Consider the following 115,343-nt stretch of genomic DNA (forward strand, 5'->3'; position numbering starts at 1 on the left):
GGCATTGCGCACGGTCCCCACCTCGACGGCGACCACCGGACGGCGGACGCTGGCCGCGCTGAGGGCTCGCGGTCTGCGGGTGCACGTGCTGCCCCACCTGCGCGATGTCGACACCGCAGCCGACGCGAGCACCGTGGCCGCGCTGTGCCCGCCCGCCAGCCGGTTCGCCAGCGTGGTCGCCGCCGAGATCCCGGCGGGCGCCGGGTGAACCCCGTCGCCGTCTTCGACACCGCCATCACCCGGGCGGCGGCGGGCCGCCCGGCTGCGTTCACCGCCCGGCACGCCGGCGGCGGAGTGCACCGTTTCGACCCAGCCGCCTGGTGCCAGGACTCGATCGCCGGAGATGCGGCACTGCTCGCGCGCTGCACCGGACCCACGCTTGACGTCGGCTGCGGTCCCGGCCGCCTCACCAGCGCCCTGAGCGGGGTGGGCCGGCCCGCGCTCGGCATCGACATCAGCGCGGCGGCGGTGCGCATCGCCCGCGGCCGCGGCGCGACCGCGCTGCACCGCGACGTCTACGAACCGGTGCCCGGCACCGGCCGCTGGCGGCACCTGCTGCTGGCAGACGGCAACATCGGCATCGGCGGCGACCCGCTCCGGCTGCTGCGCCGCTGCCGCCGGCTGCTCGCCCCGACCGGGCACCTGCACGCGGAACTGGCGCCGCCCGGCACCCCGCCCTGGTCCGGTACGGCCACGGTGCAGGCCCCCACCGGAGCCGACATGGCCCTGGACTGGGCCTGTGTACCTCTCGACGACCTCTCCGCGCTGGCCGCGGAAACGGCGCTGCGCATCCTCGGCACCTGGACGGAGGCAGGACGATGGTTCGCCACCCTGACACCCCGCTGAACGGCCGCCCCGCCGGGCCGCGGCAGCCATCCCGTTGGTGGCGCGGGTGGGTGACGGCGAAGCGGTGGGCGCTGACGCCGCTGCCCGCGCCACCGGCCGCACTGCGGCGAGGACCGATGCGCCCGGACGCCTTCCGCTCACCGCTGCGCTCGACGCGGTTGACCAGCCAGCTCGGCGTCGCGCTCGGCGCGGCGTTCGGCGTCTGCCTGCTCACCGGGGTGCTCAGCCACCTGATCCAGCACCCGCCGGGCTGGTTTGCCTGGCCGTCGCGCCCGGTGGGGCTCTACCGGGTGACGCAGGGCGTCCACGTGGCGACCGGCCTCGCCTCGGTGCCACTGCTCGGCGTCAAGCTGTGGTCGGTCTACCCGCGCCTGTTCACCTGGCCGCCGGTCCGGTCGATCGCGCACGCGGCCGAACGCGCAAGCGTCGCGGTGCTGGTCGCCGCGGCACTGTTCCAGGTGGTCAGCGGCGTGCTGAACACGTCGCGGTGGTATGCGCCGATGCCGTTCTTCTTCACCGCCGGGCACTACTGGGTGGCCTGGCTGGCGGCCGGTGCGCTGCTGGTGCACGTCGGCGTCCAGCTCCCGGTCGTCGCGGGGGCCCTCACCCGCCGCGGTCCGGAGGGCCGCCGTGCTGCGGAAGGCCGCCGCGCTCCCGAAGGCCGCCCCGGCTCGGTGCCCCGCCCATCCCCGGAGCCGTCCGCGGCTGGGCTGAGCCGGCGAGGGCTGCTCACGGCGACCGCCGCCGCGGCGGGGGTGATCACCGTGACGACGGTCGGGCAGACGCTCCGGCCCTTGTCCGGTCTGGCGGTGCTCGCCCCGCGACGGCCCGACACCGGACCACAGCGCGTGCCGGTGAATAGGACCGGGGACGGTGCCGGGGTGCGCGCCGCGGCGCTGGATCCGGCGTACCGGCTGCTGGTCGCCGGGCCCGGCGGGCAGGTCAGCCTGGACCTGGCCGCCCTCACGGCGCTGCCGCAGCACACGGCCGAGCTGCCGATCGCGTGCGTGGAGGGCTGGAGCGCGACCGCGACGTGGACCGGCGTGCGGCTGCGGGACCTGGTGACGCTCGTGGGTGCCGACCCGGACCGGTCCACCGTTCTGGTCGAGTCGTTGCAGGCGGCGGGCCGCTACCGCGCCTCGACCGTGCCGCCACAGCACACCCGCGACCCCTTGACGCTGATCGCGCTGCGCGTGGGCGGCGAACCCCTGCACCTCGACCATGGCTACCCGGCGCGGCTGATCGCCCCGAACCGGCCCGGCGTCCTGCAGACCAAATGGATCGGCAAGATCACCGTAGGGGCGCCACGATGAGGGCCCGGACCGCCCTGGTCACCGCCGGGATCATGATCATGGGGTACGCCGTCGGCGGAGCCCTCAACGACCCCGGCCTGGATCCCGGCGGCGTGCTGCTCTTCCTGGCCGCCGTACTGATCGGCCACGACGCCGTCTGGATGCCGGCCGTCCTGGCCGTCGGCGGCGCGCTGGCCCGATTCGTCCCACCCCGGCGCCGGAAGGCGGCACTATCCGGCGCGATTGTCGCCGCCGCGCTCACGGTGGTGGCGATTCCGCTCGTCCTGGGCTTCGGACGCCCCGCCGACAACCCCTCGGCATTGCCCCTGCCATATGGCCGAAATCTCGGCGCCGTGCTACTGCTCATCGCCGGCGCGACGCTGCTGGCGCGCCGGTGGCCCGCCCGGGAGTCCGCAGGCCGTAAGGATTCCGAAAGGCCCGGTGACGACGGTCCGGGACCCGGGGATGGGTAGCGTGGCCCGGGTGGGACATCGGGTACTGGTGGTCGACGACGATCCGACGGTGAGCGACGTCGTCCGGCGCTATCTGGAACAGGCCGGCTGCGAGGTCCGGCTGGCCGCCGACGGCGCCGACGGGCTCGCCGCGATCGCCGCCGAGCGGCCCGATCTCGTCGTACTCGACCTGATGATGCCCGGCATCGACGGCCTGGAGGTGTGCCGCCGGGTCCGGCGGCAGCTGCCCGGCCTGCCGGTGGTCATGCTCACCGCCCTCGGCGAGGAGGCCGACCGCATCCTCGGGCTCGAGGTCGGCGCCGACGACTACGTGACCAAACCGTTCTCCCCTCGGGAACTCGTGCTGCGCATCCGCTCGGTGCTGCGCCGCACCGGCGGGCACAACACACCTCCCGTCGCGCCCGCGCGGCTGACCGACGCGGAGCTCACCGTCGACACCGCGCGGCGCATCGCCCAGCTCGACGGGGCGCCGCTGGCGCTGACCGTCCGCGAGTTCGATCTGCTGGTCTTCCTCATGCACCACCCCGGCCACGCGTGGTCGCGCGCCCAGCTGCTGGACAAGGTCTGGGGGTGGCAGTTCGGCGACCAGTCCACGGTCACCGTCCACGTCCGACGGCTGCGGGAGAAGATCGAGCAGGATCCGGCCGAACCCCGCCGCATCCGCACCGTCTGGGGCGTCGGCTACCGGTACGACCCGCTCGACGAGGGAGCCGGCCGGTGAAGGACATGCTGCTCATCGGGCTCTACGCCCTCGCCGCCGGGGGCGTGGTCGGACTGGCCGGAGCGGGGGCGCTGCGGCTGCTGCGCGGGCGCTCGATCCTCGTACACATCCTGGTGTTGTTGGTGGTCACCGTGCTGGCCGTGGTCGCCGGTGTCGCCACGGTCGCCAGGGCCATGTTCCTGTCCGGGCACGATCTGTTCGTCGTGCTGGTCACGGTCAGCGCCGCCGCGGTGATCAGCCTCGCCGTCGGGGCGGTCTTCGGCAGGCGGCTGGCGGCCGCCGCGGTCTGGGCGCAGGCGGCCCGGGAGCGGGAGCGGCGGCTGGAGGCCGGACGCCGCGAACTCGTCGCGTGGGTGTCGCACGACCTGCGTACGCCGCTGGCCGGGCTGCGGGCGATGGCCGAGGCCCTGGAGGACCGCATCATCGACGACCAGGCCACGGTCGACGAGTACCACCGGCGGATCCGGGTCGAGACCGGCCGCATGACCCAGCTCGTCGACGACCTGTTCGAGCTGTCCCGGATCAACGCCGGCGCCCTGCGCCTGGTGCCCACCACGGTGCCGTTGCGCGACGTGGTGTCCGACGCGATCGCGGGCGTCGCCCCGCTGGCCGCTCGCCGCAAGATCCACCTGGTCGCCGCGGACAGTGGCTGGCCCCTGGTCCGTGCCGGCGAACGCGAACTCGGCCGGATAGTCAGCAACCTCCTGATCAACTCCGTCCGGTACACGCCGGAGGACGGCACCGTGCAGATCACCGCCGGTCACGGACGCGACAACGTGTGGCTGGCCGTCGCCGACACCTGCGGGGGCATCCCCGACGACGACCTGCACCGGGTCTTCGACGTGGCCTTCCGCGGCGAGCGTTCCCGCACACCGGGAGCCGCCGGCTCCGGCGGTGGGGGAGGGCTCGGCCTGGCGATCGTGCGTGGCCTGGTGGAGGCACATGGGGGACAGGTGGCGGTGCGCAACACCGAGCGCGGATGCCGGTTCGAAGTGCGCCTCCCGGCCGCTTGATCAAGTACCGACCGGCTCGGGGACGACTGTCCACGATGTGCGCAGCGGCCATCGCCGTCATGCGGGGCTGTGCGCCACGCCGCGGTCCGCGCGTTCCAGGTCCCCACTCACTCGAAGCGGTCAACGATCTTCGAAAGCCTCGTGGCCATGGCCGCGGGCCGAGCATTCTGGACGGTGATGTCACGCCTACCGGGAAGGGCAACGATGCGACGTCTTGCCATGCTTGCTTGTGGACTCGTCATGGTGGTGGGTCCGACAGGTCTCGCCACCCCCGCCCACGGTGCAGCGTCTGCCGGGGCCTCGTCGCGTCATGCGGTGTTCGTTCAGCTCAACGACCCCGGCGGCAACAGCGTGCAGGCATATCAACGGGCGCGGAATGGCACCCTCACACCGGCGGGCCGCTATCCCACCGGGGGCAGAGGTGGCACGGAGCTGCAGGCTACGGTGGACCCGCTGGCATCACAGGGATCGCTGGTCTACGACGCGCCCCATCACCGGCTGTACGCCGTCAACGCCGGCAGCGACACCCTGACGGTCTTCGACGCCGACGGAACACGCCTCGTGCGCCGCCAGGTGGTGGGTTCCGGCGGCGCGTTCCCGGTCAGCATCGCCGTACGTGGTGACCTGCTGTACGCGCTCAACGCCGGCGCCGACGGCTCGGTGCAGGGCTTCAAGATCACCCGGACGGGTCTGGCGCCCCTGTCGTACGCGCATCGCTCCCTGCGCCTGGGCAATGCGAACCCCCCGGTGTTCATCAGCGCCCCGGCCCAGGTCGGCATCAGCCCGGACGCCCGCCACCTTGTCGTCACCACCAAGAACCACAACACGATCGACGTGTTCGCCCTGAACCGCGACGGACGCCCGTACGGTGACGTCGTCGCCACAGCCACCCTCACCCCCGTGCCCTTCGCGTTCCATTTCACCCGGCAGGGCATCGTCGTCACCGAAGTGGGCACCTCAGCCGTGACGCACTACCGGCTCCATGCCGACGGGACGCTGACCCCGTTCAGCTCGGTGACCGACGGCCAGGTGGCACTGTGCTGGATCCAGGCCCTGGCCGGCCGGCTGTACGGTGCCAACGCCGGCAGCGGTAACGTCTCCGCGTTCGAGCTCAGCGCCACAGGCCGGGTCACCTTGTCGCGCCGCGCCGGGGGAGTCGCGGCCAGCCCGGGCGGCGCGCCGATCGACATGACCGCCAGCGGCGGTTATCTGTATGTGCAGAATTCCGGCGTCGGCCGGATCGACGGCTACCGGGCGGCCGCAGACGGCAGCCTGACCCGGATCGGCGCCGTCACCGGACTGCCCGTCGCGGCCCATGGCGCAGGGATGGAGGGCATTGCGGCCAGCTGACCGGGACGGACGCCTCACATCCGCGATCTCAGTACGTCGAACTCGCAGCCTGGCGAGGACGGGTCGAAGCCGTGTTCGATCAGCCAGCGGGACGCCAGCAGGCTGCGCAACGACCACCAGGCGCGGATCACGTCCCGGTCGACGTCGGTGCCGTAACCGGCGAGGAGCTCGCCGAGCCGTTCCTCGTGCCCGAGGGTCAGGGTGGCCAGGTCGAACAGCGCATCGCCGGGGGCCGCCTCGGACCAGTCGATCACACCGGTGACCTCGTCGCCGTCGGTGAAGACGTGGGTGATCTGCAGGTCGCCGTGCATGAACACCGGCGTCCACGGCCGAATCGCGGCCTCGGCTATCTCGCGGTTACGGTCGACCAGGTCGGCTGGCAGGACGCCGCTGTCGACGAGCCAGGCGCATTCGCGCTCGAGCTCCGCGTCCAGCCCGATGAGCTTCTTGCCGGTCCACGGCGGCGGTGGCGCGTCGTGCAGCTTCCGGATCGCCGCGCCCGCCGCGGCCCACGCGGCCGGTGACGCGGGCGACGGCTCGCCGAGACGGCCGAGGGCCTGGCCGGCAACGGCGGCGATCGCGAGGACGGGCGGCTTGCGCCACAGAACCTCGGGGGTCGGGACGGGCGCCAGCCGCATCGCCTCGACCTCGACATCGATGCGCGCCTGATCGCCGTCGACCTTCAGGAACACGTCGCCGACGCGCAGGGTGGCGCGTTCGTCATGGGCGACGACGACCGTGACCTCATCCACACCGGCCATCATCTCGGACTGATCATCGACGCCGCCACGGGTTTACCGCGTGCGCCTAGCGGCGCGCCAGCACGGACCGGTACACCTCCACCAGCGAATCCACGCAGGTTTCCCAGGTGGGCAGCGCCATCGGCCGCCGGGGTGCGGCGCCCATCGCCGCCACCAGCGCCCGCGCGGCGTCGGCGGGGTCGGTACCCGGCCGCACCCCATGGACCAGGCCGTCCTCCACCAGGTCGGCCATGCCGGCGATGTCGTAGCCGACCACCGGGCGTCCGGTGGTCAGCGCCTCCATCACCGCGACCGGGTGCGCCTCGTAGTCGGAGAACGCCGCGACCACCTGCGCGCTGCCCAGCGCGGTGGCCATGCCGTCGCGGTCGTCGGGGTGGATCGCCCGGATCGTCACGGCGTCGGCCACGCCCGCCTCGGCGGCGATGCGGCGCAGCTGCGCCTCGTACGGGCCGGCACCGAGAATCTCCAGATGGGCGTCGGGCACCAGCCGGCGCACATACGGCAGGGCTGCGATCACGCGCTGGTGTCCCTTGTACCGTTCCAGCCGCCCACTGGAGACGATCCGGCCCGGCACCGGCTCCACACGGCACTGGTTCAGCGGCAGGCCGCCCCCGTTGCGGATCACCGACAGCCGCTCGGTGGGCACCCGCGCGAGTTGCTGGAAGATGCGGGCTTCCGATCGGCTGACCGCCACCACGTGCGCGGCGCCGCGCACCATCGGCCCGAGCGCCGTCCACTGCAGCGAGCGCAGCGCGTTGCGGGTGGTCGAGGTGTGGCCGCCGGTGTGCAGCGTGACCACGTACGGCGTGCGCGCGAACCGGGCGGCCGCCATGGCCAGCAACGGGACCGGGGTGTGGATGCCCTGGCAGTGCACCAGGTCCCAGCCGCCGCGGGCCACCACCGCAGCGATGCCCGGCGCGAGGTAGTAGTCGCGGTTCGAGGGCCAGGCGGGCACCCGCAACACCTCGAAGTTCCCGTGCGCCTCCCGCCGCGGACGGGCGCGGGTCCGGTCGGTGGCCAGGACGGTCAGCTCGATGTCCCCGCGTGCCGCCAACCGCCGGGAGACCTCGTCGACGTGCATCTCGATGCCGCCCATGTCGGGCAGGTACCGCGCACCGACCTGCAGGACGCGCAGCCGCCCCCCGGTACGGGGCGAGACGAACCGGTCACCATCCGCCTGGGTGATGTCATGCGTCGTCGTCATGCCCCGCAGACCTCCCGATAGACGTTCTCCACCCGCGCCGCCACCGACGAGGCGGTGAACTGCAAGACCCGTTCGCGGCCGCCCGCGCCCAGGCGGTCGCGCAGGTGCGGGTCGGCCAGCAACCGGCGCAGCGCGGCGGCCAGCGCCGCGCTGTCCCCGGGCGGCACGAGCAGGCCACTGACCCCGTCCTCGACCATGTCGACCATGCCGCCCGTGCGTGTGGTGACGACCGGGCGCCCGGACGCCATCGCCTCCAGCACGGTGGTCGGGCAGGAGTCGGGCACGATGGACGGCACCACCGCGACGGTGCTGCGGCGGAAGGCGGCCATCACCTTCGGGTGCGGCCACTGCTGGTGCAGGCGCACCCCGGACGGCAGCCGCGCCGGGACGTCCGGGCTGGGCCGGCCCACCATGATCAGCGGCGGGCGGCCGGCGCCGAGCGCGGCGTACGCGTCGAGCAGCACCACCACGCCCTTGTCCCGGATCAGGTCCCCGGCGAAGAACAGGAAGTCACCCTCGGGCAGGTCGGGGTCCGCGGTCTGCGGGTGCGCCTCCAGCAGTCGGTCGGGCACGAAGTTGGGGATCACACTCGACGGCACCGGCGAGCCGGGCACACCGTTGCGGTCGGCGACCGCATTGCTCACGCTCACGATGTGGTCGACCGCGTGGTTCTTCCAGCGGCGCATCACCGGCACGCTCAGCGCGGTGGCCGTACCGACCGCCGGACCGAAGTGCCCGGCGGCGCACGGCAGGCAGCGCGCCAGGCCCGGGCCGTCACACGGCACACCGGCCCGCATCATCCGCTTCGTCGCGCACACGTTGCTGTAGTCGTGCAACGTCAGGACCAGCTTGAACGGGTGCCGGCTGCGGCCACGCCGGACCGCCACCGCACTGTTGACGATCCAGTTGTGCGCGTGCACGACGTCCGGGCGTTCCCGCTCGATCAGCGTGGCCAGCGCACCCGTCAGCGCCGGGTCGGGCACCGGCAGGTGGTGTGGGCGGGCCGCGTCGGAGTACAGGCCCGCGAGCCGCATCGCGGTGCTCGCGAACCGGTGGACCCGGATTCCGGAGTCCAGTTCCTCGTAGGGCTCGGTGCCGGGCAGCAACTGCGTCGCGACGCTCACCCGGTGCCCCCGCCGGACCAGTTCGGTGGCCAGATTCAGCACGTGGCGTTCCTCGCCGCCGATGTCGGGCGGGAAGAACTGCGCGAGCATGAGTACGCGCAGCGTCCGGGTGACCCGGTCGCGGTCCGTCCGGCCCTGGGTGGCCGTCGTGGGGTGGGTCATCGGGAGCTCCCAGCGGTGGTGGGTTGTCGGGGTGGGGGTCCGGGCAGGGGTGGTGTGGGCCGATCGGCGGCGCGGTCCTGCCACGACACCCAGAGCGCGCCGAGGCCGAGGGCGAGCAGCCAGCCGGCCAGCGCACCGGTGAGGTCCGCCACCATGGCCCCGGCGAGCGTTCCGGCGATCTCCAGCGCCGTGGCGGTCAGCACGTACGGCATGACGGGCCCGAGCGTGCGGGCGGCCCGCATCCGGGCGATGTACTGGTCCTTGAACACCAGCAGGGGACAGCCCAGCGCGATGATCCGCAGATAGGTGACGCCGCCCGCCGCGTAGTCGTGACCGAACACGGTCAGGATCAGTGGCGCGGTGACGAACAGGACCCCATACAGGGCGAGGCTCAGGGCCAGCGACATCCGGAAGACCACCCGGGCGCGCTGCCTGCCCGCCTGCGGATCGTCCGCCGAGGCGGCGAACAAACCCATCGCCAGGGCGTACGGGGCCATGAACGCGAACGTGCTGACCAGCCGTACGGTGGTGAACAGCGCGTTCGACTCGGCCGTCACGACCGCCGCGACGATCACCGGCTGCAGCACCGACGGGGCGGCGAGCGCCACGTTCATCCCGTGGTGGCGGGCCGCCTCCGGCCAGTAGCGCCGGAGGGTGCCCCGGACCTCGCCCACGGTCACCCGGTGTGTGGTCCGGGTCAGCCGCCACGCGGCGCGGGCCGCCAGCAGGCACGCGGCGACCTGGCCCACGACCCAGCCCGCAAGTGGCCAGTCCACCCCGGAATACCCGGCGAGCAGCGCGGCGGCCAGCAGCAGCACCTTCAGCCCACTGGCCACCGCGTTGCGGATCACCTGGTTGACCGGGCGGCCCAGGACGAGCATGGCCTGATCGAGGACGCCGCCCAGGGCGGTCAGCGCGGCGGCGGCCAGCAGCCACCAGAACGTCGCCCGGGCTGGTGCCAGGAAGGCGAACGAGGGAATCAGCAGCCAGGCGCCCACCCCGAAAGCGGCGGCGAGCAGCCCGGTGGCGCCGGTGCTGACCGCCACGGCGGTGACCAGCAGGCGGCGCTGCCGGACCGGGGACGCCGTGCCGAGATGGCTGATCAGCAGGGTGCCGCAGCCGAGGATGCCGAATTCGCCGAGCAGCAGCGAGGCGGCGGTGGCCGAGCCGAGCTGGCCGACGGTCGCGGCGGGCAGGCTGCGCGCGGCGACGGTCCAGAACACGAAGCCCAGTGCGCTGGTGACGACCGACGTGCCGACGATCGAGCCGGCGATCGCGGTGACCCGGGAGCGGCGTACGGCACCGAGCCGCCCGCGCCACGTCGCGGCGCTCATCGGCCCTCCTGCCGTGCCTCGGTGAGAATGGTCGCGACGCGGTCCACGTCGACCGACCGAGCGGAAAGGACGGCCAGGCCCGCGCCCGCCACCGCCATCGCGGCCGCGCAGAGCGCCGCGGCCACCACCGCCGGCCCGGGCCGGGCCAGTCGCAGGCGTTCGCCCCGCAGCGCCGAGACCGCGAGCGCGAGCGCGATGGGGGCGGCGAACTGCCAGCCCGGCCGGAATCCGGCGGCGACGGCCGCCCCGGTCAGCAGCGCCACCGTGGCCATGCCGGTGGCCGCGGCACCGGCGCCGCCCAGGGCGTCCAGCAATGCCCGGCCACCGCGCCGGACGCTGGCCCGTAACGCGAGGAGCACCGTGCCGACGAGCAGGCCCAGCAGCGCGTCGCGCCGGGGCTGCGGATGCCGGTCGCCGGTCCAGCCGTGGGTGGTCGTGGTGCCACCCAGTCCCTGTAGGTCGTAGATGGCCACCGGGCCGTGCCGATAGACCGTAACGATCCCGGGTACGGCGGCGAACTTGGTCAACGCGGCCGGGGTGAGCTGTCGTTGCTGCGGCGTCTCCCCGGCATAGAAGTACCACCGCCGGTGCGGCAGGCCCTCGGCCAGGCGGGTGTCGACGTACAGATAGCGCAGGCCCATGGCCGTGACCGTGCGGGTCTGCTCCGGTCCCCAGGTGTCCGAGAAATACAGCATGGCGGGTTCGATGCCCGCGCGCGGGTGCACGTCGGGCCAGAGCCGGGCGGTGGAGGCCAGTACGGTGGCCGGCATCCGGTCGGCCATGATCGTGCTGCCGGGTTCGAGGTGGTCGCGGCTGAACGCGACGGCGGCGAGGGTCTCCGCGTCCAGTGACCGGCTGTCCGCTACGACGAGGAAGCTGCCGGGCAGGCGGGCCCAGTCGGGTCCCGAGCCGAGCAGCAGGCCACCCACGGAGGCGAGTCCGGCCACCGCGACGACTGCCGCGGTGTACCGCCGGCCGCGCACCGGCGTGGCGCCGGACACCGGTTCTGCGCGGCGGCTCACCAGCCAGGCGATGCCCAGCGACAACACCAGGAAAGCGAACGTGCTGGCCCGGTCGCAGACCTCCGCCACCTCGGGCGCCAGGCGTCCGGCGAACGTCGCCGGGTACGCCAGGCACAGCAGGCCCACCACGGCGAGCAGGCGATGGCGGCGGCGCCATGCGTGCCGCAGCAGCGCCACCCCGGCCACGACCGCGGCCGCGGTGCAGACGACCGCGTACGCCGTGAGCATCACCCGTTCCCACCCCGGTGTGGCGGCCCCGGCTCCGTCGCTGAACAGCGCCCGTTCCCTACCGCCGAGCATCGTGGCGGCCTGATGTAGCGCCCCACCGAACATCGGGCCGAAGTAGCCGCGCAACTGCCCGGCGATCGGGATGGCCTGGGCGATCACGGCCGCGAAGGTCCCCGCTGCCACGACGCCGACCACCCTGCGGTCCCGGCGTTCACCCAGGATCAGCCAGACCAGCAGTACCGCCGCGCTGATCCAACTGGTCAGGTGATGGGTGATCGCGACGCCGAGGAAGCACACCAGCGCCGCGGCGGTCGGCCACGCCGGGTTCCGCTCCGCGCGCGCCGCGCGCACCAGCAGCGACAGGCCGGCAACCGCCAACGACAGCGCCAGGGTCTGGTACGCGAACAGGGAGTTGAAGAGGTAGAACTGCGGCGAGACCGCGTAACACAACACCGCGACCCCCGCCGACCGCGCGTCACCGGTGATCGCCTCGGCCAGCCGGTACAGCGCGAGTACCAGCACCAGCCGGCACAGCACCACGACGAGGGTGATCGTCACCATCGTCGGCACGCCGGTGGCCCGTTGCAGGGCCAGGGTCAACAGCTCCAGGCCGGGGAAGTAGGGGCTGGCCGCGAGCAGGGGATTGGGGCTGAACAGCGGACCGTCGGTCAGCAGGTCCCGGTAGGTGCGCAGGTGCAACTGCTCGTCGAAACTGGTCAGCAGCAACGGGTCGGTCAGCCGGTAGAGCAGCGTCGGCAGCACGCCGACCACCACGACGGCCCACCGCCGCACCGGCGCGGACAGCCGCCGGCGCAGCAGCATCGTCGCGGAGACCACGAACGGCACCGTCACGGCCGCGACGAACAGGATCATCCCGTACTCGGCGTGGCCCGACCGGGACGCGGTCACCGCCAGGCCGAGCAGGAGTACGGACAGTCCCGCACCGGCCAGCAGAGACACCGCCGCGAGGCGGTCCGTGGCACCCGGTCGTCGGTCTGCGGCATGCTCGGTCAGCGGCACTGCCGGCGCGTGTTCGGTCGCCGCCGTCACCCTTTACCACGGCTGGTTTGCAGCCCTCGCGATTCGGCCGCCCCCGCGACGGCGGCGTGCTCCCACGTATTGCCGGCGATGCCCCGCGCGTACCCCAGCGACGTGGCGGCAAGCCCGAACATGATCGCAAACGCGCGGGCGCCCCCCGCCGGATGCAGCGAGACGAGTTGCCGGAGTCCTTGGAGGACGCCACGGGGCAGCACGCTGCGGACATACGTGCGCTCGGCGGACAGTCCGCTGGCCGCGCCGACCATCCGGGACACCACGGCTTTGGACAGGCCCTCGCTGTAGCAACGGGACCGGAAGTAGCGGAACCTGCGTCGATCCGGGCTCACCCGGTGCATGACGTTGATCGCCGGGTCGTAGAGCAGTTTCCCGCCGGGCAGCGCGTTGCCCAGCCGGATGCACAGCTCGGTCTCCTCGCAGCCGAGTGGGCGCCGGCCGACCCGTCCTACCGCCGCGCTGAAACCGCCCACCAGGGTGAACACCTCACGGCGGAAGGACATGTTGCATCCGACGAGGTTGCGGACGACTGCCGGAGCGGTGGGCTGACCCACATACGTGCACCCGACCACCCAGTCGAACTCGGCGGGCAGCCACCGTGGCCGTGGACCGCCGCTCCACACCGCCGTGGCGGATCCCCCCACGCCCTGCACGCCCGGGTCGTCGTAGTGGGCGAGCAGAGTCTGCAACCAGGTGGGTCCGGCCGCCGCGTCGTCGTCCAGAAACGCGACGATGTCGCCGCGGGCTTCCCCGATTCCGGTGTTGCGCGCCCCGGACAGGCCCCGGTCTTCCTCGTTCCCGATCACGCGTACATCCGGGAACGCGGCGTGGGCGGCCGCGGCCAGCTCCGGGTTGTGGTCGACAACCAGGATCACCTCGTCCGCCGGATGGGTCTGTGCCCGCACGGACTCGACGGCGCCGATGATGTCGGCCCAGCGCTCCATGGTGTATGCGCAGATCACCACGCTGACGGTGAGCCCGGCGCGCCGCGACAGCGCGGCGGCCGTCACGGCTTCGCCTGCCGAGCGCGCAGCAGGTGGCCGGGCTGCGTCGCCGGGGGGACTGGGCGCAACTGAACCTCCGAAACGGGCCAACGACAACCCAGGACTAAACGGAACTTTGCTCACGTTTCGTCTAGGGTGCCATCGGGGACCGTTGGCGATGTAGTCCCCGCGGCCATTTCTGCCGAGCACGTTTCGGTGCTGGTTCGACCCGACCGGACGACCTGTCGATCACGGAGAGGCTGGTGGGCCGGAGGTGGCCGGTGGGACGATGCCGCGATCTCCGGTTCGCCTCGCATCGCCCAATAAGGATTCCGCCGGCGGTGGTGAGGGTCCTCTGGACGCCGGGCGCGAGCTCGGCACGTACTCCTGTGTTTCGGTTCGGCGCGTTTCCTCAACTAACCCGCCTACCGGCCGATAGCTCGCCGGAAGACGAGGGGGAACCGATGTTCCGACTGCTTGACCAGGTGCCGGTGAAGCCGCGTACGACCGCCGCACTGCTCTGCCTGGTGGGAGGCTCGCTCGGCCTCGGCCTGTACACGCACTTCACCGTCGGCGCGGTCGCCGAGAGCCTCCCGGCCGGCTCCGCCGGCCGGGCAGAACTGGAGTTGGTGGCAAGCCTCGCCCTGTGGGTGCCGCTCGTGCTCGCGCCGCTCGGCGTGCTGTTGCAGATGTCGAGCTGGATGACCCTGGTCCGGGCGCTCAAGCACTGCGCTCACATGATCACGACAGCGGCGAGCGGCGACCTCAGCCCCCGGATGCTCGTCTTCGGCAAGGACGAGCTGGCTCTGCTGGCAACCAGCTTCAACACGATGATGGGCCAGCTCGGCGCCACCGTCGCGGGTATCCGGCAGGCGGTCGAGGAGCTCGCCGCCTACTCCGGCACGCTGGAACGGGCGAGCGCCACGATGACCGAGGCCGCCGGGGCCACCGCCACCGAGCTGGAGTCGGTCGCCGGCGAGGCGCGCCGCACCAGCGACGAGGTCGACGCGATCGCCACGGGGACCGAGCAGATGCGCGTGGCGATCGAGGAGATCAGCAGCAACACGTCGGCCGCCTCCCGCGCCGCGGACACCGCCGTGGCCGGCATCGACCAGGCCACCGCGAACGTGACCCGGCTGCACGAGTCGAGCCAGCTGATCGGCGACGTGGTTCGGACGATCAACGCAATCGCGGCCCAGACCAACCTGCTCGCCCTCAATGCCACCATCGAGGCGGCGCGTGCCGGCGAGGCCGGCCGCGGCTTCGCCATCGTGGCCGGTGAGGTCAAGGAACTGGCGCAGGCGACCGCCACCGCGACCGAGGAGATCGCCCGGCGGGTCGAGGGCATCCAGCGCGACACCGACGAAGCGGTCACCGTGGTCACCGGCTTCTCCGGGGTCATCAGCTCGATCGCCGAGCGGCAGATCACGATCGCCTCGGCGGTCGAGGAGCAGACCGCGACGACGGCTGCGATGGTGGCCGGCGCCGGCACGGTGAGCGTCAGCGCCGAGCAGATCAGCCGGGCGATCGACGCCGTCGGCGCAGCCGCCAACGAGGTCCGTGGGGCGGCGGTCGACAGCCGCGAGGCCGTCGAGGGCCTGAGCCGCACCGCCGGCCGCCTCAGCGAGATGGCCTCGGTCTTCCGGAACTGAACCGTTCCGGTGGGCGCTCAGCCGGGGCGGGTGCCGGATGCGATACCCCGTGCAACAGCGGAAAGAGGGACAGGTACGTTCCCAGGAATCCGCAAGGGTCGATCGGGCACGAATCGTTGGCCCCCGCGGACGATCCAGGAGTACCTCCTCCTGTACGGAGGTGCCGGACGATGGGAGCTGGCGGTGACCGAACCCGTCTACGTGGTGCACCAGGAACCGAGCCGATGGGATCCACCCTTCGACACGGCGTACGTCAGCCTGGCACCTCGGCTGACCGGCCAGGTCGAGCAGCTCTGGCTGAAGAACCTCGGTGAGCGGTTGTTCCGGATCGTGTGTGTGCCGTTCCTGACCGACGGCCTGGCCTACCTGGACGTGCTGGCGCTCGACCCGGCCGGCGGTCCGATCCGGGTGCACGAGCGGTCGGGCCACCGGGTACTGCGCGTGATGTGGCAGCCCAAGGAGGTGAGCGAGCTGGCCGGGTTCACCGACGCCTTGGTGACGGTCTCGGAATTCCTCGGGATTGCGCACGAGCACCACGGCGACCGGTTCATCGCGTTCGACATCGCGCCCGGCGTGGACGCCCAGGAACTGGTCGGCTCGCTCGACAAGCTGGCGGCCGAGGGTCACTTGAACTGGGAATGGGGCGACTAGCCGATGTGCCGCACCGCGCCCGGAGTCAGACCTCCCGGCGCGCGCCGGACTGTGGCCGCTTCCTGTGGATCAGGTCTTCGAGCAGGTCGGCCGCGGCCCGCGGCGCATCCGTGGCACGCAGCTCCCTACCCACCGCCTCGGCTGCGCGGCGGTACCGGGAATCGGCGAACACGCTGCGCACCGTGTCGCGCACCTGCGACGGCGTAGGCGAGCCGGTGCGCAGGTCAACACCCACCCCGGTGTAGCCGACGCGTCGCGCCACTGATTTGTTCAAGCGGCCCGACGACGCCGCCGCTCACCCCTGGATTCCATCTGCTCGGACTCAGGCACGGATCGCGTACGTCTCCTCGAGGGTCGGCGCGTTCCATGTGTTGATCGTGGAGCCGGCTGCCGGGGCCGGCCGTGCTGATCCGTCAGCTCTGGGCTGGGCCCGGGTCCAGGTCGGCCACCACCGGCAGATGATCGGAGGCGATGCTCGCCGGTGGTGAGGTGAGCACGACCGCGGTACGCGAGCGCACATCGGGGGAGTGCAGGACGTAGTCGATGCGCTGTGTGGGTGCCGGGCTCGCCGAGGTGTATCCAGGGCCGGTCCCGGCCGCAGCCCAGCTGTCGGTCAGGACGTCGGTGAGGGCCAGTACCTCCGGTGTGGTGGGTTGGGCGTTGAGGTCGGCCAGCACGACGGCATGCTCGAGCGTGCCGAGGATCTGTCGGATGGCCCGGGCCTGGAGAAGCCGTTCGTCGGGATCGTTGTGCTGTAGGTGGGTGGCGTACACCTGCCAGACAATGCCGCCGATCTCGATCCGAACCCGTAACAGCCCCCGCTGCTCGTGCACGCCGGTCCGGGGCAGTGGGATGTTCTCGCGGTCCGTGATGGGGAACGCCGAGAGGATCGCGTTGCCGAACTGGCGACACCCCGCGCCGGGGATACGCGGCCAGCGCTGGCGGTTGCCGCCGAACGCGACGTGCATGTTCAGCCGGCGCCCTAGCCAGGCAGCCTGGTCACGGAAATGGCTGCGGACATCGAAGTGCTGGTCGACCTCCTGTAGCCCGACCACCTCGACGTCAGCCGCGCGGACCACCTCACCGATGCGGGCGAGGTCGACTCTGCCATCGGCGCCCTGGCCGTGCTGGATGTTGAAGGTCATGACGCGCACACCGAGAAGGTATCCCCGCGACGTTTCGGCGCGGTCAGTACACGCGGAGGCATGGCTCAAATGGTTCAGAGCCACCCGCGATCATGAACGATCGGTTGATCGAGATGCTGGTCCCCGCGGCGCCGGTGGAGACTCTGACGGCGCAGCAGATCGTTACTGCCCGCCGGCGACGCGGCGCAGGGGCGCGACATCACGCGCGTCCGGCGAGTACGTGGACGCTGACGGCCACGAACGGCCGTTGGTTGACGATGCGATGGCGTCCAGGTGTGAGCAGACGACCGAATCCTGACCGAAGCATGTGAATGGCGGCCGGCTCGCCGTCGTCGTCCGGCTGGACCAGCTCGATCAGCTCGCCGCGCATGACATGCACCGCGCCGCCTCCATCATGCGCGTGGAAGCTGGTTCCCTGCCCCGGAAGCCAGGTTGTCAGCCACACCTCGTAGTCGGGGCGGTCGAGGAGTCGAACCGACCAGCGTTTGCCGGGACGAAACCGCGGTGCGACCGGCCAGTCGTACGGCTCCGCAGCGAACCTGTGGGCGATCGCCAGGCAATCAATCCGGGACGCCGATGTCATCGCGACGCCCCGGGACGGGTTCCACATCGGTCACTCGCGTTCTCGAAGTCCTGAGATGCAGTCCCAGCCAGAGTGACGATGTCCGGACCGACGGCACCGATCACGCTCTTCCCGCTGCGACCCTTTCCAGTTGTCCCCTGCACCATCGCCCATCCCTTCGAATCCGCGCCAAGTTACGTAATCCTCGGCCTTTCGGACAGGGGATCGCGCGACTCTGCAACTCGCCCGCGGCAAGAGCTTCGGGCTTGATCCCGGGTCTTGCCCGACTGGTCTGCACCGAGAATGCCCGTGGGGCCTGGCCCCTTCCTCTACCTGACGGCTAGGACCCCTCTGCCATAAGAGGGAGATTTGGTTCCCAGCCGGGGTCCAGCCTGCGCCGATGGTCGTGGCGCCCGGTCGCCCGTCGTCCGCAGGGTCACCGCGGCGCGGCTGCTGGGAGCCTCACGTCCGAACGCCGAAGGCCCGTCCGTCGTCGTGTCGGGTGGCCGGCTCTCTATCGAATGGAAGAGGCAGTCGAGTCATCGGGTAGAGGAGCCGGGTCGCGGTATCTGCCATCCTTGTCGTGGATGGCTTGCCATTGTTGCGAGAAATGCGCCCATTCTCTGTACGGGCATTCCAGAATATTGATGATCCCCGTGCCGGCAGGTGCGGGGCAGGCGTGGTTCCGCATATTTTCGGCGTCAAAAAAGATTTGTAGATCGTTGAACCAAACGTTTGGCGTGGGCCGTATCACCGGCCAGCAGCAATGCAAATCAAGCCAAGTGTGAGGGATGTGAAACCATGCGCTCAGGCAGGACGAGAAAGCCAATCAAGATTGCCGTCGTCGTGGCCGTCGCGGCGGCCACGGGGGCAGTAGCCAGCATTCCGGCAATCAGCTCTGCGGGGGAGAACGGCAGTGCCGGGCGGAACAACTGTGTCCTGCTGCCAGCCGGACGCAACGGCGCGGGCGCCGGCAACAACCAGGGTGCCCAGGCTGGACAGGGCGGTGCTGGCCAGCAGCGCGGTCAGGCCAACGGCAACGGAAACAATCAGCAGGGCGGCGGGAACAATCAGCAGGGCGGCGGGAACAATCAGCAGGGCGGCGGGAACAATCAGCAAGGCGGCGGGAACCAGCGCGGCAACGCGGGACAGAACCAGGGGCAGGGCAACGACCTGCAGCAGGCGCGGCAACGCGCGAACGCTGCGCGCCAGGCCTTCTTCGCGCAGTTGACACGGTTCCGTGCGGCGCGGGGCCAGGCGCGGGCGGCAGTGCAAGCCTTCCGGAAGGCACAGCGCAACGCTGCGGCCAACCCGGGTAACGCAGCGGCTCAGCAGGCGGTCCAGAACACCAAGGCCGCGGCCCAGGCGGCGATCAACCGGTTCCGGAGCGAACGGGCCGCGGCCCTCCGCGCGCTGCGCCAGGCGCGCCAGGCAGTGGCCCAGCTCCAGAACCAGAACGGCCAGAACCAGAACCAGAACCAGAACGGCCAGAACCAGAACCAGAACCAGAACGGCCAGAACCAGAACGGCCAGAACCAGAACCAGAACCAGAACGGCCAGAACCAGAACCAGAACCAGAACGGCCAGAACCAGAACGGCCAGAACCAGAACGGCCAGAACCAGAACGGCCAGAACCAGAACGGCCAGAACCAGAACGGCCAGAACCAGAACGGCCAGAACCAGAACGGCCAGAACCAGAACGGCCAGAACCAGAACGGCCAGCGGCGCTGCAACGACCAGTCCCAGAACAACCGAAACCAGAACAATGGCGCCCAGAACTCCGGGAACAATGGCCAGGGCAACAACTATGGTAACCAGAACCAGGGCAGTCAGGCGGGGAGCGGGAACCGTACCGACTCCGCCGGCGCGGCTCAGACGATGAATGATCTTGAGCGAGTCGCAGCCACGGACGGTCTGCGCAATGTCACCTCCTCTGACATTGGCGCAGGACGCCGATAGCGAGCGGCGTCAGGGGCGACGGATACCGCCGGGCGGTTCGCCCGGCGGTATCCGTCGGTTCGATCCGCGGTCGGGTCAACGGACAACGACGGCCAGGTTGCGTGAACCATCGAACCGGCTGCTCCCGTATTGACTGACGTGAGGCGGATACTGGCTCAGCGCGGTCCAGCGGTGGCGCGTGAGCTGGGTCTGGGCGTTTTGCTCGCCGCAATCATCTGGGGGTCGGCGAGGCTGTCGTCCGACCCGGCATGGACGTTCATCGAATGTGCGCCCGAATCGCCCTTGATTTGGGTGCCCATGGGCGGCGCGGTCGTTCTGGGACTACTCGGGCGGAAATATCCGTCGGTGTCTCTCGTCGGAGCCGCCGGACTGTTCGGTGTCTGGCCGGTGTCCGGCTGCCTACTGGCTCTTGCCGCATTCCGTGCCGCCGCAGAGACCCGGCCGACACGCCGGCTGACCGCTTTCGGCTTGGCGGTTCTCGCCGACTTCGGCGCGGCCTTCGCCTCCGCCCAGTACGGCTGGTCGATCGTCGCCGTCGGTCACGCCGTGGCGCTGATCGTCTGCCTTGGACTGCCGGTCGGCGTGCAGCTGCTGCTGGGCAAGGCGGATCGGCTCGTGGGCGCCCTGCGCGAGCGCGCCCACTACCTCGAGGAGAACTACAGGCTGGCGCACTCGGCGGCACGACTGCAGGAGCGCTCCCGCATCGCCCAGGAGATGCACGATGAGCTCGGTCACCGGCTGAGTCTCATCGCCCTGCACGCCGGCGCGCTGGAGCTCGCAACGGCACAGCAGGCACCCGCGGGAGCCGACCAGGCCCGCCTGATCCGCAGCACGGTGCAGTCGGCGATGCGGGAGCTGCGCACGTCGCTGGGCATCCTGCGCGCCGCAGAGCCGGTGCAGGCACAATTACAGCCGGTGCAGGAGACCGGCACTCAGGCCGACCTGGCCCGGTTGGTGGACGAATCGCGGTCGGCAGGGGTGCCGGTCGACCTCACGTGGCACGGGGATGATCTCAGGGGTGTCGCGCTGCCCGTCCGGCAGGCGGCGCATCGGTTGGTGCGTGAGAGCCTCACGAACATTCATCGGCATGCGCCCGGAGCCGTGGCAACCGTGCAGATCGATCGCAGTGGTGACCGGATCCGGATCCTGATCGGCAACGGTCGGCCGTCGACGCCGGCACCCGCGGTCCGGAGCACCCGGCATGGCCTGGTCGGCGTGCAGGAGCGGGTGCGCCTGCTCAACGGGGATTTCGCCGCCGGCCCGACGACCGACGGCGGCTTTCAGGTACGGGCCGAACTTCCCCTGACGGATGTTCCCGTGACCGGCGGACCGGAGGAAACGCTGCCGACGGGGAACTCGGGCAGGACCGCGCCACCGTTTCTCGGCCCACGGCACGCACGCGGCGGGCTGCGGCGACTCCGGGATGCCCGTGGCGTGGCGGCGGTTCTGGCTGCCGGGTTGCTCGGCGTGCCCGCGCTCGTCTCGGTGGTGCTCGATGCGGCATCGATCCTGGTGCCCGGCGCCGACCCGTACGACTCGCCGGAGGAACCCGTCCGCATCGGCATGACCCAGGCCGACGTGATGTCCGCCATCGGCGAGGACGATCCGGTTGCCCGGCTGGCCGCCAAGGGGATCGAGACGCGCCCACCGGCCGGGGCGGCGTGTGTCTATGCCCAGCAGTGGGATGACGTCGAGAGGATCCTCCGGTACTGCTTCCAGGGCGACCGCCTGGTCGTCATGGACGAGTTTCCCATCACCACCGGTTCGTGAGGTTGACACCTGCATGATCAACGCTGCCGTCCGACCAGTCCGGATCCTGCTCGCCGACGACGAGGCGCTGGTCCGTGCCGGTCTGCGCCTGGTCCTGGGTCACGCCCACGACCTCGAGGTGGTCGCCGAGGCGGGCACCGGTGCGGAGGCCATCGATGTCGTGGCCCGCCACGACATCGATGTGGTCCTCATGGATGTCCGCATGCCCGAGATGGACGGCCTCACCGCGGCCGAGCACCTGTCCGCCCGCGCCCCGTCGGTCCAGGTCCTGATGTTGACGACGTTCGGCGAGGACGAGTACGTGGCACGGGCTCTGCTGGCCGGAGCCGCCGGATTCCTGCTCAAGGACACCGGCCCGGAGGAGCTCATCCGTGCCGTCCGCGCGGCTGCTGAAGGGCACGCCATTCTCTCGCCGCGCATCACCCGAGAGTTGATCGACCGGTACGTTGTCACCAGCGCAAGCCAGATCGCCGAAGCGCGCCACCTGGTCAACCAGCTGACCGAACGCGAGCGTGACGTCCTGGGCATGATCGGCCTAGGGCTGTCGAACGCGGAGGCCGGGAAGCGCCTCTACATGGGTGAAGGCACCGTCAAGACGCACGTGCGGCACATCTTGACGAAGCTCCGCTGCGCCAATCGTGTCCAGGCCGCCATCCTCGCCCGCGACGCCGGCCTGCGGCCGGGCAGATGATGTCGGTCAGCGATCGGCCGCGGTGGCGTTCACCGGAGAATGCAGCGATCTGCTGATCGTCGGGACGCCCGACCTCCGTTCCAGCGGCGCCCAGCCGTCGGCTTGGCGCCGGCCGGTACTTCGCTGCCGCCCTGCGCGATTGCGACAATAACGGTAGAATTGGCAGCCTGTTGTCGGCGAGCGCGGCACCTCGAGTACGCGCCTCGGGAGGCGGCACGCTCGGCACGCCAGGGGGGTGCGGGCCGTGCGATTTCTCAGGCGCCGCCGGTTGCCTCGCCGGGCGTCGTTCCCGGCGGCGAGCCCTCCTCCGCCGGTCCGGGTCCCGGTCGGACGCAGTCGTCGTCGCCCTGCCTCGGCTGTTGGCAAGCGTGGGCCGGTACCGGGTGTTCGTGCACGTCCGTAACGTTCGTCTCGGTAGGGAGATTCGATGGAGGAACGTCTGGCGGTCACGGGATACGTACCTGACACCGCCGCCGAAGGGTTGTCGGAGCGTGCTTCGGGTCAGATCGATATCAGGCCGGAGCGCGGATACCGGGATGTGGCCATGCGCGTCGACAGTGCTGACGTGATGGAGGTGCGGGTCGGCTCCTCGGCGCAGGGCGAGACGTTGGTGCAGTTGTACCTCCGCGAGGGGGCGCGTGTCGAAACAGTCGTCGCCGTGACCGCGGACATCGAAGGCCTGGCGCGGCTGAACGATCCGACGCTTGCCCGGCTGATCGCCTCCGCCACGGCGAAGGTCATCGTTGCCTGATCCGGTGCGACTCCCGCATGTGGTGAGAGGGCCGGAAACATGAGAGCCGGGTGGGGGAACGCGTGACGAACGTCCTGCTCGTGCACCCGCCGTTGATGCCCAGTCGCGAGGTCACACCCCCACTCGGCCTGTGCACTCTCGCATCATGGCTGTTGCATCTCGGCCACGATGTCCGCATCCTCGACCTCGACCTGGAGGTGGTGGCGGACGGGCCCGACCAGACCCCGCGCGACTACCTCGCGATCTTCACCGCCGCGCTGCGGGGCCTGCGGCCCGACGTCGTCGCGGTGACCTCGATGTACAGCAACAGCCTGCAGGCCGAGCGACTGCTGAAACTGGCCAAGACGCTTGATCCGTCGATCGTGACGGTCGCGGGTGGCCCGCATTTCGGCGCGCTGGGCACGGAGGCGCTGGGGCGCATATGCCAACTCGACTTCGTCATCGAAGGTGAGGGCGAGCTCGCCTTCGCCGAGTTGCTCGACGCCCTGGATCACGGCGATCCCGTGCGCGGGATCCCACGTCTCTGCTACCGGGCCGCCGGCACGATTCACCGCAATGCCGGAGGCGACCTTCTCGACTTGTCCGTCCTGCCGCCGATGTGGCGGATTCCAGAGTCATGCATCGATCTCGATCGCTACGCCCGGACCGTCCCGGTGGATGCGGTGCGCAGGGTCATGTACATCGAAGCGGGCCGCGGGTGTCCCTTCGCGTGCACATTCTGCGCCACCGCGCCGTTCTGGCAGCGCAGATACCGAGTCAAGCCGGCCGGCCGGATCGTCGACGAGATGCGTCATCTCCACGAGAGTCACCGCTACAACAGCTTCATCCTGGTGCACGACCTGTTGACCGTCAACAAGCGGTTCGTCGGGGAACTGTGTGACGCAATGGTGGCCGCCCGGTTGCCGGTCGAATGGATGGCCAACTCGCGGACGGATCTCCGCCTGGACGGCATTCTGCCGAAGATGAAGGCCGCGGGTTGCTGGAAGCTCTTCTTCGGAATCGAATCCGCGAACGAGTCGGTGCAGCACGCCATAGACAAGCACCTCGACGTTGGTGCGGCAACCGCGGCAATCGAGGACCTCAGGGACCACGGGATCTCCGCGACCTGCTCCTTCATCATCGGCTTCCCCGCCGAGTCGGCCAGACAGTTGTCGGGGACGATCGCCCTGGGGGCGCGACTGAAGCTGTTGGGTGCCGAGACCGTTCAGTTCCACCGACTCCGGCTGTTCCCCCCGTCACGACTGACGCAGACCGCACCGGCAGGCGACTTCGACCTCGACGCGCTGCGGATCGAGTACCCGTTCACCGACGTCCCCGCCGCCGACATCGCCGCGGTCGCCCAGGACCCACAATTCTTTTCGGGCTACTTCACGCCTGCGACCGGCACGGGGACACCGCCGCAGCTCGCGCAGGTGGAGATGTTCTTCCATCACGCCGTCGCGCTCGCGCCGCTGACGATCAATGCTTTCGCCCAGTTCTGCGGCGAGGAGTTGGTGCCGTCGTTCTACGACACGGTCGTCGACCATGGTGGCATCGCCCGCGAGCAGCTCGACTGGGAGGGCGGCGATCTACACGGCAACTGGCTGGTGCTCCGCCCGCTGTTGGAGGCGTGGATCGGCGGGCAACGTACGTTCGCGGACTGGCAGTCGCACGTCCTGCGTGCCCTGCTCGATTACGAATCGTGTCGCTTGTCCTTCGTCAAAGGTGAGGCCATTCCCCGGGAAAGTGCGCTGACGCGGGGAGCGAGCTGGGTGGCGTTGACCTCGAAGGTCGACATCGCAGAGGTCCTCGGGCGCCTTCAGTCGGGGGGTCGGCTCGACGCGAACCTGCTCCGGGAGGGGACCGTCGTCCTGACGCGGCAGGCGTCCGGCGTTTTCGGCGCGTACACGGTCGACTCGGCGCTCCTGCCACGGTTGATGGCCCACGAGCCAACCCTCGTGCGCGCGTTCAGCGGCTGATCGTCCGTCGATTCGTGGACGACGTACCCACGCCTGATGCCGGATACCGGGCACTCGGCTGCGCAAGGGCCGCAGCCCTGACGGCCGAGCGGGCCGATGTTGCGTGCCCCCATGCTTGCGCGATGCGGGTCTTGTCCTTCGCCGGGTGCGGCATGATTCGGCTGTGGCTGACCATTCCGACGCTGACCTCGCACGCCTGCTGACGCTGGCCCGTCGGGTGTGTGCCACTGCCAAGATCGCTTCTGGTGTGGGGGAGACCCTGCGCCTGGCGGTCGAGGACCTGGACGCGCACCTGAGAGGGCGGTGGCCCGAACCGCCGGTGCCGGAGACGCCCGTGACCATCGACGAGTTGGTCCGCGTGTTCGCCGCACAGAAGCCGAACCTGGACTGGGTCCAGGCGGTCGGGCAGATCGTGTCGGTGCTGGACCGTAAGCAGATGACCGCTCTGCTGGCGGTGCTTCCCCGCGCTGATCGCCGTACCCGGGTGGAGTTGGTCCGCGTCCTGGCGCCGCACCTGGACCGGGCGCAAGTGGCCGAGGTGGTCGCGGTCGTCGCGAAGACCAAGGGTGCCGGGGCGCGGCTGGCAGCGCTCGGCCACCTCGTCGACCGGTTGCCCGACGCGCAGCGCGACGACGTCGTGGCGGCGGCGGTGCGGCGCGCCGTCAAGGTGCCAGCCGAGGCGCACGATCTGATCGCCTGGGCCGCGCCGTACCTGCCGCCGGACCGCCTGGTCGCCACGCTGCGCACGGTGGCGGCGCAACAGGAGCCGCGCGCGCACTACCAGGTGCTCCGGGTTGCCGCGGCCAGCCTGCCGCCCGCCGGCCTCGACGAGATCCTGTCGTTTCTGCCGAGGATCCCGGAGGAGGCGGTGCGGGCGTTCGCGCTGGCGGAGCTGGCGCCGCTGCTGCCGCCGGACCGGCGGGGCACCGCGCTGGCGCTCGCCGGAGACATCCGTACCGGCATCTACCGCGCTCGTGCCCTGGCCGGGCTGGCGCCGCACCTGCCGCCGCCCGAGCGCGCCGCCGCGGCCCGGGACGCGTTGCGTGAGTGCCTACGCGATCGGGAGCCCTCGCTCCGGGCGCTCGTGGTCGGGACGCTCGCCCCGCTCCTCGACCGGCAGCAGCACGACATGGTGCTCGACCTGGTCAGCGGCGGCGACACCCGCGAGTTCGGCCTGCTGCGCCACTGTGCACCGCACCTCGACGCCGCGCAGCTCGAACGGGCCCTCGACCTGCTGCGCGACCGCCGGTTCGACCACATCGGCGGCGGCGAGGGCCTGCTGGCGGTCCAGCCGTACCTGTCGCCTGCGCAGCGGCGGCGGGCGGCGGCGGACCTCCTCGCCCGGCTGGTCCGCACCCGTGGCTGGCTGGACCACCCGTCGGCGCTCACGCTCGCCGCGCTCGCCGGTGATCTCACCGTCGCCCAGGTCGACACCGTCGTCGAGACCGCCGCGCTGCCGCACGAGAGTTGGCACCGGGCGTGGCTGATCGCTGCGGTGCTGCCCCGGCTGACCGCCGCCCAGGCGACCCGCGCGCTGGAGCATGCGCTCGGGATTCCCGACCCCGCCTGGCGCGCACCGGTGCTGGGGGACCTGTTCCCCGGGCTCGACGGCGACGGGCGCCGCCGGGTGGTCGCGGACACCGCCACCATCGAGGACCCGGCGCAACGCGTGGCAGCGATCGCCGAGTACGTCGTCCACCTCCCGCCCGCGGCCCAGGACCCCCATCGTGCCGCGGCGCTCGCCGTCGCCGACGCGATCGTGGAGCCCTACGAGCGGGCGATCGCCCTCGCGCACCTGGCGGCGGCCATGCCCGCACCGGCACGCATTCGCCCGTTGCGGCTCGCGCTCGCCACCGCCCGGCAGGTGGCAGACCGTGATTGCCGCATCCGCGCACTGGCGGCCGTAGCCGCCACCTGCGCCGGGATCGCGACCAGCCGGCCGGCCATTCGACCCGCGAATCCGATCCGGGCGTCGACGTCCGACACGGGGTGAGCCGGTGGAGGCGTCGGCGTCGTCCGGGCTGACGGAGACGTCGGCCCTGTTCCGCCCCTTTGGGTGGCCCATTCGCGCGGGACACAGCTCCGGACGGGGGCGATCATGCTGTCATGGCACTTCCGTCGCACGAGTTCGTGATCGCCGAGGTCGACCGCGAGTTCCGTCTGCAACACCCGGACGCCCCCCAGCATCTCGACCCCGACGACCCGGCTCAGGCCGAGCTGGTCCGGCAGTGGAACGCGATGTATCACGAGTTCCTCAGCGCCACGGTGGACAGCCACTTCTTCCGCTTCTTCCCGCACGCCCCGCGGCAACTGGACCCGGACGATCCCAGCCAGGCCCAGCTCGTCGAGTACTGGACCGACCTGCGCGACGCCATCGTCACCGGCGCCTCCCGGTACGACTGGACCACGCCGCCGCAGACCAACGAGAACGTCCCCACCGCCGCAGACACCGGTGCCCACACCGACGGCAGCGGTCAGCAGGTCCCGGCGGGCGGTGCCGCGCCCGACGTCGACGTGCACATGGACGAGAGCCAGTTCCGGGAATTCGTGCACCTGTGCCTGGAAGGTACCCACGTCATCGGCGACACCGCCGAGGTGCTCGGCTACCTGTCCCTGGCCGCCGGGGCCAGCGAGGAGGCGGCCGTGGTGCTGCTGGGTGAAGCGCTCGGGCCGATCGGCATGATCGCTTCGGCGATCATCATCGGCTGGGAGGTGGTCAACGCCTTCGGCACCGGCGAGCGTCTACAAGAGCAGCAGGGCTTCTGCTACGGCGTGATGTGGCAGGTCTGCGGTCTGCCCGATCAGGCGAAGGGCTTCATCGACTGGGCACCCAGCACCGCCGACGAGTTGAAGGAAGCCTTCTACTCGGGAGTTGCCGAGGGCCGGAACAAGGCCGGCGACCCCGCCGTCCACAACCGTGCGATGCTCGCCATCGCGTACTACCAGGCCCACGGCAGCGACCTGGACTGGTCCCGCCACTACGTGCTCAACGACCTGTGGCACCACGTCCGCGAGTCCGGCCTCGGCCGCGAGTTCATCACCTGGCCGGACCCGGAGGACATGCAGCCGCTCTGACCCTGCGCCACCGGTTGTTCAGCTGCGATAGACGCCGAACTCCCACAGGGAGTATCCGAACGAGGTGGCTCGGCTGGTGCAGTTGACCCGGACGTATCGGCCGGAGCCGGTGAGGCTCAGGTCGTCGAATCCGCCATTGCCGTTGGTGGTGGAGTAGATCGAGGTCCAGCTGGTGCCGTCGGTCGAGGACTGGATCGTGTATGCGTTCGCGTACGCCGTCTCCCACGCCAACTGGACGTGGCTGAAGGACTGGGTCGACCCGAGGTCGACCTGGAGCCAGGCGGTGGGGACCCACTCGCTGGCCCACCGGGTGCGGTAGTCGCCGTCGACCGCGTACGCCGGAAGCTGGGGCCCGTTGGTGCCGGTCGGCTGGTAGCTCGACGCGGTGGCCGGCCGCCCCGCGGACAGGTTCGTGCCCGAGACGACGGGCGGCACCACCTTGATCGACTTCTGCTCGATGCCGACGTTGCCCTGGCCGTCGAACGCGTAGACGTACACCTTCCACACCCCCAACTGCTCGGGTGCGGTGACGGTGAACGAGCCGTCGCCGTGGTCTGTGAACGACACGTGGACCAGCCCGCCACCGCCGCTGACGTACTTGTTGCTGTACATCACGTTGTAACGGATCGGATCACCGTCCGGGTCCTCCGTCGAGGTTTCGATGGTGAACGTGCTGCCTGCCGGCACGGCGGTCTGGTTGCTCACCGTCAGGCCGGTGATCCGGGGCGGCGTGTTCGGCGACGCTTCTCCGGTGTACGCCTGCTTGAGTGCGTGGTATCCCGCCCGGCGCCATCCACCGGTATAGGTGTTGAACCAGACGCCGCCGAAGTCGTTCTCGACTCCATAGTGGAACTCGGTGGCGCCCAGCGCCACGCCCGGATGGGCGTTCACCGCGGCCCAGCTGTCGGTGTATCCGTCGCGCTTCTGCAGGTCGGTGGGTTCCATGGGTACGCCGTTGCTGTCGTTGGCCACCTCCCACTCGCCGGCGGGTCCGCCCTCGGTGACGATGTACGGCTTCGTGTAGCCGCCCGCGACCCAGTCGTCGTAGACGTTGCCGATGGCGCCGTACGAGTTGACGGCCAGCAGGTCCAGGCCGGGGGAGTACTGCTGGTAGTAGCGCCACGCGCCGGTGTAGGCGTCGGTGGAGGTCACCGGATGGTTCGGGTCGGCCGCGTGGATCGCCTGGGCCAGCTGGTCGACGAACCTCGCGTACCCGACGCGCCGCGCCTCGACCTCGGCGGCCGACAGCCCGTGGTCCTGCATGGTGAGGATCACCTCGTTGCCGAGGTCCCACATCAGGACGCCGGGATTGTTCTTGAGCGCGTTGACCCGGTTGAGGATCTCGTTTCTCGCCGAGTTCAGGTACGCGGTGTCATGGACATAGTCCGCGCCCTGGTTGAGCCAGTGCCCGACGATCACCTTGATGTCCTGTTCGGCGGCCCGGTCGAGCAGCGTCGGAGTGCCGGCGTCGTCGACACCCCAGGTGCGGATCGTGTTCACCCCCATGCTGTGCAGATCGCGCATGTAGCCGTCGGCGGCCGCCTGCGGCGGACCGTAGGTCAGTCCCTTGATCTGGTACGGCGTTCCGTTCACCTGTAGCTTCCAGTCGCCCTGGCCCCCGGTGATTTTGACGGTGCCTGCGCCGGGCGCGGTCGCCGGATCGGTCATGGTGACCGGGGTGGTGCCGGACGCACGGGCGACCGTGACCGAGTCGACGCTCAGGATGCCGCCCGACGTGGTCTCGGTGGTCGGCGTGTTCCGGCCGGCGATCGCGTTCGGCAGCGATCCGCCGATGGCCAGGTCCAGGCGCAGGTAGAAGCCGTGGTGCACGGCAGCGTTCCAGGCCGTGACGCCGACCTGCGATTCGCGCACCACCCAGCTCTGGCGGCCGTCGAGGTAGAACCGCAGCTCCTCGTCTGCGCGGGTGCGGTCGATGACCTGGGTGTACTCGTGGAAGCCGGTCTGGCAGCCGGGACAGCTTGCCAAGCCGCTGGACCGGCCGTTGTACTCGCCGCACGGTCCGTCGGGCGCGGTGCCGCAGTGCAGGGTCTGCGACAGCTGGCTTCGGCCGTTGACGTCGGCCATGATGTCGGTCTCACCGACGCTGGGCCAGTTGTCGTACGCGCCGCGGTACGCGGCCCCGGTCGCTCGGAAGCCGGGCCAGTATCCCAATCCCTCGGCCACGTCCGGTTGCTTGAGGACGGCCGTGAACTTGAGCATCTGGCCAGCGGCCGGCTCGAAGTCGGTGCGCTGCGTCTCGATGCGGCCGGAGGTCCAGCCGCCCGACGCGTCCCGGACCGCCCTGATGTTGAGCTTGCCGGCGCCGTCGAGGTAGACGTTTTCCGTGGACGATGACGCGGTCTCGACCTCGCCGGTGCCCCAGTTCGCGGCACCGCCGGGGTACGACGTGCCGGTTCGCAGTAGCCAGTTCGCTGCGGACGGCGCAGCATTGGCAGGACCGCTGAAGTCGTCGGTCCACACCGTGGTCCAGTTCCCGGATGTGGGCGACGGGCCAGGCGAGGCGACTGACCGCGACAGCAGCTGGTCGCTGGCGTGTGCGGCCGGGATCCCGACCGTCAGGATGGAGCCGGCAAGGGTGGCCACGCCGAGCGGCGCGACGATTCGTCCGAACCGGAGGCCCGGGAGCCGACACTGCGTTGTACTCATTGATTCTCCCAAAGGATGACGAGGGCGGCACCGTTCGGCCGGAGAGCGTGGGCTTGACCCACTGCCGACCTGGCGCGGTGCCGGGGGATTCCTTCTGGTCCGGCGAGATGCGGACCAACCTTGGAGAGCGCTTTCCCAGTGTTGCCCACCGTTGCACATGCGTCAATATCCGAGTCGGGCCACAATGCGGCGGCGGCCGCACGGCCATGGCCCCAGGATCAGGTGGACTGCCTGCGGACCAGCGTCGGCTCGTAGATGACCGAGGTCACCCGCTGCGCCGGATCGTCGATGCGGCTCACCAGCAGGCGTGCGGCGTCGGCCGCCATGTCCTCCAACGGGTGGCGGATGGTCGTCAGCGCCGGTCGCGCGGTACGCGCCACGTGGCTGTCGTCGAAGCCGACCACGGCCACGTCCTGCGGCACCCGGCGGCCGGCATCCCGGAGCGCGACCAGCGCCCCCTGGGCCATCAGATCGTTGGCGACGAAGACCCCGTCGAGGTTCGGGTGGCTGGCGAGCAGCTCGCGCATGGCCGCCTCGCCGCTGTCGTGAGTGAAGTTGCCCGCTACCGACGGGATGTAGGCATGCCCCGACCGCGCCATGGCCCGCCGGAAACCCATGGCGCGGTCGTGGCCGGCCGGCACGTCGGGGGGCCCGGAGATCATGGCGATGCGCTGGCGGCCGCGGTCGACGAGGTGCTCAGCGGCGAGCCCGGCGCCGGCCTCGTTGGCCAGGTCCACATAGCTGATCGGCACCGGCTCCGCTGGACGGCCGATCATGATGACGGCCAGCCCGGCGTCGGTGAGCATGCGGGGCAGGGCGTCCTGCGCCGCCAGGGAGAGGATGACGGCGCCGTCCGCCTGACCTTGGCGAAGGGCGGCGACCAGCTGGGTACGGGCCTCGTCCGTGCCGACAGCGTGGAGGGCGAGCTGAACGCCGGCGGGGCGGCAGAAGCTCATCAGCCCGCCGACGACCCGTCCGAAGAACGGGTCGGTGAAGAACCGTCCCATGAACGGATCGTCATCGTGGGACTCCGAGTCGGACACCACGAGCATGATCGTGCCGGCACGGCGGGTGACGAGCAGGCGAGCGGCGCGGTTGGGCACGTATCCGGTTGCCTCGACCGCGCTCCAGACCACCTCGTGCAGCTGGGGATCGACATTGCGGATCCCGTTGATCACGCGGGAAACGGTCGCACGCGAGACCCCGGCGACCCGCGCGACGTCATCCAACGTGGGCAACTTGTCCGCCACCGGCATCCTCCATCGACACCGACCACGGGAGGCGCCCCCGGCGGCTCGTCAGCGTTTATAGCACAGGTGGAAAGCGCTTTCCCACTGCCTGCGGCCTGCCCTGACCGCTCCGTCCCCCGCGCCCAGGCCGTCGTCTACGCCTGCCGCCACTGTGCGTCAGGCTGGATGTTCGACGATTCCCGGGTGGATGGTCGGCGGGCCCGGTAGAGACGGCCCTTGCCGTCGCCGCCCAACGGGGCGGCCCCGGCCCGCGCTGCGCCCCCCGGTACGGCTGCGCCCCCCGGTACGGCTGCTCCGGCCCGCGTCCGCAGGCGGTGCAGAAGCGTGTCGGCCGTGGACGGATTCCGGCCGGTCCCGGGCTCCCGCAGGTAGACACGGACGCCGGTCGGCGACAGCGGCTCCACGTCCAGTACCTCGAACGTGGTCCGTGTCTCGAACAGCACCTCCTCGTCCCGCGGCCGGGATGCCGACCCTGCCGACGGCGGGTGCCGGTCGACGCCGAGAACGCCCACCAGCCGGGCGGTCGAAGCGCAGATCGCGTACTCCACCGGGGCGTGCACCCGGGCGGTGCGGGCGGTCAGGAACGTCGGTTCCACCAGGAGGTCGCCGGGCGTGTACGCCGGCACCCGCTGCGGCGCCGCCCCGGCGAACACCGGCCCGCGCAGGCACGGAAGCCGCTGCAGCCCGCTGGTCAGGCAGGCCAGGAACGCGGGATCGCCGTCGACCGGCGGCTCACGCAGGACCGCTGCGGTCGCCGCCCGGTCACCGATCGCGTAGGCGCGCACCGCGACCAGGTCGGCCACGACCGCGTCCGGCCCGGTGCCCGGCAGCGGGACCCGGAGCCCGGGATGCTGCGCCAGCACGCGGGTGACCTCCCGGGCGAGCACGTCGAACTGTGCCCCCAGCCCGGCGCGCAGCCGCTCGCGTTCCGTGGCTGTGCTGTGGTGGCCCCGGGCCACCATGGCCCGCGGCAACGACGCGCGGCCGTCGTCGGCCGGGGTTCCGAACACCAGTGCAGAGCTGACAGGCATCGGACCGGGGCTGCCCGGCCGGTGGCGTGCGGGATCGGTCACCGGGCCACCGCCGAGGTCCGCGGTCGGGTGGTGCCTGCGGTCTCCGCACCGGCCACCTCGGTACGCGCGGCCTGTGGGTCCAGCACCGGCCCGGTGGGCAGCAGCGACAGTACCGGGCCGGGCATCGGCACCGGGTCGGTGCCGCCGAGGCCGAGCACCGCGGCGATGTCGGACGAGCCGAGCGGATACTTGATCCCCAGCTCGGTCACGAGGTACGTGGTGCCGCCGGATACGCCCGGCGCGGCCTCGGACGAGACCAGTGCGCCGCCACCGGCCGGGACCGCCAGCAGGTCGGCCGCGCCGTCGGCGCCGCCGGCGGGCCGGGCCGACCGGAGCAGTTCCCGGTCGACGGTGACCAGGCGCGCCGCGGCGTCCTGCCGGGCGGCGCCGGTGACCTGTGTGCACAGGGACCGGCCGGGGTCCAGCCGGGCGGCCGGCCGGGGCCGGACCGGCGGATACGACATCGGGGTGGTCTCCGGGCGGTGGGCGGTGGACGCCGCGGCGACACTCAGCGGCCCGGTTCGCGCGCCGCCGGCGGCCTGCCGCAGGAGGTACTCGGTCTCGGTGATGGCGGCCAGGCCCTTGCCGGTCATCGCGAAGTAGCTGGCCCCGCCGGCCACGTCCAGTGTGAACAGGTCACCGACCTGAGTCGGGTGGCCGTCGACGCGCCGGCCCGGGGTACCGCGGCCGGCGACGGGGGGTGCCGCGAGGTCGCCTCCGGCCGGCAGCGCGTTGAGCCAGGCGGGGCCGACGGGTACCGCCTGAACGCTGCCGAACCCGAGCACCACCACCGCGGCGTCGGTGACCCTCAGCCGGCGGTCGCGCAGCGCCAGGTACCGCTCGTCGGAGGCGCTCTGCACCAGCACGGCCTGGTCGTCGGGCACGGGCTGGGCGGGCCAGTCGACGCCGACCGCGAGGACCACCTGCGGGCGTCCGTCCTGCCCGTCCGCATCGCAGACCAGCCATGGGCCGCGGGCCATCCGCCCCGGGTCGGGCAGGGCGTACGGGCCGTCGGTGATGCCGATCGCCCGCCCGCGGGGCACCCCGGCCAGCGCCGCGCGCGCCACGGTCACCTCGTGCGCGTGGGCGCCGACCGCCAGCCGCGCCGACGGGTAGTTGACCACCGGGCGCAGCGTGTCGCCGACCAGGACGTACAGGGTGTTGGTCTCCTTCTCCCGGATGATCGCCCCGTCGGCGCGCCACGCGTCGCCGGTGCCGCCGCGCACGGTCCCGTAGACCGCGAAACAGGCCAGCCCCAGCAGGCCGAGCAGCGTGCCGACGACGGTGCCGACACCGGTGCGGCGCATGGGCCGTTCGGGGGCGTCGGGTTCGGCGCGGACCAGCGCTGACACCAGCCGGGCGCCGGCGTAGCGGTGGGCCTGAAGGTGGTCGCGTTTGTTCTGCATCGACGCTCACCCGGCCAGGTCGCGCAGCGCGGCGTACAGGTCGAGGACGGCCAGCAGCACCGGGACGACCGCCACCGCGGTGAGCGTCTCGGTGAGGTCGGCCAGCCGCCCCCAGTACGGTCCCGGCCGCCGGGCCGGTGTCCGTCGGGCGGCGGCCAGCAACAGCAACGCCACCGCCAGCGCCCCCACCGCCACGGCCGGGCGGGCGCCGGCGGGGAGCCGGGCGGCCAGGGTCACGGCGATCGCGGCGAGCCCGGCCGCGCCGGGGACCACGGCGGCGAGCCGTTGCCCGGTCGCGACCAGGATCCGTGAGCGCAGCAGCAACGCGACCGACCAGAGGGCGACCAGGACCGGTGGGGCCCACCCCGGGCCGGTCAGGGTCACCGGTGCGGCGGCCAGGCAGACCGCGCCGAGCGCGATCATGAAGCCGCCGAGGTACCCGTGGGCGGCTCCCGCGCGGGTACGGACGTCGTGCTCGGGCAGCGGATCGATGTCCTGCTGCAGCTCCTCGGCGCCCGAGGGCAGCTGCGGCAGCCGCAGCCGGACCAGACGCACCGCCATCGCCGGGGTCAGCACACCGAGGACGAACGCCGCAGCCCCGACCGCAGCGGCCGCCTGCGCGCCGGACACGCCCGTACAGATGAGCAACCCGGCCGCGGCCGCGGCGAGCGTGAGTACCACGCAGCCCGGCAGCAGCGGCGCCCGCCCGCCGATACCGACGAGTCCCAGCATGGCCACGGCGGTAGCGCAGGCTCCGCCGGTCAGCAGCGCCGGGCCGGCGGACGTGGGCGCGGCGGTGACCGCGGCCGGCAGCAGGGCGCCGCCGCACATTGCGTACGCCACGGCCGCCGCGGCGAGCAGCACCGCCGCGGCGGCGTCGCCGAACGCCCGCGATGCCGTGGTCGCCGCCACGGTCAGGCCGGACGCGGCCAGCAGCGCGGCGGCCGCCCGGGGGATCGCCGCCCCGCCGCCGAGCAGCACCGCCAGGCCGACGGCGAACGCCAGGCCGCTCAGCCCGAGCAGCAACCGGCGGGTGAACGCGGGGCGCCATCGCCCCGGCAGGTCGGCCACGGCCGTGGCCACGCCGTCGACCACGTCGTCGAAGTCGATCGCGGGCAGCGGCGTCGCGCGGGGGCGCAGATGCAGCACCTCGCCGTCGAGCAGCCCCAGAGTCGTCGCGGTGGCCCCGGCGTCCAGCGGCGTCCCGCCCAGGCGCTGCAGGACCCACCGGCCGTCGCCGGCCGCGGCGTCGGGCATCGCCTGCACCAGGACCGCGATGAGCTCGGCCAGCGAGGTGTCCACCGGCACGGCGACGTCGGTACGTGCGTGCGGGGCCACGACGGTCAGCCGGCAGACGTCATCCGCGCGTACGGTCGTCACGGGGCCTCCTTGGGGCGTGTTTCGGGCGGGACCAGGCCGGTCTGGACGAGGCGGACGGCGCGCCGGGTCACCAGCTGGGCCCGCCCCGGCGGCAGCCGCAGCGGGCGGGCCTCGCCGAGGAACGTGCCCTCCTCCCGGACGCACGACAGCAGCAGGCCGGGCGAGCCGAGCTCCCACATGCGGCGCAGCAGCGGGTCCATCATGGCCCGTGCCCCGCCGGACGTGGTCCGGGTGACCACCAGGTGCATGCCGATACCGGCGGCCTGCGGCAGCAGCCCGATCAGGGGCTCGAGCGGGCCGCCCAGCCCCGAGCCGAACAGGTCGTGGTCGTCGATGAGGATGAACAGCCGCGGGCCGGTCCACCAGTCGCGCCGCCGCAACCGTTCGGGTGTGATCTCGGGGCCGGGCAGCCGGCGGCGCATGGACACCGCCGCGCCGGCGGCCAGTTCGGCCAGGGTGTCGGCGGTGCCGGCGTAGCCGGTCCGGTACCGCTCGTCGACCTCGTGGTAGAGCCCGACCCGCGCGTCGGCCAGCAGGATCTTCGCCTCGTCCGGGTGGTAGCGGTGCATGATCGCGCGGGCGACCAGGCGCAGCAGGTTGGTCTTGCCCGACTCGTCGTCGCCGAAGACCAGCAGGTGTGGGGTGACCGCGAAGTCGTGCCACACCGGTTCGAGGCGGTTCTCGTCCCAGCCCAGGGCCACACTCAGGTCGCCGTGCGGCGCCGGCAGGCTGGCCAGGGTCAGCTCGGCCGGCAGCAGGCGGACCGCGGGGGCCCGGACGCCCGGCCAGGCGGCTTCGACGTCCTCCACGAGCGTGCGGACCGCATGACCCGGGTCTGCGGCGTCAGGGGCGCTCGGCAGGGCCGCCAGGAAGTGCAGCCCCTGCGGGGTCAGGCCCCGCCCGGGCACCGCGGGTACCCCCGCCGCCGCCCGGCTGCCGACCTCCGACTCCAACGGGTCGCCGAGCCGCAGCTCCAGCCGGGTGCCGAACATGTCGCGCAGCGAGGAACGGATCTCCGACCAGCGCCCGGCCGCGATCACCACGTGAATGCCGTAGTTGAGGCCCCGGGTGGCCAGCTCCGCGATGGACGCTTCCAGGTCCTCGAAGTCCTGGCGCACCGTGTACCAGCCGTCGACGACGAGGAACACGTCGCCGAACGGGTCGTCGCCCGGATCGTCGGAGCGCAGCTGCCGGTACTGCGCCATGGACTCGACGCCCCGGGCCGCGAACGCGTTCTCCCGGTCGGAGAGCAGCGCGGCCAGTTCGGCGATGGTGCGCTTGACCCGGTCGCGGTCCATCCGGGCGGCGACCGAGCCGACGTGCGGCAGGCCGGACAGGCTGGCCAGCGCCCCGCCACCGAAGTCGAGGCAGTAGAACTGCACCTGGACCGGCGTGTGGGTGAGCGCCAGTGTCAAGATCATCGTGCGGAGCAGGTTGCTCTTGCCGCTCTGCGGCGCACCGACGACGGCGGCGTTCCCGGCCGCGCCGCCGAGGTCGAGGATGAGCAGATCCCGGATCTGGTCGAACGGCCGGTCGACGACCCCGACCGGCACCTGGAGCCGTTCGGTACCCGGCCAGTTCGCGGCGATCAGGCCTCGCCGCGGATCGGGGACCAGCCCCGGCAGCAGCAGATCCAGACCGGGCGGGTCGCCGAGCGGCGGCAGCCACACCTGGCGCGCCAGCGGTCCCTGCCCGCTCATCCGGCCGACCAGCACGTCGATCAGGCTCTCCCGCGGCCCGGTCGCGGCCGCCGGCGCCGGCCCGGCGGACGTGGCGGCCCGGCCGGTGACATCCGGCACCGGATCCAGCCCGAACAGGACCACCCGCGACGCGGGCGTCCCCGGCGACGTCACCGCGGCGTCCGCCTCATTCGTGTACGGGCCCGACACGTACGAGGCTCGGAAGCGCACCAGCGTCGTGGTGTCCACCTTGAGGTACCCGTGGCCGGGCACCGCGGGCAGCTCGTACGCGTCGGGAACCCCGATGACCGCCCGGCTCTCCCCGGCCGAGAAGGTGCGCAGGCCGATCCGGTACGACAGGTGGCTCTCCAGCTGGTGCAGGCGCCCCTCGTCGAGACGTTGCGAGGCCAGCAGCAGGTGCACGCCGAGGCTGCGCCCGAGCCGGCCGATCATGACGAACAGCTCCGTGAACTGCGGCTTGGTCGACAGCAGCTCGCTGAACTCGTCCACCACGATGAGCAGGGTCGGCAGGGACTCCAGCGGCATACCGCCGAGGCGGGCCTTCTCGTAGTCCAGCCGCGAGCTGAAGCCCGCCTCCCGCAGCAGCTTCTGCCGCCGGATCAGCTCGCCGTGCAGCGCGTCCTGCATCCGGTCCACCAGGGACAGCTCGTCGGCCAGGTTGGTGATCACCGCCGAGGTGTGCGGGAGCCGCTCCATGCCCAGGAAGGTGGCCCCGCCCTTGAAGTCGGCCAGCACGACGTTGAGCGCCTCCGGCGAGTGCGTGGCCGCCAACGCGATGACCAGGGTGCGCAGCAGCTCGCTCTTGCCGGAGCCGGTCGCACCGATCACCATGCCGTGCGGGCCCACGCCACCCTGCGCCGACTCCTTGAGGTCCAGCTCGACGACCTGCCCGTCGGCGCCGACCCCGATCGGCACCCGCAGGTTGCCGCGACCGGCGGCCCGCCACAACGGCCACGGATCGTACGTCCGGGCGTCGCCGATGCCCAGCAGCCGGGCCAGGTCGAGATCGGCCTCCAGCGGCTCGGCTGCGCCCACCGCCCCGGTCGTGCGCAGCGGCGCCAGCGTGCGGGCCAGCTGCTCGCAGTCGGCGGGGCCGAGAAGGTCCGGGCGGCCCACCGCCACCGGCGGCGCGTCGGGCGCGACGATCTGCACCCGGTCCCGCTCGACCACCAGGTCCAGCAGGTACGGGTGCGTGACCGGCCGTCCGGGGTCGATGGACAGCAGCACCGCGTTGCGCAGCCCGCCGCGCAGCGGGCTGCGTTCGGGCACCGCCGCCCCGTCACAGAGCACCACCAGGTACGGCTCGCCGGCGCTCGGCGCCGCCCCGGCCGTGAACGCCGGGCGGTCCAGCAGCCGCGTACCCAGAAGCCCCAGCAGCCGGTCGTGCTCGGCGCTGAACAGCCGCAGCGGCCCAGCCGCGTCGGCATCCGTGGGGTGCCCGTTGTGCGGCAGCCACCTGGCCCACTGCCAGTCCGGCAGCCGCTGCGGGTCGATCAGCATCGCCACCCGCAGGTCGGCCGGCGCGTGGAACGTGGCCAGCTGCGCCAGGACCGCCCGGCCCGTGGCGCGGGCCGCGGCCGGGTCGCCGCGCATCGCCACCTCGGCGAAGCCGCGCAGGTGCAGGGCGCTGGGTATGTCGGTCACCGCGCTGTAGGCGCGGATCAGGCGGCGCAGCGCGGTCGCGCACAGCGGTTCGAGATCCTCCACGGGCTTGGTCTGCGGGGCGGCCAGGCGCAGCGCCGCCCGGCGCTCGCCCAGCCCCACCCGCACCTCGGCGAAGTCGTCGTGGCCGGGCCGGCGTTCCCACACGCGGGGGCCGGTGGCGATCTGCGGCAGCAGCGCCGGGTCGGGACGCAGCCAGGCGACCGCCTCGCGTTGCTGCTGGACGGCACGCCGTGCCTGCCGCCGGATCTGCGCCAGGTAGCGCAGGTAGTCGCGGCGCTCGGCGCGCAGCCGCCGCTTGCGTTCACCCGCCGAGCGACCGACCTGGCCGAACATCATGCCGACGGTCGAGGCGACCATCAGCCCGGACGCCAGATACGTGGTCGGGCTGCCGGGCCCGGCGAACATCAGCACGGTGGCTCCCGAGCCGAGCCCCATCGGCAGATAGGTCAGCATCGCGGAGGCGTCCGAGGACTGCACCTCCGGCAGCGTCGGCGGTTCCTGCAACTCGATCGTGCCCGACGGTGCCTGCGGGCCGGGCTGCCGCGGTGGACGGCTGACGACGATGCCGGTCACGACGCTCGTCCCGGCGGCGCGGGGTCCACCCGGGACACGGACGCCGGCCGGGGCCTGCTGCCAGCCGGCCGCCAGCCGCGCCGCCGCCCGGCGACGGCCACCGTACGCACCAGCGCCCCACCGGCGGCCAGCAGCACCGTGACGGCCAGCGCGGCCAGGCCCACCCCGGATCCCGGCGACCCGGGCGGTGGCGGGCGGCCGAGCGACACCACCTGGGGAACCGGGCCGCGTGGCGCCGGGCCGGACTCCTCGGCCAGCACCGTGCTGACGGCGGCCATCGGGTTGACCACGCCGTACCCGAACGTCGGATCCGGCAGCGCCGTGGCGGGATGGTCGGCGGTGACCTCCAGCCGGTGCTTGACCTGGACCGCGCTCAATCGCGGGTAGCGGGCGCGCACCAGGGCCGCGACCCCGGCCACGAACGGCGCGGCGAAGCTGGTCCCGCTGCCGCGCAGATGCCCGGGGCCGCCCCGGCCCAGGCTGACCACGTCCACGCCGGGAGCGACCAGGCTGACGAACGGCCCGGTGCCGGACGACTTCGGCACCGCGCCCTTCTCGTCGAGGGCGCCGACGGCAAGGACCCCCGGCAGCGACGCCGGGAACGGGCGTGGGTTGCCGTTGTCGCCGCGGTTGCCGGTGGCCGCGACGACGAGTACGTCGTGCCGGATCGCGTCCCGCACGGCCGCCTCCAGCTCCGGGCTGGACGCGTACGCCGACAGCGACACGTTGACCACTGTCGCCCCGCCCTGCACGGCCTTGCGGATCGCGGCGGCCAGCAGCTTGACCGAGCCGTCGGCGCCGTTCACCGTCTGGCGCAGCGGCAGGATCCGGGCGTCGGGGGCGATCCCGGCGAACGGTACGCCCGCCACGGGACGCGCGGCGATGATGCCGGCCACGAAGGTGCCGTGCGCGACGCAGTCGACGTCGCCGGGCCCGCGGGCCACCAGGTTGGCGCCGGCGCCGACGTGACCGGCGAGCTGGGGGACCGACGGGTCGACCCCGGAGTCGATCACCGCGACGGTCACCCCGGCGCCGCGGGTCAGCATCCACGCCCGCTGCGGCGTCAGCCGGCGCTGCGCCCACGGCTGCCCGGTGAACGTCACCCGAGCCGCCGGGCTGCACCCGCCGCGGGCGTCGCCCGGATCCAGCACCGGCAGGCCGACCAGCGTGTCCGTGCTCGCCGAGGCCGACGCGGGCCGCGGCGGCGCCCCGGCGGTCAGCGCGGCGACGAGCGCGACAAGTGCCGCAACCGGCCGGGCGACGGGGACCCGGGCGGGCGTCCGTCTACGCACGTCATTCACCTTCGCTGTCGTGGTCTGTCGTGGATGGCGCGGGCCGCACGCCGGACAGCACCGGAAGGCCGAGAAGGGGGCCCTGGAACGCGGCGCCGGTCGTCCCGCCCGCCGGGGTGGGCAATGCGGCGGTGGCGACGTACGCGTCGAGCGCGGCCAGCAGCGCGCCCAGGCTGCCGTCCGGACGTCGAAGGGTGGCGCGGGAGGGCAGATTGAGGAGTTCACCCAGCGTCGTCCTCTCCTGGTGCAGCTCGGTTTGCTGCTGTGCACCGGCCCGGGTGGGCCGCCTCGTGCGCGGCTGCTTCACGACCTCCGACACGACGGTGACGGGGCGTTGCAGGACGGACGTCAGCACGTCGTCGGTGTGCCGCGCCATGGTTTCCGGGTACAACCGGCTCAGGGCGGTCAGGTAGAAGTGCGTGGCCCGGGCGAGCTCCACGGGCGTCAGGCTCACATGGTGCTCGCCGGGCTTGTCCACGAACGACCCGTCGAAGAGTCTGTCCAGGGCGACACCCAGCCCGGCGACCGGTGTCGAGGCCTGGTGCTCGTACGCGTACAGGTTCTTCAGGTGGTCCCCCTCGCCGTGGTACTGGGCTCGGTCCGGCTCGCTCGGGTTGAAGTACGTCGCGGATGCCGATGCCTGGTGGGCGATGGTGTGCAGGCGCACCAGTTCGCTGATCAGAGCGCTCCACTCATGGGTGGCTTTCCGCTGGCCCGTGGACTCGGCCAGCAGCTGCCGTCCGCGCTGGACGGCTGCGACGAGTTCGGCGGAGACGACCCCGGACCCGGTGTCGGCCGCCAGCCTGCTGAAGCGGTCGTCAAGGAATTCGAGCAGGCTCGTCGCGGGCTGACCGGGGCGGGTGAAGGAGTGCAGGAGCTCGCAGTACATGGACCAGGGAACCGTGTGCGATTTCTGCCCCCTGCCGGCGAACTTCGTCTTCGGGCGCTCGTCGCTGAGGCTCAGGTCCGGCAGCTCGACCTGGTCGGCGGAGTAGGTGTCGACCGGGAGCTGCCGACCGTCGATCTCGCGCATGTCGTGCCCCGGCACCGCGCCGGTCCTCGGCTGCACCCCGACGTCGGCGGTGAACCGGGTCTCGAGCTGAGTCAGGGGTGGCGCGGCCGACGGATTCGCCGCGGCGACCGGATGTGCGGCGGACGGCTGGTGTGCGGGGTACCGGCTGTCGTACCAGTCGAGCAGATCTCCCACGGTTGTCGCCTGCTCCAGGCCGGAGATCGCCCTGACCCTGGCGGCGAACGTGCCGGATCCGAGCTGCGCCGGTGTACCGGCCCACGCCGGATCGTTCGGGCCCGGGCCGAGCGGCAAGGCCCGGAACGGTTGCATGATGTCGTGCTCGTGGGTGCGCATCACGCTCGGGTACACGGTCCGGAGCGCGTCGCGCCAGTGTGTCACCGCCTCCGCGTACACCAGGGGATCACGCATTCTCAGGTTGACGTCGATCAGCGCTGATGCGTGTGCCACCACCGGTGTGGCCGGCGCCGTCTGAGCCGGTGCGCGCCCGCCAGCGCCGGGATCGGCACCGTCCTGGCGGACGCGCTTGCGCCCGAGGTCGGACAGGTACCGGTCCTCGAGGTCTGCCAGAGCCTTCAGCGCACCCGCCTCGCCGTGGCCCACCGGCGTGCCGTTTCGGAACGTGGCCGCCGCCGACATCTGCTCGGCCTGCATCCAGGTGCGGGTCAGCTCGCCGAGCAGCGCGTGCCACTGCTCGACAGGGCGCGTCGCCCGGGCCCGCGCATCCCCGACGATGGCAAGCCCTTCGTCGAGCAGGTGCCGGGCGGCGGTGTGGTCCCCGTCCCCGGCATCGTCGGTGCCGAGGAGGGCGGCGAGCCGTTGGAGCCGGTGGTCGACGACCTCGATGGCCGAGGCGACGCTGCGACCGCGTAGCGCCGCCTCAAGGTGCTTCACCTGCAGGGCGAACGCCACGGTATGAGAGTTCTGCGTGGTGCCGAACTGGGTGCTCAGGCGGGCGCCGCCGGCAATCGCGTCGGTGACGATCACGTGCGCCGGGGCATACTCGCGCAGGCCCGTGGCGGCCGACAACTGGCCGTCCTGGATCGGCTGGAGCCGGGCGTGCACGGTGAACTCGGGCAGGCCGGGCCGGGGCCCGTGACGCAGGAGCCGCTCGACCAGCCGCCGGGCAGCCACGCGTCGGCCGCCGTCGCAGAGCCGCACGACCTCGGCTGTCGCATCGTTCGGCAGAGTGTGCAGTTCGGCCGTGGAGAACGTCGCCAGCGCCCACTCGCGCAGTTGCGGCGCGGCGTCGAGCCAGGCCGGCGGGGGCGGGGGAACGGTGCCGGTCACCACCGGTGCCCCTGCCGCGCGGGGTGCCGTGGCGTCGGCCGTCGCCGTCCCGGGCAGCGCCCGCCCTCCGATGGTCGCCGGGATCGGGCCCACCGGCCGCCACGGTGTGTCCCGGACCCGCGTCGACGCGCGGGTGACGCTGTCGATCGTCGCGAGATGCCGGGGTTCGAGCTCGACGGTGTGCCAGGCGTCGGTGCCCATGACGCCGTGGTGCTCGGGGTGGCCGGAATCGCGGCGGAAGATCATGCGAGGGTCGTGGGCCTCGTCCGGCAGCCCGAGGAAGTGCATGACCTCGTGGGCCAGGATGCTCGGGGGGACCTGGGCCGACCAGTGCAACTGGTCGGTGTCGGTGACGCCGTCGTGCACCCGGACCACGGCGTGTTCCTCGCCGGGCGCGATGAACTCCACATGGACGTGCAGTTGCTCGCCGCCGGGCAGCCGGTAGCGGCCGTTGATCTGCTCGGCGATGACCTCCCGTACCTGATCCTGGACGCGGTGCAGGTCGGCGTCGCCGACCGCCCGCGCGCCGGGCATGGCGCCGGGCTCACCGTCGCGGTGTGAGCGCAGGTTCAGCCGCAGCGTGTAGTCCATGACCCAGCGGCCGGGCTCGACCTCGATGCGACGCACGTCGGAGCGGATGTGGGTCAACGCACCGTCCAGCCACACCTGACCGGGCCGGCCGGGGGACGGCTCGGTGGGGGCCCAGCCGGTCAGGGGCCGGCCGTCGGTGCGTCCGCCGGTGCCCGGGTCGAACCGTTCGGTGTCGATGCGCGCGGCCGCCGCGCCGGCACGCCGGTCGGCCCAGCGGGCCGGGTCCAGCACCTCGACCACGCGATGCGGCGGATCCGTGCGTTCCGGCGGCGCGTCCGGCGTGGGCTCCGGCCGCATGCCCGGGGCCGGCCGGTCGTGGGCGGCCAGGGGGGCCGACGATGAATGCGGCACGGCGGTGGCGGCCACCGGCGGGTGGCCGAGGACGTACGTATTCAGCGCGGCCAGCACCGGCAGCAGGCCCGGGCCCTGCGTACGCAGCACCGCGGTCGACGGCAGGCCGAGCAGGCCCCGGACCGTGCTGGCGGTGCCGGCCTCGTCGGCGACCCGGTGGTCCAGCACCGCGCCGATCACGACGTCGGTGCGCGTCGCCACGGTCTGCGGGTAGAGCCTGTTCACGCTGGTCAGGTAGAAGTACGCCGCCTGGGCCAGTTCCCGGCGCGTCAGCCGGGCCTGGGGCTGCACCGACGACACGTCCCACAACGCGTCCAGCCGGCCGCGTAGGTCGGCGTCGGCCAGCAGCGGTCCCACGAGCACCGCCTGTTCGTTGGCCTGAAGCGCGGCGAGATGCGACGCCTCGCCGTGCCCCTGCGCGCGGTCTCCGACGATCTCGCCCAGGTTGAGGTACGACGCGGCCTCCGACGCTTGGTGGGCGATGGTGTACACCCGTACCGCCTCGCTGGCCAGTGCGCTCCACTCGTGCGGGGGCAGCAGGGTGCCGTTCGCGGTATTGGCCAGCAGCGTCCGTCCATATCGGATGAGGGTCGCCAATTCCGGGTTGAGGGGGCTCTGCTGGCCCGCCGCCATGCGGGCGGTCACGTCGGCTTGGAGCATGGTCAGGTGGCTGTCGAGGAAGGCGAACAGGTCCGCAGCGGTGCGGCCCGGGCCGGTGAACGAATGCATGACCGCCCGGAACATCGACCATGGCACGGTGTGCGAGCGCTGGTGAGACAGGAACTTGGTCAGCGGACGAGGGGAGTCACTGACGTACATCTCCGGGAGTTCGACGCCATCGGCGGCGTAGGTGTCGACGGGTACCGGCGCGCCGCCGACCTGCCGCTGGTCCGGCTGCGGCACCTGCCCGGATGCCGGTTGCACCCGCACGTCGGCGGTGAACGCGGTCCGCAGCAGGTTCAGCGGCGCCGGGTTCAGGCGGGCGAACGTGTGGGGTGCCAAGGCCGGGGGCAACGGCGCGGCGGCGTGGGCCGCGTCGTACATCGCGACCAGGTCACCGACGGTCTGCGGGCCCTGCAGCTGGTCGCGGTAGCCCTGCGACAACGGCTTCGCCAGCACCGGTGCGATGATCTGACCGCCGTTGCGGTTCCACAGGTGGGGGTAGACCTCGCGCAGCGCGTCACGCCAATGCGCCACGGCCGCGGCGTAGACCATCGGGTCGCCGATGGTGAATTTGACGTCGAGCAGCCGTTGGGCGTTGAGCGAAGCCTCGGTGGTCCTGGTGATGCCCCATTCGGAGGCTCGGCCCCGCCTGTCGTCCGGCACTGCGCCGTCGTTGATCAGGTTCCACTGCTGATTTTCGAGGTTGCGGTCGACTTCGGCGAGCCCGCTCATCGCGGCGGCTTCCCCGTGCCCGATCGCGCGGCCGTCGGCGTAGGTGGCCATCGACGACATCTGGTGGACCTGCATCCAGGTGCGGGTCAGCTCACCGAGCAGCGCGTGCCACTGCTCGACCGTACGCGGCTGACCGTCGCTTGCCGTCGCGACCAGGGCCGTCGCCGTGGTGTACAGATTCCGCCGGGTCTGGAGGAACTCCGCGCTGTGGTCCGCGCGCTCGGTCAGGAAGTGCGCGCCGGTCTGCTGGAGGCGGTTGGCGATGAAGTCGACGGCAGAGGCGACGCTGCGGCCGCGCAACACGGCCTCCAGATGCGCCAGTTCCAGTGCATGCGCCACGGTGTGCGACCGCTGGGACGCTTCGAACTGGGTGAACATCCGGTCTTGAGACGCCGCCACCTCCGCCACGAAGACATCGGCGCCGGCGTAATGACGCCGAGGCGGCACCCCCGCCTGCACCTGTCCGGCGTTCACCGGCTGCAGGCGGGTGTGCACGGTGAAGTCGGTGACGCCCAGCCCCATGCCGCCGCCGAGCAGACCCGGCGGGCGTCCGGTCAGCTCGACGTAGACCAGTCGCTCTGCCAGTTCCCGGGCGGCCAGCGGTCGGGTGACGTAGAGCTGCGCGATGCTGGTCAGCGCGCCGTCCGGCAGCACGTCCGCGGTCCGCCCGGTCACCCGCTCGAACGCCTGCTGAAAGTAGAACCGGGCCATCGTCGGCACGTTGTTCAGGTGTTCCCCTGAGAGGTTTGCGGCCGCCCATGCCCGCAGCCCGGGCAGGTTGGTCGTCCACTCCGGTGGTGTGGTCCGCGTCGAGCCGGGCGGCTCGACCCGTGCGGTTGTCGCGCCGGGGACGGGCACCACCAGGGGCGGGGTGGGCGCGCTGGCCGCACGGGGCATGGTGGTCTCGCCCGTCGTGGGCTGGGCTGTCACGGTCGCAGTGTCGACGGGAACCGCGGGCGGCGTCGCCCCTGCCAGCAGCGTGGCGTGGGATGTCGCGGGCGACGGCTGCGCGCCGGCGTCCACCGACGTGGTGTCCGCCGTCGGGGACGTGTCCAGCGCGGGTGTCACCGGCATCGGCGTGCCGGAGACAGATGGATGGTGCGCCGGTGTCCCTGAGTTGTGGGTCGTGTCGGAAGGTGTGGTCGCAGGACCGCTGTCGTGCGACTGCGGAACGACTGGGGCGGCCGGCGTCGCCGTGGCGTGTGGGTCGGTGACGTGCCCCGGCGTGGCCGCCGCCAGCCCGGCCGGGTGCATCCCATCGACCTGCGTGCCGGGCACCGTCGGTGTTTCCGGCTGGTCGGTCTTTGCTGCGGACGCCACGACGTCGCCCGGGTGGGAGATCACCGGAGGCGGGACGGCATCAGAGGTCTGCGGTGCTACCGGGGACTGCAAGGTCACCGGGGACTGGGCAGCCGTCTGGGGCTGCGTCGTCCCGGTCGTCGGCGCGTGGCCGGCGGCGGCGTCCGGCGTGCGGGTGCCCGGCGGCAGGGCGTGCCCGCCCGGTGACAGCCCGAGCAAGGGGGCCGCGGTGAGCCCGCCGACCTGCGGCACGGTGACGGACACGTCGGGCAGGTGAACCCCCGTGCCCGCGCCTGCGCGGCGGCCACGCCGTCCGCCACTCTCGAAGATTCCTTCGACGGCCCCGGCGGTGAACGACGACCAGCTGTTGCCGTTGGTGCCGTAGATCCCGTCGACCGCGGCGCCGGTGAGGAACTCGTGGGCGCCGCCCTGCACGACCCGTCCGCCCAAGGTCTTCGCCAGGTTGGCGGCGAGCTTGGTGGCGCCCACGTGCAGACCGGTGCCGATCACCCCGCCGACGACACCGGCGACCGCCGCACCCTCGGTCTTGCGCCAGTCCCAGTGGGTGCGGTCGCCCTTGAGCATCTGGATTCCCTGGACGGCGGCGTCCAGGCCGACCTGCAGGACCACGCAGCGCAGCACCGCCGTGACCAGGTACCGCAGGATGGTCCGGACCGTGATCTGGGTGGCGATCTCCAGCGCGGGGATGGCCGCGGTGGAGGCGCCGAACGTGGGTATCGCCATGGCCACGGCCGTCGCGATCTCGCCGGCCAGCAGGATCAACGACCCGATGATCATGTATTTGGCGTACTCCACCTCAGTCGCCGTGGCCCGGCACAGCTCGGCCAGCTGGTCGAGCGTCGTGATGGTGGCGGGAAAGGCGTCGAGGTACTCCTTCATGAATTTGCGGTACTCCACGGCCGTGGTGCCGTGCAGCGCCGCCAGCACCTCACCGGTGGCGGCCTCGACCTCAGCCACCATGCCCGACAGGTCGTAGTGCGCGTCCTGCCAGGCGCGCGCCAACCGGCGCAGCTCGTCCTCGTCGGCGCGCGGCCAGTCGTCCCCGACGCAGATCTTGAACAACATCCCGATCTCGGGCGGCACGGTGAGGCTCACCGGCGGCCTCCCCGGGAGCCGGGCGCCGGTCCGGGCTCGCCGCCCGGTGGCAGCTGAGGCGATGCCGGCACACCGATCGGTACGCTGTCCGCGGCGTTGCGGTCGGTCTGCTCGAAGCCCTTGGCCATGGTGGCGACGCCGTCGCCGACGCTTCTCATCACCTCGGCCAGGGCGGGCAGGATCTCGTTGATCGCGTTGTGCGGCTCCTGGTAGCTCGCCTCGAAGCTGCGTCCGATGGCGTCGTCGCCCCAGCAGTTGCCATGGGCGTCGAGGCGGGCCCGCAGGGTGCCGGCGACGCCGTTCATGCGGGTGAACAGCGCGTCCAGGCGGGCCTGCGTGCGGGCGAGCCGGTCGGTGTCGACAGCGAACTGGTCGGGCATCACCGGCCCGCCGACCGCGGCGCGTCGTCGTCGGCGGTGCCGGCCTGCCCGGAGTCCTCGGCCCGGCCGCCGGGGCGCGGCGATCGGGCCGACAGCCAGTCGCGCACCATCGCGGGCAGGGGAGGATCCTGTGGCATCAGCGTGCTCCAGTCGGTGGCACCGGCCGCGGCGCCGAGTCGCCCCTGGTCGCCCTGATGCCGGTGGACGATGTCGGCGACCTGCCCGGCCGCGTCGGCCCGGGCCTGGCTGAGCACCCCGCGGAGCAGGGTGGCGAGTTCGGCCGGGGCCATCGCCCGGTAGGCGGCGGTGGGGAAGACGAGATCGACGATGTCGCCGTGCGCGTCGACGGTGACGCCGACGGCGTTGCGGGGGCCGGTCACGGTGGCCGTGACGTCGGCGATGTCCCGTTGCATCCGTCCGAGGCCGGCGAGCTGCCGCCGATAGCGGGTGGTCAGATCCGTGATCTGCTGGTCGAAATCCACTGTGCTGTCACCTCTCGTGGGCGCCGTCCGCGTACGCGTGTGGCGTCATCTGCCCTGCCCACCGCCGCTCCCCGGCGGCTTCAGACCGTCATCTGCGGGCCGTCTGCACCGGCCCGGTCACCGTCCGACGACCTCGGGCGGCAGGTCCGGGTTGTCGCCCCAGATGTCGCTGTCCTCGACCAGCCACGTCACTCGTTCGCGCTCCTGTGGCTGCCCGCCGGGTGCCATGCCCGCCCCCAGCGGCGCCCCCATCGGGGTGCCGTACGGCCCGGCGCTGCCGAGGGCCCGGACCGGGTCCGCGCCGCCCGGCAGCACGGCACCGGCGACACCGCCCCCGGCGCCGAACGCGCCGGGAGCCGACCGCGCTCCGGCGCCGGGCCAGCCGGATCCGCCCCCCAACCCGCCGCCGGACAACGCCATGGGCGTTGCGGTGTCGGTGGCCAGGGGAGCCGACGGCAGCCCGGCGAGTGCGGTGGGCGCATCGAACCCGTTGTCCGGCGACGGGGGACCGGGCACCGCGATGCCGCCGTCGAACGGGTTGTCCGGGTTCGGCATCGGTCCGGGTCCGGAGCCCCCTCCGCCGGGCACACCGATGCCGCCGCCGAACGGGTCGTCCGGATTCGGCAAGGGTGCGGGTCCGGGGCCTGCCCCGCCGGGCGGTGTGATCCGCTGCGGCGGTGGCGGCTTCATGGCGGCGTAGTTGACGTGGTAGTTCGACTCCAGCCCGTTGAGGACGGTGCGCATGTCCGCGTCCTTGGCCGGGGTCGGGCCGGCGGAGCAGACGATGCTGCCGTCGGCGGCGTATCCGGTCGAGAACATCTTCGGATCGTTGGCGTGGTAGGCCTCGATCGCGTCGAGCTGACGACGGGCGACGTCGAGCTGGTTGCCCGCGTCGACCAGCCCCCGCACGACGGGCCGCTCGCCGGACGGATAGTCGTCGAGCTGCTCGACGTGGGCCTGCATGACCTTGCCGTAATACCCCGTCGTCTGCAGGAACTCCTCGGCCGTGGCGCCCTGCCACACCTTCCCCGCCCCGGCGATGGCCCGGGCATGCTGTTGGATCTCCTGCCGGCAGAACGCGAACGCGTCGCGGGCACGCTGGAATGCCTGCGCCGCCCGGAAGAACGACTCCGGGTCGCTGGGCTCCGGCGCAGCGGGACTCGTCGGCGCGGCTGCGGGATCGGCGATGCCGAAGACCGCTGCCCGGACCGTGCTCGAGTCCCAACTGTCCGATGCGGACGACAATGAACTCAACTCCTCTCACCGCAGCGCCGGGCCCCCCGTGCGGGGAACCCGGCATCCGGTTCGGTCAACCGTTGCCGCCGACCGGGTCGGTCGGCAGGTACTGCGCGAACGTCGCCAGCATGGCCAGGACCTCGTCGGCGCCCGTGGTGTTCAGCTCCTCCACCGTGGTGTACCGGTCGGCCAGGTCCTCCATCCGGTCGGCCAGCACGAGCAGCCCGTCGCGGGTGTTGCGCAGCTTCTCGGCGTACTGATGGGCGAGGTCTCCGATGCCGGCGCGGATGGTGTCGGCCACGGAGAAGGCGCCGGGGCGCAGCCGGACCCCCCGCATCTGGTCGACGGCGGGACCCAGCTGCCCGGCCGCGTTGCGCATCGCCTGGGCGAAGTGACGCAAGGCGCCGCCATCGACCGACAGGTCGCCGTCGCCGCCGTCGCCCCGGTAGACCGGGGTCGACGACAGTGGCTCGCTGGCCGGTCGCTGCCGCAGCGGCCCGGGGTCGAAGGTGCTCGGGTCCCACGGGCCTCCGATGGTCGACAGGATCTCGACCGGCCTCGAATCAGCAGACGTGGTCATGTCAGCCTCGGGTGCCTTGCCACATGCCCGAGCCCTGCTTCTCGGCACTCTGGTAGGCGACCATGATCTCGGCGAGGGCCCGCTGGGCGCTGATCAGCTGGGCTGCCATCCGGGTGGCCGCGGAGTCCCACCGCTGCTTGGAGAACTGGTACGCGGTGCGCGCCTCACTCTGCCAGTCGCCGAGGCTGCGGTTGCTCTCCAGTTCCAGGCTGTCGAGCATCTGCCGGATCTGGATGTCGACTCGCCTCATGTCCTCCAGCATCTGCTGGATCCGGGCGAAGCTGACGGTGTATGTGGTCATGGTTGATCCCTTCAGAAGGATGTGGCTGAGGCGTCGCGGCGGACTCACCGATGTGGCCCGGGTCCGGCGCGGGGCACGCGGAGCCGGACGCCGCGGTGCGGCGCCTTGCAAACAGGGAACGGAAAGGGGTGGGCAGCTGCGCGGCTCAGAAGCCGGGCAGCCCGCTCTGCAGTGCCTGGGCGGCCACCTGGGCGGCGCCCGACTCGGTCTGCTGGTAGAGCCGGGCATTGCCCTCGAGCGCGTCGAGCATCGTCTTCAGCTCGACGTTGACCTTCTGGTACTCGTCGCACCACTGGTGCAGCGCCTGTCCGAAGCGGGCGGCCGCCGCGCCGGTCCAACCTGAGCCGAGGGCCGCCACGATTTCGCCACGCACCTGGTTCAGGGTGGTGGTCGAGGTGCCCAGTGCTGCCTCGAAGGCCTGGGCGGCGTGCTGCATTCCCGGCGTCGTTGTCGAGATGGGAGTCGACATGGTCGTGCCTTTCTAGGCTGGGGGGAGCGCCCGCACCCGCGGCCGACACGATGTCGGCCGCAGATGCGGGTGGTGCTCCTGCAACGTCTGATGTGGAACTGCCGGCGACGCCTGCCACGTCGTCGTGCGGATCTATCCGGGAGAACCTACTGGGCCCAGCAACCGGTTCAACCATCGAGGCATAAAAATTCTTCGAAGTCTTCTCGGGCGTCGTCCGCGTGGTCGAACCTGCGGGCGCCACCAGCGATAACGTGTCGGTCGGCAGAGCTGAGCGTCGGCAAGATATCTCTCGGGCCTCCCACAGGGTGGTAGTGGCGTGCCACAGTCCAGGACGACCTGAGGACTCTTCATCAACGCTCAGGACGTGGGCGTATCGCGATCGGCGGGCGGCCTGCCACGGGCGAATGGGGCGATCTGACGAGATGTACCTACGGTTTCGCATAGGCCGCTACGGAAGCCGACCGGCGGCCCTTATCGTGTCGTCGTGACGATGGTGAACCGAGCGACCGAGGATGCGGAGCCGAGGTCGACGCAGCCCCGCGCCTTCATCGTCACGATCTACGGGCTGTACGCGCGCGAGGTCGGCGGTTGGATCAGCGTGTCCGCGCTGATCCAGCTGATGGAGCGACTCAAGATCGACGCCTCGTCGGCGCGGTCGGCGATCTCCCGGCTGAAGCGCCGGGGGCTGCTGGACGCGCGCAAGGTCGGCGGATCGGCCGGATACAGCCTGTCGGAACAGGCCCGGGAAATCCTGGACGAGGGGGACCAGCGCATCTTCGGCCGGCAGCGGGCCGAGCTGGCGGACGGGTGGGTGCTGGCGGTCTTCAGCGTTCCCGAGTCCCAACGTCACCAGCGGCACGTGCTGCGCTCGCGGCTGAGCTGGCTGGGGTTCGGGACGGTGTCCTCGGGTGTGTGGATCGCACCCCGTCACCTGCGCCAGGAGACCCGCGAGGTGCTGGAGCGCTACCAGCTGGCGGCGTACGTGGACCTGTTCGACGCCGACTACCTGGCCTTCGGTGACGTCGCCGAGCTGGCGGGCCGCTGGTGGGACCTGGAGGGGCTGCAGAAGCTCTACGGCGAGTTCCTGGACTCGTTCGATCCGGTGTCGGCGCGCTGGAGGCGGGGCGGCGCGGGCGGCGACGCGGCCGCGTTCGACGATTACGTCCGGGCGCTGACCGCGTGGCGGAGGCTCCCGTTCCTGGACCCGGGACTGCCGCCGGAGCTTCTGCCGCGCGGCTGGAACGGGGTCCGCGCGGCAGCCCTGTTCGACGAGCTGAACGACAGACTCGCCGAGCCCGCGCACCGTTTCGCCCGCTCGGTGATGGGCGGCGTCACGACCTGACGAGTCGCTGCTCGGGAATGACGGCGACGCCGAGGATCTCGATCATCGCCTCCGGCTGCCAGAGTGCGGTGCAGCCGATGCCGGCCATAGCCGGATAGACCGGCCCGGCGAGCTCGCGCCAGACCCGGCCGATCTCTTTGCCGTGCGCCTGGTAGTCGGGGATGTCGGTGAGATAGATCGTGACGCTGACCAGGTCCTCCGGCCGCCCGCCCGCGGCGCGCAGGGTGGTGAGGACGTTGCCGAAGGCCTGCCGGAACTGCTCGACGATCCCGCCTTCGACGATCGTCATGTCCTTGTCCAGGGCGGTCTGGCCGCCCAGGTACAGCGTGTTGCCGACCAGGGTGCCGTGCGAGTACCCGCTGGGGGTGGGCAGGGCGGCCGGGTTGACGGCAATCGGGGTCATCGGGCCTCCGTCAGGTCTAGGATATTGACTTTAGCTGACGGGCGTGAAAAAAACTGCATACCCGGCTGAGGGGAGTGCCACGCATGAGGCTCGCGACGGTGACCGGGCCGGACGGCCGCACGACGGCCGCCGCGGACCCGGGCGACGGATGGCGGCGCCTGCCCGCACCGCACCTCTCCGCGTACCTTGACGAGTTCCCCGGCCGGGCCGTGACCGATCTGATCGGCGAGCCGGTACGGCCGACCCGCACGGTGCTGCCGCTGCCCTCGCCGCGCAAGGTGATCTGCTGCGGTCTGAACTACGCCGACCACATCCTCGAGACGGGTCGCGAACTGCCCACCCATCCCACCCTGTTCGCCAAGTACGCCGACACGCTGACCGGTCCGACCGAGGACATCGGACTTCCGTCCGGCCTCACGGTGGACTGGGAGGCGGAGCTGGCCGTGGTGGTCGGTGCGGAGATCCGTGGCGGCGGCCGGGCCGAGGCGCAGGCGGCCATCTGGGGTTACACGGTCGCCAACGACGTGTCGGTCCGCGACTGGCAGAAACGGACCCTGCAATGGTTCCAGGGCAAGGCGTGGGACCGGAGCACGCCGATCGGTCCCGTCGTCGTCCCCGCTGACGAGATCGACCCGGCCGCGGGCCTCGAGGTCGTCTGCCGGGTCGACGGCGTGGAACGCCAGCGAGGCAACACGAAGTCGCTGGTCTTCGACGCCGCCGGGCTGGTCGCGTACGTATCGACCTTCACCCGCCTGCGCCCCGGTGACCTGATCCTGACCGGCACGCCCGGCGGCGTCGGTATGGCGATGACGCCGCCGGCCTTCCTCTCCGACGGCGCTGTGCTGGAAACCGAGATCACCGGCATCGGCGTCCTGCGCAACCGGATCGTCTTCACCGAGAAATAGGAGCCGACATGCATCCGCACGAGCTCGACGGGGACAACTCGATGTACGCCACCGAGGGCGGCCTGGTCGTGCCGGTGGTCACCCGGGGAGGACTCGAGTCCGGCCTGACCGGTCAGTCGGCGGGCGCCACGCGCATCGCGGGCGTGAGCCCTCAGCACACACCGGCGCGACGCCTCTGGTTCGGCAAGGTCAGCAACGAACCGGGCTTCCGGTCGGTCCCCCACCATCACGGTGAGGCCGAGACCGGCGGATTCGTGCTGTCCGGTCGCGCGCGCATCTACTTCGGGCCGAAGTTCCAGGACTACCTCGACATGGCGGAGGGCGACTGGGTCTTCGTCCCGCCGTTCATGCCGCACGTCGAATGCAATCTGGACCGCAACCGGCCACTCACCTGGATGACCACCCGGACGCCCGACAACATCGTCGTCAATCTCGACGACGTCGCGGACGAGTCGCTGATCGACTGGAGTGAGCGCCCGTGACCGCGACCTCGGAGACGTTCACGTCCGCCATCACGCTGAAGGAGACCGCGCCGCAGCACTATGACGTGGCCTTCACCGCGGTCACCCAGCCCTGCCCGTGGCCGAAGGCGTACGGCGGCGACCTGGTGGCGGCGGCCGCCGCGGCCGCCATGCGGACGGTTCCCGAACAGGCGGAGGGCGGCAAGACGCTGCACTCGATGCACTCCTACTTCATGCGCCCGGCCGACATCGGGGCCGAGGTCCGCTTCGAGGTGGAGTTGCTGCGCGACGGCCGCGGCTACGGGACCCGGCAGGTCCGCGCGTTCCAGTCCGGAAAGCCGGTGTACCTGGCGCTCGCCTCCTTCGCCAAGGGAGAAAGCGGCGGCACGTTCACGCTACGGCCCCCCGATGTCCCCGGTCCCGAGACGCTGCCCACCTCGGCGGAGTACCTCGCCGCGCGCGAGGGCGGGACGATGACCGCGGAGTCGAAGGCCTACTGGAGCGGTGGCCGCAGTTTCGACATGCGGCACGTTCCCGGGCCGGTCTATCTGAGCGTCGATGGAAAGCGGGCGCCGTACCAGGCCGTGTGGGTCAAGCCGTACGACGCGCTGCGGCCGGTCGAGGGTCTGACCCGCACCCAGCGCGACCTGGCCGCCCTGGCGTACGTCTGCGACTACACCATCCTCGAACCCGTGCTGCGCGTGCTCGACCTGCCCTGGGCCAGGCCCGGACTGGTCACCGCGAGCCTCGACCACGCGATGTGGTTCCATCGCGCGCCCGGTGCGGGCGCACTCGACGATTGGCTGCTCTACGCGCAGCAGGCGGGGTCCGCCGGATCCGGGCGCGGACTCGGCCAGGGCAGCTTCTTCACCCGCGACGGAGAACACCTGGCGACGGTCGTGCAGGAAGGCATGATCCGCGCGTCCTGACGCTTGGAAGGGACCCTCGATGCACCTGTCATCCACGTCGCACATCGACACGTTCGCCCGCGACCACCTTCCGCCGTTCGACCAGTGGCCGCGGCTGGAGTTCACGACCGAGCGCCTGCGGTATCCGCAGCGTCTCAACGCGGCCACCGAGCTCCTCGACGTCGCGATCGCGACGTTCGGCGATCGGCCGGCGTTGCGCACCGACACGGGCGAGATGTGGACGTACGGCGAGCTCCGGCGGCGTGCCAACCAGGTGGCGCAGGTGCTCGTCGAGGACCTGGGGGTCCAACCGGGCAACCGGGTTCTGCTCCGGTCCCCCAACAACCCCTGGATGGTGGCCTGCTGGCTCGGGGTGCTGAAGGCCGGCGCCATCGCGGTCACGACGATGGCGGCGCTGCGCGCCCGAGATCTCGCCCCCGTGGTCGCCAAGGCGCGGCCGACGATCGCGCTCGTCGACCACCGCTGCACCGCGGAGGTGGAGGCGGTCCGCGACTCGGCCGCCAGCGGACTGGTGGTGGTGCCCTTCGGCGGTGCCCGCGACGACGACCTGACCGCTCGCTGTGCTACCAAGAGTGGCGAATTCACCGACGTCCAGACCGCCGCGGACGACGTCGCCCTGTTCGGCCCCACCTCGGGCAGCACCGGCGAACCCAAGATCACTACACATTTCCACCGCGACCTGCTGGCCATCGACGACACGTTCGGCCAGGAGGTTCTCCAGCTCACCGCGGACGACCTCGTCGCCTGTACGGCACCGCTCGGGTTCACCTTCGGGCTCGGTATGCTCGTCGTCTTCCCGTTCCGGGCGGGCGCCTGTGTGTTCCTCGTGGAGAGCGCGACGCCGACGCAGCTCGCCGATCTCGTCGCGGAGCACGGGATCACCGCGCTGGCGACCGCGCCGACGGCGTACCGGCAGATCCTGAAGGTCGGAAAGATCGAGAAGTTGCGCGGCCTCCGGGTCGCGGTGAGCGCGGGCGAACACATCCCGCACAGCGTCCGCCACGAAACCGAGGCCGCCATCGGGCTCAAAATCATCGACGGCATCGGCGCCACGGAACTGCTGCACATCTTCATCTCCGCGGCCGGAGACGACATCCGTCCCGGTGCGACCGGCAGGCCGGTACCCGGCTTCCGGGCGACGATCCTCGGGCCGTACGGCGAGGAACTGCCTCCGGGCGTCAAGGGCCGGCTGGCTGTCATCGGCCCGGTCGGCTGCCGTTATCTGGACGATGAACGCCAAGCCGGCTACGTCATCGACGGCTGGAACGTCACCGGTGACACGTTCTACACCGACGAGGACGGCTACTTCTACTACTGCTCGCGGACCGACGACATGATCGTCTCCTCGGGGTACAACATCGGCGGGCCGGAGGTCGAGTCGGCCGTCAACACCCACCCGGACGTGGCGGAGTCCGCGGTCGTCGCCAAACCCGACGCGGACCGGGGATCGATCGTGTGCGCCTTCGTCGTGCTGGTCGACGGCGTCGAGGGTGACGCGGCGAAGGCCAAGGAGATCCAGGACTACGTCAAGCAGCAGCTGGCGCCGTACAAGTATCCCCGCGAGGTCCGTTTCTGCGCGACGCTGCCGCGCAACGCCAGTGGCAAGCTGCAGCGCTACCTCCTGCGGCAGCACGTCGAACGAGAGCAGGAACCCGCGTGAGAATCGCCATTGCCGGGGGCGGCCCGGGAGGTCTCTACTTCGCCGCGTTGATGAAGCAGCTCGACCCGCGCCACGAGATCACCGTCTGGGAGCGCAACGCCCCCGACGACACGTTCGGCTTCGGCGTCGTCTTCTCCGACGAGACGCTGGGCGGTATCGGCAACGCCGACACGGTCATTCATGACGAGATGGCCCGCCTCTTCGCCCGCTGGACCGACATCGACATCGACATCGACGGGCACACCTTCACGGTCGGCGGGCAGGGTTTCGCCGCCATGAGCCGCAAGGATCTCCTGCGTCTGCTCCAGCACCGGGCCGCGGACCTCGGCGTGTCGGTCCACTACCGGACACCTGCGCCCGACGCCGACGAGCTGCGCACGTCGTACGACCTCGTGGTGGCCGCGGACGGCATCAACTCGATGATCCGGACCAAGTACGCGGACACGTTCGCACCGACGCTCGACCACCGGGCGAACAAGTACATCTGGCTCGGCACCGACCTGGTCTTCGAGGCGTTCCAGTTCGTCGTCAAACAGACGGAGTGGGGCACCATGCAGATCCACGGGTATCCGTACTCCGCGAGCGGATCGACCTTCATCGTCGAAATGCACTCCGACGTCTGGCGCCGCGCGGGATTCGACGCCACCGAGGGCGAGACGTTGCCGCCCGGGGCTTCCGACGAGCGTGCCGTAGAGAAGATCAAGGCGATCTTCGCCGCCGAGCTCGCCGGGCACGAGGTGCTGACCAACAATTCCCGATGGCTCAACTTCACGACCGTACGCAACCGGCGCTGGCACGACCGCAACGTCGTCCTCCTCGGCGACGCCGCGCACACCGCGCACTTCTCCATCGGATCGGGCACGAAGCTCGCGATGGAGGACGCCCTGGCGCTTGCGGCGTGCCTGCACGAGCAGCCGTCGCTCGCGGACGCGCTGCAGGCCTACGAGACCGAACGCAAGCCCGTGGTGGAATCCACCCAGCGCGCGGCGCAGGCCTCGCTCGAATGGTTCGAGAACATCGGGATGTACGTCGGTCAGGATCCCGCCCAGTTCTGCTTCAACCTGCTGACCCGTTCCCGGCGCATCACGTTCGAGAACCTCAAGGATCGCGACGCGGACTTCGCGCGCCGCATCGAGTCGGCATTCGCCGAGGCGACGGGGGCAACCGAGGCCGTGCCCGCGATGTTCCAGCCGGTCGACATCGGGACGCTGCGCCTGAAGAACCGGATCATCGTGTCGCCGATGGACATGTACTCGGCGGCCGACGGCGTTCCCGATGACTTCCACCTGGTGCACCTGGGCTCCAAGGCGCTCGGCGGCGCGGGGCTCGTCATGACCGAGATGGTCTGCGTGTCCGCGGAGGGCAGGATCACCCCCGGCTGCACCGGCCTCTGGAACGACGGGCAGCGCGACGCGTACCGCCGGATGACCGAGTTCGTGCACACGCGGACGACGGCGAAGATCGGCGTCCAGCTCGGCCACTCCGGGCGCAAAGGCTCCACCCGGCTCATGTGGGACGGCATGGACCAGCCGCTCGCCGAGGACAACTGGGAAGTGATCGGTCCGTCGGCAGTGCCGTACGGTCCGGGCTGCCACCTGCCCCGCGAGGCCGGCCGCGCCGACCTGGACAAGGTGGTGGCCGACTTCGCCGCCGCCGCGCGACGTGCCGTCGCCGCGGGCTTCGACCTGGTCGAGGTGCACGCCGCGCACGGCTACCTGCTGTCCTCGTTCCTCTCACCGGTGGCCAACAAGCGCACCGACGAGTACGGCGGCCCGCTGGTCAACCGGCTGCGGTTCCCCTTGGAGGTCTTCGACGCCGTCCGCGCCGCCGTGCCCGCCCAGATCCCGGTGACGGTGCGCATCTCGGCTACCGACTGGGTGCCCGACGGCAACACCGAGCACGACGCGGTCGAGATCGCCCGGGCCTTCGTGGCGCACGGGGCGGCGGCCATCGACGTCTCTTCCGGGCAGGTCACCGCGGCGGAACAGCCGGCGTACGGTCGCTCCTACCAGACCCCGTTCGCCGACCGGATCCGCCAGCTCGTCGCCGCGCCGGCGGGCGTGAAGGTGATCGCGGTGGGCGCCATCTCCTCCTTCGACGACGTGAACTCGATCCTGCTCGCGGGGCGGGCGGACCTGTGCGCGCTGGGCCGTGCCCACCTCCACGATCCGCAGTGGACGCTGCACGCCGCGGCGGACCAGGACTACCGCGGCGAGGGAGCCGGATGGCCGATCCAGTTCCGGGCCGGTAGCCGCAAGCCCCCGACGTCGCGAACCGACAAGATCCCCCCGCGCCTGGCGTTGCTGCGACACCAGTCCGACGAGCACGTTCATCTGCGCTGGACGCCACGGTGAGCGACGCGTCGCCGCCTTGCCCGGCACTTCCCGCGCGACGGGACCACCTCGCTGTCAGGAGCGCAAGGCGTCCGCCGGCTGCACGCGCGCTGCGGCGATCGCCGGGTACAGCCCTGCCAACAGGCCGGTGACCAGGCCGACGACCGGGCCGCCGCCGAGTACCAGCGGATCGAGGATGACGAGCCACGATTTTGCCAGGCAGGTGGCCGCGGTGACGTGCACCCCGGCGATCGTGCCCAGCACGCCGCCGATGACACCCAGGCCCGCGCTCTCCACGCAGAACTGCGCCGCGATGGCTCGCCGGGATGCGCCCACGGCACGGCGGAGCCCGATCTCGGCCCGGCGTTCGAGTACGGACACGTAGGAGACGTTGCTGACGCCGAGCGCCCCGATCACCAGAGAGACCAGAGCGAGACCGAGGAACAGGGCCTGGGTTTCGCGTTCGACGCCGGCGCGAAGGGACCGGAGGTCGGGCGGCACCAGCACGGCGAGTCGTTCCGGCGCCTGGGGCGCGATGGCGAACGGCACCTCGCGGGCGACCTGGTCTGCTGCCCCGAGTTGGGTTCGGACGATCATCTGCGAATCGGGGAACCGGAGTCCGGGCTGCCCGGCCGCGCTCCAGTACGGCAGGACGACCGCACCGGTGATGGCAGCCTTGCCGGGAGGCGGTTGATACACGCCCAGAACGGCGTAGGGTTCGCCCGCGACATAGACCATGGCGCCGGCCGCCGCTTGCGCCTGCCCGAAGAGCCTGGTCGCGGCGACGGAGTCGAGAAGAGCGACCCGGTCATGCCGGGTCTCATGGCCGGTGTCGAACGAACGGCCGTTGATCATGGTCGCCCCGGCGGCCGCCAGGCCGTCACTCTGAGCGGCCAGCACGGTCGCTTCGCTCCACGGCGTGTCGTCGTGCCGAATATTCGACACCGGTGGGTGACCGTCGGCTGTGGCCAGCAGGCCGGCGCTGCGGACGCCGTTGAGTTCGACGACCCTCGCACGCTGCTCCACGTCCGGCCGGGTGGTGTGTGCCGACGAGTCGAGCGTCGGATACTTGACGGTGACCTCGGTGGCGGTCAGCTCGTCGAACTTGGCGGTCACGGCCTGGGAGGCGCTGGCGGTGATGCCGAGCGTGGCTACGGCGGCGCAGATGCCGAATGCGATACCCAGGGCAGTCAGTGCTGCGCGGCCGCGCCGCCCGGCCATGGCCTGAAGGGCTTGGGCGAGGACGTCCCAGGCGGGTGTGACAGCGCGGCGAGGTCGTGAACGGTCAGCGGACGGCACCGTCCACCACCTCCACGACCCGATCGGCCTGGGCCGACACGGCGCCATCATGGGTGACCACGATGAGGGATCGTTCCGGGGTGACCAGCCGTCGGAGCAGGTCCATGACGTGCGCCGAGTTCTCCTGGTCGAGGTTTCCGGTCGGTTCGTCACACAGGATCACCGATGGTGAGTGCACGATGGCCCGGGCGACCGCGACGCGCTGCCGTTCCCCTCCGGACAGCGTCGTGGGCAGAGCGTCAAGCCGGTGCGCCAGGCCCACCTGGACGAGCGCATCGGTGGCGAGGCGGGATCGATCGCGGCGCGGCCATCCCTGGTGGGCCAGCGGCAGCATCACATTTCCCACGCAGCTCAGATGCGGTACGAGGTGGAAGGCCTGGAAGACGAACCCCAGCGTGACCGCACGCAAGGCGGTCAGCTCCCGCTCCCCGAGCTGGGAGGTGTCCGTACCGTCGAGCAGATACCGCCCGGAGGTCGGCACGTCCAACAGACCGAGGATGTTCAGCAGCGTCGACTTCCCGGCACCGGAGGGCCCGACGATGGCGGTCATCTCCCCACGCCGGATGTCGAGGTTCACGTCGCGCAGCGCTGACACCGCTACGTGTCCCGAGTACGTCTTGGCGACGTCGACCAGTCGCACCACGGCCTCACCCAAAGGAACCACCGTTGCGTGAGCCGATCATGACCCGTGCTCCCTGGGCGAGGGCGTCGGGCCCGGTTACCGCAGCGCGCCCGTCCACGACGAATTCGACAGTCACCGGCACCGGTGTCACACCTGCGGCTGACCTGACGCGGACCTCGACCTGTCCGCCGATCTTGGTCCACAGCGCCGACACGGGCACGACGACGGCCTCGGGCGGGCTGGTGCGCCGGATGACCCGGATCGCCACCGGACTGCCTTCCGTCAGGCCCTTCCCCGAGCCGGCGGGCACGGTGAAGGTCGCCCGGTACAGGGGCTCGTCCTGTTCGGATGACTTGGTCGGCTTGACCCCGGCAAGGCCGACCGCCTTGCCGGTGCCCTGACCTTCGCTGATCGACATGCGGGTGTCGGCCGGCAGACCGGTGAGCCGTGCGCGTTCATCCTCGTTGACGTCCGCGACCACCTGCCAGGTGCCTGAAGCAAGCGTCACGAGGGGCTGATCGCCCTTGTCGCCGACGGCAGCGTTGACCTCTACCACGGTCGCGGGCAGGGCAGGAAGGAACGCGACCTCGTTCATGGGTAGCAGCCCGCCGCGGACCACCGCGGTGGCGGCAGTGGAATCGCCGGCAGCGGACGAGGAGCCGGTGGCCGCGGGGGAGGGCTCCGCGCCGGCAGGGGCGGGATCGGCCGCAGGCACGGCATACCCGGCGGCCCCGTAGAGGCGGGCGACGCTCGCCGCGGTGGCTCGGTCGTAGGTGTCCTTGCCGGAGAGCCCCAGCGCGCGGCGGAGCTGGCGAACATCGGGCCCCTCGTCGCCGAGGTGCAGGTCACGATAGCTTGCGAAGGAGCCCTCCAGCGCGATGAGTGGCCGGCCCGAGACCACGGCGATCAGCTGCCGGTTGTGCACCCGGCCGCCGAGTTTCACGGGCAGATCCGTGACGACGGACCGGCCCGTGGAAGCGGCCGGCCCCTCCACGGTGACCTGCGCCCGGCGGCCGAGCCTGCCTTCAACGGTGAAGCTGTCGGACAGCGGTCCTTCCTCCACGACCGCGGTCAGCTCGGATGCCGGAGGCGGCGCGGCTTCCGCAGCCCGCTGGGCGGGCGTGCGCGCCTGGGAGGCGACCGCCCAGACGGAAAGGGTGGCCGTGACGACGGCAACGGCGGTCGCCGCCGTCACGATGGCTGCCTTACGGCGTCGCCCGGTCATGCCTTCAACAGCTCCTGCCCCTTCTGCAACGCCTTACGGACCAGCGCGTCCCACGCAACCATGTCCGCCTCATGCGCGACGAGTGACTTGGTCGCGCCCTTGCTGCGAGCGGCGGCGTAGGCCTGGTTGAGCCCGGACGACTTCGCGCATGCGGCGTCGGCTCCGGCGATCTTGATCTCGGCGGCCACCGCGGCGTCCAGGGCGCGGGTGTCAGCCTGATCGATGCCCTCGTAGAGCCGTCGCGCCTTGTCCCTCATGTCCTTGGTCGACTGGATGCCCGAGTAGCCGGCCTTCTCGATGCATTCGCGCCACTGTCCGGCGGCCTTCACGAAGCCGGGGTCGTCCTCGGCTCCCGCGGACCGGCCCTGGCCGACCAGGTTGTCTGCGGTGAACGACAACCGCAGGTACTCCTTGAGATCGCCGAACAGGCGGGTGCGGACGTCGCCGAGGCAGCCGTGGTGGGGGATTTCGACCTTGGTGCCGTCCGACGTGGTGAACGAGATCAGGTCATCGTCGGCGCCGTACTTGGCTCGCGTGAGCCTGGCCTTGTAGGAGTCGGGCGTCTGCTCGTAGGAGGAGCCGTCCGACGGCGTCGCGGGCTTGGGCAGGCCACGGGGGTCCAGGCCGTAACCGGCGCGAGCAGCGTCGCCCGGTTCCGGCGAAACCAGTCGCGGGCCCTCCTGCGGCTCGTCGGAGGCGGGCGGTTCTGCGGGAAAGACATCGAACCCTTGGTCCGTCAAGCATTTCCGAACGAGCCGGTTCTCGATGGCCTGGACGTCTTTGTACTGTTCTTGCGAAGAATCCCACGCCATTTGCGCGCGAACGGCAGACGCCTCCGCGTCGGGGGTGGGCTTGTCGGCGCCGCACCCGCCGATGCCGAACAACAGCGCTGCGGCGACACACAGCGATCGACGTCCGATTACCATCACTGGTCTCCCTTGCTGTATTACTGCATTTGGTCCGGCCAGATGTCCCGCCGTGACAGGATGGTGCCGCGGAAGGACACCCGACCGAACCTTCCATGCGCTGCCGGTTAGATGGTCGTTTCAGCGATGCTAGAAATGAGTAGCCGCCGTGACTTTCACCGGCGATGCACTAGGTCGGCGCATGGCATTGAAAGCCTGACGTGACCTGTAAACAGGGCGGTCAGCTGCAGTTGCTCCAGGCGTGCTCGGCACCACGGTCGTTCGCGGCGGAGCTGTAGGAGATCGAGGCGCCGGGCTTGAGGTGGATGGTGTTGGTGGTGATCCAGCCGGCGTCGCACACGTAGGCGTCCCGCGTGTAGCGGTTCTTCCACGAACTGTCGGCGCGGTAGATGGAGCTGGCGTACGTGTACCAGTCGTTGTTGGTCTTGTTGAACCGGTACATCGTGTTGGCCGTGCTGTAGTTCGCGTCCTTGTAAACGCAGAAGTAGCCGTCGTAGCAGGTCCGGTCAACGGCGAGCGCCGGGGTGGCGGTCAGCAGGGTTGCAGCGGTGGCGAGCGCACCCGCGAACGCAGCGATTCGTGTCTTCCTCATCGATTCCTCTATGTGATAGGGGGGACCTGCCGGTGCCGCACGCGTTCAGTTGATCGATTGCAATCGAACTTCAGTACCTGCGGCGCGCGGCTGACATTCTTTGTTGCCGCCCGACAGGTTTCGAGCGCGTCACGCTAACGGCGCAGGTATCGGGAGGCAACCGCCGCGAACGCGCTTCCCGGCCGATGAGCACCCGTCGAGTCACTTTGAATCACTGCAGGCCACCACAGCCCCACGGCTGTCGGATAACTCACAAAGGTCCGGAAATCTCAGGGAAGCTGAACGTCATCGGGCCTTCTCTGTGCGTGACAACGCGGGCGCCCGGGCGACCTCACGGACCGCTGGCCGGACGCCCCTCCGCCCTTCCCAGTCACGCACAAAAAGGGAAAGGCATTCCGTGCGTATTCATGCGGTCATTCGTCGAGCCGGAGACCGCCGACGACGGCGAGCAGGAGCGCCTCGGCGAGCCGGTCGCGGTAGCTGAGCACGTCCGCCGACGGCGGCCCGCCGGAACTGCCCAGCAGGATGTCGACGTACACGACGTTGTGCCCCACGAGTACCCGCTCCGACAGCACGGTCGACACCGCAACCAGTGAGCGGACCCGCCCGGTGACGGTGAAGTCCGAGCGGTACGCCGGATACGGCACGGCCGGGGTCGCCCCCCACACGTACGCCCCCTCCATCACGCCGGTGTCGGTCCCTGGCGACGGGATGGTGAGATGCGCACACCGGGCGATCATCTCCTGCTCGGGCCGGAAGTCGCGGATCGGCGTCACGTACGACGTGATGCCGAGGGTGACCGTCACCTCCGGGTGCGGGCCCAGCGACATCGTGTACTTCTGCGCGACGTCCACCGCCCGGGGCCGCGCCCGCTCTGTCTCTGCCTGGCGGATGAGCACCGCGCGACAGGTCTCCGGCCGTACGTGCGGGATCGTGCCGCCAGCGCCACCGGAATCCGTCTCGACGCGCCGATGCCCGACCGGCAGCAGCCGGTCGGCGGCGGCGAACGCCGCGGTGGCCGCGGCGTCGGTGAGCAGGCGGCCCGGGTCACCGCCGCCGGTCTCGAGGGCGGGTGCGGCCGGCGCGGATGGGATCGCGAAAGCGGCGCCCGGGTCGCGGTCGAGCGCGGCCAGGTAGTCCGACCAGTCGTGCGGGCCGACGGCCAGCGGTGGCAGGACGCCGCCCACCAACGTCACGCTGAAGAGCCCGATGAGCACACCCGTGGACATCGCGGCGGCGCGGCCGGTCGCCGGACGGTCCGCCCGCCGCCGATGCCGGTCCGCGAGTCGCACGCCGGCCAGCAGGGCAGGCAACGTCAGGACGGCCGCGACGAAGAGCTGCCACAGCGGCCAGCCGACCGCGCCGAGCAGCACGCCGATGCTGCGCCCGCGGCCGCCGGCGGCGGCGATCCCGAACAACACCGTGCCGGCCACCGCCGCGGCGACGAACCCACCAGCCAGTGCGTCGGGGACCGCGGGCACCACCGGGCGGGGCGACTGCGCCCCACCTCGGCGACCGGACAACAGCACGGCCAGGACCACCCACCCGGCGAAGGCGCAGATCATGGACCGCTGACTCATCAGGACGAACAGCAGGTCGTCGGAGTGCGCCGAGTCGATCCGGAGTTGCCAGGTCAGTCCGGCGGCGATTCCGCCGGTGACCGCCGCGACACCGATCACCCGCACCGTGACCGGCGCGGCCACGGCACGGCGGCGAAGCGCGGCGAGTCCACAGCCGACCAGGACGAGCAGCGGGGCCCACCGCCACTCCCACAGTCCGGCGCCCATCAGCATGGTCCGGATGTGCCCTGCGTCGCCGTCCTGCAGGTATCCGGCAAGGACCCAGATGGACGCGGTGAACGCGGCGGTCCACGCGGCCGCGCCGGTGAGGACCGCGATCACCGCCCCGCGGGCCGCGTTCGCCGATGCGGCGAGCCCCGCGGTCAGGATCGCGACACCGGCCGCGACCACGCCCACGGTGCCGGTACCGAGCGTGAGATGGCCGGCGAACTGGGCATGCCAGAGCCCGGGGGAGGTCCTGGTCGCCTGCCCAGGAACCTGGATCAGGAAGCCCGCGAGCATGCCGAGCACCGTGCCGGCCACCGGGCCCGACCAGGTCGGCGCGCCGCCCGCCGCCGTGGCCTGTCGCGTCCGGCGCCACCACGCCGGGACGATCACACCCGCCCACAGCAGACTCCCCGCGGCCGTCGCGAGGTTCAGTGGCAGCCGGGCGTCCCATGCCAGGCCCGGGACCGCCAGGACGGTGAACATGGTCTGCACCGTCAACATCGCCAGTAGTGCCGTGACGGCACTGACGGCGAACCCGCCTTCCCACCGGTCCGGTGAGGGCGGGTCGGCTGCGGCCCGCACCGCCGGCGGCGGGTGCACCTGCCGTACTCGCCGGAGCCGCTCCGCCAGGCGGTGGGTGGGCCGGGCCCGGCCAGCGTGCGCCGAGGCGTCCACGTCCGGTCCGCCGAGCGCTGCGCGCAATGCGCCGGGATCGCCGAGGACCTCCCGCGCGTAGCGGTCCGCCGCGAACTCGCGTCGGCGCAGCAATGCCGCCCGCAGGCCGAGCACGATCACCGACAGCGCAACCGCCAGCATGAACGAGGGCAGGTATTCGACGAGCAGCCCGTCTCGCTGCCGGGGCCACCGCACCAGCGGGCTCAGCGCCGCCAGCAGTACCGGCACGCTCAGCCAGCCGGTCCACCACACCGCCGCGGCCCAGGACACGTCTCGGGACCGTACGTGGGCGAGCTCGTGCAGCACCAGGACGTCGAACCGGGCAGGCTCCAGATAGGCGTGGCCCAAAGGCAGCACGACTCTTGGTGCCGCGAAAGGCAAGCCGGTGGTGAACGCCTGCCGCCCGGACGCGTACGGTGCGAGGAGAACGAGCCGGGGCCGCCGCCGGCCGGTGAGACCGAGCAGGTCGCACCAGGACGCGAAGCGTTCCGCGGCCCACCCTGCCGCGGCGGTGCGCGCCGGGGGAACCGCACCGCGCGACAGCCGCCACCGCGCCAGCACCGCGCCGCCGATCATCAGCAGCATGGCGGCCACGGGCAGCAGGACGCCACCGGCCAGCATGAACAGGCTTTGATCGCGGGCGTTCGGCGCGATGCAGGTGCCTATCCGCTCTCGGATCTCCGGACTCCGCTGCCACGGCGAATCGAGTCGCTGCAGGGCCGTCCAATCGATCCCCTGCTCGCTCAGGCAGCGGACCGCGGCAGCCGGGTGCCGCGCGCTGTACGCGTCGCGCATCGCTGCCGCGGCGCCGCCACCCAGCAGCACCAGCGCGACCGCTACCAGTGCATACATCGATGCAAGGCGGCGTGGCGGTGCAACCGCCGGTGAACCGGTGACCGCGGACGACGGCCGCGGGCCTGCGGCCGTGCTACTCATCGACGTGGTTCGGCCCGGACGTTTGCGGCGCCTTCCCCGGTCCGGCATCCGCCAACGCTCGGCACAGGGCGCCGTGTACGGCGTCGGCCAGCATCGTCGCCTCAGCCTCGCTGAGCCCGAGCGTCGTGCCGTGCCGCACGCACGCCGACCGCAGGGCTTCCACCTGGTCCACATCGAACGCCACACGCGTGCGTGAGACAGCATCCGTGTTGCGTCGGCGCCGTGGCCACCACCCGCGCCGGAACCACTGGCGCCGGTAACGCCACGCGGTGACCGTCGCGGCGCCCAGCACCTCCGCCGAGGCGCCGAGCAGGATCGGGCCCACCACCTCGGCGAGCAACACCGGTTCGATCCCGGACCCGACCGATCCGCCGGTCCCGCCGGGCCACCGGCGCGCGGCCCCGGTCTCCCACTGCGCCGTGGCCGCCGTGAACAGGTCGATCTGGTCCGGCGCGGCGGTGGCCACCGCTGCGCGCGCCAGATCTCCCAACTCGACGGTCACCGCCGCGCCGGTGGTGGAACGCGAGCGACCATTCGACCCGTGCGCTGCGCGTTCAGTCACATGATCTCCTCGTGACGGACCGATGCCAGTGCGTACAGGATAGACGGACGCCTCCCGGCCGTTCGCCCCCTCGCGTGACGGATTGATGACGTTGCGTCGAGTTGTTCGCGGCGATCCGCCGGGGCTTTCCTGAAGGCCGGTCGGTCCCGGGTCTATGGCGATGACGCACCGAGTCAGGCGCGGACGTTGTCCTCGGCGTGGCCGAGGCGATGAACGTACTGGTCCGCGCAGGACTGGCGCGGACAATTGTGGCGCTCGTCCACTCGGTACTCGACGCCCGCCAAGGGGCCCGGTAGCCGATGCCGGATCCGGGTAACCGGAAGGCCGGGGAACAAGAGATCGATCTCACGATCGGGCCGGATTTCTTTGCGGCTCCGCGATTTCCGCGGTTACGTTCGCCGCGTCCGCCAATGCGGGCCCCGTGGGCGGTAACGCCGAATCCAAGCCGCCGCTCCTCGGGCATTCCTCAACCAGGCCTGGAGCGGGGGACCCACAAGTTCCTCGGCGCGCTACCGCGCGCCTCGGGGTGAAGCCGCACACGCGGCCGGGCGCCTCAGCCCGAACCCGACAGCTGACCTCGTAGGCGCGGAGGTTCTCTGTCATGGCACAGTTCCGAAAGCCCGCCCGCCTGGCGCTGGGCGTGATCGCTGCCGGTGTCACCGGCACCGTGGCCCTGCTCGGCCCGGCCGCCCCGGCGTCGGCGTCCAGCGTCAACTGGGACGCCATCGCGCAATGCGAGTCCGGTGGCAGGTGGCACATCAACACCGGCAACGGCTACTACGGCGGGCTGCAGTTCAGCCGCCGTACCTGGACCGGACACGGCGGTGCGAAGTACGCCCGGACGGCCGACAAGGCATCCCGGACGCAGCAGATCGCGGTCGCCGAGCGGGTGCTGCGCACCCAGGGCATCGGCGCGTGGCCGGTGTGCGGCGCCAAGGCCGGCTCGACGAAGCACCATCGGGCCGCCGCGCACAAGGCTCGCAAGACGCACCGCGCACACCACGCCCATCGGGCCCACAAGAGCCGGGCCGGCCAGCGGGTGCACATCGTCCGCGCCGGCGAGACGCTGGCGTCGATCGCCGAGCGGCACCACATCAAGGGCGGCTGGCGCACGCTGTTCCGGCTGAACCGGGGCGTTCTGGGCGGCAACCCGCACCTGATCCGGCCGGGCCAGCACCTGGCCCTGTGACCGTGGACGGCCGCCCCCCGGTGCATCCGGCTGGGGCGGCCGTCACGTCACGGTAGGGATCCCGTGACACGAGTCGTCGCCCGGGCTTCGACCTGGACGAGGTCGATGAGGAGGTGTCCGCCGGGTTCAGCGCGCGGACCCGTCCTCGAGGAGCCGCTTCAGCGACGGCAGCAAGGTATCGAGGTCGACGGAGGTCTTGAACGCCACGATGGTGGCGCCTCCGTCGGGACTGTCGTGCCGCTCGGCGGGGGCCGGGAAGAGCCGCAGGACCTCGCGCATCGCGTCGTCCACTTCGGTCACCGGATCCGCGGATTCGCCGCGCAGCCACCGGCGCAGGACGTGGTTGTGTGCCGCGGCGACGGAGGCCGCCATGAGTTCGGCCCGCAGTGACGCCGACTCGGTCGGGTCGCCCATCCAGTCCGCGATGAATTCGCGGAACAGGCGCTGGTAGCGGGCCACGCTGGCGATCTCCCGGTCGCGCAGGGCGGGCACCTTGCTGGTCAGGGCGTACCGCCGGCGCGCGATGTCGCCTTCGTCGATGTAGTGCAGCAGCACCAGCCGAACGGCGTCCGAGACGGCGATCAGGGCCGTGCTGTGGTTCGAGGTGGCCAGCCGGTCCCGGATCAGCGCGAGTAGCCGGTCGTGGTCCGGGAAGATGACCTCTTCCTTTGACCGGTAGTTCCGGAAAAACGTCGTACGTCCCACGCCGGCCCGTTCGGCGATGTCGTCGATGGTGGTCTGCTCGTATCCGCGTTCGTCGAACAGTGCGAAGGCGGCATCGCCGAGTCGGACGCGCGTGGATGGCTTGCTCATGAGCGCCCATTCTTCCTTGTTGTCGGCTCCGGGGGACCTCTTGTCCTGCGCGCCGGTACCCAGTACCGTCACCACGATACTGGGTACCGGGAGGTTGGTATGGAATCCACAGCGACGACCGAGTCCGGTCTGCCGATCTCGCCGGTCTGCGACAGCCGGGCGCTGGCGGGCTTCGACGCCGAAGCCAAGCTGGGCGCGCCGGGGCGCTTCCCGTTCACGCGGGGTGTCTATCCGTCGATGTACACCGGCCGGCCCTGGACGATGCGGCAGTACGCGGGGTTCGGCACCGCCAGTGAGTCCAACGAGCGTTACCACCAGCTGGTCGGTGCGGGAACGGGCGGCCTGAGCGTGGCGTTCGACCTGCCGACGCAGATGGGGTACGACTCCGACGACCCGATCGCCCGTGGCGAGGTCGGCAAGGTCGGCGTGGCGATCGACTCGATCGACGACATGCGCACGCTGTTCCGCGGCCTGCCCCTGGACAGGGTGTCGACCTCCATGACGATCAACGCCCCGGCCGCCCCGCTGCTGCTGCTGTACGAGCTCGTCGCGGCCGAGCAGGGCGTCCCGGGCACCAAGCTGACCGGCACGATCCAGAACGACGTCCTCAAGGAGTACATCGCGCGCGGGACCTACATCTTCCCGCCGACGGAATCGTTGCGGCTGATCAGCGACATCTTCGCCTACTGCCACCGGGAACTGCCGCGCTGGAACACCATCTCCATCTCCGGCTATCACATGGCCGAGGCGGGAGCCACGCCCGCGCAGGAGGTCGCGTTCACCCTCGCCAACGCCAAGGAGTACGTCCGGACCGCGATCGCCGCCGGGTTGGATGTCGACGACTTCGCGCCGCGGCTGTCCTTCTTCTTCGTCGCCCGCACCACCGTGCTGGAAGAGGTCGCCAAGTTCCGCGCCGCGCGCCGGATCTGGGCCCGGATCATGCGCGACGAGTTCGGCGCCAAGGACCCCAGGTCGCAGATGCTGCGCTTCCACACCCAGACCGCCGGCGTGCAGCTGACCGCCCAGCAGCCTGAGGTCAATCTCGTCCGGGTGGCCTTGCAGGGCCTGGGCGCGGTGCTGGGCGGCACCCAGTCCCTGCACACCAACTCGTACGACGAGGCGATCGCGCTGCCCACCCAGAAGGCGGCCCGCCTGGCCCTGCGCACCCAGCAGGTCATCGCGTATGAGACGGACCTGACCAAGATCGTGGACCCGTTCGCGGGGTCGTACGTCATGGAGTCGATGACCGACGACCTGGAAGCGGCGGCTCTGGAACTCATTCGGGCGGTCGAGGACCGCGGCGGCGCCGTCGCCGCGATCGAACAGGGCTTCCAGAAGTCGGAGATCGAGAACTCCGCCTACCGCATCGCGCAGCAGATCGACAACGGCGAGCGGACCGTGGTCGGCGTCAACCAGTACGTCTCGGAGTCCGAGGAAGTCTACGAGCCGCTCCGCGTCGATCCGGGAATCGAGATCGATCAGCGCGAACGCCTCGCCGTCCTGCGCGCGGAACGCGACAACGGAGCCGTCGAGCGGGCGTTGGACGCGTTGCGCACCGCCGCCCGCAGCACGTCGGAGAATGTCCTGCCGCCGATGCGCGAGGCCCTGCGCCTGCGCGCCACCGTCGGCGAGGTTTCCCATGCCCTGCGCGACGTCTGGGGCGTGCACGTCCCCCATGACGTCTTCTGAGCACCGAGAGACCCGGGTGGACACCATGGCCGACACCGACATCACCACCACCGCCGGCAAGCTCGCGGATCTGCAGCGTCGTGCCGAGCAGGCGGCACACGCCGGTTCGGAACGGGCGGTGGCAAAGCAACACGCCACGGGCAAGTTGACGGCCCGCGAGCGGATCGATCTCCTGCTGGACGAGGGCTCGTTCGTTCAGCTCGACGAGTTCGCCCGGCATCGCACGACACAGTTCGGCCTTGCCGCCAACCGGCCCTACGGCGACGGCGTCGTCACCGGCTACGGCAGCGTCGACGGGCGGCCGGTGGCGGTCTTCTCACAGGACTTCACGGTGTTCGGCGGCGCGCTGGGCGAGGTCCATGGGCAGAAGATCGCCAAGGTCATGGATTTCGCGCTCAAGACGGGCTGCCCGGTGATCGGGATCAACGACTCCGGTGGCGCCCGCATCCAGGAGGGCGTGGCCGCGCTCGGCGCGTACGGGGAGATCTTCCGCCGTAACACGCACGCGAGCGGTGTCATCCCGCAGATCTCCCTGATCGTCGGCCCGTGCGCGGGTGGTGCCGTCTACTCCCCGGCCATCACGGACTTCACCGTCATGGTCGAGCAGACCTCACACATGTTCATCACCGGCCCGGACGTCATCAGGACCGTCACCGGCGAGGACGTCGGCTTCGAGGAGCTCGGCGGCGCGCGCACCCACAACGCGGTGTCGGGCGTGGCCCACTACCTGGCAGGCGACGAGAAGGACGCCATCGACTACGTCCGGCAGCTGCTGTCGTATCTGCCGTCGAACAATCTCAGCGAGCCGCCCACCTTCGGCGAGGAGGCGGACACGTCGGTGACCGACGCCGACCGTGCGCTGGACACCATCATCCCGGACAGCGCGAACCAGCCCTACGACATGCGCACCGTCATCGAGCACGTGCTGGACGACGCGGACTTCCTCGAGACCCAACCGCTGTTCGCGCCGAACATCGTGACCGGTTTCGGCCGGGTGGAGGGCCGGCCGGTCGGCATCGTCGCCAACCAGCCGTTGCAGTTCGCCGGCTGTCTCGACATCGACGCCAGCGAGAAGGCCGCCAGGTTCGTGCGCACCTGCGACGCGTTCAACCTGCCGGTGCTGACGTTCGTGGACGTCCCGGGCTTCCTGCCCGGCGTCGGCCAGGAGCACGGCGGCATCATCCGGCGCGGGGCGAAACTGATCTATGCGTACGCCGAAGCGACCGTGCCACTGATCACGGTGATCACCCGCAAGGCCTTCGGCGGCGCCTACGACGTGATGGGTTCCAAGCATCTCGGTGCCGACCTCAACCTGGCCTGGCCGACCGCGCAGATCGCCGTCATGGGTGCACAGGGCGCGGTCAGCGTCCTGCACCGCCGCACGCTCGCCGAGGACGAGTCGCAGCGCGCCCGGCTGATCCAGGAATACGAGGACACCTTGCTCAACCCGTACGTGGCGGCCGAACGCGGCTATCTCGACGCGGTGATCATGCCCGCGGACACCCGGCGCCACATCGTGCACGGACTGCGTCAGCTGCGCACCAAACGGGAGAGCCTGCCCCCGAAGAAGCACGGCAACATCCCCCTGTAGACCCGGGAACCGACATGACGATCGACGTGGTGCGAGGTGACCCGAGCGCCGAGGAACTGGCCGCCGTGGTGGTGCTGCTGTGCGCCACCGCCGCTGCGGGCCCGGCCGAGGGGCGCCCGCAGACCAGCGTCTGGGCCGCGCCTCACCGCCTGGTGCGCACACCGCACGCCTACGGCCGCGTCGGCTGGCGCACCTCGTCCCTGCCCCAATGAACCCGATCGGAGAGTCCGTGAACAGCACACCACCCCGCGTACGGATAGTGATCGCCAAGCCGGGCCTCGACGGCCACGACCGTGGCGCGAAGGTGATCGCGCGGGCCCTGCGCGACGCGGGCCACGAGGTCATCTACACGGGTCTGCACCAGACCCCCGAGCAGATCGTCGCCACCGTCCTCGCCGAGGACGCCGGGGTACTGGGGCTCTCCATCCTCTCGGGAGCCCACCTGACCATCGTCGAGCGGGTCACCCACCTGTTGGCGCAGGCGGGCGCGGATGATGTCCGCATTCTGGTCGGCGGCATCATCCCGGACGCCGACATCGCCGCCCTCGAGGCCATGGGCGTCGACTCCACGTTCACCCCGGGCGCGGACCTGGGCCACATCGTCGCCGCTGTCGGTGGGCGGCCCGGGACCACGATGGACCTGGCGGAGGTGCCATGTTGAGGAAGGTGCTCATCGCCAACCGCGGTGAAATCGCGGTCCGGGTGGCCCGGGCCTGCCGGGACGCGGGGATCGCGAGCGTGGCCGTCTACGCCGACCCGGACCGTGACGCGCTGCACGTCCGTGCCGCGGACGAGGCGTTCGCGCTCGGCGGTGACACGCCGGCCGGCAGCTACCTCGACTTCGACAAGATCCTGGGCGCCGCCCGCGCGTCGGGCGCCGACGCCATCCACCCCGGATACGGGTTCCTCTCCGAGAACGCCGACTTCGCCCAGGCCGTCCTCGACGCGGGTCTGATCTGGATCGGGCCACCACCGCAGGCCATCCGCGACCTGGGCGACAAGGTCGCCGCCCGGCACATCGCCCAGCGGGCGGGCGCTCCCCTGGTCGCCGGCACCCCGGACCCGGTGGCAGGCAGCGCCGAGGTCGTCGCGTTCGCCGAGGAACACGGCCTGCCCGTCGCCATCAAGGCCGCCTTCGGCGGCGGCGGGCGTGGCCTCAAGGTCGCCCGTACCCTGCAGGAGATTCCCGACCTGTACGAGTCGGCCGTCCGCGAAGCGGTCGCCGCCTTCGGCCGGGGCGAGTGTTTCGTCGAGCGCTACCTCGACAAGCCCCGGCACGTCGAGACCCAGTGCCTCGCCGACCGCCACGGCAACGTCGCCGTCATCTCCACCCGCGACTGCTCCCTGCAACGGCGCCACCAGAAACTGGTCGAGGAGGCGCCCGCGCCGTTCCTGTCCGAGGCGCAGGTCGCCGAGCTGTATGCGGCGTCCAAGGCCATCCTCACCGAGGCCGGATACGTCGGCGCCGGCACCGTGGAGTTCCTGGTCGGCAACGACGGCACGATCTCCTTCCTGGAGGTCAACACCCGGCTGCAGGTGGAACACCCGGTCACCGAGGAGGTCTCCGGCATCGACCTGGTCCGCGAGATGTTCCGGATCGCCGACGGCGAGGAACTCGGCTACACCGACCCGCCGTTGCGGGGTCACTCGTTCGAATTCCGCATCAACGGGGAGGACCCGGGACGCAATTTCCTGCCCGCCCCCGGCAGGATCACCCGCTTCGAGCCGCCGACCGGGCCCGGCGTCCGTCTCGACACCGGAGTCGAAGCCGGCAGCGTGATCGGTCCTGCCTGGGACTCGCTCCTGGCCAAGCTCATCGTCACCGGCGCCACCCGCGAGCAGGCTCTGCAGCGCTCGGCACGTGCGCTGGCGGAGCTGAACATCGAGGGCATGGCGACCGCGGTCCCGTTCCACCGGGCCGTGGTCACCGACCGCGCCTTCGCACCCGAACTGTTCGGCGCCGCAGGGCCGTTCACCGTCCACACCCGGTGGATCGAAACCGAGTTCGTCAACGACATCCCACCATTCCCGGCGACTCCCGCCGGGGAGGCGGAGGCGGACCACCCCCGAGAGACCATCGTGGTCGAGGTCGGTGGCAAGCGGCTGGAGGTCCGGATCCCCTCGGATCTGGGTACGTCGCGGGCCCGCAGCGGACCGGTGGCCGACGCCAGACGCCCGCGCCGGGCGGCGACGAAGTCCACGCCGACCACCTCCGGCGACACCCTGGCCGCACCGATGCAGGGCACCATCGTCACGGTCGCCGTCGAAGAAGGCCAAGAGGTCAAGGAAGGCGACCTGGTGGTGGTGCTGGAGGCGATGAAGATGGAGCAGCCGCTGACCGCGCACCGCTCCGGCACGGTCACCGGGCTCTGCGCCGCGATCGGTGCCGCGGTCACTGCCGGGACGACGATCTGCGAAATCAGATCCTGATGAAGGCCGCACCGCACTGCGTCGTCCGGAGTGCCGGGACGCCCCGTGCCCGCCCCGGCCGGCACAGGATCCGTTGGTGGGGTCCTGCCGCGAGGCGGGGCCGGGCCGAACGCTCGACCTGGCAGTCTGATGCGGTGACGAAGCGGCAGACGATCGATGACTACCTCGACGGCTTCGACGGCCACGCCCGGGAGATGCTCGCGCAACTGCACACGCTGGCCCGTGCGGCCGTGCCGGATGCGAGTGAGGCCATCAAGTGGGGCCACCCCGCCTGGGTGCACCCGTCCGGAACGATCCTGTTCGTGATCAGCGGCCACGCGAAGCACGCGAACTTCACGTTTACCCCCAGCACCCGCGCAGCGTTCGACACCGAACTCAGCGATGTGGCAACCGGCAAGGGCGCGGTCAGGCTCCCGTACGGCCGCCCGGTGCCGGTGGACCTCCTGCGCCGCATGATCGCGTACCGTGTCCGGGAACATGAGGACGACGGCGTGCTGTGGATGTGACGTTCACCGGGTCACGTGCTCACTCGCCGGTGGCTCCGTCGAGGCCGGGCCCGAAACAGCGGTCCGGCCTTGTGGCCGGTGCGCTGCGGGTATCTTCACGTGGTGACGCTGCGCACCCGGGGCACGGATGACGCGCCACCCGGGCGCGCGGCCGGTGGGGCCGGCGCCTGGCGGCCACTCGGCGTGATGATCGGATCCGGCGGGCGCCGACCGGTCGCGCCATCTGCTCAGCGCTGTGCCGCGCCCGGTCGACGATGGTGGTGAGCGAGACGGACAAGATGGTGCGCGGCCGCGGTTCGGTCATCAGCTTTCGCCCGCGATGGATGTGGGGCTGGGTCACGCGACTCCTGGCGACGCGTGCGTTCAGCGCCCGCATGGACCTGTCTGACCTGTCCCGGCTGCCGGACTCCGTGCTGTGGCCGTTGCACCGCGACGGCCTGGATCCGGTCGCGGAGCTGTCACGGCACCGCGAGCAGGAGCCGGTCAGCCGGCTGCCGCTGCCGTTCGGGGTGCGGGCCTGGCTGGTCACCGGCCATGACGAGGTCAAGGCGGTCCTCAGCGACGTCGGCGCGTTCAGCAACGACTTCGCCAACTTCGCCGGTAGCACCGGGATCGGTGCGCGTCATGATCCCGGCGGGCTGGGTTTCGCGGACCCGCCGGTGCACACCCGGCTGCGTCGCCTGCTCGCTCCGGAATTCACGATGCGGCGGCTGCGTCGCCTCACACCGCGCATCCAGGCCATTGTCGACGAAGTACTCGACGCGATCGAGCCCGGCGACGCGCCGGTGGACCTGTGGCGAGCGTTTGCTCTGCCGATACCGTCGCTGACGATCTGCGAGCTGCTCGGAGTTCCGTACGACGAACGCGAGCAGTTCCAACGGCTGGCCACCGCCCGATTCGACCTGACCGGTGCCACCGGCGGCTCGCTGGCCGCGATCAGCGAGTCGCTGTCCTACCTGAGCGACCTGGTCGACCGGCAGCGCCGCGCGCCCGGCGACGGGCTGCTCGGCATGCTGATCCGCGAGCACGGCGACGCCGTCGACGACCGGGAACTCACCGGGCTGGCCGACGGCGTACTCACCGGAGGGCTGGAGACCACCGCGAGCATGCTCGCGCTCGGCGCGCTGGTCATCGCCCGCGAGCCGCGCCTGAAACGCCTTCTCACCGACACCCACCCCGACGACGGCGTCATCGGCGGTGGTCAGGCGACCGCTCAATTCGTCGAGGAACTGCTGCGGTACCTGAGCGTGGTGCAGGTGGCGTTCCCCCGGTGTGCCGTCCGCGACTTCCAGCTCGGCGGTGTGCGTATCGTCGCCGGCGACCTGGTGGCGTGCTCGCTGAGCGCCGCCAACCGCGCCGGCGTCTTCGGTGCCGACCCGGAGGTCCTGGACCCGACCCGACCCGCCCACCCGCACCTGGCGTTCGGCCACGGTGCTCACCGCTGTATCGGCGCTGAGCTGGCCCGCATGGAACTGCACGTGGCCTATCCGGCGTTGGTCCGTCGGTTCCCCCGCTTGCGCCTGGCTGTCGATCCCGGACAGCTGCAGTTTCGGGACGCTTCCATCGTCTTCGGGTTGCAGGCGCTGCCCGTACTGGTGACCTGACTCCGGCCGCCACCGCGGAGTCACGGCACCACATTGTGTGCGGGCCGGCCGACGCTGGGGTTTCTGGACCAGTACTCATCCATCGACATGCGCGGCGGGCCGCAGGCGGAACGCCGCGGCCAGCAGCTCATAGGTCTGCATGCGCTCGGCGAGCTCCGGGAGCAGCGTGTTGACCATGATCTCGTCGACGCCGAACCTGTCGGCCAATCCCGTGAGCTGGCTGCAAACCTCGTTGGGGTCGCCCACGACGATCGCCCGACGATTCTGCTCGGCACGCGCGCATTCCGCGGCGCTCCACCGGTGCTGCGCGGCCTGACCCGAACGCGGAAGCGGCTCCTGCGCACCCAGGTCCTTGCGGCTGCGCCAGAGCAGGTAGTCCGCGGCCTGCGCCTGCGCGCGGTCGGTGGTCATCGCCACGAAGACGCGCACCGCGAGGATCAGCGGCGCCGCGCTGTTCACGGCCCGGACACCGGCCAGCGCCGGGCCGCTCGCCCCAGGGTTGAGGAAATGACCGGCGCAGTAGCCGATGCGGTGCTGCCCGGCCAGCTCCGCCGCGGTGGTCCCGCTGCCCAGCAGCCAGAGGCCGGGCCCGGTGCCGCACCCACGAGTCCGCCGCAGCAGGGCGAGGCTGCGGCGGAGCAGTTCCACCTTCTCCGGGAACGTGTACGCCGGGCCGCCGGCCCGGCCGAGGCCGAGGTCGACCCGGCCCGGGTGGAGATCGGCGAGCAGGTGGAACGTCTCGGCGACCTGGACGGGGTCGTGGCGGGGCAGCAACACGCCCCCCGTGCCGATCCGCAGATGCCGGGTGTGCTGCAGCAGCACGGCGGCCTGTACGGCGGGTGACGTGCCGGCGAAGCTCGCGCTGCCGTGATGTTCGGCCACCCAGTACCGGCGATACCCCAGTGGATCGACGGCACTGGCCAGCCGAACCGTGTCGCGGACCGCCTGGGCCGCGTCCGCGCCGTCCGTGACGGGGGACTGGTCCAGGACGGAGAGGGAGAGGGTCACGGTCTGCTCCCGGTCATCCGCGGGTGGTGGCCGGCACGATCCGGAAGTCGCGCTGGAACACCAGGTTGTGCAGGTCTGCCGCGACGATGGCGCGCAGGGTGGGGATCTGGTCGGACGCGTCGGCGGCGGAGAACACGTTCATCGGCCAGTCGCGTACGGTGACGCCGCGCAGGTGGGGATGGTGGAAGCCGCGGCCGTAGTGCGCGATGAGGCCCAGTGCGGGCAGCCCGGTGGCCCGTTGCTCCGGCCAGCTCAGCGTCCATTGTGCGGACATGCCGTCGGCATCGGTCCGGACGCCGGTCGCCGCGACCAGGCCGCTGCCGAGCAGCAGGAACCGGTTGGCCTCGTCGAGCACCTGCCGGGCGGCGGGATCGAGCAGCTCCACCGCGGTGGTGAACAGCCGTTCCTTCCCGGCCCGGTCGGCAGCCGTGCCGTGGGTTCCGTCCCGCAGGTCGGCGAAGTGGCGCAGCAACGCCTCGTAGGGGTGGGTGCGTGCATGCGTTCCGGTCATGAGAACGTCCTTTGCCGTGGTGGGAGGGTGACGCCGGTCTGCTTCGCGAACGCCTGGGCCAGGGCCCGGCCCAGACAGGACCGCAGCGAGGGAACGCCGCGACGGGTCAGGCGGGCCGGGACGGGTTCCAGGAACGCGCCGTGTGCCGTCCGGGGCAGCTCGAGGTAGCGCACGGGCACGCCGGCGGCCTGCAACCGGCTCCGGTAGTCGCGGACGTCGTCGATGACGGGATCCAGCTCGCCGACCGCGATGATCGCCGGGGCGGCGCCTGTGAGGTCGGCGGCCGCCATCGGGGTGCTGTACAGCCCGCCGGAATCGTCCGGGCGTTCCCCCCGGTAGCCACGCCAGGCGGCGGTGAGCGCACCAGCGGAGGGGAACGCGCAGGGATCACGGTGGTAGGAGTCCGCCCGGCACTGCGGGTCGATCGGCGGATACGCGAGAACCTGGGCCGCGAGGTGCCCGCCCCGGTCCCGCAGGACCAGGGCGGCGCACGCGGCAATGGTGCCGCCCGCGCTGTCGCCGCCGACCGCGACCTCGGTGGCCTCACTCGCGGCCTGCTCCTGCGCCCAGGCCACGGCGGTGAGGAAGTCTTCGAGCGCCGCGGGATGCGGGTGCTCGGGGGCGAGGCGGTAGTCCACGCTGACCACGGTCGTTCCCGCGACGACGGCGAGGTCGGCGCAGGCATGGTGCCAGGTCAGTGCGGACCCGTGATGCCAGCTCCCGCCGTGGGCCCACACCGTCCAGCCGTTGCGGGGGCCGGTGGGCCGCAGGATGCGGACGGGCACGTCCGCTCCTGGGCCGCTCACCCGGGTCGTGTACCAGCTGACGTCACACGTGCCGGACCTGCGCGGTTCGCGGCGGACGGAGTGGTCGGACATGCCCATGTCAGTTCCCGGTCACCGGCGCGGTGACGGGCCGGGGGGAGCGCAGGAAGATCGACACGGCGATCGCGGTGGCCGCGCAGAGCGCCGCGTTGACGCCGATGGCGGTCCGGATGGCGGTGAGGATGGTCTCGGGGGTCTCGGCGCCGAGCGAGGCGAGGGTGGCTCCCACGATCGCGGACATCACGGGGATGCCCATGGTGATGCCGATCTGCTGACTCATGGTCGCCAGCCCGGCCGCGAGACCCTGCTCGTGGTCGGGCAGCCCGGAGGTCGCGGTGACCATGAACCCCACGATGGCGACGAGGTTGGCGACGCCGCCGACGAACGTGGCGACCAGCAGCAGCGGCATCCAGCCGCGGGAGTCGCCGAGGAAGACCAGCACGAGCGTCGCGGCGGTCTGCACGGCCATGCCGAGCGCCAGGGCCCGCGGCGGGTTGCCGAGGCGGGCGATCACCTTGGGCCCGAGGATGCCACCGAGCACGGTGCCGAGGCCGAGTACCGCGAACGACAGCCCGGCGGTCAGGGGCGAGAACCCGAGGACCTCCTGAAGGTACAGAGTGAGCAGGAAGACGAGGGACGTTTCGGTGGCGAACGCCAGGACGCCGGCGCCGTTGCCCCAGGCGACGCTGCGTTTGCGCAGGATGCGTACCGGCACCAGCGGCTCGGCGACGCGGCGCTCGATGCTGACGAACGCCAGCAGCAGCACGATGCCGCCGACGAGGCTGGCCCAGGTGCGGATGTCCGTCCAGCCGTGTTCGCCGGCGCTGGTGAGGCCGTACACGACGGCCAGCAGGCCGGTGGAGACCGTCACCGCGCCCGGCACGTCCAGGCGGGGACGCTGTTCGGTCCGGTTCTCGCGCAGCACCGCAGGCGCGACCACCAGCACGGCGACGGCGACGGCGACGTTGATGAAGAACGCCCAGCGCCAGCTCAGCAGGTCGGTGACGACGCCGCCCAGGATGGCGCCGGTGGTGAAGCCGGCGGCCATCAGCGCGCCGTTGAGGCCGAGTGCCCGTTCCCGCAGTGATCCTTCCGGGAACGACGTGGTCAGCAACGACAGCGCGGCGGGGGTGACCGCGGCGGTGGCCAGGCCTTGCGCCACCCGGGCGGTGAGCAGGAGGGCCGGGTCGGTGGCCAGGCCGCCGGCCAGCGAGGAGATCCCGAGCAGGGCGATCCCGGCCAGGAACAGCCGGCGCCGGCCGAAGATGTCGGCGACGCGGCCGAACAGCAGGGTGAACCCGGCCGCGCAGAGCGCGAAGGAGGTGGCGATCCACTGCAGGTCCGACAGGGCGAAGCCGACCTCCGCGCCGATCACCGGCAGGGCGACGTTGAGAATGGAGAAGTCCACGGCCAGGGTGAAGCTCGCCGTCAGCAGGACGGCCAGGATGAGGCGGTCACGGCCGCTTATACTGGTGGTCCGCCTCTGGTCGCCGACCTCGGTGACCGAGTCCATGCGTGTCAACGTGATGACCTCCACTTCGTCCAGGGGGGGGTGGCGGTGCCGTCCGCCGGAGAACACTGTCGACCTGCGCGGGTATGGACAGCCAGACCACTGCGCGGGCTACGCGGAGCCAGACTGGTACTGGCAGGGACAGGCAGCGGACGACATCGATGGGCATGCTGGGACCATGCACAGTGACCACGGGGGTCGGGGCGAGCTGGCAGACTTTCTTCGAAGTCGTCGTGCCCGGTTGCGGCCAGAGGATGTCGGATTGGTTTCGTACGGGGCACGCCGGGTGCCCGGGCTGCGGCGGGAGGAGCTCGCGCAGCTGGCCGGTGTCAGTCCCATCTACTACACGCGCCTGGAGCAGGGGCAGAGCACCAACGCGTCCGAATCGGTGATCGAGGCCATCGCCCGTGCGCTCGCACTCTCCGAGGATGAGCGCACCTATCTCCATGAGCTGGCCCGGCCTCGTCCGGCGAAGCGGCGCCGCGCGCAACGGGCCGAGGCGGCGCGCCCCGGCGTCGAGAAGCTGATCACCGCCATGAAGGACGTACCGGCCATCGTGCTGGGGCGACGCAGCGAGGTGCTGGCGTGGAACGATCTCGGCCACCTGCTCTTCGCCGGCCACTACGACCGTGGCGCACCGCGCCGCGCGGCCGATCGGCCGAACCTGACGCGGATGCTCTTCCTCGATCCGCACACCCGGGAGCTCTACCGGCGCTGGGATGAGGAAGCCAGCCGCGCGGTCGCGTCCCTGCGGGTCGCCGCCGGGCGGTATTCCGACGACACATTCCTCACCGCTCTCATCGGTGAGCTCATCGTGAAGAGTCCGGAATTCGCGGCCTGCTGGGCAAAGCACCCGGTGCAGGTCTGCGGCGCCGGCACCAAGTATCTGCACCATCCCGTGATCGGCGACCTTGAGTTGGACTACGAGGTCCTGCACCTGCCGGAGGATGACGGGCACCGGCTGCTGACCTACACCGCCGTGCCCGGTTCGAGTCATGCTGTTGCGCTGGAGCTGCTGAAGGCGTCGGCCCAAGGGGGCGCCACGGGTGGCACCCGCCCGGTGAAAGGCGCCACGTCCGCACGCTCGGGCGCCCCAGCCGCCAGCTGAGCCTGCGCGACCGTCGCGGGCGCTGCCGGGTGAGCCCGGCCAGCCGACTCCTATTCATCCGCATGTATGGGCAGGAATGCGTCATGGATCTCCAGTTCAATGGCAGGGTTTATCTCGTCACCGGGGCGTCTGCCGGTATCGGCGCCGCAACGGTCGAATTCCTGGTGCAGCAGGGGGCAACAGCTGTCGGGGTCGCTCGTTCGCCGATTCCGGAACACATTTTCGGATCTCCGGGCATCGCGATGGATGTGACCGATCCGGCGGCACCTGATCGTATTGTCTCCGCCGTTGTCGAGCGTCACGGACGGCTGGACGGCCTGGTCAACAATGTCGGCGGTGTCGACGTTTCGGCTGGCTTTCTCGACATTTCCGAAAAGCAATGGCAGGCGACGTTCGACCTCAATTTCCATGCTCTCGTGAGGATGTCCAGGGCGGCCCTGCCCTCGTTGTTGCAGAGCGGTGGAAGCCTGGTGCACGTCGCCAGCGAGGCGGCGCGCTTCCCGGATCCTTCGATTCTCGACTATGCCGCGGCGAAAACGGCCGTACTCGCGGTGTCCAAGGGGCTGGCGGCGGAATTCGGTCCCCAGGGGGTCCGCTCCAACGTGGTCCTGCCGGGACCGACGCGGACCCGTCTGTGGGACGCTCCGGGTGGTTTCGCCGATCAGCTCGCCGAGCAGTTCTCGCTCCCTGTCGAAGAGGCCGTGGAGCATTTCGTGCGCGATGTGCGTCGGCTGCCCACCGGCAGGCTCGGCACGGCGCGGGAGGTCGCTCAGGTCATCGGCTACCTGCTCTCGCCACTGGCGGCGCAGGTGACCGGCGCGGAATGGTCGGTGGATGGCGGCGCACTGCGTCAGTTGTAACGACAACCAGGACAATCGGTTCGGACATTCGTCACCGGCGGCCCATGGCTGCCAGTGACGATTTCGTTCGCCGGACTCCGGTCGGTACGACCAGGCAACAAGTAATACGATCTTTTCATTTGTGGCCTTCCTCACCGATCTCCGCTGATAGATCGGTTGACCACAGTGGACAGATTCTGTCAGGGTTTTAACAGCCAGCTCGCACCTCAATTTCCCACGCATTCTGGGCGCCGTCAACCGGCACGTCCGCGATGTGGTGGCGCAGTTCGAATCCGCATTTCGATGGGGGAGAGACGATCGTGATCGAATCGAATCGGCGTGTATTTCTGACCGGGACCGCAGCGGTCGGCGCGGCCGTGCTGGGCGGCGAACTGCTCACCCCGGCGCCCGCCACCGCGGCGGGCGCGACGGCGCCGCGCGGCGACGTCATCACCGCTCGGGATCCTCGCTACGCCGACCTGACCACCGGCAACAACCAGCGCTTCGTCGCCCGGCCGGACTACGTCAAGATGATCCGGTCGACACCGGACGCCGTCCGCGCCGTTCAGGACGCCGTGGACAGCGGTAAGCGCATCTCGGTCCGCAGCGGCGGCCACTGCTTCTCCGACTTCGTCTGCAACGACCAGGTGGAGGTCATCCTCGACCTGTCCGAGCTGGTCGCCGTGGGATACGACCCGGCCCTGCGGGCCTTCTTCGTCGACCCCGGGGCCCGCCTGATGAACGTCTACGAGTCCCTCTACAAGGGCTGGGGGGTGACGGTCCCCGGCGGCATCTGTTACAGCGTCGGCGCCGGAGGGCACATCGCCGGCGGTGGATACGGCCTGCTGTCGCGAGCGCACGGGCTGGTGGTGGACCACCTCTACGCCGTCGAGGTCGTCGTCGTCGACCGCGCCGGGAAGGCTCGGGCGGTCCGCGCCACGCGGGAGGCCGACGACCCCAACCGCGAACTGTGGTGGGCGCACACCGGTGGCGGGGGCGGCAACTTCGGCGTGGTCACCCGGTACTGGTTCCGTTCCCCGGGGGCGAAGGGCCACGAGCCGTCGGCGCAGCTGGTGGCCGCACCGTCCGAAGTACTGGTCAGCGCGGTGGAGTTCCCCTGGGATCAGCTCGACGAGAGCAGGTTCGTCCGCCTCGTGCGCAACTTCGGCGAGTGGCATGCCCGCAACAGCTCCCCGGACTCGCCGTACGCGCCGCTGAGCAGCCTGTTCAACGTGAGTCACCGGGCACACGGCAGCCTCGGCATGTTCACCCAGATCGACGCCGCCGTACCGGGCGCCGCCGACCTGCTGGACGACTATCTGCGCGCCATCACCGCGGGGGTCGGCGTGACCCCCCAGCCCGCGGTGCGGCCGATGGGCGAGCTGCCCGCGCTGCCGGAGTTCGTCACCCCGCGCCGGTTGCCCTGGCTGCAGGCCACGCGCCTGGTCGGCACCAACAATCCGACCATCACCAACCCGACCTCGCGGGGCGTGCACAAGTCGGCGTACATGAAGCAGAACTTCACCGACGCGCAGGCCCGCACGCTGTTCCGGCACATGACCCGCGACGATTTCCACAACCCCGACACCATGCTGGTGCTGTTCTCGTTCGGCGGGAAGGTGAACGCGGTCGACGCCGGCGCGACCGCCAACGCCCAGCGCAGCTCGATCTTCAAGATGTGCTTCCAGACGTTCTGGCCGGACCCGGCCGACGACGCCTTCTACGTCGGCTGGGCACGGGACATCTACCAGGAATTCTTCGCCACCACGGGCGGGGTTCCGGTCCCGGGCGAGGCCTACGAGGGCTGCTACATCAACTACCCGGACAACGACGTCGCCGACCCGGCGCACAACTCCTCGGGCGTGCCGTGGCCGCTGCTCTACTACCGCGGGAACTACCCGCGCCTGCAACAGGCGAAGCGGAAGTGGGACCCGCGGAACATCTTCCGCCACACGCTGTCCATTCAGCCCTGACGACATGTCGTGCCGCCCGTCCACCAAATCAGTTGCTCGCCCTGACGGGAGAAACCCATGCAGAAGACGGTCGCCGTCGTTCTCGGAACGCGGCCCGAAGCAATCAAGGTCGCCCCGGTGATCCGCGCGATGCGCGACGACCCACGGTTCCACCCGGTCGTGGTGTCCACCGGCCAGCACCGGCAGATGCTCGACGAAACGTTGCAGGTCTTCGGGATCACCCCGGACGTGGACCTGGACATCATGGCGCCGCGGCAGTCGCTGTCCGAGGTGACCTACCGGGTCATCCAGGGACTGGTGGGGCTGCTGCCCGACCTCGCCCCGGACGCCGTCATGGTGCACGGGGACACCGCCACCACCCTCGCCGGGGCGATCTCCGGGCATCAGCACCGGATCCCCGTCATCCACGTGGAGGCGGGACTACGCAGCGGTGACGCCCACTCGCCCTTTCCGGAGGAGTCCAACCGGCGCCTCGTCGGCCAGATCGCCGCGCTGCACCTGGCACCGACTCCCGGCAACGCCGCCAACCTGATCCGCGAAGGCATCGACGAGTCCACGATCGTCGTCACCGGCAACACCGTCATCGACGCCCTGCGCTGGTCGGCCGAGTTGGCCCCGGCGGACGGGATGGACGAGCCGCTGCTCGACCTCGACCGTGAGCCGGGCTGGGTGGTGCTGGCCTCCGCGCATCGGCGCGAATCCTGGGGCAAGCCATTGCCCGAGATCGCCAAAGCCCTGTGCGACGTGGCGGACATCGAGGACGTACGGGTCGTCGTGCCGCTGCACCGCAACCCGGTGGTGCGCGACGTGATGCTGCCCATCATCGGCGAGCACCCGCACATCACGGTCGTCGACCCGTTGCCGTACCTGCAGTTCTGCCGTCTCATGCGGCGCAGCGACATCATCGTCTCGGACAGCAGCGGCGCGGAGGAGGAGGGACCGGCCCTCGGCAAGCCCACCCTCGTGCTGCGGGACGTCACCGAGCGCCCGGAGGCTGTCCGCGCGGGCACGGCCCGGCTGGTGGGCCGTACCCGGGCCGGAATCGTGCGCGAGGTGACGCGGCTGATCAACGACCCGGTCGCCTACGCCGGGATGGCGGAGGCCGTCAACCCCTACGGCGACGGCTACGCCACCGAGCGCGTGCTGGACGCCATGGGGCACTTCTTCGGCATGGGGCCGGCCGCCGCTCCGTTCATCTCGGGACTGCACCGCGCCGGGCTGAGCCCGGTCAGCTCCCTGGCCCACGTCGCGTGACCTCGACCCACCGCACACCACGAGACAGGAGAACGCGCTCATGACCGTTTCGGTCGCCGGACAATTCCCGAAGCCGGAGTTCACCGCAGAGGTCGTCGCCGATCAGTTGCGCGACGGGTACTGGCTCGAGGCCGCCGACGTCGACGGTGACGGGCTGCCGGACCTCATCGGCTGCGGTCTCACCCTCGGCGAGATCGCCTGGTACCGCAACGACGACTGGGCCCGCAACCTCGCCGTCAACAAGGTGCACATGCCGGTCGGGCTGGACGTCGCCGACCTCACCGGCACCGGCACCCCCGACATCATCGCCTGCTACGAGCTCTACGGGCCCGGCGGCACGATCCACCATCCCAATGCCGAGGGCGGCAAGATCGACTGGCTGGAGCATCCCGGCCCCGAGGGACTGCGGGAGGGCAGGACCTGGCAGCGGCACTACATCGGCAACACGGTCGGCATGCACCGGCTGCGCGTCGGCCACTTCACCCGGACCGACCGGTGGGAGATCATCGGGTTGCCCATCGTCGCCATGGAGGGCGTCCACGCGCTGCTGCCGGTGGTGATGTTCACGCAGCCGGAGGATCCCCGCTCGGCCGGGCCCTGGCCGATGACCGTCATCGACGACACGCACTTCCGAATGATCCACGGTGCCACCCGCAAGTCCGGGCTGATCCCAGACTCGGACCTGGACTCGCTGCTGCTCGCCTCCGACGAGGGCGTGACGTGGCTCTACTTCGACCAGGCCACGCAGGCCTGGCGGCGTGAGCTGATCGGCACGGGCGAGCTCGGCGTGTTCGAGCGGACCGGGTTCAAAGGCAGCGGGGATGTCGACTCCGGGCGGGTCGGCGACGACCCGATGGCCTACGTCGCCGCGATCGAGCCGTACCACGGCAACAGCGTGGCGGTGTACGTACGCGACGGCGCTGCGGAAGACCCCGGTGACGGCGGGCCGGGCTGGCGCCGGGTGCTGCTCGATGTCTTCGGGGAACCGAACGAGAACGGCGAAGGCACCGGTCATTCCGTGCTGTGCGCCGATTTCGACGGTGACGGCGACGACGAGTTCCTCATCGGACTGCGCGGTCCGGCGCCGTGGCAGGGCGTCTTCCTGTACAAGGCGATCGACGTCCACAACGGCGCCTTCCTGAAATGGCGGATCGCCACCGAATCCGCGGCACGGGTCATCGCCGCGGACTTCAACGGCGACGGGACGCACGACTTCGCCACGATCGCCTACAAGGTGCCGCATTACTACGAGGCGCCCGACGCGAAGCTCATGGTCTACCGCAACGGGCTCGGCAAGCCGACGCAGAAGTAGCCGGACCGGTGGCGGTGCCGTACCCGCCCGCGGCCACCGCCACCTCCGGCGCGAAAGGATCGACATGTCCTCCCACAACCGGATCACCACCCTGCCGTTCTCCGGCCGCCACGTCGAAGCGCGGGTCGTCACCGACGTGCACGACCTCCCGCTCACCGGCCGGGTCATCGTGGTCAACCTCGACACCGCGCCCGCGTACCTCGACCGCCTGCCGCGGACGCCGATACCGGCGTTCTCGTCGACCATCGCGGTCGACAGCACGCTCGCACACGCCGGAGCGGTGGCCCTGCTCCGGGTGCTCGGCGAGCAGCCGATTGCCCGCATCACGGACGAGCCTGGCTGGCAGCACTTCACCGACATCGCCGGACCGGACGCCTTTCCCCGCACGACCCCTCTGTACCGGTCGGCGCAGGCCGACGTGGGCACGGTCCGCTTCGACCCGCACGTCACTCTCGGCTCGACCCACCCGGACAGCCGCCCCCGCGACTTCACCGTGCGGCTCATGCTCTGGTACGCCCCGCCGGACACCGGCTGCGGCATCCACAACAGGCACGCGTTCATCGAGACGCATGCACAGATCATCGGCAACGGGCGCATGCAGAAGTTCGCCGACCGGGAACCCACAAGCCTCTACGAGGACGTGCTCATGAGTCCCGGATACGCGACACCCGTGCCGTTCTGCGGGATCGGGCCGGACACCACGTTCACCTACCCGTGGCACCAGTACCACGCGGACACCGACTGCGTCTGGCTCGCCGTCGAATATCACCTTGCCGACTGAGCACGTCGATCACCCGCCGAGGAGAAGCACCCATGCCCCTGGCCCTGCTGGCGTTGGCGATCAGCGCGTTCGGCATCGGTACCACCGAGTTCGTCATCATGGGCCTGCTGCCCGAGGTGGCCACCGATCTGCACGTCAGCATCCCGGTGGCGGGCAGCCTGGTGTCCGGGTACGCGCTGGGTGTGGTCGCCGGGGCCCCCGTGCTCGCACTGGCGGCGTCCCGGGTCAACCGGCGTCATGCCCTGGCCGGGCTGATGCTGCTGTTCGTTGCGGGCAACCTGCTGTGTGCGGTGGCGTCGAACTATCCGGTGCTGATGACCGGCCGGGTGGTGGCGGCGCTGTGCCATGGCGCGTTCTTCGGCATCGGCTCGGTACTCGCGGCCGACCTGGTCGCGCCGCACCGGCGGGCCAGCGCCATCGCCCTGATGTTCAGTGGGTTGACGCTGGCCAACGTGCTCGGCGTGCCGCTCGGCACTGCGCTCGGGCAGCGGTTCGGGTGGCGCTCCACGTTCTGGGCGGTCACCGCCATCGGGGTGGTCAGCCTGGTCGGCCTGCTCTTGTTCGTCCCGGCTGACGCGGTGTCGCGCCGGGAGACCGTACGCGCGCAACTGGCGCCGCTACGTCGCGTCGAGGTCTGGCTCGCCCTGGCCACCACCGTGCTCGGGTTCGGCGGGCTGTTCGCGTCCTTCACCTACGTGGCGCCGATGATGACCGAGGTCGCGGGCTTCGCACCGGGCACGGTGACGTGGCTGCTCGTCCTGTTCGGCGCGGGTCTGTGCATCGGCAACGTGGTGGGCGGCCGGCTCGCCGACCGCTTCCCGGCCCGGTCGTTGCTTGTGCTGCTGGCACTTCTCTGCGGGGTGCTTGTCGCGTACCGGTTCACCGTCGCCTCCCAGGCGGGCGCGGCGTTCACGCTGTTCCTGCTCGGCGTGGTCGGGTTCGCGACGGTTCCAGGACTGCAGATGCGAGTGATCGCGGAGGCCGGTGGCGCGACGACTCTCGCGGCCGCCGTCAACATCGCGGCCTTCAACCTCGGCAACGCCGTCGGCGCGTACCTCGGCGGTGTGGTCATCGACGCCCGCCTCGGCTACGCCGCCCCGAACCTCGCCGGCGCCGCACTCGCCGCCGGCGGCCTGATCTTGTGCGCCGTCGGTGTCCAGCGCAGCGCGCGCACCACGGTACGGGACGCCGCGGCGGACCCGGCCGCGCACCCGACGGTTGCCGCCTGACCGTCGTCCCGTACCGCCCGGATCGTTCACTCGGAAAGGCCGTCACCCATGCCCGAAAACCGCCGACCGGCGGAGCAGCTCCGGTCGCGCCTGCCATCGCTCACCGGCTTGCGCTTCTTCGCGGCGTTGCTCGTCTTCTGCTTCCACGTCACCTTGGCCAATTCGCCCATCCCGCCGAACAAGCCGATCAACCCCTTCGCGGATCCGGCCCTCGCCGACGCCACGGCGTGGCTGTTCAGCAAGGCGGGCTACGTCGGTGTGTCGTTCTTCTTCGTGCTCAGCGGCTTCGTGCTGACCTGGTCGTCGCGCGAGGGGGAGCGTGCTAGGCCGTTCTGGCGGCGGCGGCTACTGAAGATCTTCCCCAACCACCTGGTCATGTGGTCCGCCTCGATGCTGCTGTTCGCCGCCGCCATCACGCCCTGGACCGCCTGGCTGCCCAACATCTTCCTGGTGCACTCGTTCTTCCCCCAGGCGGACATCTATGTCGGCGTCAACCCACCCAGCTGGACGCTCTGCTCCGAACTGCTCTTCTACCTGGCGTTCCCGTTCCTGATCCGGCCGATCCGTCGCATCCCGGTCCGGAGTCTGTGGTTCTGGGTGGCGGTCGCGGTCGCGGGCATGGTGGCGGTGGAGCTGGTCACCCAGTTCCTGATTCCCGACACCCCGCGTTCGCCGATCACGCCGGTCTCCACCACGCAGTTCTGGTTCGGATACATCTTCCCGCCGTCACGGCTGTTCGAATTCATCATCGGAGTCCTGCTCGCGCGCATCATCCTGGCAGGAAAGTGGCCCGCGGTGACCATTCCGCAAGCCCTGCTGGCCACGGCGGGCGGCTACGTGGCGGCGCTGTACGTGCCGTTCCTCTACGGCTTCACCGTGGCCACCATCGTGCCGATCGTCGCCCTGATCGGCGCGGTCGCCACCGCGGACCTGCGCGGGACGTCGCGCATGCTGGCCCGGCCCACAATGAGGTGGCTCGGGGAGGTCTCCTTCGGCTTCTACCTCTGCCAGGGTGTCACCGTGTTCTACGTGCGGCGGCTGCTCGGGCATGAGGACGGCTTCGGCACACCGGCGGCGCTCGCGGTCATCGTGCTGTTTCTCATCGTCACCCTGGCCGGTGGCTGGTTGCTGTATGCACTGGTCGAACGGCCTGCCATGCAGCGCTGGGCGCGAAGCCGGAAACCGGGGGAGGTGGCCGAGCCTGCCGTGCCCACGCCGGTCCGCTGACCCCTGCGGGTCCCTGGTCGGGCGTTGCTATCGTCCGTCGCGTGACACAGCCATCGATCGCACCGGATGGTCCGGGACGGCGGACGCGCAGCACGCCCGACGGGCTGCGGCGGCGCCGCCGAGTCTCGATAGTCGTCCTGTCGGTCGTGGGGTCCTTGGCCGCCATGTGCTGCTGCGGTGCCGGTGTGGTGCTGTTCACCGGCGGCGTCTGGCTGGACAGCATCAGCGGCGGACCCTACAAGGTCGCCGGCCGGGTCCTGGCCGCCCTGCGTGACCGTGACGCGGCAGCTGTCTACGACGTACTTTGCGCGCCGACGAAGGAACAGCACAGCCGGGAGTCGGTCGAGCAGCGGATCGCTGAGATCCCGCGGTTCACGACCTGGAAGAAGAACGGTGGCGATTCCCGGCGCAGCCACAAGCGCCCGGACGGCTTCTTTCACCACTTCGTCACGTACACCCTCTACGACGGCCGGACGGTGGTCGACAGTATCGGGCTGGACCTGGCGGATGTGGACGACGGGGTATTCACGCAGGATTGGACATTGTGCGGGGCGCCGCTCACCTGAGACGGGGTGCGCTGCTCACACATCGTCCCCGGTCACCGGGGTCGGGAGCGGTCGTAGCCGGCACCCCGTTGCCGCCAGGTCTCGACCTCGTCGCGGTGTCCATGCTGGCCGGTGGGCCGGCCAGCATGGACACCGCCGGAAAGACGCTGCTGACCTTCGCGTGCGCCTCGATGGTCGGCACCGGCCTGGTCCTACTGTCCACCACCCGGAAGATCCTCCGCGCCGCTCTGTTCCAGGCCGTCCCGCCGGCATTGGCGTTGTTCGGCCTCGGTCTGGCTGGCTGATCCTCCAGCCCTGCCCCCGGGAGGGTCGCCGGGCAGCCCGTGCTTGAGGCGTGCCGTCAACACCTCGGCGCCCGAGGTTGCGCGGATATCGGATGCGCTGCGCCGGGCCGCCTTCGTACGCTGATGCGATGTCCATGCCTGCCGCCCGCGCCGCCGATGTCCTGGCGCAGCTGTCCAGCCCGACGAAGCTGCTGGCCCTGGCCGAGCTGACCGGGCGCGGCGAGCAAGGGGCCACGCTCGCCGAGCTGAGCTACGCGCTCGATCTGCCGCTGCCGAAGGCCGGCGATGTCTGTGCCCGGCTCGTCGCCCTCGGGCTCGCCACCGGGTCGGGTAACGGCGTCTACCGGGCCCGGCCCGACGGGTTGCGGGAGGCTGCCGCCGCCGTGGACCGGCTTCAGCCGATCGCACCGCTGCTGGCCGGCTATCCGCGGCTGCGCCCGTACTTCTCGCATGGGCGGCTGACGAGCATGCCGCCGACGCTGAGCGACCGGACCCCGCTGCTCGGCGAGTTGCTCGCCCGGTTCCTCGATCTCGACGGCTTGTGCGACGAGGATGAGATCAATCGTCGGCTGGCGGAGGTCACCGACGATGTCGCCGGGGTGCGCCGGATGCTGGTCGACACAGGTTGGCTCGAGCGCGACCGCGCCGGCACCACGTATGGCCCGGGCCGGGCGCTGCCGGTCGGTTGACAGCCGCTACCGCATTTCCCGTCGAGCGCCCGGGATCACCTCTACCTCCGTGCTGAGCCGGCGGTCCGCGCCGACCGTGCGCGGCGGACCGGTCAGCCGGACACGGCCACGGCACGGCAGGTCGCCCACCCAGGTGCCGCCAATGCCTCGATGTCGCCGGGTTCCACGATGCGGGTCAGGTCGCGGCCGGTGAACGCACCTGCTGCCCCGGACCGGGGCAGCAGGTGCCGTTCGTCTGCGCCCAGGGGCGCTCAGCGGCGGCGCAGTTGCGCGGCGGGCAGGTAGAACGGCTGACCGTCCCGGCCGACCTGGTAGGTGCGCAGGCCCACCTGGGCTGCGACGGACAGCTCGGCGGCGACCTCCCCCTGGTAGTACGGTCGGCACGGCGCGGACTGGGTCAGGGCCCGCTCGAACAGGACCGGCGCCGGCTTGCGCTCGGCGTCAGTGTCGGGCAGCACGACGCGGCCGTCGAAGTAGGACCAGACGAACGGCTCGGACTCGGCCCACCGGTCCGCGATGTACTGCTGCATCGTGGCCAGCTTCTCCTGCTGGGTCGCGCCCCACGACTCCGGGATGTTGACGATCAGGCCGACCGCGACATCACGGGTGCGGAGCTCGTTCAGGTACGCCAGGGCGCCCGGCTCGTACCGCACGTGGGACCAGTCCGACGTGTCGATCAGCACGTTGCCGAGATCGAAGTAGACCACCGGCTGGCGGCACGACGCGGCGGCGGCCGCGGCCGGGGTGCCCCATCCGGGGATGGCGGCCAGCGGTGCCGTGGCCAGGGTAACTGCGAACGCCACGCGGGCGAGGGAACGGAACATGCGGAACCTTCCTGGAGGGACGAACGTCACGACGCGAGGGCGATCGGGATGTCGCGGGCTGCGGCGAGCGCGGCGTTGTATGCCATGCCGGGGGTGTCGGCGCACGTCCGGACCTGGCAGACGGAGCCGCGGTAGTCGGTGGGCGGGCGTACCGGGTCCCCGGGGGCGGCGTTGAGGATCACGTCGCTGACGAACGGGGCCGACTCCACCGCGGCGCGGTCGGGCTGGGCGGCGAGGATACCGGCGACCGGCGGATACACGGTGATCGCGCTGGCGTACCGCCCGTTGTGTTCCGGCGGGGCGACCGGCTCGCCGAGGGCGGTACGACAGAGCAGTTCCCAGCAGGAGACGGTGAGGCAGTCGTTCATCATGAGCGCCAGCAGCCCGCCCCCGATGCGCGCATTGACCTCCACCAGCACCGGCCCCTCCGCGGTGAGGATGAACTCGGAGTGCAGGAATCCGGCGGTGATGCCGAGGTGCCGGGCGATGGCCCGGACGCCCGCGGTCATCTCGTCGAACGCCGCCCCCGGCAGCGGCACGGGGAAGGTGTACGACAGCTCGCAGAAGTGTGGCCGCGGTCCGAGCTGGCGGTCGGTGGTCCCGAGACACACGCAGGTCCCGCCGCTGACGACGGTTTCCATGCTGTACAGCGGTCCCGTGACGAACTCCTCGGCCATCAGGTCGCCACCCAGGTAGCGGTGCCGGTCGGTGAGGGTGCCGAAGTGTTCCCGTACTTCGTCGGCGGTGCGGCACAGCAGCACGTCCATGCTGCCGGAGCCCTTGACGTTCTTCAGCACGACCGGTCCGGCCTGCGCGAACAGTCGCAGCGCGTCGTCGGCGGTGGCGACCGGGGTCCACCGTGGGGAGCGGATGCCCAGCTCGGCGTACACCTGGCGGGCCGCGCGCTTGTCCCGCAGGGTGGCGACGGCGGCCACCGGGTGGAACGGTGTGCCGAGCCGCTCGGCCAGCGCCGCGGCGTACGGGAGGTGGCGGTCGCCGATGCAGACCACGCCGTTCGGCGTTCCGGCGGCGCGTACCCATTCCGTCAGGTCGGGATCGGGCTGGTCGGCGTCGGTGTCGGCACTGCGGTACACCCGGTCGCGCGCGGCCAGCCGGCCGAGCAGGTCGCCGTCCGGGCCGTCCGCGTACCGTCCGGGGTCGACGCTGACCAGGCCGATGTCGATGCCCTCGCGATCGGCCCAGGCGAGGGCGGAGAGTCCGGTGCCGGCGATACCGGCCTCGACGAAGACAAGCATGATCAGCCTTCCACGGCGACAGGGTCCGCGGCGGCGCGCCGTCGGACGAGGGCGGACAACGGGGCCAGCAGAACCATCAGGCCGATGGCGGCGCCCGCGGACAGCAGCAGGAACGTGTCGAGCCGATCAGCGGCGAGGTAGCCGCCGAGCAGCAGCGCCACCCCGGCGCAGACCGCCCGGTCGATGATCGACTCGATGGACAGCAGGGTGGCCCGGTAGCGCGAGTCGGCGATCGCCTCGTTGAGCAGCTTGCGCTGCACCGGGTAGGCCAGCCCGGCCGCCATCGAGAAGCCGCAGAGGCACACCACGGTGAATGCCGCGCCGACCGGCACGACCAACGCGAGGCAGGCGGCCATCGCGACGGTGAGGACGAAGACGGCCCTCAGGTCGCCCACGAAGCGGCGGAGCCAGTGACTGCGCGCCGACCCGAGGACCTCGAACAGGGTCATGGCGGCCAGCACGGCACCGTGCCAGGCGACCGGGGTCTGTTTGCCGGTCAGGATGGGCTGGAACAGATTGACCTGGCAGATCCGGGCGAGGGTGAAGACCGCCACCCCCTGCACCATGATCAGCGCCAGCCGCGGCGAGCGGCGCAGCTGGCCGAGCGCGATCCGGACGGTCGCGGCGACCGTTGCCCGCGGCCCAGCCGTCGGCTCGGCGCCGGTGAGCGCGGGCAGGCGCAGCGCCGCGGCGACGGCCACCAGCGCGTTCAGGGCGGTCAGCCAGTACACCGAGGACGGCCACCAGCTCATCAGCAGACCGGCGGCGGGCCAGCAGACGATCTTTCCGACCAGACTGTACGCCCGGCCGTTGCCCTCCGCCCGCTGGTAGTGCTCGCCCGCGCCATGACGCTGCAGGTACTCGTAGAGGTAGGCGCTGGCGGCGCCGGAGACCAGTGACCGGGCGAGCGCGATCAGCACCCAGTGGGCGAGGAACCCCGGATAGGTCGGTGCGGCGATCGGCAGCAGGTTGGCGGCCAGCAGCACCACACCGCCCGCGGTGAGGCTGCGCCGGTAGCCGAGCCGGTCCGCGACCAGCCCGGTCGGGATCTCGAACAGGCAGAACACCACATAGTAGATGCTCTGGATGCCGAAGATCTGCCGGTCGTCGAGGCCGGCGGCGCGCTGGTAGGTGTAGAACACCGGCACCCAGACGAGCAGCCCGAAGAAGAACTGGAACGCGTAGGTGAACCGGACCACGCGCCGCACGTGTGCGGGCAGGCCGGGCCGCGACCCGGGTGGGCCTGGCGGCGGCGTGGTGAGCAGGGTGGACGACATGGCGACTCCGGGCAGGAAGCATCCGGCGACCCGCACCGCGGGCCGCCGGTTCGGCAAGGGTTCAGCAGGCGTACGGGCGCAGTTGCACGACGGCGATCCGCTCGGCGTCGGCGACCCATTCGATGTCGACCGGAGCGCTGAACGTGTAGTCCGCGCAGAAGTGCGCCTGCAACAGGCGGCCGATCACCGCGAGCCGCTCCATCCGAGCGCGGTCCGCGTCGGCCAGGTCGCGGTCGGCGTCGCCCAGCGACACGGTGCGCCCGCCACCTTCCACCGTGTTGAACAGGTACTGCATCGGCGCGCCGACCCCGGCGACCACGTCCTGCACCGAGCTGGTCGAGACGTTGAGGAACACGTTGCGGAAATCGCCGGGCGCCAGCGGGTTCGTGGTGACCAGCACGCCGCCCATCGTGGCGGCGGCCTGTTCCTGGATGACCACGCCCATGTACGCGTCGTCGAGGCTGATCCCGGCCTGGTGCCGCAGGTGCACGCTGCGCGCCGACAGCAGCGAGACCCAGACCTCGCGGACCGCGTCGACCACGGCGTCCACCGTGGTGACGTCGGTGACCGACTCGTAGATGCCGGCCGCGGAGAAGCCGGCGAGGTCCTCGGCGTTGGAGGAGCTGCGGACCACGAACCGGGAGGCGCCACCGAGGTGCGTGACGAGCGCCGAATCGATGCGCCGGCGGATGGCGTCGGGCACCCGGGTCGCGCGGACCAGCTCCCGCAGCCGGTCGCAGCGCGCGTCGATGTCGGTGGCACCCAGCTCCAGCGCGGTCTTCAGCTTGCCGATCTCCTGCTGCACGTCGGCCGACGACTCCAGGAACTCGCGCTGCACCGCGAACGGCAGCGCGACACCTCGCGGCACGATGATCTCGCCCAAGAGGTCCCGGGCGGCATCGTACGGATCGGCGTCGTCGGCCACGCCGAGCAGCCGGCGCGCGTATTCGAGCAGGTGGGGGCGCAGCGCGCGAGGCACCTGGTACCACCCGAGCAGCCGGTCCGAGCCGTGGGTGAGCAGGTGCTGCAGCTCGCCCAGGTTCGCCGCCTTGGTCCCGTACCGGTAGGCGTCGCCGGCGCGCAGGTCGGCGAGGTCCGCGATCGGGGTCGCGCGGCTCTCCGGCGGCTCGACGTTCACCCGGCTCGCCGTCCAGGCCGGGGGTGAATCCACCGCGGGTGGGCGGGCGATCCGGCTGAGCCGGATACCGGCGGCGGCCGGGTCCACCTCGTAGCGCACCCAGGCACCGTCGAGCCCTTCGGCGTCGATCGACTCCAGCGCCGCGAGTTGGATGGCGTTGGGCACGCCCCAGCCGGCGGCGAGGACGTTGGTGTGCGACAGGGGAGTGGTGTGTGCCGCGTTGACGATGCCGCTCAGGCGCGGGATGTCGTCCGGCACGCGCTCCATCGCGACGATGTCGTACCACTGCAGCGGGGGATCGGCGCGGCGGTACGCCGCCTCGTCCGCGAACGCCCGCAGCCGCCCCTCTGCCGTGCCGGCCTGCAGCGGCACGTACGGTGCGGCCGAGAAGATCTCGTGCGCCGCGATCCGCGGCATCTCCGTCTCGGGGATCTCGGACAGTTGCTGCTCCTGGCGGTGGGTGGCCGGTTTGAACAGCAGCGGGATCGCCGGGTCCACCCGCTCGCGGACGAACCGGTACAGGTACCGCAGCATGTCGGTGGACATGGTGTCCACCTCGACGGTCTCCAGGCTCAGGAACTCGCCGCGCTCGGGACTGCGGTGCCGGGCCAGCAGACCCAGGTACAGCCGGCGGTCCGGGTCCACGTAGAACGCCGCGTTGTACGCGTCGACCTGGGCTTCCAGCTGCTGGCGGCTGATACCGAGGACGTGCTCCGCGATGTAGTAGGCGTGGAACTGGTGCGCGGCGTGGTTGATGAAGTGGATCTCACTGGTCGGCCGATCGACCACCAGCTTGACGAAGGAGTGGCCGGACAGCGTGCCGGCGAGCCGGTCGAACGACTCCAGCGTGAGCACCTCGCCCACCAGGGCCGGTCTGTCGTCCAACATGGTCGCGTGCAAGCTGCCCATTGTTTCCTTCGTATCGAGAGCGAACGGCCGAAGAATCATCGGCGATCTATATGGTCTACCTTCGAAACATCGCCATCATAGGGGTGTGGTGCGGTCGCCTGCAGGTCGAGTCGGGCTGTTTCGGCAGTGACGATGAGCACTGTGGGTAGTGACCCGGCGCATCGACGCGGATCTGATCGCCGACCGGGCGATCGTTCCCGGCGGGCGGGCGGGCAGGCAGGCAGGCGGACAAACGGACGGACGCCACACCCGCAGCGCTCCCGGCACCACTGGTGACCTGCCCTAACATTGATCCATGTCTACTGTGTCCACGCGTGTCGAACTGAGCCCGCTCACCCTCGCCGACCAGGATGAGTTCTGCTCGCTGGTGAGGGCCAGCACCGCGCTCCACGGGCCGTGGATGCAGCTACCCGCGACCGCGCAGGAGTTCGAGGGCTGGATGCGCCGGTTCAGCGACGGCACCAGCCTGGGCTTCATGATCCGCGTTCCGGAGACCGGCGCCGCCGCCGGCATGGTCAACATCAACTCGATCATCCGCGGTCGCTACCAGGGTGCGTCCCTCGGCTATGCGGCGTTCGCCCCGTCCGCGGGGCGCGGTTACCTGACCGAAGGGCTCGCCGCAGTCCTGCATCACGCGTTCACCGACCTGCGGCTTCACCGATTGGAAGCGAACATCCAGCCGGGGAACAAGCCGTCCTCAGCATTGGTCCAGCGCCTGGGGTTCCGTTACGAAGGTCTGTCGCGGGACTTCCTCTACATCGACGGGGCCTGGCGCGACCACGAGCGGTGGGCCATCACCGCCCCCTCCCCATGGACGCCCGATCCCTCCCTTCCCGAGATCTAGTGCGAGGTTTGTCGCCCGGACCACGACCGCCGGTGCCGTGCCCGGGTGCGCGAGTGCCCGCGTGGCAGCGCTTTCCTGCCGCGACACCGGCGAATGTCTGCGACGATGGCGAGGTACACCATGGGCCGGTAAGCCCTGGGCGCTCAGTGCCCGGAGGGTGGCGATGGCAACTGCGACGCTGCCGGTACAGCGCTGGCTTCGCGGCACCGACACGATGCTCGGGCAGGTGCGCACGCTCTACCTCGGCATCGTTCTCGCCTGGCCGCTGCTCGGCCTCTGGCACCTGCTCGCGGTACCTGCACCGCTGGCGCTGACGGGTGCGGCGGCCGGTCTGCTGCTTGTCGGCTGGTTGCATCTGGGCTATCGGCGGGAACGTTTTCCCGCGTGGAGCTGGCTCGGTGAGGGCGCCTGCCTCTTCCTGGCCGCCTGGGCGAGCGGCCACGGCGTCCTCATCGGTCTGTCTCTCGCCTGGGTCGGCTTCCGTTCGCTCTACGGGCGCCTGCCCGAGAAGGCACTCGCCGCGGCCGTGCTCTGCACGATCATGGGCTTCGGCGTACTGATCCTGGATGTGCCGTGGGGTTACGCCCTGCCCTTGCTGTTCACCCTGCTGTTCCTGGTCGCGGTGAACCACCTGCTGGCGGCCATCTGCCGGACCCGAGACGGTGTTGCGCACCGCACGCGAATCGTGGCGTCGGGCGGCGCCGGCCTCGCCGCCGCGACGACGCGGGCCGAGGCGATGGACGTGACGCTGCAGGCTGCACTCGGCATCGACCGTGCGGTGGGATCCGCGCTCATCCTCACGATGCTGGGGCCGTCGCTGCGTGTCGCCGCCGCGGCGGGCCGGGTGGATGCCGAGGCGCCCGGCCGGGTCGCCGAGCGGGCCGGGCTGCCCGCACAGGCCCGGGAGGCGCTACGGCTGGGCGGATATGCCGAGGTCACCGGCGAGGCCGCCGCCGCGGCGTGCGAGGCGCTGCGGCTGCCCCGGCGTCCGGTTCTGGTGATCGCACCGCTGACCGCACACGGAAGTGTCTTCGGCGCGCTCGTGCTCGTGCTCGACCGGAGCCCGGAGGGTGATCTGAGACAGGTACTGACGACCCTGGCGGACTGGGCGGCTCTCACCCTCGACCAGCTGCTGACCCGGTCGCGGCTCGGCATCGTCGTCGACAACTCGCCGGATGCGCTGATCCTCGCACGTGAGGCCGGATCCATCCGCTTCGTCAATCCGGCGGCGGCCGCACTTCTCGGCTGCGCCCCCGGCGACCTGATCCATCGCAACCTCTGGTCGCTCGTGCACGGCGACGACGTGGCCGCCCTGCGCGACGTCGAGCCGACGGCGGCCACGACCGTCGTGCCGTGCCGCATCCACGGCCCCAACGACGTCGGATGGGCGGACGTGGAGGCGCAGGTGCGGTACGTGATCGAGCACGACGGGTCGCGCAGCCTCGTCTTCACCGCGCGGGACGTGTCCGAGCAGCACCGGCTGGAGCTGGAACTGCGGCACGCGCAGAAGCTCGAGTCGGTCGGGCGGCTCGCCGCCGGTATCGCGCACGAGATCAACACCCCGATCCAGTTCGTCGGGGACAACGTACGTTTCCTCCAGACCGCGTTCGCGGACCTGGACCGGCTGTGCGCCGTCTATCGCGACCTGGCCGCCGTGGTGCCGGATCCCGCCGGGGCGGCGGCCGCGGTGCGCAAGGCCGCGGACGTGGCCACCGATATCGATGTCGAGTTCCTGATGGAGGAGGTGCCGGCCGCCATCACGCAGACGCTCGACGGCGTCGACCGGGTGGCCAACATCGTGCGGGCGATGAAGGCGTTCGGCCATCCCGGCATGGAGGAGAAGGCCAGGTCGGACCTGAACGAGGCGATCCGCAACACCCTCGTCGTCGCGGCCAACGAGATCAAGTACGTCGCCGACGTCGAGGTCGACTACGGGGATCTCCCGCTCGTGTACTGCCATCTGGGCGACATCAATCAGGTCGTGCTGAACCTCGTGGTCAACGCGGCCCATGCGATCACCGCGGCGCAGCGCGGCCGGGGCACGATCCGGGTGCGCACCCTCGTCGACGGCGGGTACGCCGTCATCGAGGTCGCCGACACCGGCACGGGGGTGCCGCCGGAGATCGCCGACAAGATCTTCGACCAGTTCTTCACCACCAAGGAGGTGGGCGTGGGGACCGGGCAGGGACTGGCCCTGGTGCGCACGCTGGTGACCGACCGGCACGGCGGGACGATCGACTTCACCAGCGAGGTGGGGCAGGGAACGGTCTTCACGGTCCGGTTGCCCGTTGCGGGCAACGACGATCCCAGCCAGCACGAGCACGAGGTGGAGGCGACGGTGTGACCGGGCGGCCGAGCATCCTCTTCGTCGACGACGAGCCCCGCATACTCGCCGGTCTGCGGCGCATGCTGCGCGTGCACCGCGACCGCTGGGACATGTCCTTCGCCGAGGGCGGTGAGGAAGCGCTGGCGGCCCTGCGGGAACGCCCGTGTGACGTGATCGTCTCCGATCACCGGATGCCGGGCATGGACGGCGCGCAGTTGCTGGAACGGGTCCGGGACCAGTATCCGCGAACGGCCCGGGTGATCCTCTCGGGCCAGACCGACGAGGCCAATCTGCCCAGGATCATGGCGCTGGCCCACGAGTTCCTCACCAAGCCGAGCACGCCGGACCAGCTGGTCGGCGCGATCGAGCGGCTCATCGGCGGCGGTGACCGGGCCGGCATCCAGGCACTGCCCAGCCCGCCTGCGGTGCTCATCGAGTTGATCGACGCCCTGCAGTCCGACGACGCGTCGGCGCAGTCCATCGGCGACGTCATCGAGGGCGACCCCGCCATTACCGCCAAGGTCCTGCAACTGGTGAATTCGTCCGGCTACACGGTCGGTCGCCGGGTCAGCAACGTCGGCCAGGCGGTGGCGATGCTCGGCGTGCACACGGTGCGCGGCCTGGTCATGATGCACGACCTGATCCGTACCTTCGATGTCTCCGGCGAGTTGCCCGTCGCCTGGATGGACGGACTCACCATGCACTCGGTGGAGACGTCCCGGCTGTGCCGGATGCTGGCGGCGGGTACCGACTGGGAGAACCCCGCGGCTACCGCCGGCCTGCTGCACGAGGTGGGCCAGTTGGTTCTCGCGTCGTCGCGGCCGCGGGAGTTCGCCAGGACGCTGGAGGTGTGGCGGGATTCCGCCACCGGAGAACGGGTGGAGGAGAGCTCGCTGTGCACGGCCGAGTCGGCGATCCTCGGCGTGTGTCACACCGACAGCGGTGCCGACCTGTTGCGCTACTGGGGCCTGCCGGACCCGGTGGTGGACGCGGTGCTCGGTCATGCGGCCCCCGAACAACCAGTGGCCGCCCTCGATCCGCGCACCGCCGTCGTGCTGGCGCACCTGGTGGTTGAGGCGGACCTGGGACCGGTCTGCGGCCTGCTCGGCGCCGCGGCCCTCGACGAGGAGCAGCTCGACGACAGGGCGCGCGCGGCCGTCAGCCGGTGGCGGCGGGAGCGCTCGCGGACCCAGGGCTGACCGCGGCCGCGTCCCGAACCGTCAGCGGTTCCCGCACACCGTGTTCCAGCGCGGCCAGGTTCTCCAGGCGCGCGATGAGGCCGACCGTGATCTCCTGGTCGGCGTCCACCAGCACCGTGTCGGCCGAGCGGGTGACCACCGCCGCGGCCAGCACCATGCCGGGCCTCAGTTCCGCCAGCGTGACCTCGCGGGTGGCGGTGGATGCCGGTGCGGCGGTGCCCGTCAGGGCCGCCAGCATGGCGGGATCGTAGTACTTGGCGTTGCTCTGCAGCTCGGCAAGGGCATCGGCCGGTGACTGGCCCTGGGTCAGCAACGCGTCGTGGTCCAGCAGCAGCCGCAGCAGCCGGCCGCCGAAAGGGATGCGGGCGCCCACCACGCCGTCGCGGGGCAGCCCGGAGCCGTCGAATCCCTTACGGCAGGTGCGGATCGCGTCGACCACCGACGTCATCCGGGGAATCGGGGAGATCAGTTTCTCGGCAACCGCGGGCAGTTGATCCACCATGCTCTGCTCCGCGCGGTCCAGCTCGGCTCCGGTATTGAGCTTGTCCGCCACGGCCGGGGGCAGCGACACGACGCCCAGCTGTGACATCTCGACGGCCATCTCGACCGCCCAGCGGTCCTCCACCTCCATCTGGTCGAGGATCGTGACCGCCACCCGGCGCATCCGGGTCGCGCGGCCGAACGCGGCCGGGCTGGCGAGGGAGAGGACATCGGTCAACGCCTTGACGCTGCCCCGCAAGGTGCTCTCCAGCAGCTCCTTCTCCGCGATGACCAGTCGGTGCTGCGCCACGCACTCGTGCAGGGCGGCGATCATGTTCTCGGTGTCGACCGGCTTGAGGAGCATGCGGTAGACCTGCCCCTGGTTCACGGCCGCGGCGGCGTCGGCGAGGCTGGTGTGTCCGGTGAGCAGCACCCGGGTGCTGGCCGGTGCGGCCTTGGCGGCTGCGGCCAGGAACTCGGCGCCGTTGATGCCGGGCATCAGGAAGTCGGAGACGATCACCTCGAACGGCTGCTCCGGCTTGAGGGCGAACAGCCCGTTCGCGGCGCCGACCGCGGTCTCGACCGTGAAATCGCGCCGTAGCTGCCGCCGAAGCCCGTCGAGGAGGTTGGGCTCGTCGTCGACCAGCAGAATCCGGGGCTTCTCGACAGCACTCGTCATCTCGCCCCCCGGGGTGTGGATCACCCGAATATACCCAATAACGGGCGTCGGTTGCGCACGATCCGCGACGCCACCGCGGCACCCGGGTCTCATTCAGCCGAGGGCACCCTCCCTGCGGTGCCGGCCCCGCCGTGCCGGCCGGGGCGAGCGGCGTCAGCCGGCGACCAAGGTCGGATTGGTGGCGACGAAGCTCGCGATGGTGTTCTGCCTGGCGGCCGCCAGCAGGGCCATGCTGGTGCTGTCCAGGACCTCGACGCTGCCGATCCCGGCGACGCGGCGGCTGTTGAACTTGCCGCCGTTGGTCTTCAGCGTAACCAGCTTGTCCGGGTTAATGCCTTTCATGGCGAATGCCCAGTCCTCCACCGGGATGCCGCCGCTGTCGACGGTCATCGCCTTTCCGATCGCGGACAGGAGCCCGGGCAGCTTCGTCGGCGAGGTCATTCCGGCGTGCACGGCCTGCTTCATGATCGCCTTGAGGAGTTGTTGCTGGTGGCGCTGCCGGCCGTAGTCCGAGTCACCCTTGGCCAGCAGGTCCCGCTGGCGGGCGTAGTCGAGCGCCTCCGTCGGGGTGAAGCAGTGGTTACCCTTCGCGTAGAAGTTCGCCGTGACCCCGGGCACCTTCCGGGGATGCAGCCCCGCGCCGTCGGTCTTGTACGGCACCGCCTGCCTACCGTCCGCGGTGTGCCCGACATGGATGGACGTCACGTTCTCGTCGACGTACATGCACACCTTCCCGAGCACCTTCATGACCTCGGTGAACCCGGAGAAGTCGATGATCGCCCCGGCGTCCGGGGTGATCCCGGTCAGATTCTTCACCGTCAAGGCCAGCAGCTCGAAGCCGTGCGACTCGGCCTGGCTCCCGGTCAACCCTCGGCTACCGAAGGCGAACGCCGAGTTGATTTTGTTCTCCCCGCCCGGATACCGCTGCGCGCCGTTGTCGTACGCCGGGATGTGCACGTAACTGTCGCGGGGCAAGGAGATCAGGTAGCCGCCGGACCGGTCGGCCGGGATGTGCAACAACAGAATCGAGTCGGAGCGGCTCAATTGTCCCGAACCAGCCCAACCCGGCCGGGTGTCCAGACCCACGAGAAGAATGTTCTTCGCGCCGGTGATCTGCGCATGCTGCCGCTGCGCGCCATCCTGCGCGCCACCCAGCAGACTCCGCTGCGGGATCGCGTGCGTCGCCGAATTCAGCAACACCCGAACCGTCACCAGCGTGCCGCCGCTGAGCATCATCAGCACCGCGCCGACCGCGACCAGGCAGCGCGCCCACGTCGGGGCGGCTCGACGCTTGGTGCGTGAAATGCGGTGCACGGCTTCTCTTCTCACAGTGCCCAGGATCCTAGAACGCGCCCGCCACGGTGACCTGGGAGAATCAGGGGCGTACGGCACATCCCGCCACGATGTGACAGCACAGCGTGAGACCCGCGACCGATCGCGGCCCCGACGTCAGCGACGGCGAGGCGTGCCGACGATCGCGAGGATCAGGCCGCCATCCCGTGGAGTACCTCCGCGCGGGGGAGTTGCGCGAGGACGCTGCCCGGCAGGATCAGCTTTCCGCGGCGCAGACCGCTGCCGACCAATACGTACGGGGCTTGGGTCACCGCCTCGTCGATCAGCAACCGCCAGGTCATGGGCAGCCCGATGGGCGTGATTCCCCCGTACTCCATTCCGGTCCCGGCGACCGCCACGTCCATCGGCGCGAACGACGCCTTGCGGGCGCCCAGGTGCCTGCGAACGGTCTTGTTGACGTCGACGCGTGTGTGTGCCAAGGCGAGACATGCGGCAAGGGCGACGCCCGGACCGCCCTTCGCGGCGACCACCACGCAGTTCGCCGAGGACTCCAGTGGCACGCCGTACGATTCGCAGAAGTCTGCCGTGTCGGCCTTGTCTGCCGCCGTGTCCACATAGAGCACTGACTCGGCCGCGCCCGGCACGTCCCAGCTCTTGATCGCGGCGGCAACCACCGGGGCGATGCTGTCGACGACATCCAGTGCGGAGTGAACAGCTTCAAAGTTCCCAAAGGGTACGCGGAGGCGATCACTCATACACGCAGACTGTAGCCGAGCGGTCCGCGCCGAGAAGATTCCGCTCGCCTGGTTCCGCACCGCCTTAGCGTGTGTATGTGGGGGCGAGCCCCGACAACGGAGGGAGGCCGACATGCCAGATCGCGGTCTGGACGGCCTGCGTGCCCGCGCCGCGGACGGTGACCAGGATGCCGTAGACCAGCTCGTCGAACTCGCGGGTGAGCGCGGTGACATGGACGAGCTGCGGCGCCTCGCCGCGGCCGGCAGCACCGACGCGGTGGACCAGCTCGTCGAACTCGCGGGCGAGCGCGGCGACGTCGGCGAGCTGCGGCGCCTGGCCGCCGCCGGCAGCCGCGACGCCGCCGACGTCCTGGCGGAGCTGACCGAGCAGCAGGACGACGACGGCGACGGGTAGCGCCGGGGCGGATCAGCCGGCTCGGCGCGGCCCGGTGCGGATTTCGGGTGATCACGTGGTCGTCCGTCCGGACCGGGCGGGGTTGATTTGCTGGTTTGGGCCGGCGTCGCTCCAGCGGCGTAGATCATGAGCTGATGGAGCGGACTCGGGCGCTTCTGCTGCTGAGCCTGCTCCCAGCCGGGTGGGTCTTCGCCGCCGTGCGTTGGGGGTGTTCGTGCTGGCCGGCGGCCCGCTGACCGGTCCGGATCCGGCGCGGGGCGGTGGCCGGCGCCGCTCGGTGCTGTCGGGGCTTCGCGGTGCGGGGCGGTCGGCGTATCGGTCGGCGCGAGCTCGTCGGGTGCGGCTGTGGGATGTCGTGCGGCATCCGGCCCGGCTGGTGGTGCTCGGGTTCGCCGTGGCGGTGCTGCTGGGGTCGGCGCTGCTGTCGTTGCCGTTCGCCACCGAGAGTGGGCGCAGCGCTCCGTTGATGACGGCGGTGTTCACCGCCACGTCGGCGGTGTGCGTGACCGGGCTGGTTGTTGTCGACACCGGCACCTACTGGTCGGGATTCGGCGAGGTGGTGATCCTGGGGCTGATTCAGATCGGCGGCTTCGGGATCATGACGCTCGCGTCGCTGCTCGGCCTGCTGGTGTCGCGGCGCCTGCGGATGCGGATGCAGCTGGGCGCGCAGGCGGAGACCAAGGCGATCGGGGTCGGGGAGGTCCGCCGGGTGGTGTTCGGCGTGGTCCGGGTGAGCCTGGCCGTGGAGGCGCTCGTGGCGGTGGTGCTGACCTGGCGGTTCGCCGACGGCTACGGCGAGGCTTGGGGTCGTGCCGCCTACCTGGGGGTGTTCCATGCCGTGTCGGCGTTCAACAACGCAGGCTTCGGCCTGTTCTCCGACAGCCTGATGCGCTTCGTCGCCGACCCCTTCGTGTGCCTGCCTATCGACACCGCGGTGATCATCGGCGGCCTCGGCTTCCCGGTGCTGTTCGAGCTGCGCCGCGAGCTGCGCAGGCCACGTCGCTGGTCCATCCACACCAAGATCACGGTGGTGATGACGGTCGTACTGCTCACCGGTGGATGGGTGGCGGTCAGCGCCGCGGAGTGGTCGAACCCGGGCACCCTCGGCGGTCTCGGGACGGGCGGAAAGCTGCTGGCCGGGCTCACCACCGCGGTCATGACGCGCACCGCCGGCTTCAACAGCCTCGACGTCGCCCAGTTCACCGACGTCACTCTGCTGATGCACGACGTGCTGATGTTCATCGGCGGCGGCAGTGCCGGCACCGCCGGCGGTATCAAGGTCACCACGTTCGCGCTGCTCGGGTTCGTCATCCTCGCCGAAGTCCGCGGCAACCCCACCGTGCATGCGCTCGGCCGCCGCCTGCCCGCAGACGTACAACGGCAGGCGCTGACCGTCGCGCTGCTCAGCGTCACCACCGTCACCGCGTCCGCGGTCGCGCTGCTGGCGCTGACGTCGTTCCGGCTGGACCAGGTGCTTTTCGAGGTCACGTCGGCGTTCGCCACCGTCGGGCTGACCACCGGCATCACCGCGCAGGTCGGCACACCGGGGCATGTCATTCTGATACTGCTGATGTTCATCGGCCGGCTCGGCCCGATCACCGCCGCCGCCGCCCTCGCGCTGCGGCAGCGGACCCGCCGCTACGAACGACCCGAGGAGCGAATCATCGTTGGCTAGGAATCCCGCCGCCTCCCACCGCATCGCCGTGCTCGGCCTCGGCCGCTTCGGCAGCTCGCTGGCCCTGGAGCTGATGCGCCAGCGCTGGGAGGTCATCGGTGTCGACTCGGACCCGGCGGTCGTGCAGGAGTACGCCGACCATCTGACCCACGCCGCGGTCGCGAACACCACCGACGAGGTGGCGATGCGCCAGCTCGGCGTGCAGGACATGGCGCACGCCGTCGTCGGCATCGGCATCAACCTGGAAGCTGGAATCCTGACCACCGGCCTCCTCGCCGACCTGGGCATCCCCAACATCTGGGCCAAGGCGATGAGCCACCGGCACGCCAGCATCCTGCAGCGAATCGGCGCGCACCACGTCGTGCTGCCGGAGCACGAGATGGGCGAACGCGTCGCCCATCTCGTCACCGGGCACAACCTCAACTTCATCGAGTTCGATGACGGCTACGCCGTCGTCAAGGCCCGCGCGCCGGAAGAGGCGTTCGACAGGACCCTCGCCGACGCGGCGCTGCGTTCCAAGTACGGCGTCACCGTCGTCGCCATCAAACATCCGGGCGAGGACTTCACGTACGCCACCGCCGACACAACCGTCCACACCGGCGACACCCTTCTGGTCGCGGGCAAGACTCCTCAGGTGGAAGCGTTCGCCAGCCTGACTTGACCACCCACGCGCGGGGCTGTGGGTGTTGTTCGCGCAGGGGAACCAACCTCAGCCGGGCGTGTCAGGTCCACCAAGGTGCGGCCGATCCGACCCCTGATGCGCTCGACCAGGCGCTCGAGTCTCTGTGGGGTGGCCACACGCCCTAGACGTGCCAGACCAGGCTGCCGTGGTGGATCTGGGTGGCCATCAGGGCAGCCAGCACGATCAGGTCGGCGACCCCGAGTGCGACTCCGATCAGGCCCGCGTTGCGGCTGGGAGTGCCGGCGCCGTGCCGGTGGGCGGTGATCGCGCCGAGCGCGATGGCGATCGGCCCGAACATGACGTTGAAGAAGAACAGGCCGGCCACGCCCAGCGCCACCGACGCGACTGCGCGGTCGTCGAGGCTGCCGACGCGTTTGACGAAATTCATGGCGGTCCTTCCTGGGTCAGCGACGCCGGGCGAGCGTCGCGGCACGCCGGGCGCCGAGGAGAACAGCGCCGGCCAGCACTGCGCCCACCGCGATGAGCAGCGGCTGTCCGATGAGCACGGACGGGCCGACGACCAGGGCGATGAGCGCGATCGCGACCATCAGTGCCACCATCTGCCTCTCCCCCTTCAGTTGACAGTTGTTTACTGAAACACCATAGGACTCCGGGCGACTCGGTGGACAGGTGTTTACTGAGTGACATGAACCACCGGCACTCGACACCCCCCGACCGGCTCAGCCGACCGGAGCAGAAGGCGCGCACCCGGCGGGCGCTGCTCGACGCGGCCCTGGCCCTGATGGAGCATCGGAGCCTGGGCAGCATCGGCCTGCGCGAGGTCACCCGCGTGGCGGGTGTCACCCCGACCGCCTTCTATCGCCATTTCCCCGACGTCGACAGCCTTGGCGTGGCCCTTGTCGACGAGTGCCTCGGCAGCTTGCGGGCCACCATCCGCACCGTCCGCGACGGCCTGAGCTCCAGCGACGAGGTGATCAACCGGTCGATCAGCATCCTCGCCCGGCGGGTGCACGACCATCGGGAGCAGTTCCGCTTCGTCGCTCGGGAGCGCCACGGTGGTGTGCCGGCCGTGCGCGCCGCGATCGCCGAGCAGCTCGACCTGTTCGCCGCCGAGCTGGCCGCTGATCTCGCTGACGACAAGCTGCTCGGCGGTCCCCCCTTCGACCGGTGGATCGCCGCCGACCTGCGGATGGTCACCGGCCTGATGGTCAACCACATGGTGTGGACCGCCGCGGCGCTGCTCGATGCCCCGCCGGACTCCGCCGGCGCCGAAGCACGGGTGATCGACACCGCCGGCCGCCAGCTGCGGCTGATCGTGCTGGGCGCCCGGCACTGGGCCACCGAGGCTTAGATCCTCCAGCGCAACTAGTTGTCGAATCGGTAACTAGTTGCTAGGTTGGCGGCATGAATGGTCCGGCAATCCCGGAGAGAGACAGGGCCGACAACGCCTCCGACAGAGCGCAGGCCCGCGCTGCGCTCGACGCCGCCGAGCAGGCACGTACCGCCGGCCGTCGGGCCGCGGGCCGTTGGGCCCGGAATTACCTGCTCGGCTTCGGCGCGGTGTCCGCCGGTTCCGTGCTGGCCGTCTGGGCGGTCTCGGCCTGGGTGTCGTCCGCGTGGTGGGGAGTGTGGTACGCGCTGCTGGCCGTACTGTTCGCGGTCTGGCTACGGCGGCAACCGGTCCGCGCGATACCCCGGCGCACGCTGGTCCTGGCCATCGTTGCCTGGTCCATGGTGTTCGGCCTCACGATGGCATTCGGCATCGACTACCCCGCGGCGTATCCGGTCGGCGCCGCCACCGGCTTCTCGGTGTGGGCGGCTGCCGCCTGGTGGGTGGGCCGGTGACCGGAGCGCATCCGCGCCATCGCCTCGATCCGCTGATCCACGCCCCGATCCGGCTGTCCATCATGGCGTATCTCTCCGAAGTGGATCGGGCCGAATTCGCGCTCGTCCGCGACGCGGTGGAACTCACCGCGGCAGCGCTGTCCAAACAGATATCCATGCTCGAGGACGCCGGCTACGTCACCGTCGAGAAGGGCTACGTGGGCAAACGGCCGCGCACCTGGCTCGCCCTCGCGCCCGCCGGCCGGGAGGCGATGACTCGCCACCTCGCGGCGCTTCGCGCCATCGCTGACGGCCTGTCGCGCTGACCTCCGTCCCTCACCGGTTCGGTCGCTGACACGTACGCCGGAAGCGTGACGGTCCGCGGCGGGACCGCCGGGCGGGACGCGTCCGTGAGACCGTTCGGGGAAGCGGACCCTAGAGCGGGGAGATCCGATGGTCACGGTCCCGGCGGGCAGCACACTCGTGCTGCGGTGCCCGGGTGAGCAGCCGCTCGCACTGATCACGCTGGCCGAGGTCAGCGCGGCGTTCGTGGCCGAGCTGCCGCCGATCCCGGTGCTCAGCCCGGACAGCACCCGCCGCTTCGGCATCCTCGAGCTGGTCAGCAGCGCCGGCGTCACCTGGGTCGAGGCGGAACTGCATGACGGCATCCTCACCCGCACCGGCGACCCACCCACCGACGTGGTCCAGCGACGCGGTGCCGCCCGCCGCCCCGGCGCGTACGCCGCGACGGGCACGGTCCAGCTCGACACCGAACCGGGCCGCCGCCTGGTGGCGGTGTCCGGCCAGGTCGAGGACGTGTCCACCAGCGGGCTGCTGCTGCGTGCGGCGCCCGCCGACGGCGTCCACCTGCCGCCCGGCATCGTGCGGACCTTGCTGCACATCAGCATGCCCTGGGGCGAGATGACGGCCACGGTCACGACGGTCGACCAGCGGGCCGACCAGTTGCGTGGCACGTACGAATGGATGGATCCGTCCGACGAGGCGGCCCTGCGCGCCTTCTGCTCGGCGCGCTGAGCCACGCCCGGGATCGGTATCCGCAACCAGACGCCGCGAGCGTTTCGCCGCGGCAGGGACGTCTGTTCGTGAACCGGCGTGTGGTACGGCCCGTTGTAGCCGTGCACGGGCCGGACCACACGAGGGCCATCGGGCCAGGAAGGACAGAGGCCGTGGAGGAAGAAGAAGAGGAACTGGGCGTCGGTTCCCGGAACCGCTACGCCGACCTGAATCGAGTCGCGCCCGCGGGCGGCCAAGCGCAGACGACCGTCGTCGCACGGGTCTACATCAACAACGTGGAGATCGATCTTCAGGACCTCCGCGACGGCGGAAGGCTCTCCGACCGCGCGTTCTTCAGTGGCGACCGGAGCTATGCGAACAGCGCGTACTCCACCTGGTAGGGCGCGTCGCAGGACGTCCGGATGTCCCGGAACGACGCGGAGGTGGGCGCGTGTCACGAGACCGACGCCGCGCTGAGAGCCGTCGCGGGACGCTCAGCGGGCCCGGCCGGTTCCTCGGCCGGGCCCGCTGACGACCGTTCACCGGGTTGCCTACCGAGCTTCATACCGGAGAGCGTCATGGGGTGCGGTGTCGAAGTCCGCGATCGGTGGAGGCTGCTTGTCGCGGTGCATGCCCGGCTTGCACCCGGCGAACGTGCCGGAGGGGTCCCGCAGGTTGGCCATGATGGGCCCGAGGTAGTCGCGGTTCCAGTTGGCAGGCCCGGTGAGTTCGCTGCGCGAGCCGGTCATCGCCTCCCACGCAAGCTGCAGCGAATGCAACAGGGCGACGGCCTCGGGATGCAGCCACCATTGAGGACACCAGGGGGGCCGCTCGAGGTCACCTCGCGTCCGTACACCGGGATCAGGATGTCGTGCACCCAGACCGCCAGGCGGTCGAGGGTGTCGCTGAAGTCGTCGCCGGCCTTGTACAGGATGTACCGGGGCGCGGGCGGCCCGTCGGGCGGGGGAGGACCGTCGATTCAGGCCTCCTCGTCATCGTCGGGCGGTTCCTGGCCTGACTTCGTGGTGGCAGGGCTTGTCATGTGCTCTCCTAGGTCGCCGGTGAACTCGCCCGCACATCGCGGCGCTGGTGGATGACGTCGTTCGGCGATGGATGGGCGAAGCCGCGGCCCGACAACGTCGCGCCGCGCCACATGGTTCAGGCCCGAGCACACATTCCTGAATCCGATCGGCCCGCCACCCGGGTGATGGCAGCGGACGGTGACAGCTCGCCCGCTCATCGGCGCGTTGATGGCGGGCGTCAGAAGCGGGTGGCGAGGCTACCCGGTGACGCGCTCGAGCGTCACCAGTAGTCCTGCGACACCGCCGGGCCCGAGGCGACCCTTCACGTCCGCGGACGTGATCGCCTTGAGTCGCCAGCCTTCGGCGGCGTGCCGGTTGAGGGTCTCCTCCAACTCGTCGCCCGACATCTTGCCGCCCACCATCTTCTCGCGAAGTTCCAGGACCTTGTACTCATATCGTTCTGCCATGGCCTTCATGGTCGCGCGCCGTTCCCGTCCGTGCATCGGAAAGGCAAGGATCGACAACGGGCCTCGACGCGCTGCAACCACAGGGGCTGATGGTGGAATTGATTCCCCGGGCGGTCCATGGACCGGCGGCGCTGCCACCGGGCGCCGCGGTCAGCGCTGCCTGTCCGAGCCCGGCCGAGGGGCCAGTCGGTCTTCCAACTCGGTCATCCCGGGTCCGGACAGTGATGACAGGGCGGCTCGTCGGCCGGTGATCAGGAGCAGGATGGACGCGATGGGGCCCTCGACCCGTTCTCCCTGCCCGCCAGACCACGGGTGGTCGGTGGCAACGATCTCGAGTCCGCTGAGGATCCGCTGCGCGTGGAACGGCCATCCCATCGCCCAGACCCGGGCGACCGCGGTCGCGGCCGCCGCGGTCGGCACGGGGCGGGGACGCCCGAGCGGTATCGCGATGTCCTGCCCGTGCACGAGGATGTCGAGAAGTGGTTCGAGGTGGCTGACACCGGGTGCCTTGCGGCGCGAACCCACCATGCCACGCAGCGCGGCGGAATACCGGTCGACGGGCAGTTCGGCCTGGCGCACGGCCGTGTCGTGGACCATGCGGTTGAAGTCGCCACGGGCCCGGACCAGCCAGGCGAGAGCGGAGAGCGCCCCCGCGTGGGCGAGCGTGAGATGTGCCGCCACCTCGCGTACCCGCCAACCGGCGCACAACGACGGGGTCGCCCACTCCGGCGCGGACAGGTCGTCCAGGAGGTCCGCAAGGCTCCGCCGCTCGTCGTCGATGGTCTGCCACACGTCGTCGCGGTCCATCCGGCACCTCCGGCCACTACTCGGATTTGGTACGATCCTCTGACTAATAATGGTCAGAGAGGCTGACTTAAGTCAAGAGTCCGGGAGGTGGCAGCCGGGATGGACGAGGACACGCACCAGGACGGACTGAATCTGGGCCTGCTCTGCTACATCGCCCATCGCGCCATGGAAACCCGCGTGCTGGAGGCCATCGCCGCGGCCGGATTCGCGGATCTCACGATCGCTCAGGGACGGTTGGCGGCGCGGATCGGTCCCGACGGCACCCGCCTCACCGAGCTGGCCGAGCAGGCCCAGGTGACCAAGCAGACCGCGGGCTTCCTCGTCGATCAGCTGGAGCGGGCGGGCTACGTCCGCCGGGTTCCCGATCCCACGGATGCCCGGGCCCGCCTCGTGCAGTTCGCGCCGCGGGGCGAGGCCGTGATCGCGGTCGCCCGGCAGGCGGAGGCCGACGTCGAGGCCGAATGGACACGGCATCTGGGCCTCCGCGCGGCGACCCAACTGCGGCGCGCCCTCACCCGGCTGCGCGAGATCACCGACCCGTATCAATGACGCCCGGTGCGACCCGGCCCGGGGCGGGGACCGGCTCGGCGCGAAGGGGGCGACGTCGACGGCCTGGCCGGCGAACGCTGTGCTGCGTTCGCCGGCAGGTCGATGCTGGACCCGATGTCAGTACTTGGTGTACTTGGCCCATTCGTAGCGGGCGCTCAACGGCGTTCCAGGATAGGAGAATGCGCCGAGCCAGCTGTCGACCCCGATGCCCGGCCACAGGTTGGCCATGATGCGTTGCGGGTGAGTGGGCAGTGCGCCGCGCGAGCCGTTCTCCTGGTGGACGAGCTTGCCGTCCACGAACCAGTTGATGGTGCCCTGATTCCACCATTCGATGGCGTAGTCGTGGTAGCCGGTGGACGCGTCGAATCCGAGATTGATGATTGTCTCGTGTCCGCCGACGCCGTTGGTGAAGTAGTTGGTCTGCATCTGGGTGGTGTTCTTGCCGAGGATCTCGACGTCGATTTCATCCCAGGGTTGTCCGTCGCTGGGCCCGGTGTAGGTGAAGAACGACGTGACGGTGCCGGAACGCTTGACGGCCATCATCCGGGTCTCGAAGCGGCCGTAGGAGAACAGGTCGTTGGAGCGGTACTCGCCGGAGGCGTACGGCATGCCCGAGCAGCCGCTGGGGCAGGCGGCCTTGTCGAGGTTGATGCCCATGGCGCCGCCGCTGAACCAGACGTGGTCGGCGCGCCAGCCGTTGTTGAAGGCGCCGCCGTTGGTCCAGCCGTCGGCCTTGTGCCACCGGCCGGTGTCGAAGGAGGTGAAGTCGTCGACGACAGGAGCCAGCGGCGGACATTGGCCCGGTGACGTGTCGTCGGCGATGGCATGACGAAGCTCTCGCCTGGGGATTGACCACTGTGGAGCGTCGGGGATGCAGTGGTGGGGGTGCGCCCGCAGCGGCAAAGGCGATGGCGATGCGGGATTCGGTGTTCTGCAGATACACCTTGTGTGGTCACCGCCGACCGCGCGATGGCGAAGCCCGCGGCAATGGAGGGAGAAAGAGTGGGAGCGCTCCCTAGCGAAAAGTTAACATCGTGCCAACACCAGCACAAGCATGTCGAGTTCCGT

Annotated in this window: 102 protein-coding genes and 1 riboswitch (1 of these 103 only partly in view); of the genes, 53 read left to right on the forward strand and 49 right to left on the reverse strand. The window is 71.0% G+C overall.

Annotated features, from left to right (window positions below):
* The 7 genes from ACMCNO_RS14110 to ACMCNO_RS14140 all read left to right on the forward strand — a co-directional run.
* Positions 1–208 carry the end of a DUF2064 domain-containing protein gene (locus ACMCNO_RS14110; protein ID WP_412749873.1) on the forward strand. Its footprint begins 470 nt before the window's first position, so the window shows 208 of its 678 coding nt (coding positions 471–678); its start codon lies beyond the left edge, outside the window; its stop codon occupies positions 206–208.
* Positions 205–846, forward strand: a complete 642-nt coding sequence (locus ACMCNO_RS14115) for a methyltransferase domain-containing protein (RefSeq protein WP_412749874.1) — start codon at positions 205–207, stop codon at positions 844–846. The genes ACMCNO_RS14110 and ACMCNO_RS14115 overlap by 4 nt, the downstream gene beginning before the upstream one ends.
* The gene (locus tag ACMCNO_RS14120) at positions 819–2,159 is read left to right on the forward strand and encodes a molybdopterin-dependent oxidoreductase (RefSeq protein WP_412749875.1); all 1,341 of its coding nucleotides are present in this window, start codon (positions 819–821) and stop codon (positions 2,157–2,159) included. The genes ACMCNO_RS14115 and ACMCNO_RS14120 overlap by 28 nt, the downstream gene beginning before the upstream one ends.
* Positions 2,156–2,611 carry a hypothetical protein gene (locus ACMCNO_RS14125; RefSeq protein WP_412749876.1) on the forward strand — a complete coding sequence of 152 codons (456 nt, stop codon included), beginning with the start codon at positions 2,156–2,158 and terminating at the stop codon, positions 2,609–2,611. The genes ACMCNO_RS14120 and ACMCNO_RS14125 overlap by 4 nt, the downstream gene beginning before the upstream one ends.
* Positions 2,604–3,332, forward strand: coding sequence for a response regulator transcription factor (locus tag ACMCNO_RS14130; RefSeq protein ID WP_412753698.1), 729 nt, complete (start codon positions 2,604–2,606; stop codon positions 3,330–3,332). Before ACMCNO_RS14125 ends, ACMCNO_RS14130 begins: the two co-directional genes overlap by 8 nt.
* Positions 3,329–4,345: a sensor histidine kinase gene (locus tag ACMCNO_RS14135; RefSeq protein WP_412749877.1), complete on the forward strand. Its 1,017-nt coding sequence runs from the start codon at positions 3,329–3,331 to the stop codon at positions 4,343–4,345. Before ACMCNO_RS14130 ends, ACMCNO_RS14135 begins: the two co-directional genes overlap by 4 nt.
* A gap of 315 nt (positions 4,346–4,660) precedes the next feature.
* Positions 4,661–5,695, forward strand: a complete 1,035-nt coding sequence (locus ACMCNO_RS14140; RefSeq protein ID WP_412749878.1) for a lactonase family protein — start codon at positions 4,661–4,663, stop codon at positions 5,693–5,695.
* A gap of 14 nt (positions 5,696–5,709) precedes the next feature.
* Here ACMCNO_RS14140 and ACMCNO_RS14145 read toward each other — a convergent pair whose 3' ends face one another.
* The 6 genes from ACMCNO_RS14145 to ACMCNO_RS14170 all read right to left on the reverse strand — a co-directional run bounded on the left by ACMCNO_RS14145 (position 5,710) and on the right by ACMCNO_RS14170 (position 13,593).
* The gene (locus tag ACMCNO_RS14145; RefSeq protein ID WP_412753699.1) at positions 5,710–6,456 is read right to left on the reverse strand and encodes a phosphotransferase family protein; all 747 of its coding nucleotides are present in this window, start codon (positions 6,454–6,456) and stop codon (positions 5,710–5,712) included.
* Positions 6,457–6,502: 46 nt separating this feature from the next.
* Positions 6,503–7,660, reverse strand: a complete 1,158-nt coding sequence (locus tag ACMCNO_RS14150) for a glycosyltransferase family 4 protein (RefSeq protein ID WP_412749879.1) — start codon at positions 7,658–7,660, stop codon at positions 6,503–6,505.
* Positions 7,657–8,946 carry a glycosyltransferase family 4 protein gene (locus ACMCNO_RS14155; protein ID WP_412749880.1) on the reverse strand — a complete coding sequence of 430 codons (1,290 nt, stop codon included), beginning with the start codon at positions 8,944–8,946 and terminating at the stop codon, positions 7,657–7,659. Before ACMCNO_RS14155 ends, ACMCNO_RS14150 begins: the two co-directional genes overlap by 4 nt.
* A complete protein-coding gene (locus ACMCNO_RS14160; RefSeq protein WP_412749881.1) occupies positions 8,943–10,280 on the reverse strand; it encodes a lipopolysaccharide biosynthesis protein in 1,338 nt (445 codons plus the stop codon). The genes ACMCNO_RS14155 and ACMCNO_RS14160 overlap by 4 nt, the downstream gene beginning before the upstream one ends.
* Positions 10,277–12,490 carry a glycosyltransferase family 39 protein gene (locus tag ACMCNO_RS14165; protein WP_412749882.1) on the reverse strand — a complete coding sequence of 738 codons (2,214 nt, stop codon included), beginning with the start codon at positions 12,488–12,490 and terminating at the stop codon, positions 10,277–10,279. Before ACMCNO_RS14165 ends, ACMCNO_RS14160 begins: the two co-directional genes overlap by 4 nt.
* Before the next feature lie 86 nt (positions 12,491–12,576).
* Positions 12,577–13,593: a glycosyltransferase family 2 protein gene (locus ACMCNO_RS14170; RefSeq protein ID WP_412749883.1), complete on the reverse strand. Its 1,017-nt coding sequence runs from the start codon at positions 13,591–13,593 to the stop codon at positions 12,577–12,579.
* A 437-nt stretch (positions 13,594–14,030) separates the two neighbouring features.
* Here ACMCNO_RS14170 and ACMCNO_RS14175 point away from each other — a divergent pair, with 437 nt between their 5' ends.
* Together ACMCNO_RS14175 and ACMCNO_RS14180 are read left to right on the forward strand one after the other, a co-directional pair.
* A complete protein-coding gene (locus ACMCNO_RS14175; protein WP_412749884.1) occupies positions 14,031–15,218 on the forward strand; it encodes a methyl-accepting chemotaxis protein in 1,188 nt (395 codons plus the stop codon).
* Between the two features lie 183 nt (positions 15,219–15,401).
* A complete protein-coding gene (locus ACMCNO_RS14180) occupies positions 15,402–15,869 on the forward strand; it encodes a DUF4265 domain-containing protein (protein WP_412749885.1) in 468 nt (155 codons plus the stop codon).
* Positions 15,870–15,894: 25 nt separating this feature from the next.
* Here the strand turns inward: ACMCNO_RS14180 and ACMCNO_RS14185 are convergent, their stop codons facing one another.
* From ACMCNO_RS14185 to ACMCNO_RS14195, 3 genes are all read right to left on the reverse strand, one after another.
* A complete protein-coding gene (locus ACMCNO_RS14185; RefSeq protein ID WP_412749886.1) occupies positions 15,895–16,131 on the reverse strand; it encodes a hypothetical protein in 237 nt (78 codons plus the stop codon).
* 151 nt (positions 16,132–16,282) lie between these two features.
* Complete coding sequence (locus ACMCNO_RS14190; RefSeq protein ID WP_412753700.1) at positions 16,283–17,014, reverse strand: endonuclease/exonuclease/phosphatase family protein; 732 nt, start codon at positions 17,012–17,014, stop codon at positions 16,283–16,285.
* 199 nt (positions 17,015–17,213) lie between these two features.
* Positions 17,214–17,597, reverse strand: a complete 384-nt coding sequence (locus ACMCNO_RS14195; RefSeq protein ID WP_412749887.1) for a cysteine dioxygenase — start codon at positions 17,595–17,597, stop codon at positions 17,214–17,216.
* Between the two features lie 780 nt (positions 17,598–18,377).
* Here ACMCNO_RS14195 and ACMCNO_RS14200 point away from each other — a divergent pair.
* The 7 genes from ACMCNO_RS14200 (at position 18,378) to ACMCNO_RS14230 (ending at position 27,780) form a co-directional block, all read left to right on the forward strand.
* Complete coding sequence (locus ACMCNO_RS14200; protein ID WP_412749888.1) at positions 18,378–19,535, forward strand: hypothetical protein; 1,158 nt, start codon at positions 18,378–18,380, stop codon at positions 19,533–19,535.
* Positions 19,536–19,706: 171 nt separating this feature from the next.
* On the forward strand, positions 19,707–21,305 hold the full coding sequence (locus ACMCNO_RS14205) for a sensor histidine kinase (protein ID WP_412749889.1): 1,599 nt from the start codon (positions 19,707–19,709) through the stop codon (positions 21,303–21,305).
* 13 nt (positions 21,306–21,318) lie between these two features.
* Complete coding sequence (locus ACMCNO_RS14210; protein WP_412749890.1) at positions 21,319–21,996, forward strand: response regulator; 678 nt, start codon at positions 21,319–21,321, stop codon at positions 21,994–21,996.
* Positions 21,997–22,423: 427 nt separating this feature from the next.
* On the forward strand, positions 22,424–22,747 hold the full coding sequence (locus ACMCNO_RS14215) for a hypothetical protein (protein ID WP_412749891.1): 324 nt from the start codon (positions 22,424–22,426) through the stop codon (positions 22,745–22,747).
* 50 nt (positions 22,748–22,797) lie between these two features.
* Positions 22,798–24,705 carry a B12-binding domain-containing radical SAM protein gene (locus tag ACMCNO_RS14220; protein ID WP_412749892.1) on the forward strand — a complete coding sequence of 636 codons (1,908 nt, stop codon included), beginning with the start codon at positions 22,798–22,800 and terminating at the stop codon, positions 24,703–24,705.
* A 163-nt stretch (positions 24,706–24,868) separates the two neighbouring features.
* Complete coding sequence (locus ACMCNO_RS14225; protein WP_412749893.1) at positions 24,869–26,698, forward strand: hypothetical protein; 1,830 nt, start codon at positions 24,869–24,871, stop codon at positions 26,696–26,698.
* Between the two features lie 113 nt (positions 26,699–26,811).
* On the forward strand, positions 26,812–27,780 hold the full coding sequence (locus tag ACMCNO_RS14230; RefSeq protein ID WP_412749894.1) for a hypothetical protein: 969 nt from the start codon (positions 26,812–26,814) through the stop codon (positions 27,778–27,780).
* A gap of 18 nt (positions 27,781–27,798) precedes the next feature.
* On the opposite strand, the gene ACMCNO_RS14235 is transcribed toward ACMCNO_RS14230, so the two are convergent.
* From ACMCNO_RS14235 to ACMCNO_RS14300, 14 genes are all read right to left on the reverse strand, one after another.
* Positions 27,799–30,447, reverse strand: coding sequence for a discoidin domain-containing protein (locus tag ACMCNO_RS14235; protein WP_412749895.1), 2,649 nt, complete (start codon positions 30,445–30,447; stop codon positions 27,799–27,801).
* Between the two features lie 218 nt (positions 30,448–30,665).
* Positions 30,666–31,703: a LacI family DNA-binding transcriptional regulator gene (locus ACMCNO_RS14240; protein ID WP_412749896.1), complete on the reverse strand. Its 1,038-nt coding sequence runs from the start codon at positions 31,701–31,703 to the stop codon at positions 30,666–30,668.
* A 128-nt stretch (positions 31,704–31,831) separates the two neighbouring features.
* Positions 31,832–32,728 (reverse strand): hypothetical protein, encoded by an 897-nt coding sequence (locus ACMCNO_RS14245; protein ID WP_412749897.1) that lies wholly within the window; start codon positions 32,726–32,728, stop codon positions 31,832–31,834.
* 38 nt (positions 32,729–32,766) lie between these two features.
* Complete coding sequence (eccB, locus tag ACMCNO_RS14250; protein ID WP_412749898.1) at positions 32,767–34,176, reverse strand: type VII secretion protein EccB; 1,410 nt, start codon at positions 34,174–34,176, stop codon at positions 32,767–32,769.
* 6 nt (positions 34,177–34,182) lie between these two features.
* The gene (gene eccD, locus ACMCNO_RS14255; protein ID WP_412749899.1) at positions 34,183–35,556 is read right to left on the reverse strand and encodes a type VII secretion integral membrane protein EccD; all 1,374 of its coding nucleotides are present in this window, start codon (positions 35,554–35,556) and stop codon (positions 34,183–34,185) included.
* The gene (gene eccCa / locus ACMCNO_RS14260) at positions 35,553–39,494 is read right to left on the reverse strand and encodes a type VII secretion protein EccCa (RefSeq protein ID WP_412749900.1); all 3,942 of its coding nucleotides are present in this window, start codon (positions 39,492–39,494) and stop codon (positions 35,553–35,555) included. Before eccCa ends, eccD begins: the two co-directional genes overlap by 4 nt.
* On the reverse strand, positions 39,491–40,786 hold the full coding sequence (mycP, locus tag ACMCNO_RS14265) for a type VII secretion-associated serine protease mycosin (protein WP_412749901.1): 1,296 nt from the start codon (positions 40,784–40,786) through the stop codon (positions 39,491–39,493). The genes eccCa and mycP overlap by 4 nt, the downstream gene beginning before the upstream one ends.
* Position 40,787: 1 nt before the next feature.
* Entirely contained in the window at positions 40,788–47,858 is a 7,071-nt protein-coding gene (locus ACMCNO_RS14270) for a hypothetical protein (RefSeq protein WP_412749902.1), read from the reverse strand.
* Positions 47,855–48,238 carry a WXG100 family type VII secretion target gene (locus ACMCNO_RS14275; protein ID WP_412749903.1) on the reverse strand — a complete coding sequence of 128 codons (384 nt, stop codon included), beginning with the start codon at positions 48,236–48,238 and terminating at the stop codon, positions 47,855–47,857. The genes ACMCNO_RS14270 and ACMCNO_RS14275 overlap by 4 nt, the downstream gene beginning before the upstream one ends.
* Complete coding sequence (locus ACMCNO_RS14280; RefSeq protein WP_412749904.1) at positions 48,238–48,720, reverse strand: YbaB/EbfC family nucleoid-associated protein; 483 nt, start codon at positions 48,718–48,720, stop codon at positions 48,238–48,240. The genes ACMCNO_RS14275 and ACMCNO_RS14280 overlap by 1 nt, the downstream gene beginning before the upstream one ends.
* Before the next feature lie 117 nt (positions 48,721–48,837).
* The gene (locus ACMCNO_RS14285) at positions 48,838–49,965 is read right to left on the reverse strand and encodes a hypothetical protein (protein WP_412749905.1); all 1,128 of its coding nucleotides are present in this window, start codon (positions 49,963–49,965) and stop codon (positions 48,838–48,840) included.
* Between the two features lie 64 nt (positions 49,966–50,029).
* Positions 50,030–50,536, reverse strand: a complete 507-nt coding sequence (locus ACMCNO_RS14290; RefSeq protein ID WP_412749906.1) for a hypothetical protein — start codon at positions 50,534–50,536, stop codon at positions 50,030–50,032.
* A gap of 1 nt (position 50,537) precedes the next feature.
* Positions 50,538–50,837 carry a WXG100 family type VII secretion target gene (locus ACMCNO_RS14295; RefSeq protein WP_412749907.1) on the reverse strand — a complete coding sequence of 100 codons (300 nt, stop codon included), beginning with the start codon at positions 50,835–50,837 and terminating at the stop codon, positions 50,538–50,540.
* 145 nt (positions 50,838–50,982) lie between these two features.
* Positions 50,983–51,306: a WXG100 family type VII secretion target gene (locus ACMCNO_RS14300; RefSeq protein WP_412749908.1), complete on the reverse strand. Its 324-nt coding sequence runs from the start codon at positions 51,304–51,306 to the stop codon at positions 50,983–50,985.
* 490 nt (positions 51,307–51,796) lie between these two features.
* On the opposite strand from ACMCNO_RS14300, the gene ACMCNO_RS14305 reads away from it, so the two are divergent.
* Positions 51,797–52,648 carry a PaaX family transcriptional regulator C-terminal domain-containing protein gene (locus tag ACMCNO_RS14305; protein WP_412753701.1) on the forward strand — a complete coding sequence of 284 codons (852 nt, stop codon included), beginning with the start codon at positions 51,797–51,799 and terminating at the stop codon, positions 52,646–52,648.
* On the opposite strand, the gene ACMCNO_RS14310 is transcribed toward ACMCNO_RS14305, so the two are convergent.
* Positions 52,638–53,051, reverse strand: coding sequence for a RidA family protein (locus tag ACMCNO_RS14310; RefSeq protein ID WP_412749909.1), 414 nt, complete (start codon positions 53,049–53,051; stop codon positions 52,638–52,640). The genes ACMCNO_RS14305 and ACMCNO_RS14310 overlap by 11 nt on opposite strands.
* 83 nt (positions 53,052–53,134) lie before the next feature.
* Between ACMCNO_RS14310 and ACMCNO_RS14315 the strand changes: the two genes are divergently transcribed.
* The 5 genes from ACMCNO_RS14315 to ACMCNO_RS14335 are packed head-to-tail and all read left to right on the forward strand — an operon-like array spanning position 53,135 to position 59,360.
* On the forward strand, positions 53,135–53,956 hold the full coding sequence (locus ACMCNO_RS14315; protein WP_412749910.1) for a fumarylacetoacetate hydrolase family protein: 822 nt from the start codon (positions 53,135–53,137) through the stop codon (positions 53,954–53,956).
* 8 nt (positions 53,957–53,964) lie between these two features.
* Positions 53,965–54,438, forward strand: coding sequence for a cupin domain-containing protein (locus tag ACMCNO_RS14320; protein WP_412749911.1), 474 nt, complete (start codon positions 53,965–53,967; stop codon positions 54,436–54,438).
* Entirely contained in the window at positions 54,435–55,346 is a 912-nt protein-coding gene (locus ACMCNO_RS14325; protein ID WP_412749912.1) for an acyl-CoA thioesterase, read from the forward strand. Before ACMCNO_RS14320 ends, ACMCNO_RS14325 begins: the two co-directional genes overlap by 4 nt.
* Before the next feature lie 19 nt (positions 55,347–55,365).
* A complete protein-coding gene (locus tag ACMCNO_RS14330; protein ID WP_412749913.1) occupies positions 55,366–57,006 on the forward strand; it encodes an AMP-binding protein in 1,641 nt (546 codons plus the stop codon).
* On the forward strand, positions 57,003–59,360 hold the full coding sequence (locus ACMCNO_RS14335; RefSeq protein ID WP_412749914.1) for a bifunctional salicylyl-CoA 5-hydroxylase/oxidoreductase: 2,358 nt from the start codon (positions 57,003–57,005) through the stop codon (positions 59,358–59,360). Before ACMCNO_RS14330 ends, ACMCNO_RS14335 begins: the two co-directional genes overlap by 4 nt.
* A 54-nt stretch (positions 59,361–59,414) precedes the next feature.
* Here ACMCNO_RS14335 and ACMCNO_RS14340 read toward each other — a convergent pair whose 3' ends face one another.
* The 7 genes from ACMCNO_RS14340 to ACMCNO_RS14370 all read right to left on the reverse strand — a co-directional run bounded on the left by ACMCNO_RS14340 (position 59,415) and on the right by ACMCNO_RS14370 (position 67,963).
* Positions 59,415–60,560 carry an ABC transporter permease gene (locus ACMCNO_RS14340; protein WP_412749915.1) on the reverse strand — a complete coding sequence of 382 codons (1,146 nt, stop codon included), beginning with the start codon at positions 60,558–60,560 and terminating at the stop codon, positions 59,415–59,417.
* Between the two features lie 64 nt (positions 60,561–60,624).
* Positions 60,625–61,281 (reverse strand): ABC transporter ATP-binding protein, encoded by a 657-nt coding sequence (locus ACMCNO_RS14345; protein ID WP_412749916.1) that lies wholly within the window; start codon positions 61,279–61,281, stop codon positions 60,625–60,627.
* 4 nt (positions 61,282–61,285) lie between these two features.
* Complete coding sequence (locus ACMCNO_RS14350) at positions 61,286–62,455, reverse strand: hypothetical protein (RefSeq protein WP_412749917.1); 1,170 nt, start codon at positions 62,453–62,455, stop codon at positions 61,286–61,288.
* Positions 62,456–62,481: 26 nt separating this feature from the next.
* Positions 62,482–63,411, reverse strand: coding sequence for a hypothetical protein (locus tag ACMCNO_RS14355; RefSeq protein ID WP_412749918.1), 930 nt, complete (start codon positions 63,409–63,411; stop codon positions 62,482–62,484).
* Positions 63,412–63,631: 220 nt separating this feature from the next.
* Positions 63,632–64,003 (reverse strand): peptidase inhibitor family I36 protein, encoded by a 372-nt coding sequence (locus tag ACMCNO_RS14360; protein WP_412749919.1) that lies wholly within the window; start codon positions 64,001–64,003, stop codon positions 63,632–63,634.
* A 413-nt stretch (positions 64,004–64,416) separates the two neighbouring features.
* Entirely contained in the window at positions 64,417–67,317 is a 2,901-nt protein-coding gene (locus ACMCNO_RS14365) for a M48 family metallopeptidase (RefSeq protein WP_412749920.1), read from the reverse strand.
* A gap of 76 nt (positions 67,318–67,393) precedes the next feature.
* Complete coding sequence (locus tag ACMCNO_RS14370) at positions 67,394–67,963, reverse strand: hypothetical protein (protein ID WP_412749921.1); 570 nt, start codon at positions 67,961–67,963, stop codon at positions 67,394–67,396.
* 422 nt (positions 67,964–68,385) lie between these two features.
* Positions 68,386–68,559, forward strand: a riboswitch (cyclic di-AMP (ydaO/yuaA leader).
* A 5-nt stretch (positions 68,560–68,564) separates the two neighbouring features.
* Between ACMCNO_RS14370 and ACMCNO_RS14375 the strand changes: the two genes are divergently transcribed.
* Entirely contained in the window at positions 68,565–69,152 is a 588-nt protein-coding gene (locus tag ACMCNO_RS14375) for a transglycosylase family protein (RefSeq protein ID WP_412749922.1), read from the forward strand.
* A 126-nt stretch (positions 69,153–69,278) separates the two neighbouring features.
* Here ACMCNO_RS14375 and ACMCNO_RS14380 read toward each other — a convergent pair whose 3' ends face one another.
* Entirely contained in the window at positions 69,279–69,965 is a 687-nt protein-coding gene (locus tag ACMCNO_RS14380; protein WP_412749923.1) for a TetR/AcrR family transcriptional regulator, read from the reverse strand.
* A gap of 99 nt (positions 69,966–70,064) precedes the next feature.
* Here ACMCNO_RS14380 and ACMCNO_RS14385 point away from each other — a divergent pair, with 99 nt between their 5' ends.
* From ACMCNO_RS14385 to ACMCNO_RS14415, 7 genes are all read left to right on the forward strand, one after another.
* Positions 70,065–71,654 (forward strand): methylmalonyl-CoA mutase, encoded by a 1,590-nt coding sequence (locus ACMCNO_RS14385; protein ID WP_412749924.1) that lies wholly within the window; start codon positions 70,065–70,067, stop codon positions 71,652–71,654.
* Between the two features lie 25 nt (positions 71,655–71,679).
* Positions 71,680–73,245 (forward strand): acyl-CoA carboxylase subunit beta, encoded by a 1,566-nt coding sequence (locus ACMCNO_RS14390; RefSeq protein WP_412749925.1) that lies wholly within the window; start codon positions 71,680–71,682, stop codon positions 73,243–73,245.
* Positions 73,246–73,259: 14 nt separating this feature from the next.
* The gene (locus ACMCNO_RS14395; protein WP_412749926.1) at positions 73,260–73,457 is read left to right on the forward strand and encodes an acyl-CoA carboxylase subunit epsilon; all 198 of its coding nucleotides are present in this window, start codon (positions 73,260–73,262) and stop codon (positions 73,455–73,457) included.
* A 17-nt stretch (positions 73,458–73,474) separates the two neighbouring features.
* Positions 73,475–73,906 carry a cobalamin B12-binding domain-containing protein gene (locus ACMCNO_RS14400; RefSeq protein ID WP_412749927.1) on the forward strand — a complete coding sequence of 144 codons (432 nt, stop codon included), beginning with the start codon at positions 73,475–73,477 and terminating at the stop codon, positions 73,904–73,906.
* The gene (locus ACMCNO_RS14405) at positions 73,903–75,675 is read left to right on the forward strand and encodes an acetyl/propionyl/methylcrotonyl-CoA carboxylase subunit alpha (protein ID WP_412753702.1); all 1,773 of its coding nucleotides are present in this window, start codon (positions 73,903–73,905) and stop codon (positions 75,673–75,675) included. Before ACMCNO_RS14400 ends, ACMCNO_RS14405 begins: the two co-directional genes overlap by 4 nt.
* Before the next feature lie 134 nt (positions 75,676–75,809).
* A complete protein-coding gene (locus ACMCNO_RS14410; protein WP_412749928.1) occupies positions 75,810–76,181 on the forward strand; it encodes an iron chaperone in 372 nt (123 codons plus the stop codon).
* A gap of 374 nt (positions 76,182–76,555) precedes the next feature.
* Positions 76,556–77,785 carry a cytochrome P450 gene (locus ACMCNO_RS14415; protein ID WP_412749929.1) on the forward strand — a complete coding sequence of 410 codons (1,230 nt, stop codon included), beginning with the start codon at positions 76,556–76,558 and terminating at the stop codon, positions 77,783–77,785.
* A gap of 75 nt (positions 77,786–77,860) precedes the next feature.
* Here the strand turns inward: ACMCNO_RS14415 and ACMCNO_RS14420 are convergent, their stop codons facing one another.
* The 4 genes from ACMCNO_RS14420 to ACMCNO_RS14435 form a co-directional block, all read right to left on the reverse strand.
* Positions 77,861–78,793: an MsnO8 family LLM class oxidoreductase gene (locus tag ACMCNO_RS14420; RefSeq protein WP_412749930.1), complete on the reverse strand. Its 933-nt coding sequence runs from the start codon at positions 78,791–78,793 to the stop codon at positions 77,861–77,863.
* A gap of 13 nt (positions 78,794–78,806) precedes the next feature.
* Complete coding sequence (locus ACMCNO_RS14425) at positions 78,807–79,304, reverse strand: hypothetical protein (RefSeq protein ID WP_412749931.1); 498 nt, start codon at positions 79,302–79,304, stop codon at positions 78,807–78,809.
* The gene (locus ACMCNO_RS14430; RefSeq protein WP_412749932.1) at positions 79,301–80,089 is read right to left on the reverse strand and encodes an alpha/beta hydrolase; all 789 of its coding nucleotides are present in this window, start codon (positions 80,087–80,089) and stop codon (positions 79,301–79,303) included. Before ACMCNO_RS14430 ends, ACMCNO_RS14425 begins: the two co-directional genes overlap by 4 nt.
* A gap of 100 nt (positions 80,090–80,189) precedes the next feature.
* Positions 80,190–81,641: an MFS transporter gene (locus ACMCNO_RS14435; protein WP_412749933.1), complete on the reverse strand. Its 1,452-nt coding sequence runs from the start codon at positions 81,639–81,641 to the stop codon at positions 80,190–80,192.
* A 175-nt stretch (positions 81,642–81,816) separates the two neighbouring features.
* Here ACMCNO_RS14435 and ACMCNO_RS14440 point away from each other — a divergent pair, with 175 nt between their 5' ends.
* The 11 genes from ACMCNO_RS14440 to ACMCNO_RS14490 all read left to right on the forward strand — a co-directional run bounded on the left by ACMCNO_RS14440 (position 81,817) and on the right by ACMCNO_RS14490 (position 92,900).
* Entirely contained in the window at positions 81,817–82,746 is a 930-nt protein-coding gene (locus ACMCNO_RS14440; protein WP_412749934.1) for a helix-turn-helix transcriptional regulator, read from the forward strand.
* Positions 82,747–82,829: 83 nt separating this feature from the next.
* Positions 82,830–83,606 (forward strand): SDR family NAD(P)-dependent oxidoreductase, encoded by a 777-nt coding sequence (locus tag ACMCNO_RS14445; RefSeq protein WP_412749935.1) that lies wholly within the window; start codon positions 82,830–82,832, stop codon positions 83,604–83,606.
* Positions 83,607–83,905: 299 nt separating this feature from the next.
* The gene (locus ACMCNO_RS14450; RefSeq protein WP_412749936.1) at positions 83,906–85,558 is read left to right on the forward strand and encodes an FAD-dependent oxidoreductase; all 1,653 of its coding nucleotides are present in this window, start codon (positions 83,906–83,908) and stop codon (positions 85,556–85,558) included.
* A 57-nt stretch (positions 85,559–85,615) separates the two neighbouring features.
* On the forward strand, positions 85,616–86,812 hold the full coding sequence (gene wecB / locus ACMCNO_RS14455) for a non-hydrolyzing UDP-N-acetylglucosamine 2-epimerase (protein ID WP_412749937.1): 1,197 nt from the start codon (positions 85,616–85,618) through the stop codon (positions 86,810–86,812).
* A gap of 40 nt (positions 86,813–86,852) precedes the next feature.
* Positions 86,853–88,124, forward strand: coding sequence for an FG-GAP repeat domain-containing protein (locus tag ACMCNO_RS14460; protein ID WP_412749938.1), 1,272 nt, complete (start codon positions 86,853–86,855; stop codon positions 88,122–88,124).
* 64 nt (positions 88,125–88,188) lie between these two features.
* Positions 88,189–88,905, forward strand: coding sequence for a hypothetical protein (locus ACMCNO_RS14465; protein WP_412749939.1), 717 nt, complete (start codon positions 88,189–88,191; stop codon positions 88,903–88,905).
* A 32-nt stretch (positions 88,906–88,937) separates the two neighbouring features.
* Positions 88,938–90,134 carry an MFS transporter gene (locus tag ACMCNO_RS14470; protein ID WP_412749940.1) on the forward strand — a complete coding sequence of 399 codons (1,197 nt, stop codon included), beginning with the start codon at positions 88,938–88,940 and terminating at the stop codon, positions 90,132–90,134.
* 48 nt (positions 90,135–90,182) lie between these two features.
* The gene (locus tag ACMCNO_RS14475) at positions 90,183–91,361 is read left to right on the forward strand and encodes an acyltransferase family protein (RefSeq protein ID WP_412749941.1); all 1,179 of its coding nucleotides are present in this window, start codon (positions 90,183–90,185) and stop codon (positions 91,359–91,361) included.
* A 185-nt stretch (positions 91,362–91,546) separates the two neighbouring features.
* Entirely contained in the window at positions 91,547–91,927 is a 381-nt protein-coding gene (locus tag ACMCNO_RS14480) for a hypothetical protein (protein WP_412749942.1), read from the forward strand.
* A gap of 68 nt (positions 91,928–91,995) precedes the next feature.
* A complete protein-coding gene (locus ACMCNO_RS14485; protein ID WP_412749943.1) occupies positions 91,996–92,211 on the forward strand; it encodes a DUF1304 family protein in 216 nt (71 codons plus the stop codon).
* A gap of 128 nt (positions 92,212–92,339) precedes the next feature.
* Positions 92,340–92,900, forward strand: a complete 561-nt coding sequence (locus tag ACMCNO_RS14490; protein WP_412749944.1) for a DUF2087 domain-containing protein — start codon at positions 92,340–92,342, stop codon at positions 92,898–92,900.
* A 251-nt stretch (positions 92,901–93,151) separates the two neighbouring features.
* Here the strand turns inward: ACMCNO_RS14490 and ACMCNO_RS14495 are convergent, their stop codons facing one another.
* From ACMCNO_RS14495 to ACMCNO_RS14510, 4 genes are all read right to left on the reverse strand, one after another.
* Positions 93,152–93,724: a hypothetical protein gene (locus tag ACMCNO_RS14495; protein WP_412749945.1), complete on the reverse strand. Its 573-nt coding sequence runs from the start codon at positions 93,722–93,724 to the stop codon at positions 93,152–93,154.
* Between the two features lie 26 nt (positions 93,725–93,750).
* Positions 93,751–94,980: an ATP-grasp domain-containing protein gene (locus ACMCNO_RS14500; RefSeq protein WP_412749946.1), complete on the reverse strand. Its 1,230-nt coding sequence runs from the start codon at positions 94,978–94,980 to the stop codon at positions 93,751–93,753.
* A gap of 2 nt (positions 94,981–94,982) precedes the next feature.
* Positions 94,983–96,257 (reverse strand): MFS transporter, encoded by a 1,275-nt coding sequence (locus tag ACMCNO_RS14505; RefSeq protein WP_412749947.1) that lies wholly within the window; start codon positions 96,255–96,257, stop codon positions 94,983–94,985.
* Positions 96,258–96,318: 61 nt separating this feature from the next.
* Positions 96,319–98,283, reverse strand: a complete 1,965-nt coding sequence (locus ACMCNO_RS14510; RefSeq protein WP_412749948.1) for a PEP/pyruvate-binding domain-containing protein — start codon at positions 98,281–98,283, stop codon at positions 96,319–96,321.
* A gap of 316 nt (positions 98,284–98,599) precedes the next feature.
* Between ACMCNO_RS14510 and ACMCNO_RS14515 the strand changes: the two genes are divergently transcribed.
* From ACMCNO_RS14515 to ACMCNO_RS14525, 3 genes are all read left to right on the forward strand, one after another.
* Positions 98,600–99,148, forward strand: coding sequence for a GNAT family N-acetyltransferase (locus ACMCNO_RS14515; protein ID WP_412749949.1), 549 nt, complete (start codon positions 98,600–98,602; stop codon positions 99,146–99,148).
* Between the two features lie 163 nt (positions 99,149–99,311).
* Positions 99,312–101,492 (forward strand): ATP-binding protein, encoded by a 2,181-nt coding sequence (locus ACMCNO_RS14520; protein WP_412749950.1) that lies wholly within the window; start codon positions 99,312–99,314, stop codon positions 101,490–101,492.
* Positions 101,489–102,673, forward strand: a complete 1,185-nt coding sequence (locus ACMCNO_RS14525; RefSeq protein ID WP_412749951.1) for an HDOD domain-containing protein — start codon at positions 101,489–101,491, stop codon at positions 102,671–102,673. Before ACMCNO_RS14520 ends, ACMCNO_RS14525 begins: the two co-directional genes overlap by 4 nt.
* Here the strand turns inward: ACMCNO_RS14525 and ACMCNO_RS14530 are convergent.
* The 3 genes from ACMCNO_RS14530 to ACMCNO_RS14540 all read right to left on the reverse strand — a co-directional run bounded on the left by ACMCNO_RS14530 (position 102,633) and on the right by ACMCNO_RS14540 (position 105,880).
* Entirely contained in the window at positions 102,633–103,832 is a 1,200-nt protein-coding gene (locus ACMCNO_RS14530) for an HD domain-containing phosphohydrolase (protein WP_412749952.1), read from the reverse strand. The genes ACMCNO_RS14525 and ACMCNO_RS14530 overlap by 41 nt on opposite strands.
* Positions 103,833–103,985: 153 nt before the next feature.
* Positions 103,986–105,224: an LCP family protein gene (locus ACMCNO_RS14535; protein ID WP_412749953.1), complete on the reverse strand. Its 1,239-nt coding sequence runs from the start codon at positions 105,222–105,224 to the stop codon at positions 103,986–103,988.
* 92 nt (positions 105,225–105,316) lie between these two features.
* The gene (locus ACMCNO_RS14540) at positions 105,317–105,880 is read right to left on the reverse strand and encodes a YbaK/EbsC family protein (protein WP_412749954.1); all 564 of its coding nucleotides are present in this window, start codon (positions 105,878–105,880) and stop codon (positions 105,317–105,319) included.
* A 112-nt stretch (positions 105,881–105,992) separates the two neighbouring features.
* Between ACMCNO_RS14540 and ACMCNO_RS14545 the strand changes: the two genes are divergently transcribed.
* The 3 genes from ACMCNO_RS14545 (at position 105,993) to ACMCNO_RS14555 (ending at position 108,610) form a co-directional block, all read left to right on the forward strand.
* Positions 105,993–106,274, forward strand: a complete 282-nt coding sequence (locus tag ACMCNO_RS14545) for a hypothetical protein (protein ID WP_412749955.1) — start codon at positions 105,993–105,995, stop codon at positions 106,272–106,274.
* Between the two features lie 337 nt (positions 106,275–106,611).
* Positions 106,612–107,949: a TrkH family potassium uptake protein gene (locus tag ACMCNO_RS14550; RefSeq protein ID WP_412749956.1), complete on the forward strand. Its 1,338-nt coding sequence runs from the start codon at positions 106,612–106,614 to the stop codon at positions 107,947–107,949.
* Complete coding sequence (locus ACMCNO_RS14555; RefSeq protein ID WP_412749957.1) at positions 107,942–108,610, forward strand: potassium channel family protein; 669 nt, start codon at positions 107,942–107,944, stop codon at positions 108,608–108,610. Before ACMCNO_RS14550 ends, ACMCNO_RS14555 begins: the two co-directional genes overlap by 8 nt.
* 142 nt (positions 108,611–108,752) lie before the next feature.
* Here the strand turns inward: ACMCNO_RS14555 and ACMCNO_RS14560 are convergent, their stop codons facing one another.
* Together ACMCNO_RS14560 and ACMCNO_RS14565 are read right to left on the reverse strand one after the other, a co-directional pair.
* On the reverse strand, positions 108,753–109,019 hold the full coding sequence (locus ACMCNO_RS14560; RefSeq protein WP_412749958.1) for a hypothetical protein: 267 nt from the start codon (positions 109,017–109,019) through the stop codon (positions 108,753–108,755).
* A 16-nt stretch (positions 109,020–109,035) separates the two neighbouring features.
* The gene (locus ACMCNO_RS14565) at positions 109,036–109,191 is read right to left on the reverse strand and encodes a hypothetical protein (protein ID WP_412749959.1); all 156 of its coding nucleotides are present in this window, start codon (positions 109,189–109,191) and stop codon (positions 109,036–109,038) included.
* A gap of 86 nt (positions 109,192–109,277) precedes the next feature.
* On the opposite strand from ACMCNO_RS14565, the gene ACMCNO_RS14570 reads away from it, so the two are divergent.
* The 5 genes from ACMCNO_RS14570 (at position 109,278) to ACMCNO_RS14590 (ending at position 111,831) form a co-directional block, all read left to right on the forward strand.
* The gene (locus ACMCNO_RS14570; RefSeq protein ID WP_412749960.1) at positions 109,278–109,943 is read left to right on the forward strand and encodes a TetR family transcriptional regulator; all 666 of its coding nucleotides are present in this window, start codon (positions 109,278–109,280) and stop codon (positions 109,941–109,943) included.
* Between the two features lie 53 nt (positions 109,944–109,996).
* The gene (locus ACMCNO_RS14575) at positions 109,997–110,437 is read left to right on the forward strand and encodes a hypothetical protein (RefSeq protein WP_412749961.1); all 441 of its coding nucleotides are present in this window, start codon (positions 109,997–109,999) and stop codon (positions 110,435–110,437) included.
* The gene (locus tag ACMCNO_RS14580; RefSeq protein ID WP_412749962.1) at positions 110,434–110,742 is read left to right on the forward strand and encodes a winged helix-turn-helix domain-containing protein; all 309 of its coding nucleotides are present in this window, start codon (positions 110,434–110,436) and stop codon (positions 110,740–110,742) included. Before ACMCNO_RS14575 ends, ACMCNO_RS14580 begins: the two co-directional genes overlap by 4 nt.
* Positions 110,743–110,869: 127 nt before the next feature.
* Positions 110,870–111,451, forward strand: a complete 582-nt coding sequence (locus tag ACMCNO_RS14585) for a hypothetical protein (protein WP_412749963.1) — start codon at positions 110,870–110,872, stop codon at positions 111,449–111,451.
* 152 nt (positions 111,452–111,603) lie between these two features.
* Positions 111,604–111,831: a hypothetical protein gene (locus ACMCNO_RS14590; RefSeq protein WP_412749964.1), complete on the forward strand. Its 228-nt coding sequence runs from the start codon at positions 111,604–111,606 to the stop codon at positions 111,829–111,831.
* Positions 111,832–111,981: 150 nt separating this feature from the next.
* On the opposite strand, the gene ACMCNO_RS14595 is transcribed toward ACMCNO_RS14590, so the two are convergent.
* The 3 genes from ACMCNO_RS14595 to ACMCNO_RS14605 form a co-directional block, all read right to left on the reverse strand.
* Positions 111,982–112,209: a DUF4913 domain-containing protein gene (locus tag ACMCNO_RS14595; RefSeq protein ID WP_412749965.1), complete on the reverse strand. Its 228-nt coding sequence runs from the start codon at positions 112,207–112,209 to the stop codon at positions 111,982–111,984.
* A gap of 500 nt (positions 112,210–112,709) precedes the next feature.
* Positions 112,710–112,919 (reverse strand): DUF4177 domain-containing protein, encoded by a 210-nt coding sequence (locus ACMCNO_RS14600; RefSeq protein WP_412749966.1) that lies wholly within the window; start codon positions 112,917–112,919, stop codon positions 112,710–112,712.
* 150 nt (positions 112,920–113,069) lie between these two features.
* Positions 113,070–113,726, reverse strand: a complete 657-nt coding sequence (locus tag ACMCNO_RS14605; RefSeq protein ID WP_412749967.1) for a maleylpyruvate isomerase family mycothiol-dependent enzyme — start codon at positions 113,724–113,726, stop codon at positions 113,070–113,072.
* 99 nt (positions 113,727–113,825) lie between these two features.
* Here ACMCNO_RS14605 and ACMCNO_RS14610 point away from each other — a divergent pair, with 99 nt between their 5' ends.
* The gene (locus tag ACMCNO_RS14610) at positions 113,826–114,275 is read left to right on the forward strand and encodes a MarR family winged helix-turn-helix transcriptional regulator (protein ID WP_412749968.1); all 450 of its coding nucleotides are present in this window, start codon (positions 113,826–113,828) and stop codon (positions 114,273–114,275) included.
* 117 nt (positions 114,276–114,392) lie between these two features.
* On the opposite strand, the gene bglS is transcribed toward ACMCNO_RS14610, so the two are convergent.
* On the reverse strand, positions 114,393–115,178 hold the full coding sequence (gene bglS / locus ACMCNO_RS14615; protein ID WP_412749969.1) for a beta-glucanase: 786 nt from the start codon (positions 115,176–115,178) through the stop codon (positions 114,393–114,395).
* Positions 115,179–115,343 lie beyond the last annotated feature (165 nt).

Origin of the sequence: Krasilnikovia sp. M28-CT-15 (genome assembly GCF_047159595.1) — a bacterium.
In the GTDB taxonomy this organism is placed as follows: domain Bacteria; phylum Actinomycetota; class Actinomycetes; order Mycobacteriales; family Micromonosporaceae; genus Actinoplanes.

Excerpts from the sequence above, each read along its gene's own strand:
- ACMCNO_RS14600 (WP_412749966.1), bottom strand. The coding sequence starts at position 112,919 with ATGGCAGAACGATATGAGTACAAGGTCCTGGAACTTCGCGAGAAGATG.
- ACMCNO_RS14175 (WP_412749884.1), top strand. The coding sequence starts at position 14,031 with ATGTTCCGACTGCTTGACCAGGTGCCGGTGAAGCCGCGTACGACCGCC.
- ACMCNO_RS14610 (WP_412749968.1), top strand. The coding sequence starts at position 113,826 with ATGGACGAGGACACGCACCAGGACGGACTGAATCTGGGCCTGCTCTGC.
- ACMCNO_RS14315 (WP_412749910.1), top strand. The coding sequence starts at position 53,135 with ATGAGGCTCGCGACGGTGACCGGGCCGGACGGCCGCACGACGGCCGCC.
- ACMCNO_RS14570 (WP_412749960.1), top strand. The coding sequence starts at position 109,278 with ATGAACCACCGGCACTCGACACCCCCCGACCGGCTCAGCCGACCGGAG.
- ACMCNO_RS14460 (WP_412749938.1), top strand. The coding sequence starts at position 86,853 with ATGACCGTTTCGGTCGCCGGACAATTCCCGAAGCCGGAGTTCACCGCA.
- ACMCNO_RS14445 (WP_412749935.1), top strand. The coding sequence starts at position 82,830 with ATGGATCTCCAGTTCAATGGCAGGGTTTATCTCGTCACCGGGGCGTCT.
- ACMCNO_RS14240 (WP_412749896.1), bottom strand. The coding sequence starts at position 31,703 with ATGCCGGTGGCGGACAAGTTGCCCACGTTGGATGACGTCGCGCGGGTC.
- ACMCNO_RS14605 (WP_412749967.1), bottom strand. The coding sequence starts at position 113,726 with ATGGACCGCGACGACGTGTGGCAGACCATCGACGACGAGCGGCGGAGC.
- ACMCNO_RS14500 (WP_412749946.1), bottom strand. The coding sequence starts at position 94,980 with ATGCTTGTCTTCGTCGAGGCCGGTATCGCCGGCACCGGACTCTCCGCC.
- ACMCNO_RS14320 (WP_412749911.1), top strand. The coding sequence starts at position 53,965 with ATGCATCCGCACGAGCTCGACGGGGACAACTCGATGTACGCCACCGAG.
- ACMCNO_RS14125 (WP_412749876.1), top strand. The coding sequence starts at position 2,156 with ATGAGGGCCCGGACCGCCCTGGTCACCGCCGGGATCATGATCATGGGG.
- ACMCNO_RS14190 (WP_412753700.1), bottom strand. The coding sequence starts at position 17,014 with ATGACCTTCAACATCCAGCACGGCCAGGGCGCCGATGGCAGAGTCGAC.
- ACMCNO_RS14295 (WP_412749907.1), bottom strand. The coding sequence starts at position 50,837 with ATGACCACATACACCGTCAGCTTCGCCCGGATCCAGCAGATGCTGGAG.
- ACMCNO_RS14490 (WP_412749944.1), top strand. The coding sequence starts at position 92,340 with ATGTCCATGCCTGCCGCCCGCGCCGCCGATGTCCTGGCGCAGCTGTCC.
- ACMCNO_RS14545 (WP_412749955.1), top strand. The coding sequence starts at position 105,993 with ATGCCAGATCGCGGTCTGGACGGCCTGCGTGCCCGCGCCGCGGACGGT.
- ACMCNO_RS14200 (WP_412749888.1), top strand. The coding sequence starts at position 18,378 with ATGCGCTCAGGCAGGACGAGAAAGCCAATCAAGATTGCCGTCGTCGTG.
- ACMCNO_RS14145 (WP_412753699.1), bottom strand. The coding sequence starts at position 6,456 with ATGGCCGGTGTGGATGAGGTCACGGTCGTCGTCGCCCATGACGAACGC.
- ACMCNO_RS14365 (WP_412749920.1), bottom strand. The coding sequence starts at position 67,317 with ATGTATGCACTGGTAGCGGTCGCGCTGGTGCTGCTGGGTGGCGGCGCC.
- ACMCNO_RS14385 (WP_412749924.1), top strand. The coding sequence starts at position 70,065 with ATGGAATCCACAGCGACGACCGAGTCCGGTCTGCCGATCTCGCCGGTC.
- eccB (WP_412749898.1), bottom strand. The coding sequence starts at position 34,176 with ATGCAGAACAAACGCGACCACCTTCAGGCCCACCGCTACGCCGGCGCC.
- ACMCNO_RS14440 (WP_412749934.1), top strand. The coding sequence starts at position 81,817 with ATGCACAGTGACCACGGGGGTCGGGGCGAGCTGGCAGACTTTCTTCGA.
- ACMCNO_RS14300 (WP_412749908.1), bottom strand. The coding sequence starts at position 51,306 with ATGTCGACTCCCATCTCGACAACGACGCCGGGAATGCAGCACGCCGCC.
- ACMCNO_RS14380 (WP_412749923.1), bottom strand. The coding sequence starts at position 69,965 with ATGAGCAAGCCATCCACGCGCGTCCGACTCGGCGATGCCGCCTTCGCA.
- ACMCNO_RS14230 (WP_412749894.1), top strand. The coding sequence starts at position 26,812 with ATGGCACTTCCGTCGCACGAGTTCGTGATCGCCGAGGTCGACCGCGAG.
- ACMCNO_RS14540 (WP_412749954.1), bottom strand. The coding sequence starts at position 105,880 with ATGAGTGATCGCCTCCGCGTACCCTTTGGGAACTTTGAAGCTGTTCAC.
- ACMCNO_RS14505 (WP_412749947.1), bottom strand. The coding sequence starts at position 96,257 with ATGTCGTCCACCCTGCTCACCACGCCGCCGCCAGGCCCACCCGGGTCG.
- ACMCNO_RS14530 (WP_412749952.1), bottom strand. The coding sequence starts at position 103,832 with ATGACGAGTGCTGTCGAGAAGCCCCGGATTCTGCTGGTCGACGACGAG.
- ACMCNO_RS14330 (WP_412749913.1), top strand. The coding sequence starts at position 55,366 with ATGCACCTGTCATCCACGTCGCACATCGACACGTTCGCCCGCGACCAC.
- ACMCNO_RS14425 (WP_412749931.1), bottom strand. The coding sequence starts at position 79,304 with ATGACCGGAACGCATGCACGCACCCACCCCTACGAGGCGTTGCTGCGC.
- ACMCNO_RS14290 (WP_412749906.1), bottom strand. The coding sequence starts at position 50,536 with ATGACCACGTCTGCTGATTCGAGGCCGGTCGAGATCCTGTCGACCATC.
- ACMCNO_RS14470 (WP_412749940.1), top strand. The coding sequence starts at position 88,938 with ATGCCCCTGGCCCTGCTGGCGTTGGCGATCAGCGCGTTCGGCATCGGT.
- ACMCNO_RS14235 (WP_412749895.1), bottom strand. The coding sequence starts at position 30,447 with ATGAGTACAACGCAGTGTCGGCTCCCGGGCCTCCGGTTCGGACGAATC.
- ACMCNO_RS14355 (WP_412749918.1), bottom strand. The coding sequence starts at position 63,411 with ATGGTAATCGGACGTCGATCGCTGTGTGTCGCCGCAGCGCTGTTGTTC.
- ACMCNO_RS14585 (WP_412749963.1), top strand. The coding sequence starts at position 110,870 with ATGGTCACGGTCCCGGCGGGCAGCACACTCGTGCTGCGGTGCCCGGGT.
- ACMCNO_RS14310 (WP_412749909.1), bottom strand. The coding sequence starts at position 53,051 with ATGACCCCGATTGCCGTCAACCCGGCCGCCCTGCCCACCCCCAGCGGG.
- ACMCNO_RS14565 (WP_412749959.1), bottom strand. The coding sequence starts at position 109,191 with ATGGTGGCACTGATGGTCGCGATCGCGCTCATCGCCCTGGTCGTCGGC.
- ACMCNO_RS14390 (WP_412749925.1), top strand. The coding sequence starts at position 71,680 with ATGGCCGACACCGACATCACCACCACCGCCGGCAAGCTCGCGGATCTG.
- ACMCNO_RS14245 (WP_412749897.1), bottom strand. The coding sequence starts at position 32,728 with ATGCCTGTCAGCTCTGCACTGGTGTTCGGAACCCCGGCCGACGACGGC.
- ACMCNO_RS14215 (WP_412749891.1), top strand. The coding sequence starts at position 22,424 with ATGGAGGAACGTCTGGCGGTCACGGGATACGTACCTGACACCGCCGCC.
- ACMCNO_RS14150 (WP_412749879.1), bottom strand. The coding sequence starts at position 7,660 with ATGACGACGACGCATGACATCACCCAGGCGGATGGTGACCGGTTCGTC.
- ACMCNO_RS14515 (WP_412749949.1), top strand. The coding sequence starts at position 98,600 with ATGTCTACTGTGTCCACGCGTGTCGAACTGAGCCCGCTCACCCTCGCC.
- ACMCNO_RS14520 (WP_412749950.1), top strand. The coding sequence starts at position 99,312 with ATGGCAACTGCGACGCTGCCGGTACAGCGCTGGCTTCGCGGCACCGAC.
- ACMCNO_RS14195 (WP_412749887.1), bottom strand. The coding sequence starts at position 17,597 with ATGACATCGGCGTCCCGGATTGATTGCCTGGCGATCGCCCACAGGTTC.
- ACMCNO_RS14475 (WP_412749941.1), top strand. The coding sequence starts at position 90,183 with ATGCCCGAAAACCGCCGACCGGCGGAGCAGCTCCGGTCGCGCCTGCCA.
- ACMCNO_RS14275 (WP_412749903.1), bottom strand. The coding sequence starts at position 48,238 with ATGCCCGACCAGTTCGCTGTCGACACCGACCGGCTCGCCCGCACGCAG.
- ACMCNO_RS14155 (WP_412749880.1), bottom strand. The coding sequence starts at position 8,946 with ATGACCCACCCCACGACGGCCACCCAGGGCCGGACGGACCGCGACCGG.
- ACMCNO_RS14465 (WP_412749939.1), top strand. The coding sequence starts at position 88,189 with ATGTCCTCCCACAACCGGATCACCACCCTGCCGTTCTCCGGCCGCCAC.
- ACMCNO_RS14130 (WP_412753698.1), top strand. The coding sequence starts at position 2,604 with ATGGGTAGCGTGGCCCGGGTGGGACATCGGGTACTGGTGGTCGACGAC.
- ACMCNO_RS14395 (WP_412749926.1), top strand. The coding sequence starts at position 73,260 with ATGACGATCGACGTGGTGCGAGGTGACCCGAGCGCCGAGGAACTGGCC.
- ACMCNO_RS14435 (WP_412749933.1), bottom strand. The coding sequence starts at position 81,641 with ATGGACTCGGTCACCGAGGTCGGCGACCAGAGGCGGACCACCAGTATA.
- ACMCNO_RS14120 (WP_412749875.1), top strand. The coding sequence starts at position 819 with ATGGTTCGCCACCCTGACACCCCGCTGAACGGCCGCCCCGCCGGGCCG.
- ACMCNO_RS14160 (WP_412749881.1), bottom strand. The coding sequence starts at position 10,280 with ATGAGCGCCGCGACGTGGCGCGGGCGGCTCGGTGCCGTACGCCGCTCC.
- ACMCNO_RS14575 (WP_412749961.1), top strand. The coding sequence starts at position 109,997 with ATGAATGGTCCGGCAATCCCGGAGAGAGACAGGGCCGACAACGCCTCC.
- ACMCNO_RS14360 (WP_412749919.1), bottom strand. The coding sequence starts at position 64,003 with ATGAGGAAGACACGAATCGCTGCGTTCGCGGGTGCGCTCGCCACCGCT.
- ACMCNO_RS14340 (WP_412749915.1), bottom strand. The coding sequence starts at position 60,560 with ATGGCCGGGCGGCGCGGCCGCGCAGCACTGACTGCCCTGGGTATCGCA.
- ACMCNO_RS14415 (WP_412749929.1), top strand. The coding sequence starts at position 76,556 with ATGGACCTGTCTGACCTGTCCCGGCTGCCGGACTCCGTGCTGTGGCCG.
- ACMCNO_RS14560 (WP_412749958.1), bottom strand. The coding sequence starts at position 109,019 with ATGAATTTCGTCAAACGCGTCGGCAGCCTCGACGACCGCGCAGTCGCG.
- wecB (WP_412749937.1), top strand. The coding sequence starts at position 85,616 with ATGCAGAAGACGGTCGCCGTCGTTCTCGGAACGCGGCCCGAAGCAATC.
- ACMCNO_RS14375 (WP_412749922.1), top strand. The coding sequence starts at position 68,565 with ATGGCACAGTTCCGAAAGCCCGCCCGCCTGGCGCTGGGCGTGATCGCT.
- ACMCNO_RS14510 (WP_412749948.1), bottom strand. The coding sequence starts at position 98,283 with ATGTTGGACGACAGACCGGCCCTGGTGGGCGAGGTGCTCACGCTGGAG.
- ACMCNO_RS14210 (WP_412749890.1), top strand. The coding sequence starts at position 21,319 with ATGATCAACGCTGCCGTCCGACCAGTCCGGATCCTGCTCGCCGACGAC.
- ACMCNO_RS14305 (WP_412753701.1), top strand. The coding sequence starts at position 51,797 with ATGGTGAACCGAGCGACCGAGGATGCGGAGCCGAGGTCGACGCAGCCC.
- ACMCNO_RS14495 (WP_412749945.1), bottom strand. The coding sequence starts at position 93,724 with ATGTTCCGTTCCCTCGCCCGCGTGGCGTTCGCAGTTACCCTGGCCACG.